Below are 115,343 nucleotides of genomic sequence, written 5' to 3'. Positions count from 1 at the left end.
CCGGGCGGCGGCGTACGGCGTGGTGGCGCTGCCCCTGCGGCGCCGGCTGAAGCACACCACCGCGGACACCGACCGACTCGTGCAGGTCGTGCTGCGGCTGGTGCTGAGCGACGGTCGGGCCGGCTGGGCCGAGACCCGCGGCAACGGTGCCTACGCCACGCACCACACCACCGAGTCGATCGTGGCCGCGCTGGCCGCTCTGCCCGCCGTGACCGATCCGGCCTGGGACGACCCGGCCGCGCTGGCCGCGTCCGTGGCCCGCCGCTGCCCGCCGGCCGCGATGCTCCTGGACGTGGCGTACCGCGACGCCGTGGCCCGCGGCCGGGGTGTCCCGCTGGCCGTGGCGCTGCGTGCGGAGTACGGCGGCGCGGCCGCGGCCGGCCGTCCGGCCGGGACCGGCCCGCTCCCGACACACGCCGCGATCCCCTTCGGCACCCCGAAGGAGGCGGCCGAACTGACCGCGGTGGCCGCCGCGTCCGGTTTCCGCCGGGTCAAGATCCGGGTCGGCGGCGACCCCGTCCTCGACTCGGCCCGCATCGCCGCGGCACGCACTGCCGCGGACCGGGTGTCGGGTCCCGGCGCGGTCGTGCTGGCCGCCGACGCCAACGGCGGCTGGGACCCGGACACCGCGCTCGCCGCCACGCCCTGGCTCGCCCGGTACGGGGTCGCCTGGCTGGAACAGCCCACCGTGCCGGGGGACTTGGCGGCCATGGCCCGCGTGCGCGCCGAGTCGCCGGTGCCGGTCTGGGCCGACGAGGACGTGCGCGACGCGGCCGACGTGCGCAAGGTCGCCGCCCTGGGCGCGGCCGACGGGGTCCATCTCAAGCTGGAGAAGGCCGGCACCGTCGCCGCGCTCGCCGAGGCCGTCGACGTGGCGCGCGAACGCGGACTCGACGTCGCGCTGGGGCAGATGGACTGCGGCCGACTGGGCTGTGCGACCACCGCCCACCTGGCCGCCGGACTCGGCCTGGCCGTCGCCGAGTTGTGGGGCTGCGCCAACGTCGACCGTGATCTGGCGGCCGGCCTCGAACTGCTCGACGGGGCGGTCCGGCTGCCCGACACGCCGGGACTGGGCGTGGAGGTCCTCCTCGACCCCGCGCGGCTCACCCCCGTCGGCCGGCCCGGCACACCCGAGGCCGTCTCCGTCCCCCTGCCCGGCCCCGTAGCGACCCATGGGGCGGCGGACCGTCCCGCACGACACAAGGAACGATCCTGATGACCTCTTCCACTCTTCCGCCCGCCGCCACGGACCCCGGAGCCGGCCCCGCCTCCGATGTCCTCGCCCTGCTCACCGCGCTGGTCGCCTGCGACTCCACCACGCCCACCGGTGAGGAGGAGACCACCGCGGAACTGCTCGCCGGGTATCTCGCCGGGGCCGGCTTCGAGGTGGACACCGAGCGGCTGGCCCCGGGCCGGGTGAACCTCACCGCCCGCCGGGTCCTCGGCTCCGGCGGGCCCACGCTGATGCTCAACTCGCACCTCGACGTGGTGCCTGCGGGCGGCGGCTGGACCACGTCCCCCTTCGAACCGACCGTGCGCGACGGACGGCTGTACGGGCGCGGCGCCGCCGACGCGAAGGGCCCGCTGGCCGCGATGGCCTGCGCCGCGGTGGAGCTGGCCCGTGCCGCCGACGCCGGCCTCGCGGACGTGCACGGCGAGATCGTCTTCTCGGGTGTCTCCCAGGAGGAGGGCGACTCGGCCGGCGCCCGGCATCTGGTGGCCGCGCTGCGGGACCGGGGCCGGCTGCCGGACGCGGTGATCGTCGGTGAGCCCACCGGAATGCGTCTGCTGACCGCCCACAAGGGCTCGGTCCGCCCGGTCGTCGAGGTCACGGGCGTCGCCGCGCACGCCGCCACCCCGCACGCCGGGGTCAATGCCATCACCGGTGCCGCCGCCCTGATCACCCTGCTGGAGGAGTACGCCGCCTCGCTCGCGGGACCCGGCCATCCGCTCCTCGGCCCGCCCACCTGCACCCCGGTGCTGGTCTCCGGCGGCGAGGCCCCCAACGCCGTCCCGGAGCGGTGCCGTGTCACGCTCGACCGGCGGCTGCTTCCGGGCGAGACCCAGGACTCGGTGCTGGCGGAGATCGGCGCGGTCCTGGAGGCGTTCGACTCCGGCGGCCACGGCGCCACCGCCGCCGTCGCGGAGTGCGCGCCCAGCACCGGCGGCCCGTCCGAGACGCCGCCCGACCACCCGTTCGTGCTGCTCTGCCGACGGGCGCTGGCCTCCGAAGGCGCGGACGACTCCCTCGGCGGGCTCACCGTCAACTGCGACATGACACACTTCCGCGCCGCCGGGGTGCCCGCGCTGGTCTGCGGTCCCGGACGGCTGGAGGTCATGCACGCGGTCGACGAGCACATCGTCGTCGCCGAGCTGGAGGAGTCCGTCCGGCTGTACCGCGCGATCCTCACCGAGGTGCTGGGCACCCGAGGGCCGGCATGGGTCTGAGCATCGCGCTCGGCCAGGCGCGGTCCGTCCCCGGCGACCTGGCCGCCAACCTGGCCACCGCCGTGCGGCTGGTGCGCGCGGCCGGCGCCGCCGGCGCCCGGCTGCTGGCTCTCCCGGAGCTGTTCACGTGCGGCTACGATCCCGCCGCCATCGCGCGGACCGGACCGGGTACCACCCTCGCCGTGCCCGCCCCGGGCACCGTCCCCGCCGACGGCTCGCCGCTCGCGCCGCTGGCCCGGGCGGCGGCCGACGCCGGGATCTGGGTGGTGCTCGGCGCTGCCCTCGACCGGCCCGGTCCCGGGCCGGTGCGGGAGACAGCACCCTCCGGAGCCGCCCGGCACGACACCGGCGTCCGGTCCGGGCGGCCGTACAACGCCGTCCTGGTCATCGACCCCGCGGGCGCGGTGGCCGGACACTATGCCAAGGCCCATTTGTGGGGCCCGGAGCGGGACGTCTTCGCTCCGGGCACCGGCCTGGTGACCATCGAGGACAAAGGCGTCTCGGTCGGTCTCGGCATCTGCTACGACGCGGGGTTCCCCGAGTTCGCCCGCGCCCACCGGCGGGCCGGCGCGCACGCGGTGCTGTACTGCTCCGCGTTCGCGGAAGGCGACACCGAGTACCGGTACGGCGTGTACCACCCGGCCCGCGCGGTCGAGAACGGCGTCTACGTCCTGGTCTCCAACGCCGTCGGCGACATCGCGGGCGAGCGCTACTTCGGCCGCAGCGGTGCCTGGGACCCCGCCGGCCGCCCCCTGACCGCCCTCGACGACGCGGAGGGCATCCGGGTCGTGACCGTCGATCCGGGCGAAACGGCCCGGGTCCGCCGGGAGTTGCCCTACCTCGCCGAGCTGCGCGCCGATCTGCTGGGGGCCGCGTCACCGCCCCCGGAGGCCATCCGTCTGCGGCCGTCCGCCGCCGCCCCTCTCACCACCGTCCCCCCGTCCACAGGAGATGCCCATGCCGCCCGTCTTCCCCGCCGATGAGTACGACCGCAGGCTCGCCGCGCTGTGCGCGACGCTGAAGAGCGAGGAACTGGACGCCGTCGTCGTCCACACTCCCGAGAACGTCTGCTACCTGTCCGGTCACGCCACGCCCGGCTACTACACCTACCAGTGTCTGATCGTCACCGCCGGGGGCGATGTCGCGGTGCTGACCCGGCAGACCGAGACGGTCAACGCCCGCGAGACGACCCACCTGGACCGCATCGAGGGCTTCGCTGACAGCGCCGATCCGCTGCGGGCGACCGCCGACCTGCTGGCCGAACTGGCCCCCGGCGCCACGGCCGTCGGCCTGGAGACCCGCTCGTGGTTCCTGCCGCCGGAGTCGTACGACCGGCTGAGCGGCCTGCTGGCGGCCGGCGGGGCACGGGTGCGCTCCATCGACGGTGCGCTGGCCGCCGCCCGGCTGGTCAAGTCGCCCGCCGAGATCGAGCAGATCAGGGCCGCGGCGCGGAGCACCGACGCGGGCATGCTCGCGGCGGCCGAGGCCGCGGTTCCCGGCGCGAGTGAGCGCGCCGTCGCCGCCGCCGCGTTCCAGGGCATGATCGCCAGTGGCTCCGAGTACTTCGGCATGGAGCCCTTCGTCGCGTCCGGCCCCCGGGCCGGCACCATCCACGCGAGCTGGTCGGACCGGGTGATCGGCGCGAACGAGGCGGTGCTGCTGGAGATGTCCGCCACCGTGGGCCGTTACAACGCGCCGCTGATGCACACCGTGTGGACCGGTTCGCTGACCGGCGAAGCCGCCGAAATGGCCGTCACCTGCGCCGCCGCGCGGGACGCCGCGCTGGCCCACGTCAGGCCGGGCGGCTCCCCGGCGCAGGCGCACGCGGCGTGCAAGGCCGCCATCGCCGACGCCGGTCTTGCCCACACCTACCGCAAGCGCAGCGGCTACTCCGTGGGCATCGCGTTCGCGCCCGACTGGGGCGAGGGGCATCTGCTCTCCCTCGGCGAGACGGAGGAGAAGCCGTTCGCGGCGAACATGGTGGTCCACGTGGTGCCCACGCTGCGCATCGCGGGCACGGCGGGCATCGGCCTGTCCGCGACCGTCCTGGTCACCGACGACGGGCACGAGGTGCTCACCTCGTGCCCGGTGGGGCCGCAGCGATGACCGCCGACCGCGCCGTCGGCGACCCCACCGCACCGGACGCGCCGGTGCCGCAGGGGGACTACACCAGTGCCCGGGTCGCCGCCGGTCTGGTCCACACCGCGGGCATGACGCCGCGTGCGGGCGGCGGCATGGCTGCGACCGGTGTCCTCGGGGCGGGGCTCGGCGTCCCGGACGCCCGGCCGCTGGCCGCGCTCGCCGCCCGGCGCGCGGTGGACGCGGGACGGAAGGCCGCCGAGGCGGCCGGGCTGCGGCTGGCCTCCGCGGTGTCGATGACGGTGTACGTGGCGGCCACGGCGGACTTCACGGAGCACAGCCGGGTCGCCGACGGCGCCAGCGAGGCCGTACGGGAACTGCTGGGCGGGCCGCCGCCCGCCCGCGCGGCGATCGGCGTCAGCAGTCTGCCGTCCGGCGCGCCCGTGGAGGTCTCCCTGGTTCTCGCCGTCGCGGACGCCGGCCGGCCGCCGGGCTCCGCGTGACGCCGGATACGGTTGCGGCGCGCGCCGGGACAGCCGGGGGAAGGGAGAGCCGGTGAACGAGGACGGCAGGACGGGTGACGCTCCCCCGGCGGCCGTCGTCCTGTCGGGCTTCGGGCGAGTGGGGCAGGCCTACGCCCGCTGGCTCGCCGACGCACACGCCGACGGGGCACCGCTGCGGCTCGCGGCCGTCCGCACCAGCACGGCGCAGTGGCTGCCGCCCCGGGACGCCGACTGGACCTCGCCGCCGCGACCGCTTCCGGAACCGCTGCCCGGCATCGCCGAAACCCTGGCACGGACGCGGGCCACGGTCCTGGTGCAGGCGGTGCCCTCCACCCCCGAGGCCCGCGAGTGGGCCACGGTCGAGGCCGTCACCGCGCTGCGTGCCGGGGTGCACGTGGTCACCGCGGCCAAGGCACATCTCCTCAGTGGCTGGCGGGAGTTGGCAGCCGCGGCGCGGTCCGGTGGCGCGCTGGTCCGGCTGTCCGCCGCGACCGGGGCCGCCCTGCCCGCCGGAGACCTGGCCCGTTCCGGCGTCCGGGGACTCGGCTGCCGCTCGGTGCGGGCCTGCCCCAACGGCACGTCCACCTTTGTGCTGGACCGCCTGGCGGACGGCGGGACGCTGGCCGGCGCACTGGCCGAGGCGCGGCGTCTCGGCATCGCGGAGGGCGACCCGTCGGCCGACCTGTCCGGGCAGGACGCGGCCACCAAGGTCGCGCTGCTCGCCGCGCTGCTGTGGGGCTGGGACGCCTCCGCCGTACGGTGGCGTACCGAACCGGTCGGGGAGGACACGGCCTCGGCGGCGCGCGCGGCGGCGGAGCGGGGACGGCGGCTGCGCGCGGTGGCATCCGCCGCGGCCGACACCCCGCACGAGGTACGGGTCCGGCTGGAGGCGACTGCGCCCGGTGACCCGATACACGCGCTCACCGGACCGGAGAAGGCGGTGACCTATGTGTGCCCGGAGGCGGGTGACATCACGGTGAGCGGCGGCCGCTCCAGCCCCCTGGGCGCGGCACTCGCACTGCTCAAGGACACCCTCGACGTCGTGGAACGACGCCACCACGGATTCCGCTAGGGTCTTTCGTTTGGATCAGGCCGGATCAGGGAGCGGGGTCTGGTGCCGTGGACCGCAAGGCGGAGGAGGGCGGCAGGGCGGAGCCCTGACAACCGACGACAACGCCGCGAGGCGCGGTGCCAGGGCCCGCGAGCCCGGCATGATCCAAACGAGAGGCCCTAGCGCTCCGGCCGGGCTTGCTGTCCTCGCCGGTGCGGTCGAAGTATCAAGCCCGCACACCGGCACACCCCCCGCCGGACAGCGGCCGAGCCGGCCCGTCGATCGAACCGGTCACGGTATGTCCGCGGCGTCGGGCGATGCGAAGTGCGGCTGAGAGCCTGAGGCGGTCCAGCTGTTGAGAAGGCTCAGCGCCTGGGCCGTGCCGGAACCGGGTTCGACGTTGTAGACGCACAGGGTCTGCTCGGCATCGCCGGGAACCTGGAAGGACTCGTACGAGAAGTGGAGCTCGCCGACGAGCGGGTGGTGGTAGCGCTTGCCTCCGTGAGTGCGGCGCAGCACGCGGTGGTCGTTCCACCATCCGCTGAACTCCACTGATTTCAGAGTGAGTTCGCCGACGAGATCGGCGAGCTGGCGGTCGTGCGGGTAGCGGCCTGCTGCGAGGCGGAGGATCGCGACGGTTTCGGCAGCGATCCGCTCCCACTCGTCGACGCGTCGGCGCGCCTCAGGATCCAGGAGGTAGTAACGGGCCAGGTTGCGGTGAGGTGCGGGCAGGGCGTCGAAGTCGGTCAGGACTTCGCGGGCGAGACGGTTGGACGCCAGGATGTCGGTGCGCCGGCCGAGGATGAAAGCGGGCACGTGGTCGAGGGTCTGCAGCATCAGGTGCAGCCCCGGACGGACCCGCTGCGGACCGGCCGGGGCGCGGCGTACCGGCGTGGGCCGCGCCAGCAAGTCGGTGAGGTGCTCACGCTCGGACGGGTCGAGCCGCAGGCTGCGGGCGAGGGCCTCGACGACCTCCAGCGAGGGATGGTGCGCGCGGCCCTGTTCGAGCCGGGTGTAGTACTCGGTGCTCACACCCGCGAGCCGGGCCACCTCGTCACGGCGCAGTCCTGGCACCCGGCGGGGCCGGCCGTCGGCGGGCAGGCCCGCCCGGTCCGGGGTGATCCGGGCCCGGCGCGTGCGCAGGAAATCGGCGAGCTCACGACTGCGGTCATCCATACATCCAGTGTGAGAGGCAGGGGCCGGTCCCGTCCTGTCCTGGGTGGCCCTGCCAGTACCTGCTGTGCGCATACCTGTCCGGTCAGGGCACCTTCCGGCGCCCCGCGAGGGGGGCTGCGGGTGGTGTTCTGGTGGAGGGGCCGACGGCGGCAGGCCGCGCCCCCTCGCACACCCACCCCCTTCGAAAGGTGTTCCCATGACCACGCAGTCACCTGTGCGCCCCCTGGCCGGTCGTGTCGCGGTGATCACCGGTGCCTCCAGTGGCATCGGCGAGGCGTCCGCGGAGAAGCTGGCCGCTCTGGGGGCCCATGTCGTCGTGCTGGCGCGGCGCGTGGAGCGGCTCGCCGATCTGGTCGTCCGTATCGAGAAGAACGGCGGACAGGCTCTGGCGATCGCCGTGGACGTCACCGACGCGGCGGCCGTCCAGGCCGCTGCCGACCGGGTCGCCGCCGAGCTGGGCGGCGCGGACCTGGTCTTCAACAACGCCGGCGTCATGCTGCCCGCGCCGATCGAGGAGCTGGCCCGTGACCAGTGGCAGCACCAGATCGACCTCAACATCACCGGGCTGATGAACGTCATCGGCGCCTTCACACCGCAGTTGGTCGAGGCCGCCGGTGAACGCGGCGTGGCCGACCTGGTCAACACCTCGTCGATCGCGGCGCAGAACATCTACCCGAACTTCGCCGTCTACACCGCCACCAAGGCGTACGTCACCCATCTCTCACGCCATCTGCGGGTCGAGCTCGGCCCGAAGAACGTGCGCGTGGCGGCGATCGAGCCCGGCATCGTCGGTACCGAGCTGCAGAGCCATGTCACCGACGCAGGCGCCCAGGCCTGGCTGGCCGGTGCCAAGGAGACGATCGAGTGGCTCGCGCCGCAGGACGTCGCCGAGACCATCGGTTTCCTCGCGACGCTGCCGCCCCGGGTGAACCTCCAACAGATCACCATCATGCCCACAGGTCAGACCAGCTGAACGTGGGGCTCCCCCGGAATAACACCTGAGCAGCAACGGGGGCCTGCCCCTGGGCCTACACCGATCTCCTGGGCCGCGGGGCGTATGTGGGCTCGGCCAGCTTCGGGGCTCCGTCCGCGGCGATCCACCGGCGAGCGGCGAAGAGGGCGAGCGCGGTGCGGTGTCACGGGCGCGTAGGGCCACGACGGAACAGCAATCGACATGGGGTGGACAGAGGTGTGCCGTCTGATTCCGTGGACGGCCCCGGACGGCCGGCTTGGCCATCAGCCTGGCTCACCCCTGGCGCGCGAGGAGTTGCCCGGAGTCCTGCCCGAAGCCGCCGCCGGGGAGTATCCCGATGGCGACTGGATCGGCAGCCTGACGCTCTGCCTCACGCAGCAGGGCAGGCAGATCCCCTGGTGAACAGCCCCGCGGTCGGCGTCCGGGATAAGCATCAGACGCACAGGGCCAGCGACCAAAGCCCAGAGCTGTTCCCGCAAGACGTTCGTCAAGCAAGCGGCGGGCCGGTCCGAGCGGCAGCGGGCTGACGGGCCGGCTGCCGCTGCTCAGACTGCTGACGGCGCCGGCGGTGTCGAACCATGCGCCGCGTGTGCTGGGAGTGGATGAGTTCGCCTTCCGGAAGGGCTGCACCTACGGCACCGTCCTGGCTGACGTCGAGGCCGGCCGGGGCGGTGAGATCGTCTGCCGGGGGCGGCCGCCGGCCCCGGCGAGGAAGTCGGGTCCGATGGCTGAAACCAAATGGTGGTGCGGTGCGTCTGGAGGTTCACATGGTCGGGCAGCCCGCCCCGTGGAGCGTCCGGTGCCATGAGCCAGGGGGGACAGAACCGATGTCACATATCCGTACCCGCACCAGATCCCGTTACCGCCACCGCGGCCGTCCGTTGGCCCTGCTGGGGGCGCTGCTGATCCCGGCGCTTCTGGGATGCCAGGCGTCGGACTCGGACGCCCAGGACGGGCCGAGCCCGACCGCCGCCGTCACGTCGGCGCCGGCCGGGGAGAACCCTAAGGAGCCCTCACCGACGCCCACTGCCACCGGAGTTGAGGACCCATGCGCGCTGGTCACCCGGCAAGAGGCCGAACAGCTCGCCGGCACACCGCTGAAGCCAGGTAAGGAAACAGGCGACACCTGCACCTACGTCGCGCCCGAGTCCGGGCCGACGGCGCAGGTGGAGATCTTCTCCGGGGAATCGGGGAAGAACTACTACGACGCCGAGCGACAGCTAGGACACGAACTGAAAGCGCTCGACGGCATCGGTGACGAGGCGTACCTGGAGGACGGATCGGTCTTCCTGCGGGTGGACGAGGCATGGGTCTCGATCCGTCTCGTCCGCGGCAACACGGCCTCGGAGAACAACGAGCCGCTCACCGCACTGGCCGGCACGGTGGCCACGCGCCTTTGAACGCGGATCGTGTGACAGCCGGCTGGGCGCGCCGGGCCCGGAGGCGGCATCGACGCCGCTGATGGAACGGCGCGCCTGGCAGGTCGTCGACGGGACCGCCGCGCAGGTCCCGTCGACCGGCAGACCGGCGACAGTACAACCGGTGAAAGAGCCGGTACCGGGCTACACCGCAGTCGACGCGCCCTGGTCGGTCACCGGTGGCCGACAGGCTTCCAGCCAGCGCGCCGAGCAGGCGATATGCGCGGCGGCTGCGGCTGCCGCTGCGGCCGGGTCGCGTTGGGCGAGTGCGTCGGTGATGGCCCGGTGGCCCGCGTCGCTCTCACGTTTCATCGCCGGGCCTTCCGGAAGCAGATACACCTGGTAGGCACGCGACCGATGGCTGAGGACCGTCAGCAGTGACTCGATGGAGGGGTTGCCCGCGACGCGGGCGATCTCGGAGTGGAACCGGTGATTGAGTTCGCTCCCCTCGTCCGGGTCGTCCGTGGCCTCCAGCGCCTCCATGACCGCGATGAGCGCCTTCAGCTCCTCGGGAGTGATCCTCGCCGCCGCCTGCGCCGCGACGTGCGCCTCCAGGACGCGCCGGGCCTCGAACAGTTCCAGAACGCCGTCCAGCGGCAGGAGTTCGACCGTCAGCGACAGGCTGCCGATCATCTCGGCGGGCCGCAGCTGCGAGACGAACGTGCCCGATCCGTGCCGGGACTCGACCACACCGAGCGCGGCGAGCATGCGCACGGCCTCACGCAGGGAGCTGCGCGAGACACCGAGCTCCTCACACAGCCCGGCCTCCGGCGGAAGGCGGTCCCCGGCACCGAGGCGGCCGCTGGAGATCATGCGCCGTAGGCCATGTACCGCCTTCTCGACTGCGGACATCCCATCCTCCTTCATGGCCGGCGGCACCGCCGGACCCACACCCACCTTACCGGCGAATCCGGCACATTGTCCGACCTCTCCGCGATGCCTCTGAGAGTCATCAGACAAATTGCCCGCCGAACCTTGTGTATCTCGCGAACTCCATGCCAACATGCCGCAACACATCAGATCTCTTTTGATCTGCGTCCGATGACATGTCTCCTGGAGCGACGTGAGCAAGACCGATCTCATCACCGCGCCCCGTCCCCTTCTCCTTGCGGACGGCAGGCCCGCGGCGGCCGCCTGGTCTCTGGACCCGCAGGTCAGACACCTCAATCACGGGTCTTTCGGGGCCGTCCCGATCGCGGCCCAGAACGTGCAGGACGAACTGCGCAGGGAGATGGACAGCAATCCCGGCGTATGGTTCCCGCACCTCGCCGCGCGGGTCGCCGAGGCCCGCGGCGCCATCGCCGGGTTCCTGCGGGTCGCGGCGACGGACCTGGCCCTCGTGCCGAACGCGAGCGGCGGCGCGAGTGTCGTCTACGGCAGCGTGCCCGCCAGGACCGGCGGCGAGATCCTGGTCACCGATCACGGCTACGGTGCCGTGAGCATGGGCGCCGAGCGGCTCGCCCGCCGCTGGGGCGGCAGCGTACGGACGGTGCACGTGCCGCTCGCCGCCGGCGAGGACGACGCCTACGAGGCCGTGATGAGCCAGGCCGGCGATCGGACCGGGCTGATCGTGGTGGACCACATCACCTCCGCCACGGCCCGCCGCATGCCGGTGGAGCGGATCGGAGCCGAGGCACGGCGCCGCGGCATCCCGTTCCTGGTCGACGGCGCGCACGTGCCCGGCCTGCTGGAGGACCCGCTGCACGGCCTGGACTGCGACTTCTGGATCGGTAACATCCACAAGTTCGGCTGTGCCCCGCGCGGCTCTTCGGTGCTGGTGGCCCGCTCGCCCTTGCGTGACGAGCTCTACCCGCTGATCGACTCCTGGGGCGCCGAGGAGCCGTTCCCCGACCGGTTCGACACCCAGGGCACCCTGGACGCCACCAGCTACCTCGCGACACCCACGGCGCTCGACTTCATCGAGGACACCTGGGGCTGGCGGACCGCGCGCACCTACATCCGTGAGCTCGCCGACTACGCGGAGCATGTCGTCGGCGCCGCGCTCGCCGAACTGACCGGCCAGGACGAGCCGGTGGACGTCGGCATGCCGGTGGACGCGCTGCGGCTGGTCCGGCTGCCGGACGGGCTCGCCACCACCCGCCTCGAGGCCGACGGGCTACGCGACCGGGTCGCCCGCGAACTGGGCGTCGCGGCGGCGTTCACCAGCTTCGGCGGCGTCGGCTACCTCCGGCTGTCCACGCACGTCTACAACACCGCCGCCGACTACGAGTACTTCGCCGAGAACTGCGTCCCCGTGCTGGGCGAGTGGTCCCGTACCGCAACTGATCGAGGAGAGCGTTGACGATGCTGACCAGAAGAAGGGCCGTAGCCGCGCTCGGCCTCGCGCTCACCGTGACCGTCTCGGGCTGCAGCGCCATGGGCGGCGGAAGCGACGGAACCGTCCGCCTGCAGATGGTGGAGAGCCTCACCAACCCGACCCGTACGGCGTTGCTCAAGGACCTCCTCGCGGACTTCGAGAAGCAGAACCCGAAGATCACGGTCAACCTGGTCTCGCCGCCGACCGCGCAGGCGGACCAGAAGCTGCAGCAGATGCTCCCGTCCGGCAGCGGGGTCGATGTGCTCGAGGTCCGCGACCAGACGGTCGGCCCCTGGTCGAACAACGGCTGGCTGCACGACATGGGCAAGGACCTGAAGAGCTGGCCCGGTTGGAACGACCTCACCGACAAGGCCCGTAAGGCGTCGACGCAGAACGACGGCAAGACGTACTTCGTCCCGTACGGCTTCTACGGCGCCAGCCTGTTCTACCGCAAGGATCTGGTCGCCGGCGCGGGCTTCCAGGCACCGCCGGCGAGCTGGGACGACCTGCTGAAGCAGTCCAGCGCGATCCAGGACAAGAGCAAGCGCCGCTACGGCTACGCCTTCCGGGGCGGGCAGGGCGGCTTCAACAACGTCACGATGCTCATCGGGGCGTACGTCGCCGACCGGATCGACACCTCCAACGCCTACAAGTTGAAGGACGGCAGCTCGATCTTCTCCGCACCGGAGGCGAGCGACGCGCTGGACACCTACCTCAAGATCTTCAAGCAGGGTGCTCCGCCGTCGTCCGTCGCGTGGAGCTACCCGGAGATGGTCGAGGGCTTCTCCAACGGCTCGACGGCCTTCCTGCTGCAGGACCCCGAGGTGATCGCCACGCTCAAGGAGTCCAAGGCGCTCGGCGCGGACCAGTGGACGACGGCGCCCCTGCTCAAGGGGCCGGGCGGCAAGGCGGTTCAGCCGCTCGGCACCGCGGGCTGGGGCATCGCCCAGGGCAGCAAGCACAAGGCCGAGGCCGTCAAGCTGATCGAGTTCCTGTCGCAGGGCGCGGCGTCGACCACGTTCGCCCAGAAGAACAGCCTCGTCCCGATCCTCAAGAAGGCGGCGGAGGACCCGTTCTACCGCACCGGCGCCTGGGCGAGCTACGTCACCATGGCGAACAGCCCTGACACCTATGTCGACGTCACCCAGCCCCGTGACGCGCCGTGGTTCACCGAGTGGTCGCAGAAAGCCGACGCCGATGTGCAGAAGCTGCTGCTCGGCAAGGTGACCGCGAAGGCGCTGCTGGCCGACTGGGACGCGTACTGGACGGCCAAGTGGCAGAGCGAAAAGGGCTGACCATGGACACCGGCGCAGCCCTGACGACACCGCCCGAACAGCAGCGGCCGGGCCGCCCTTCCCGCAAGGGGGGCGGCCGCCCCGCCCCAGCGGCAGGGGCGGGCCGCCGCAAGCGCGAGTTCACCGTGCGCCGCGGCCTGGTCATCGCCGCCTTCATGGCACCGGCCGTGGTGTTCGTGGCCGTCTTCACGTACTACCCGATGGTGGCGGGCGGTCAAATGGCCTTCCGGCACTGGAATCTGGCCGACCTCACCGACCGGTCGTTCGTCGGCCTTGACAACTTCACGGCGATCTTCCACGACCCGCTGTGGGGCACGGTGCTGAGCAACACCGCCGTGTGGGTCGTCGCCTCGATCGTGCCGCAGCTCGTGATCGGCTTCGCGCTGGCGCTGTGGCTGCGCCGCCGCTTCCGCTTCCGCGGGCTGTACCAGGCGCTGATCTTCTTCCCCTGGGCGATCTCGGGCTTCCTCATCGGCATCCTGTTCCGCTGGATGTTCAACAGCGAGTTCGGTGTCGTCAACGACCTGCTCCAGAAGGCCGGTCTGATCGACGAGCCGATCGCCTGGCTGGCCGACCCGAAGTTCGCCATGACCGCGATCATCATCGCCAACATCTGGTACGGCGTCACCTTCTTCACCATCATGCTGCTGGCCGCGCTGCAGTCCATACCGGACGAAATCTATGAGGCCGCGGCCCTGGACGGCTCGGGCAAGGTGCGCACGCTGTTCCAGATCACCATCCCGTACATCCGCACGACGCTGACGCTGACCGTGCTGCTGCGGGTGATCTGGATCTTCAACTTCCCCGACCTGATCTACGGAGTGACCGGCGGCGGACCCAATAACGAGACACATATCGTCACCACCTGGATGATCAACATCACGCAGCAGGGCGACTACGGCAAGGCTTCCGCGCTCGGCCTGCTGATGGTGGCGGGTCTGTTCGTGTTCTCGCTGTTCTACCTCATGGCCACACGCGAGAAGAAGGAGGCGAAGTCGTGATCAACAAGGAGTCCGCGGCCGGACGGGCCGTCAGGATCGGCTTCCTCACCCTGTGGCTGATCATCACCGTCTTCCCGCTGTACTGGATCACCATCACCTCGCTGAAGCCCGCGGGTGACATCTTCACCTTTCCGATCGCCTACTGGCCCCAGACCTTCTCGCTGGAGAACTACACCGGACTGTTCTCCAAGGCCGACTTCGGCGTGTACCTGGCCAACAGCCTCTTCATCGCGACGGTGGCCGGTGTGGTGGCGACCCTTGTGTCCACGCTCTCGGCGTACGTCCTGGCGCGATTCGAGTTCCGCAGCAAGTCCGCGGTGCTGATGGCCGCGCTGGTCACCCAGATGATCCCCGCCTTCATCGCCCTCGGGCCGCTCTACCTGCTGATGACGGATCTGCAGCTGGTCGACCACCGGTTCGGCCTCATCCTCGTCTACATCGCCGTCTGCATCCCGTTCTGTACGGTGATGCTCCGCGGCTTCTTCGAGAACATCCCCGACGCTCTGGAAGAGGCGGCGATGATCGACGGCTGCTCTCGGCTCGGCGCGCTCTTCCGGGTGCTGCTCCCGGTGATGAGGCCGGGCATCGTCGCGGCGTTCATCTTCAACTTCGTCAACTGCTGGAACGAATTGTTCCTGTCGGTGACGCTGATGAACAGCGACGAGAACAAGACCGTCCCCACCGCGCTGAACGGCTTCATCTCCAGCTTCAACATCGACTGGGGTTCGATGTCGGCGGCCGCGGTCCTCACCATCGCACCCACGATGCTGCTGTTCGCTTTCGCCAGCCGCCACATCGTCCAGGGGCTCACCGCCGGAGCGGTCAAGGGCTGACGCGCAGTGCGCAGTGCGCGGATCCGGACGGCTGAGAGCGCTGAGACCGTCACGCCAGGTGCGCCGGCGGGGCACGGTGGGGGATGCGGTGTCTACCCGCATCCCCCACCGGTGTTGAAGGGTGTGCGCTTGACGGGGCTCAGGGGGTCACGGCGACGGCGCGTCCGTCGACCTGGCCGTCGCGGAGCTTGTCGAGGTACTCGGGGATCTGGTCGAAGGTGATCGGCACGATCCTGGAGCTGATCCTGCCCTGGGCGATCAGGTCGAGCACGGCCTCACATTCGGCCTTCTCCCCGTTGGAGGCGCCGACCAGGGTGATCTCCTTGAGGATGATCTTCTGCAGCGACAGGGTCGCGGACTCGCGGGCCATGCCGATCTGCACGATCCGGCCGCCGTGCCGGACGGCGTCGATGGCGGAGGCCGTGGTGGTGCCGAAACCGGCGAAGTCAATGATCACGTCGAGCCGGGCGTCCTCGAAGTCACGGATGTCGGCGGACATGCCGGCCGGCCCGAAGTCCTGGATGTTCGGCCGGACGGCCTCGTTGATCTCGGCCACGTAGACCTGCGCGCCGAAGGCCCGGGCGATCTGCGCGCCGAGGGAGCCCAGTCCGCCGAAGCCGATGATGCCGACCTTCATCCCCTCCTCGACGCGGCCGAAGGTCCGCACGGCCCGGTAGGCGGTGCGCGCCGCGTCGGTGGCCGGGGCGGCCTGCTCGAAGCTGACCGCGTCCGGGAGGCGGACGACGAGCTGCTCTTTGACACGTACCTTCTCGGCGAATCCGCCGTCGACGGCGGTACCGGGGCCCTCCGTCGTGGCGGGGACACCGACACGGTCACCGACGGCGAAGGCGCGTACGTCGCTGCCGATCGCGGAGACGATGCCGGCGGTCTCATGGCCCAGCACGATGGGGACGGATCCGAGCAGTACGGTGAGGGTGCCGTCCACGAAGCTGACGTCACTGTGGCACAGACCCGCCGCCTTGACGTCCACCACGATCTCGTCCGGGCCGGGCAGGGGGTCCGCCAGGTCGGCCAGACGCAGTGGTTCGTCGATGCCGGTGAACTGCCATGCCTTCATGGGATGGAGCCTTTCGTTCCTCTGTCGGTCGGTGCCGGTGTCACAGGTGTCCCCGGGAGGGGTCAGCGCACCGAAGTGAGGCCGCCGTCGACGGGCAGCAGCTGGCCGGTGATGAAGTGGGAGGCATCGCCGGCGAGGAAGACCAGGACCGGGGCGAGGTCCTTGTCGGCATCGCCGAAACGGCCGCCCAGGGGGATGGACTTGGCGATCTCCGCGTCGTAGGCGGCGAGTTCCTCGGGGGTGAGGGAGCCGCGGTACTTGTCGAACATCGGGGTGTTCACATAAGGGAGTACGGCGTTGACGCGAATGCCGTCGGGTCCCCACTCGCGGGCGACGGTGCGGGTCCAGGTGTGGACGGCGGCCTTGGAGGAGCCGTAGGCGGCATTGGTGAGCTCGCTGGTGAAGCCGGACATGGAGCCGAAGTTGATGATCGCGCCGGCTCCGGAGGGCCGCATCGCGTGATAGGCGGCCTGGTTGGTGTGGATGGTGCCGAGCACATTGACCCGGTACACCGTCTCCCACAGTTCGTCCGTGATGTCCGCGGCGGCGGAGCTGCGCTGCAGGCCGGCGACATTCACCAGGACGTCCAGCCCGCCCAGTGCCGCGACGGCCTCGTCGAACGCCGCACCGGTGTCCGCCTTGTCGGCGATGTCGGTGCGACGGAAGGTCACCGTGCCGGGGCCCTCCTGCGTGGCCTCCTCGGCGACGCGCGTGCCGGCGTCCTCAGTGAGGTCGAACGAGTAGATCTGCGCTCCTTCGCGGGCGAAGGCCCGCACCGTCGCCTCACCGATCCCCTGAGCGCCGCCAGTGACGATGATCCGTTTGCCGTCGAGCTGCTTCGCCACGACGCCCTCCTCTGCGTTTCCGGGGCCTCACGGACACCCAAACATTTATGGTACTCCGTCCCACAAATATGTCCGGTACGGGGTTCCACAAAAGTTGGTGCGGCAGGGAGGGCGGAACACACGCGTCGGATCGGGGAGGTCAGCCCAGATCCGTGGAGGGCAGCGGGCGGAGCAGGGCGGCGACGTGCTCCATGTTCCGGTCGAGGTGAGCGATGAAGGCATCACGGTCCCGATCGTCACGCCAGACGCGAAGCTGGGCGACGAAACCGCCGTGGAACGCGCCCGCGACCGCCAGCGGGATCACCGAGTCCGGAGCGCTGCCGAGACGGGCCGCGATGTGCTCGGCGATGGCACGCTTCCACTGCTCCCAGTGCTGGTGGGATTCCGCCTGCAGTTCGGCGACCGTGTCGAGGAGCTGGAACCGCTCCAGCCAGACCGGGCTGTCCTGGACCGCCGCCCGGGTCGACTCCACCACGGCCGCACGCACCGCGTCGAGCGTGTCGGCGTCAGCGGGCGCCGCGGCGATCGCGGCGGCCAGCCGTTCGATCGTGGTGTCGAAGGCGTACCAGATGACCCCTGGCTTCGAGCCGAAGTAGCGGAAGAACGTGGTCCGGCTGATGCCGGCGGCGGAGACGATCGAGGCGACGGTGACGTTCTCATAGCCGTCGCGCCGCATCAGCGCGACGGCCGCCAACTCGACGTCCTCACGCGTACTGACACGAGGCCGCCCCCGCCCCCGCCGCCCTGGCTCCACCGACACGGGTAGGAGTCTAGTGCGCGCTTCTTCTTCGACCGGGTACACGCCCTGGTGGCCGGCGGACCGGCCACGTGGGCACGGTGTCACACCTGGTGTGCGATCGACGTGTTGGCTCGGGCTGCTCGGATCGTGCCGGGGCCGGTGTGGTCGGCTCCCGGAACGGCCTCCAGCAGTTCTCGGGTGTACGCGTGTCGCGGCGCGCGGAACACCTGCTCGACCGGGCCCGTCTCGACCACGACGCCCCCTCTCATGACCGTGACGTCGTCGGCGATCAGACGTACGACACCGAGGTCGTGGGTCACGAACACATAGCTGAGTCCGAACTCGGCCTGCAGATCGACCAGCAGCTGCAGGATCTGCGCCTGGACCGACACATCGAGCGCGCTCACCGCCTCGTCGAGCACGAGGATCCCGGGATTGAGCGCGAGCGCCCGCGCGATCGCGACCCTCTGCCGCTGGCCGCCGGAGAGTTCGCCGGGCAGCCGGTGCAGGTGGCTCTCGTCCAGCGCCACCGCCGTCAGCAGCTCGACCACCCGGGCCGTCCGCTCCCGTCTGCCGGTCACCAGTCCGAAGGCTTGCAGCGGCTCGGCGACGAGCTTGCCGACCGTGAACCGCGGGTCGAGCGAGGTGAACGGGTTCTGGAACACGAACTGCAGGTCCCGGCGGATCTCCCGCAGTTGTCTGCGGTCCAGGCCGGTCACCTCCCGGTCGCCGACGTGTACCGTGCCGCCGTCGGCGGAGGTGAACCGCACCAGGATGCTCGCCAGCGTCGACTTGCCCGCGCCGGACTCCCCGACGATCGCATGCGTGGTGCCCTTGCGCACGACGAGGTCGGCGCCGTCCAGCGCCCGCACCTCCCGCCGCCGGCCGCGGGCACCACGCAGGTGGTAGCGCTTGGTGAGCGCATGGGCCCGCAGCACCGGCGCCGCGTCGGCCGGAACCGCCCGCACACCCGATGTCGGCACGAGCCGGCCGGCGTGCCGCGCGGGGGCCGCGTCGAGGAGTCGGCGGGTGTAGTCGTGGGTGGTGTTCTCCAGTATCCGGCGTACCGGACCCTCCTCCACGATCTGGCCGTGCTGCATGACCAGGATCCGGTCCGAGCGGTCCAGTGCGACGCCGAGGTCGTGGGTGACCAGGAGAATGCCGATGCCGAGTTCCTCGCGCAGCCGTGCCAAGTGGTCGAGGATCACTTTCTGGACGGTCACGTCGAGCGCGCTCGTGGGCTCGTCGGCCACGACGATCTTCGGCTTGCCTGCCAGCGCGATCGCGATGAGCGCACGCTGCTTCATGCCGCCGCTGAGTTCGTGCGGGTACTGGTGGAAGACCCGCCCGGCATCCTTGAGGCCCGCGGTGCGCAGGCTCTCCAGCGCGGCTTCCCGGTGCTGCGCCGCGTTCCGGGCCCCGGGCGCGTTGAACCGGACCGCCTCGATCACCTGCTGCCCGATCTTCTTGACCGGGTTGAGCGAGGTATTGGGGTCCTGGGGGACGAAGCCCACGTAGTTGCCCCGCACCAGCGCCATACGCTGGTCGCTCCAGCCGGTGACGTCCACACCGGAGTACGCGATCGAACCGCCCCGGATCCGCGCGGCGGTCGGAAGCAGCCCGAGCGCGCCCTGGACCAGGGTGGTCTTGCCCGAGCCGGACTCCCCCACGAGCGAGACGAACTCGCCCCGCCGCACGTGGAGGCCCGCTCCGCGGACGGCCGGTGTCCACTGGCGGCGCCCCGTACGGTAGTCGATCGCGAGATCGGTGATCCGCAGCAGCGGGTCCTGCCTCTCCTCGGCCGTGTCCGTCATCGGCGGTGTTCCTTCCGGTACGAGGTGCTGATGCGGTGGGTGGAGATGACGACGAGTGCGAGCGCCAGGCCGGGCATGATCGAGGCCCACGGGTGGACCGCGACATAGTCGCGGCCCTCGGCCACCAGCAGGCCCCACTCCGGCTGCGGCGGCGGTGCGCCGTAGCCGAGGAAGCCGAGCGAGGCGACGGCGAGCACGGCCGTGCCGACCTCCAGCGCCGCCAGCGCGATCACCGAGTTGAGCGAGTTGGGCACGACGTGCCTGACCAGCACGCGCAGCCGGCCGCCGCCGAGCCCGTATGCCGCCTTGACATAGTCCTGGGTCATGACGGCGAGCACCTGGGCTCTCATCACCCGCGCGAACGACGCGATGGAGGAGACACCGACGGCCAGGGCGATGTTCTGCGTGGAGTAGCCCAGGACGGAGACCACCACCATCGCGAGCAGCAGGCTGGGGATCGCCAGGAACACGTCGACCACCCGCATGATGGCCGTGTCGACGATCCCTCCGCCGAAACCGGCGATCAGCCCGACGACCGTGCCGATGCCGAAGGCGACGAGGACGGCGAGCAGCGTGGCGGTCAGGGTCGTGTGGGCGCCGTACACGCTGCGCGCGAACAGGTCTCGGCCCAGCCGGTCGGTGCCGAACCAGTGCTCCGCGCTCGGCGGTGCGAAGCCGGCGGCGCTGTCGCCGTCGTAGGGGCCGTAGGAGGTGAACAGGCCGGGGGCCACCGCCCAGCCGATCACGACCAGCACGATGATCCACGAGAGCACCAGGAACGGCTGCTGCGCGAGTCGGCCGAGGCGTCCGGCCGGCGGGCTGGCGCGGCCGGGTCGGGCGGGCGCGGCGAGCACGTCGAGTTCGGCGGTCATCACGTCCTCCTCAAGCCGTCAGGGGTGAGCCGGTGGCGAGCGTGGCCCGCAGTCGTGGATCCAGCAGCGGGTAGATCAGATCGACGACCAGGTTGATCACCGCGAAGCTGGCCGCCACGAGCACGACGATCCCCTGTACCAGCGGGATGTCCAGCGTGTTGATCGCGGCCTGGGTCATCCGGCCGATGCCCTGGCGGGCGAAGACGGTTTCGGTGATGACCGACCCTGCGATCAGGTTGCCGAAGGTGATGCCGGCGATGGTGAGCGCCGGGAGGCTCGCGTTGCGAAAGACGTCACGGACGACGATGCCGCCGCGGGTGGCCCCCTTCGCCCAGCTCGTCGTGACGTAGCCGGAGCGGAACTCGGTGGCGAAACTGCGGACGAGGAGCTGGGCGATGGGACCCGACACCGGGACGGCCAGCGTGATCATCGGCAGGACGAGGCTCCTGGCACCCTGGTCGCCGAAGGCCGGGAACCAGCCCAGCTGGAACGAGAAGATCTGCAGCACCAGGATGCCGGAGAGGAAGACCGGCACGGAGACCGCGCCCGACGGCAGTGCCTCGGCCAGGTTACGCACCCATGCCCGGCGGGTCGAGGTCGCTGCGAGTGCGATCACGAAGCCGATGAGCAGGGCCAGTACGAGGGCGCCGAACGCGAGGACGAGGGTGCTCGGCAGCACGTCGAGTATGGTCGCGGTGACCGAGCGGCCCGACTGGACGGAGCTGCCGAAGTCACCGGTCAGCGCGTGCCCCAGCCGGGCGAGATACTGCAGGAGCACCGGCTTGTCGAAGCCGTAGCCGTCCGCCACCTGCTCGCGGACCTCCGGTGTGACGGTGTTGAGTTCGGCGGGGTCGAAGAGGAGGTCCACCGGGTCGGCCGGCAGGACGAACAGCAGAACGAAGGTCAGGGTGAACGCGGCCCAGACCACGAACAGGGCCCGGCCGGCCTTCAGCGCGAGGTAGCGCAGCACGACGCTCCTTCCCCAGGGACGATGCGGTGGTCGCCGCGCCCCGAGGGGCCCGGCGGCCGGAGGCGGTCATTTCCCGTTGTTCTTCCAGGTGTTGACGAAGTGGTTGCGCGACTGGGCGTCGAAGACGATCCCGTGGACATGGCCCGCCTGGGCGATCACCTGCGAGGGGTTGTACACGGGGCTCACCAGCGCGTACTTGTCGAGCAGGAGGTCCTGTGCCGCCTTGGCGTACTGCTTGCGCGCGGCCGGGTCCAGGGTGCGTTCCAGCTTGCCCAGGGTCTTGGTGACCTCGTCGACGTCGATGCCGGCCGAATCCTCGGTGAGGTAGGAGCCATTGCCGAGCAGCGGGCTGTACTGGAGGTTGAGGACCGCCGGATCGTTGCGCGAGCGGTTGGCCGCGGTGATGTTCCAGTCGGTCTTCGCCTTGGCCACGTTGGCCGCGTAGTCCGGGATCGGGAGGACGGTGAGCTGCAGATCGATGCCCGTCTTCTTCAGGTCCTGCTGGATCGATTCGTAGGCCGGCTTGTTCACCACGAGGTTGTTGATGCCGAGCAGCTTGACCACGAGCTTCTTGCCGTCCTTGGCCCGGATGCCGTCCGGGCCTTCCTTCCAGCCGGCCTTCTCGAGGAGCTGCTCGGCCTGCCGCGGGTCGTACTTCAGGACGGAGCCGCTGTAGTCCGCGTATCCCAGCACCGACGGCTCGAGAACCGAGGTCGCCACCGAATAGGAGTCGGTGAGCACCGTCTTCCTGAGCGCGTCCCGGTTCCAGCCGAGCTGGATCGCCCTGCGCACCGCGATGTCATCGGTGGGGAACAGCTGGGAGTTGAGGTTGAAGAAGATGGCAGTGCCGGACACCGCACGGTGGATGATCTTGAATCCCTGGTCGGCGAGTGACTTCTCGTCCGTGGTGCCCACGTCGAGCGTGGCGTCGAGCGCGCCGGACTCCAGCGAGCCGGTCCGGACGCTGGCCTCCGGGATCGTGTTGAACACGATCTTGTCCAGGTACGCCTCGCCCTTGTGCCGGAGCGCCGGTGGCGCCCAGTGGTAGCCCTTGCGCTTCACCAGGACGGTCCTGACCTGCGGCTTCCACGACTCGTACACGAACGGGCCGGTGCCGATCACCTTCGCCGGGTCCGTCCGGTCCTTCGCGCTCAGCTTCAGCGTCGACAGGGACAGGAAGCCGGGCCCCGCGTTGGCGGTGAAGGACGAAGCCTGCAGGAAACTCGCGAGGGGCTTCTTGAAGCGGATCACAGCGGTGTACTCGTCGGGGGTCCGCGTCCCGAGGTAACCGGGCATCAGGGCCGCCCCGTTGGGGAGGATGCCCAGCTTCTCGTCGCCGTTCACGTACTGGTCGAAGTTGGCCTTGACCGCCTGGGAGTCGAACGGGGTGCCGTCGCTGAACGTGACGTCCGTGCGCAGGTGGAAGGTGAACTCGGTCAGGTCCTTGTCGTACTCCCACGATGTGGCCAGCCACGGCGTGATCTCACCGGTGTCCGGGTCCTGCCACGTCAGCTTGTCGGTGATGTTGTCGCCGATGAGCGACTCCGCGTAGTTGGTGCCCCATTGCGGGTCCGGGCTGCGCTGGTAGTCGATCAGCGCGAACCGGAGTGTGCCGCCGCGGACGGGGGTGCCGCCGGTGGCGCCCTGGTCACCGGAGCCGGCGCCGCGGGTGAGGGCGACCCCGCTCGCCGCGATGAGGAGGACGACGACGGCGCCGGCCGCCCACGGCCACTTCTTGCGCCGCGGAGCGGCACGCTCGATGGAACTGCGAAGGTCGGACATGAACTTCCTCGTGATGGTTGGACGGGCGACGGCACACTCGGGGGCGGCCCACAGAATGGGGGCCTCGTCACCGCCGCGTGTCGACGATCGGGCCCGTGGCGGCCGCGAGTGTTCCGAAGCCGCCGTCGTGGTGGATCAGCGGAGCGCCGGTTGCCGGGCCGCCGGCGGTCAGCACCCGGCCGACGACCAGCAGATGGTCGCCGATCGGCTGGAGCTGGACCGGCCGTGCGGTGAGCCAGGCGGGAACGCCGGTGAGCAGGGGGAGTCCCTCCGCTGTGGCAGTCCACTCGGCGTCGGCGAAGCGGTCGACGCCGCTGCGCGCGAAGGCACGGGCCACCCGCTCCTGGTCGGCGCCGAGCAGATGCACGGCGAAGACCTCGGCGGACCGGACGGCCGGGGCGGTGGAGGCGCCGGAGGACACGTAGAAGGAGACGAGCGCGGGGTCGAGCGAGACAGAGGTGAAGGATGTGGCGGTGAATCCGGCCGGACCCGGCACCGTCACCACGGTGACCCCGGAGGGATGACGGCGCAGCGTGCGGCGCAGCAGTTCCGCGGGCGGTGCCGCCGGGGACGGGGCGAGGCCGGGAGTGGGGTTCACGTCGGTTGTGCTCCTTCCTGTGTGTCGGACGGCGCGGGCAACGGGCGGCGGCGCAGCGCCGGTTCGGTCACGGCCGGTGGCGCGGCGCCGGTGTCACGGAGGTGGAACACATGGCCCGGTGGCACGATCTCGTCGATGCGGTCGAGGATGTCGGCGGTGAGCCGCGGGTCGGGTGCGGGCGGTGCGGTGTCGGACGAGTGGGGCCGGCACCGGGACGGGGTGGGCAGTCGGAGGTGGCCGCGCAGGGTGTCGGTGGTGTAGCTCCTGCGGAACACGCCGCGCCGGCGCAGTTCGGGCACCACGTGCTCGGCGAACTCCTCCAGATGGGCCGGAAGGACGGCCGGGATCAGGGTGAAGCCGTCGGCCGCGCCGGTCTCCCACCACTCGACGATGGAGTCGGCCAGCTGCTCGGGTGTGCCGCACACGACGCGGTGACCGTTGAGGAAGCGCGTCAGCAGCTCACGTACGGAGGGCCGGTACCGGCGTGCGAATCCGGCCAGTGAGCGGTAGAAGCCGATCGGGCCCACCCGGTCCGGTGGCGGCTCCAACTGGGCTTCCGTGAGCGGGGTGTCGAGGTCCAGCTCGTCCGGGGCGAAGCCGAGCCAGTTCGCCAGGGCCAGGAACGGGGCGCTGTCGGGGTGGAGCCGGTTCTGGAGGGCGTCGAACCGCTCCCGGGCCTCCGCGTGTGTCGAGCCGAGGATCGGGACGAGTCCCGGCAGGATTCGGATCTCGTCGGGGTCGCGGCCGTGGGCCCTGGCCCGGGTGCGGATGTCATGGGCGTACTCCTGGGCGTCCTCCAGGGAGAACTGGGACGTGTAGAGGATCTCTCCGTATCGGGCGGCGAGCTCGCGGCCCTCCTCCGACGCGCCGGCCTGCGCCGTCACCGGTCGGCCCTGCGGGGAGCGCGGGAGGTTCAGCGGTCCGGGGAGCGAGGCGAACGGGCCGCGGTGGTCGAGGGCGGCGGCCTGCCCACCGTCGTCCGTCCGGTCGGCCGAGGACGCTCCGCTCCCGCAGCCGTCCCAGAGCTCTCGGGTGACCTCGATGAACTCGGCCGCCCGACGGTAGCGCTCCCGGCGCGGGGCGACGCCCGGCAGGCCGAAGTTGCGGGCCGCCTCCGGCTGGAAGGTGGTCACGGCGTTCCAGCCGGCCCTGCCGCCGCTGATGTGGTCCAGCGAGAGGATCCGGCGGGCCAGGTGGCAGGGAGTGTTCAGGGTGGTGGACGCCGTGGGGATCAGGCCGATGCGGTGGGTGGCGCGGGACAGCGCGGCCAGCAGGAGGGTGGGTTCGAGGGTCGCCGTCGGGGCCCGCCGGATGCCCGGTTGCTGCACGGGGATGTCCGGCAGCAGGATGGCGTCCAGGGTGCCGCGTTCGGCGGCCTCGGCGATGCGCCGGTAGTGGGCGAGGTCGGTGAAGGCGGCGGGGTCCACGGCCGGGTCGAGCCAGGACGCCTGGTGGTAGCCGGTGCCGCTCACGTTGACGTTGAGGTGGATCAGGCGTCCGGTCACCGCGCGGCGCTCCCTACCGGGCGCGGTGGAGCCGGCACGGGGAGGCCCAGGTGCTCGCGGAGTGTGCTGCCGTCGTACTCGCTCCGGAAGAGCCCGCGGCGCCGCAGTTCCGGGACGACGTGTTCGGTGAGGACATGGAGTCCGTCCGGCAGGACGTCGGGGGTGAGGGTGAAGCCGTCTGCGGCCCCGGACAAGAACCATGTCTCAAGGGTGTCGGTGACCTGTTCGGCGGTGCCGGAGACGGTCGGCCGTCCGGGTGCGCGTTCGTCCAGCGGTGCCCGCCGGGCCCTCGCCTCGCTCTCCGTGTTCCCGATGACCGTGCGGAGTCCGGGCAGTACCACGACGGCGTCGGGGGCGCGGCCGAGCGCCGCCGCCCTGGACTTGACGCCGGCGTAGGACGCATGTGCCTCCTCCAGGCTCCGCGCCGCGGTGACGACGACCTCCGCGTGGGCGGCGGCACGTTCCCAGCCGTCCGGGGAGGCCGCGGCCCGGACGCGGACGGGCTCGCCCTGCGGCGAGCGTGGAGTGTTGAGCGGGCCTTCGACGGCGAAGTGCTCACCGTGGAAGCGGGCGGGGTGGATACGGCCGGTGTCGACGAAGAGGCGGGCACCGCGGTCCCCGACCAGCGCCCCTTCCTCCCAGCTGTTCCACAGGGTGCGTACCGCGGCGACGAACTCGCCGTCACGCGCGGCGTCCGGCCCGGAGCCGGCGGTGGCCGCAGTGACCATGTGCCAGCCGCTGCGGCCGCCGCTGAGCAGGTCGAGCGTGGCGAACCGGCGGGCGATGTCGTACGGCTCGTTGCCGGTGGTCGACGCCGTGGCGACCAGACCGATGCGGCGTGTCTCGGCTGCCATGGCGGCCAGGACGACGGTCGGTTCCGGTCCGTCGCCGGGACCGCGACCGGCATCCTCCGCCGGGGTGGGGAGGTCCGTGAGGAAGACCGCGTCCAGGGCGGCGCCTTCCGCGGCCTTGGCGATGCCGATGTAGTGCTCGGTGTCGGGGCCGGCGCCCTGTGACTCCCATGTCCCAGCGGACACTGCCGAGTTGGGGATGTGGATGCCGAGGTGCAGTCGGCGCGGCTGGGCGGTCGGGCGAGATGCCGTCTCCGGCGGTCGGTTCACGGGCGGTCCCTTGTCGTAGAGGGTGCGGCACAGCGCCGCGTGCGGGCATGCCGAAGGCGCGAGGTCAGGCGGACGTGGGAGCACCGCGTGCGCGGAGAACCTCGGGATGCGGCGAGGTGGCGACAGGGGGATGCTCAGCGACAGAGGTGACGACACCGGCAGGCGTGGCAGCCGTTCCCCAGGGCGTGGGAGCGCGGTGTTTCGATCACGTGGGAAAGCCTGTCAGATGCCCCCGTCGGAAAACCAGGAGCTGTGGCTTCACACACTGTGTAGTTCTTCTTCAATGACCCGCAGTGCCTCGGCGATGACCGGACGGTCCTGCGTGCCGTCCCGGACCACCACGTCGATCCGGCGCTCCGGGAGGTCCAGGGGTACGACGGCGAGCCCCGGGGGCCGGCGCCGCGCGGACAGCTCCGGCACGATCGCCGCGCCCAGACCCGCCGCCGCCAGCTCCGCCATGGTCGCGAAGTGGTGGCAGCGGTGCGCGATGCGCGGATTGAAACCCGCCGCCCGGGCGGCCTGGACCAGCGCGTCCGTGCACGGGGTGCCGTCCTCGCCGGCGATCCAGTCCGCCTCGCTCAGGGCGCCGAGACCACCGGCGACGGCCGCGGCGCGCAGGCTCTCCGGCACGAGCAGCATCAACCGCTCACCGAACAGCCGTCTGGCGCGCAGACCGGCGCCGATGTCGTCCGGAGCCGGGGCGTAGCGATAGGTGATCGCCACGTCCGCCTCGCGGTTGCGCAGCAGGCGCAGCGCCTGCGCGGGCAGTGCGTCGAACAGCCGCACCTCCAGGCCCGGGTGGCGTTCGCGCAGCGTCCGGGCCGGCGGCGCCGCGAGGGCGCCCAGACCCGTCTGGAAACACGCGACGACCAGGGAACCCTGGACCCGGCCGTCCAGCGCGAGGACCGCACCGGCCGCCTCCTCCAGGGCCGCGACCACCTTGGCCGTGCGCTGGACGAGCACCTCGCCCGCCCTGGTCAGCCGCATCCCGCGCCCGGCGCGGAGCATCAGCGGCGCCCCGGCCTCCGCCTCCAGCGCGCGCAGCTGCTGGGAGACCGCGGACACGGTGATGCCATGTGCCTCGGCGACCAGGGTGACGGTCCCGTACTCCGAGAGGTCCCTCAGGAGGATCAGCCGGCGTGTGTCCAGCATGGTCAGCGCAGCCGGGGCAGCAGCTGGTCGCCGATACGGACGATCTCCTGCTTGTACGGGGTGTCGGAGAGGACGAAGTGGGTGATGCCCAGCCGGCGGTACTTGTCCAGCGCCGTGGCCACGTCGGCGGCGGAGCCGACCAGCCAGGTGGTCGCCGCCCCTCCGCCGCCGACCTTGCCGGGCGTGGTGTACAGGCAGGTGTCGAGCACCTCACCCCGCCCGGCGAGGTCGAAGAGCCGCTGCTGTCCGACAGCGGTCCTGCGGTTCCCCGTCCAGGTGGTCTCCCCCGGGTTCTCCGCCATCTTCGCGACCTTCTCCTCGGCCGCCCGCCATGCCTCCTCCGTGGTGTCTCGCACCAGTGTGGTGATCCGCAGCCCGAACTGGAGGGGCTGGTGCCTGCGGCCCACCTGCTCGCTCAACGCCTTGAGCCGGTCGATGCGTTCGGCGAGGCCGTCGAGCGGTTCGCCCCAGAAGAGCTGGACGTCCGCCTCCGCCGCCGCGACCCGTTCGGCGGCCTCGGAGGCACCGCCGAAGTAGAGCGTCGGATGCGGCCGGCCGTCGATGGCGTACGGGCGTGGCGCGGCCGTGGACCGGCTGACCTGGAAGTGCTCGCCGGCGAAAGTGACGTCCTCCTCGGTCCACAGCCGCCGGACGAGTTGCAGGAACTCCTGGGTGCGGGCGTAGCGTTGCGCGGGGTCACTGCGGGTGTCGCCGTAGGCCGCCGGATTGTCGAGTCCGCTGACGATGTTGACCAGGGTCCGGCCGCGGCTGAGCTGGTCGAGCGTGGCGGCGGCGCCGGCGAAGTGGGCCGGCTGCCAGTAGCCGGGACGGATCGCGATCAAGGGCTTGAAGGTGCTGGTCCTGGCGGCCAGCGCGGTGGCGACGGTGAAGGTGTCCGGGCGGCCCCATCCGGTGCCCAGGAGCGCGCCGCCCCATCCGTGCGCCTCCGCCGTGCGAGCGAGGTCGGTGGAGTACTCGATGGAGCCCCAGCCGGTCGTCGTGTCGTCGCCGCGGTGGCCCGGTTCGACGGTGTTGGGGATGTACCAGAGGAATTCCAGGCTCATCATGATTCCGATCTCTGCTTGGCCGGCCCCCGGGCGATGCGGGCCCGGACCGCTGAGGAACACGGGAGGTCAGAAGGTGGGCAGGGCGGCGGCGAGCTGGGCGGACCGCACCTCGGCGGTCTGCCCCTGCACGAGGACGAACAGCGCGGAGCGTGCGTGGAGTTGGGCGGTGTCGTCGGTGGTGAGGCCACGGCCGGAGCGCGCGATCAGCAGGGCCCGGCTCAGCGTGGACACCGCCTCCCCCGCGGCGACCTTGAGCGCGAGACGCTCCTCGAGGTGCAGGGTGCGGTCAGCGGCGGCTGCGGCCTCGTCGGCCCGGGCGTACGCCCGTTCGCGCAGCTCGGCGACGCGCGGCGACCACCGCTCCACGACCGCCCCGGTCCCGGGCTCCGCACGGAGTTCGTCGAGCACACGACCGGCCAGGCCGAACACATGGGCACGGGCGTCGCTGGTCTGCGAGCGGTCCGCCGCGTGGTGCTCGGCGAGCGGCTCAACGCTCAGCACGTACGCGTCGGGCACCGCCACGTCGTCGAGCCGGACGCGCCGGGTACGGCTCCCCGCGACGGCGGCGAGGTCCAGCTCGCTCGCCGCCATCCGGTCGCCGACGGGGACCAGCGCCACCACGACGCGCTCGGTCTCCGCCTCCACCGCGGCGAGCAGGAGGACCGAGTTGAGACCCCAGCCGCTGACCCAGGAGAGCGTTCCGCGGAACCGCCAGCCGCCGGTGGTACGGACGGCGGCGACATGACGGTCGGGATAGCGGCGCACGTCGCTGAGTCCGGCGCCGACCAGGACGTCACCGCGCAGCACCCGCTCGGCCAGCGGGTGGCCGGTGACCGAGCCGCGCAGCCGTGCAACACGCTCGACCGTCGGCGCGTGCTGGGCCCAGACCAGCCAGGTGCTGAAGCACGCGTAGGAGAGCAGTTCGTGCAGCCGGCGGTCCGCGGTACGGCCGAGGGCGGCGCCGCCGAACTCCGGCGGGGCGAGGTGGTTCAGCGCTCCGAGGGAGCGCAGCGCCGTGATGGTCTCATCGGGCACACCGCTGCGGTCGGTGTCGAGCGACCGGGGCAGCAGGATCTCTCGGGCGAACCGCTCGACTCTCGGGACGAGCGACGTCTCGTCCGCCGTCGCGGACGCCGTACGGGGTGGGCTTGCGGTGGTGACATGCTGCTCCACGGAGCTGGTCATGTGAAGTCCCTGCAGGTCAAGGCACACGGCAGCATGGGGCCGTCGCGTGGCCGGGCGTGGGAGGGTGAGGAGAGGGCGTGGCGCGGAGCGGACGGAAGGGTCAACACTGTGCGCTGGACACGCGAACGAGGTCGACACAGCGCTCGCTCGTGAGCAGCAGAACCTCGTACATGCGTTGGAGTCTCTGTGTGATCGATCAGAATGTCAACGCACACCATGTGGGCATGGGGTTGACAACAAATGTGCCACCACCACACACTCTCACCCCATGAACCGGGATCCGTTGCTGACCACTGAGCGCTGTGTCGATCTGCTCAGGGTTTCCAGCGCGCGGTGTAGCTGACCCGGCCTGTACGGGCCCGCACCTCGGCTCCGGAATCCTGCGCTCTCCCCTTCTTCGCCTTCTTCGCCTTCTTCCCCACCGGGCCACAGGCAGGACCTGACACGGTCGGCTGCCGGGCACGCCTGCACCATGGCCGGTTCCCCAGCTGTCCCTTGACTCGGCGTCAATTCTCTTACGGCTCACTGCTGTTCGCCGATGTTCCGGTGCCCCGGTCCGGACCGGCCGCCCCGCCGCGCCCTTTGGAAGGACACCCCTCGCTGCCATGAAACTCACCCGCCGCCGCACACCCGCGGCCCTCGGCGCCACCCTGTCGGCAACGGCCCTGCTGCTCGCGGCGTGCAGCGGCACGGGCGCATCCGGTACGAGCGCCGCGGGCGACGCCGGCAAGCCCCGGTACGGCGGGGTGCTGACGTTCTACGACCCGGTCGGCTACCGCGCCTGGCAGGTCGCCAACACCCTGTGGTCCAACAGCAATGTGACGCCCAACCTGGTGGACCGGCTGACCTGGCAGGATCCCAGGACCGGCAGGATCGAGCCCTGGCTGGCCAAGAGCTGGACGATCAGCGAGGACCATCTGACGTACACGTTCCGGCTCCGTTCGGGCGTCACCTTCAGCGACGGCACCCAACTGACGGCGCAGGTGGTCAAGGACAACCTCGACCAGCACGGCTTCGGGAACAAGGCCGCCGGTGTCGCGCCGGACCAGTTCTTCGCGAACTACGTCGGCACGACGGTCACCGGACCGCTGACCGTCAAGGTCCGCCTCTCCCAGCCCAACGCCGCCTTCCTTCAGGTTCTCTCGATCTACCGGACCGGCATCGTCGCCAAGTCCTATCTCAGGAAGAACTGGAACGATCAGGGCAGGCTCAGCAGCCTGATCGGCTCCGGTCCGTTCGTCGTCGCCGGCGGCAACGGCACCACCGGCGTGGTCCTCGAGCGCCGCGACGACTACGACTGGGCCCCGCCGAGCTTCCGTCACCAGGGCAAGGCATACCTCTCCGAGATCCGCTACACCACCGTCCCCGAGCAGAGCACCGCCGTGGGCGGGCTCCAGTCGGGCCAGGCGGACGTCGTACGCAACATCGCCCCCGACGACGAGGAGACGGTCAGAAGCAGCGGAGGCCAGGTCCGGGCGTTCCCGGCCCAGGGCGAATCCAACCAGCTCCATATCTCGCTGGCGGCGAACGCACCCACCAAAGACCTCCGGGTCCGGCAGGCGCTCCAGGCGGCCACCGACCGCAAGGAGATCAACCAGGTCGCGCTCTCGCCCAGTTACGGCATCGGCACGGGAATCCTCGTCCGCGGCACACCGGACCGCCCGGACGGCAGCGCCCACCTGACGTACGACCTGGCCAGGGCCAAGAGGCTGCTCGACAAGGCCGGTTGGCGGGCCGGTTCCGACGGGATCCGTGCCAAGGACAGCACACGGCTGTCGTTCACGCTCTACGTCACCCCGTACTACCAGGTCTCCCAGGCCGTGGTCGAAGTGCTCCAGTCGCAGTGGAAGAAGGCCGGGATCGAGGTGAAGCTGAAGACCCCGTCGATGAGCGAGTACGAGGCAGAGATCTCCAAGGACACCGTCTTCACCCAGGGCCAGCTGTCCCGGGCCGAACCCGATGTGCTGCGCTCCGAGTGGCACAGCGATCTGGTCGACGCGACCTACACCGAGATCCCCGCGCTGGACAGACTGCTGGAGGCTCAGGTCGCCGAATTCGACCCGTCGAAGCGCGCCGCGGCCGTCGAGGCGATCCAGGACTACATCCTCAAGAACGCGCTCACCATTCCGCTGTACGACGAGACACAGGTCTACGGACTGCGCTCCACCGTCCACGGCTTCCAGACCGAGGCCGTGGCCCGGTCGACGTTCTACAACACCTGGCTGTCCTGAGCCATGACCCCCTACATCCTCAGGCGACTGGTGCAGGCCGTCCTCGTGCTCTGGGCCGCCTACACCCTGACCTTCGCCCTGCTCACCGCTCTGCCCGGCGACGCGATCTCCAACAGGATCAACAACCCGCAGAACCAGCTCACCCCGGAGGACGGCAGGACCCTCAAGGCGTTCTACGGCCTCGACCGACCGATCGTGGTCCAGTACGCCCACGCACTCGACGCGCTGCTGCACGGCAACCTCGGATACTCGCTGAGCAGCGGTTCGACGGTGTCGTCCCTCCTCGGCGACGCGCTGCCCCACACCCTTGTGCTCACCGCCCTCGGCCTCACCTTCGGCGTGCTCGTGGCGGCGGCACTCGGGATCGCCGGAAGCTACGCACCCTGGAGCCGGCTGCGCGCCCTGCTCCAGTCCTTCCCCGCGCTGGCCGCCTCCGTACCGAGCTTCGTGGTCGGCATCCTGATCCTGGACGGCTTCTCCTTCCGGCTGCGTCTGATCCCGGCGGTCGACGACGGCACGTTCCTGGCCCTGGTCGGCCCCGCGCTCACCCTCGGCATCATGATCGCGGCACCGCTCGCGCAGGTGTTCACCGCCGCGATCACGGCGACCCGACGGCAGCCGTTCGTCCATGTCCTCCAGGCCCGCGGGGCGGGCGAGCACTATGTCTTCCGCCACGGTGTGCTGCGCAACGCGTCCCTCCCGGTGATCACCATGCTCGGTCTGGCCGTGGGCGAGCTGATCGCCGGATCGGTCGTCACCGAGGCGGTGTTCGCGCGCAACGGCATCGGTCAGATCACCCTCAACGCCGTCAACACCCAGGATCTGCCCGTCGTCCAGGGCGTGGTGCTGATCTCCACCACCGGTTACGTACTCGTCAACCTCCTTGCCGATGTGATCCATCCGCTGATCGATCCGCGCATCCGGGCCGACATCCTCGCCCGGCGTGCCAAGCGCCCCTCCCGTGCCCGTCCCGGTGCGGACGAGGCGGTCCCCGCCCGGCTCCCGGACGAGGCGGTGGCGTCATGACGACCCTGGACGAGAGCCCGCCGCCGGTCGGAGACACCGCACGAGCGCTGCCCCGCCGGACGGGTACGGCCGTGCGCCGACTGGTGCGCCACTGGTCGGTGGTACTGGCGGCCACGGTCCTCGCCGTGGCCGTGCTGTGGGCGCTGGCCCCCGGCTGGTTCACCGGCGCGAGCCCGACGCGGATCGACGCGGCACAGAAGCTGCTGCCGCCGTCCGGCGCCCACTGGTTCGGCACCGACCGGCTCGGCCGCGACCAGTTCTCCCGTGTCGTCCACGGCGCTCGCGCGTCCCTGACGGGATCGGCGGTGGCCGTCCTCGTCGGTGTCACGGTGGGCTCGGTCTTCGGGGCCCTCGCCGGCTGGCTCGGCACATGGGTCGACGCCGTCGTGATGCGGCTGATCGACGTCGTGCTGTCGATTCCCGGCTTCCTCCTGGCCATCACCATCGTCGTCGTCCTCGGCTACGGCGTCCTGCAGGCGGCGTTCGCCGTGGGGATCACCTCCTCGGCCACGTTCGCCCGGCTCATCCGCGCGGAGGTGCTGCGGTCGAGAACCAGCCAGTACGTCGAGGCCGCCGTGGCGAGCGGCGCCCGGTCCTCGACCGTCCTCGTGCGCCACGTGGTGCCCAATTCGCTGGTGCCGACGCTGTCCCTGGTCACCGTCCAGTTCGGTATCGCGATCATCTGGATCGCGTCCCTGAGCTTCCTCGGGCTGGGCGCCCAGCCGCCCAGCCCCGAGTGGGGACGCCTGGTCGCGGACGGACGCAACTACCTGGCGAGCAGCCCGTACCTGGTGGTCTGCCCGGCCCTCACCGTCGTCGCGGTCGTCCTCGCCGGCAACCATCTCGCCCGCCACTTCGCAGAGAGGCAGGAACGATGAACGGCGACAGCCCACCCGAGTCGGGCGCCGCGCCCGGCCCCGTCCTGTCCGTGGCGGACCTGAGCGTCGGCTACCGGGTCGGACCCGGAACCAGGACGGCCGTACGGAACGTCTCCTTCGAACTCGCCGAGGGGCAGGTACTCGCGCTCGTCGGGGAGTCGGGCTCGGGGAAGTCCACCATCGGACACGCGGTGCTCGACCTCCTGCCCGGCAACGGGCGGCTGCTGGGCGGGACCGTCTCGTACCGGGGCCGTACCATCAGCGGCCTGCCCGCGCGTCAGCTGCGTCAGCTGCGGGGCCGCGCCATCAGCCTGATCCCGCAGGACCCGACGCTCTCCCTCGACCCGATCCGTCGCGTCGGGTCCCAGGTCGACGACGTCCTGCGCCTGCACACCGGTCTGGACGCCGAGGCACGCCGTACGAAGGTCCATGAACTGTTCGAGCTGGTCGGCTTCCACGACGTGGAGCGGCGCTACCGGCAGTTCCCCCACGAACTGTCGGGCGGCATGCGCCAGCGCGTCCTCATCGCCGCCGCCGTGGCCGCCGAACCGGACGTGATCATCGCGGACGAGCCGACGTCGGGGCTCGACGCGACGGTCCAGGCGCAGGTGCTCGACCTCATCGACGACCTGCGCCGCCGCACCGGGACCGCGGTGGTGCTGATCACCCACGACCTGGGAGTGGCCGCGGACCGCTCCGATCTCGTCGGTGTGCTGCGGCAGGGCCGGCTGGTCGAGCTTGCGCCCACGGCGGAGTTCGTCCGCAGCCCGCGCGACGACTACAGCCGGCACCTGCTCGACAGCGTGCCCGCGCGGCTGGAATTCCCCGACCGCGGCAGCGGCAGGGCGCCCTCCCACGGGCCGGCGGCGGTGGAAGTGACGAACCTGCGCAAGCACTACGGCGACCACGTCGCGGTCGACGGCGTCTCCTTCACCGTCGAGCAGGGTGAGACCTTCGCCGTCGTCGGCGAATCGGGCAGCGGCAAGTCGACCACCGCACGCATCCTCACCGGCCTCGTCCCTGCGACGGCCGGCCGGGTCCGCCTCCTCGGCACCGACGTCGGCGACCTGAGCGCCAAGGCGTTCCGCCCCCTGCGCGGCGACGTCCAGATCGTCTTCCAGAACCCGCACGCCTCCTTCGACCCGCGTTTCGACGTCCTCTCCGTCGTGGCGGAGCCACTGCGGTCCTTCCAGCCCGTGCGCTCTCGGCACCGACTGCGCCGGGAGAACCGGGACCGGGTGGTCGCGGCGCTGGAGGCCGCGTCGCTGCCGGCGTCCTTCCTGCACCGCCATCCCCGCGAGCTGTCGGGCGGGCAGCGCCAGCGGGTCGCGATCGCCCGCGCGCTGGTCTCGGATCCGAGGATCGTCGTGCTCGACGAGCCGGTCTCGGCCCTCGACGTGTCGGTGCAGGCGCAGATCCTCGCACTGCTCGACCGGTTGCAGCGCGAGCGCGGGCTCACCTACGTCCTCATCTCGCACGACCTGGCGGTCGTGCGCGCCATCTCCGACCACGTGGCCGTGATGCGGCACGGCCGGATCGTCGAGCAGGGCGCGGTGGCCGAGGTCTTCGGGACGCCCGCCTGCGACTACACGGCCGACCTGCTCGGCGCCATGTCCGGCCGGCAGCTGGCGATCCGCTGACCTCGACGAGGAGCCCCCATGAGCAACACGTTTCCCCCGCTGGACGAGGCGGTGGCCGAGTTCCGCCGGATCTTCGCACGGCTGCGGGCGGAGGCCGGTGCCCGTGACCTGTCCCGCAAACCTCCGTACGAACCGGTGCGGGAACTGATCGACGCCGGGTTCGGCCGGCTGCGCGTACCGACCGAACAGGGTGGTTTTGGCGTGAGTCTGCCCGTCCTGTTCCGGCTGCTGGCCGAAGCCGGCGCCGCCGATTCGAACATTCCGCAGATCCTGCGGGGTCACTTCACGGCCGTGGAGATCCTGCGGCACACCACCGACTCCGCCGACGCCGGCTTCTGGCTGCGCAGGATCTCGGAGGGCGCCGTGTTCGGCAACGCGCAGTCCGAACCGGCCGACGGCGGCGCCGGCTTCGGTATCGCGACCCGGATCCACGAGGTCGCCGGACGCAAGGTGGTGACCGGAACCAAGTACTACTCCACCGGCTCCCTGTTCGCCGACTACATCCGCGTCGCGGTCGCCGACGACGACGGCAACCGGTGGTTCGCCGTCGTGCCCGCGCGGCACCCCGGGGTCAGCCACGGCGACGACTGGGATGGCATCGGACAGCGCCTGACCGGCAGCGGCACCACCCTCTTCGACCGCGTCCCGGTGGCTGAGCACGGGGAACTGGGCCGCTACCAGGAGGACTTGCGCACGCTTCCGTCGTTCGTGCAGCTCGTCCATCTGGCCAACCTCGCGGGCATCACCCGCAGCGTGGTCGAGGAGACCACCGCCGTGGTGAGGTCACGCACCCGCACCAGTCTGCACGCGCTGAGCGAACAGGCCACCCAGGACCCCGAGGTGCTCGGGGTCGTCGGACGCCTCCACGCCCACGCGCTGACGGCCGACGCCCTGCTCCGGACGGTCGCCGAGGGGCTGGAGTCGGCCGACCGGGACGGCTCGCGCGAAGCGTACGCCGCCAACTACATCGACGTATCGGCCGCGCAGGTCGCCATCATCGAGGCCACCCTCGCCGCCGCGACGATCGCCTTCGACGCCGGCGGGTCGAGCACGGTCCGCGAGAGCGCACACCTCGACCGGCACTGGCGCAACGCGCGCACCCTCGCCTCGCACAACCCGGTCGTCCACAAACCCCGGGTCATCGGGGACTTCATCGTCAACGGTGTCGCTCCGGCATCGTCGTACGACCGCGGCCGGCGGTCCCTGGCGTCGCCGGAATCCCTTGAGTCCCCGGAAGGAAGGCAGCGGTGACGCGCCACCTGCACATCAACGTGAATATCCTCAACGCCGGTGTCTTCGGCGGCTCATGGCGCTATCCCGGCACCGACGGGCTGGCGAGCTACACCGTCGAGCACTACACGAGCATCGCGAAGAAGGCCGAGGAGGCGAAACTCGACGCCGTGTTCCTGGCCGACGGCCCGGTCGTGGAGCCCCTGGTGCGCCACCGGCCCGGCAACAACCTGGAACCGACCACCGTGCTGGCCCGGATCGCCGCCCGGACCGAGCGCATCGGGCTGATCGGGACCCTGTCGTCGAGCTACAACGACCCGGCCGAACTCGCCCGCCGCGTCGGCGACCTGGACCACCTGAGCGGGGGCCGGGTGGGCTGGAACGTCGTCACCACGGCGGGCGCCGCCGCTGCCCGTAACTTCGGCAGGGCCGACGAGCCCGAGCACACGCTGCGGTACCGGCGGGCGGCCGAGTTCACCGAACGGGTCATCGCCCACTGGGCGGAGCGGAGCACGTTCCCCTCCCCGCAGGGGCTGCCCGTCGTCGTACAGGCCGGCGGATCCGGTGACGGGCGCCGGCTGGCCTCCCAGGTCGCCGAGGTCGTCTTCTCCGCCGACCAGGACATCGACCACGCCACGGCGTTCCGCGCCGAGATCCGCGCCGGAGCGGTGGCGTTCGGACGCCGGCCCGAGGACGTCGTCGTACTGCCCGGTCTCTCCACGGTGCTCGGCAGCACCGAGGAGGAAGCCCGCAGCCGGCGTGCGACCCTTGACGAGATCCTTCCCGACGCCTATGCGCGCAGCCGCCTGTCCGGCCAGCTCGGCATCTCCCTGGAGGGACTGCGCGACGACGAGCCACTCCCCCGCGAACTGCTGGTCGAGCCGGACGAGGCCGGCGGTTCGCAGACCTTCTACCGGATCGTCAAGGCGATCATCGACAGGGAGAACCCCCCGCTGGGCCGGCTCCTGCGCAGGCTGAGCGGCGGTGGCGGCCACCGGATCGTGGTCGGCACTCCGGAGCAGGTCGCCGACGACATCCAGCTGTGGTTCGAGCGGGGGGCGGCCGACGGCTTCAATGTCATGCCGGACGTGCTGCCGTCGGGGTTCGACGACTTCGCCGACCACCTGATTCCCGAGCTGCGGCGCCGCGGCCTCTTCCGCCGTGACTACGACGACACCACCCTGCGCGGCCACCTCGGTCTCCGCACACCGGGGCGGCCACGACGTCATCTGGCGGCGGTGCCCAAACCCGCAGGCCAGGCGAGGAGGAAAACCCCATGACCATCGTCGTCCTCGACCTCACGGTGGGATCCCGCCTCCCTCTCGCCGACGCGATCGAGATCGCCGCGCTCGCCCAGGACACGGGTGTGACCGCGGTGCGACTGCTCGACGGCGGACCGGAGGACACCCTGGACACCACCGCGGTCGCCGCCTACCTGGCCGGCCGCTTTTCCCGGCTGCGCTGCGTCCTCGACGCCCCGACCAGCCACAACGCCCCCTACAACCTCGCCCGCCGGGTGCTGTCCCTGGACCGGGCCACCGCCGGCAACTCCGGTCTCGTGCTGCGCGCGGGCGACGGCGACGAGACCAGTCTGGCCGCGGTTCCCGAGCCGACGGCCACCGGCCGGCCGCAGCGATGGGCGGAATACGCGTATGTCCTCACCAGGCTCTGGGAGAGTTTCCCCGCGACGGCGCTGCTCGGCGACCAGATCACCGGTGTGTTCGCGGAGGACTCCTTGATCGCACCGATCGACCACGAGGGCCGTTTCTACCGGGTGAAGGGTCCGCTCGACTCCCCGTCCTCGCCCCAGGGACGGCCCGTGCTCGTCGCCGACGCCCGTGACGAGGTGGACTGGGCCGATGTCGCCGCCCTCGCCGACGCGGTCGTCGTGACCGCGGCCCAGGTCCCGGGAGCGGCCGTACGGCTGACCGAGGCGGCCGAGCGCGCGGGCCGGCGACGCGAGGACATCGCGCTGCTCGGCCGGATCGAACCGGAGCCGGGAGCGGTCCACCGCACAGCCGACGAGATCGCGGGCTGGGCCGCACGTCACAGCCTGGACGGGCTGGAACTCGCGACGGCAGGAGACCGCGACCTGCTGCGGGAGGTGTTGCGCACGCTCGTGCCATCGCTCGCCCCGGCATCGGCACCGACCCTGCGCCACGCGCTCGGCCTGCCCGCACCGATCGGAGTCACGCCGTGACCGGGACCACGCACCCCATGCAGCCCGCAACGGGGCCCTCGGCCCCGCCCACCGTCGGTGGGATACGCACCGCGATCGCCCCGATCCTCACCGGTCTCGCCGCGACCGCCCGCCGGCGCGAGGCCACCCGGGAACTTCCCTTCGAGCAGGTACGTGCGCTCGCCGGGGCCGGCCTTCTGCTGATCGGCGTCCCGGAGCCGGACGGCGGCGCCGGCGGAACCGTCCGTGACGTCGTCGAGGTCGTCATCGATCTCGCCCGAGCCGACTCCAACGTCGCCCAGGCGCTCCGTGCCGGCTTCCTCACCGCACGCCAGGTCGCCACGCGCCGCGATCTCCCGTACCGGGAGAGGTCGTTGGAGCGGCTGCGGCGCGGCGACCTCTTCGCCGGGACCAGCAACGAACGCAACGGCGGCGCCGGCGGTTCGGTGGCCACCACCGTACGCCGTGACGGTGCCGGGCATGTGCTCAACGGCACCAAGTACTACAGCACCGGGGGTCTGTACGCCGACTGGTTCGGCGGCACGGCGGTGGACGAGGACGGCACCGTCGTCCACTTCACCGTGCCCACCGACCGGGAGGGCGTCGAACTCCTCGACGACTTCGACGCGGTCGGCCAGCGGCTCACGGCGAGCGGCAGCACCCGCCTGACCGATGTCCGGGTCGCCGACGACGAACTCGTCAGCATCGACAGGTCCCAGCTGCGCAACCCGTGGCTCGGCTCGTTCGCCCAGCTCTACCTCGCCTCCGTGCACGCCGGGATCGCCGCCGCCGTGCTCGACGACGCGGTCTGGTTCGGCCGGGAGAAGGCCCGCCCGATCAAGCACAGCACCGCGGACAAGAGCGTCGACGACCCCTACGTCCGGCACGTCGTCGGCCGTGTCGCGGCCCGCGCCCACGCCGCGCGAGCCTCCGTCGTCCTCGCGGCGGAAGCCCTGGCACATGCCGACCGGGCCCCGGACCACACGGCGCGCGCGGCCGGCGCCGCCGCTGCCGTGACGGTCGCCCAGGCCCAGTACGCCGCCGTCGAATCCGCCCTCGGTGCCGCCGAGTTGCTCTTCGACGTGGGCGGCGGCTCCGCGACCGACCGGCAGTACGCCCTCGACCGGCACTGGCGCAATGCGCGCACCGTCGCCAACCACAACCCACGGGACTGGAAGGCCGCGGCGGTCGGCGCCTACCACCTCACCGGGGAGGAGCCGCCGACCACCGGCCTGTTCTGACCGAGTCCACCCGCCCGCTCCCTGCCCACCCCCGCTTCTGAACGGACTTCCGTATGACATCCACCGACCCCGCCCCGTCCTACCGAGCCGCCGACGACCGCTACGAGAGGCTCGGCGGCTATCGCCGCGCCGGCGACTCCGGACTCGATCTCCCCGTCTTCTCCTTCGGTCTCTGGCAGAAGTTCGGCACCGACCGTCCCTACGCGACCCAGCGCGAGATCGTGCTGCACGCCTTCGACCTCGGCATCACCCACTTCGACAACGCCAACCGCTACGGGCCGCCCCACCGCGCCGCCGAGAAGTTCTTCGGCACGCTCCTGCGCAAGGACCTCGCGCCCTACCGGGACGAGCTGATCCTGTCGACCAAGGCGGGCAACCCGATCGGCCCGAGCCCCTACCTCAGGGGCGGCTCCCGCAAGTCCCTGCTGGCCTCCCTCGACCACAGCCTGCGCGACCTCGGCACCGACTACGTCGACATCTTCTACAGCCACAGCCCCGACACCTCGACCCCGCTGGAGGAGACCGTCGGCGCCCTGGTCACGGCGGTCCGGTCCGGGAAGGCGCTGTACGCGGGCATCTCCAACTACACCCCCGAACGGACCCGCGAGGCAGCCGAGTTGCTGCGCCGGGCCGGAGTCCCGCTCCTCGTCCACCAGCCCCGCTACTCCCTCTTCGACCGCCGCCCCGAACGCAACGGCCTGCTCAAGCTCGCCGCCGAGGACGGCTTCGGCCTGGTGGTCTACAGCCCGCTCGCCCAGGGCCTGCTCACCGACAAATACCTCGCCGACACGATCCCTACGGGCGCGCGCGCCGAGGACAGCGCCTTCCTGTCGCCCGACGTCATCGACGACACCTACCGTGAGCGGGCGACGGCGCTCAACGAGATCGCCCGGCAGCGCGGCCAGTCGCTCGCGCAGCTCGCGCTGCAGTGGGTGCTGCGGCAGCCCCAGGTGAGCAGCGCGCTCATCGGCGCCAGTTCGACCTGGCAGCTGGACCACAACCTCAAGGCCGTGGACTTCCCGCCGCTGACCGACGAGGAGCTCGCCCTCATCGACCGGTACGGCGTGCACGGGACCGGTCTCCGTGTCTGAGGGCACCCGGGTCACCGAGCGGGTCGGGGCCGGGGTGGCGGACGGCCGGCCCTTCCGGCTCGCCTTCCTGCTCCACCTCGACTCCGATCTGGCGCCCGCCGCGGCTTACCGGCAGGCCATCGACCTGTTCGTCACCGCCGAGCGGCTCGGGTACGACTCGGGCTGGGTGATCCACCGGCATTTCCGCCAAGGCAACGAGCACGTCTCGGCGCCGCTGGTGCTGCTGGCGGCGATCGCCGAGCACACCACCCGGATCAAGCTCGGCACGGGTGTCCTCGTGCTGCCGCTCGCCGACCCGCTGGCCGTGGCCGAGGACGCGGCCGTACTGGACGAACTCAGCGGTGGCAGACTCGAACTGGGCGTCGGCTCGGGGCCGTTCCCGACCGCCTGGGAGGCGTTCGGCCGCAGTCTCGGCGCCCGGCACACCCTGTTCGAGCAGGGGGTGACCAGGCTGCACCAGGTCCTGGAGGGGCGCCCGGTCAACACCGCAGGCGAGGTGCTGCACCCGCCGGGGACCGGCCTGCGGCGACGGATCTGGCAGGCGACCACCAGCGATCCGGCCCGGGCCGTGGCCGACGCCGTCGCGGCGGCCAGGGCCGGTGACGGTCTCCAGCTCTCCCGGGCCGGCGACTGGGCCGGCCGGCAGACCGCGCGGCAGCAGGCGGAGATCGTCACCGCGTACCGGGCGGCGGCGACCGCCGCCGGGCACGCGCCGCGGGTCCAGGTGTCCCGGGCGGCCTACCCGCACCCCGACGCGGCCGGTGCGCTGCGCGCCGTCACACCCGGCGTCCGCCGCTGGCAGTCGTGGGCGGCGCCGAGCCGTGGCGCCGGCGGGATCGACGTCCCCGAGTATCTGGCGCGCGACCGGGCTTTGCTCGGACCGCCCGGGACGATCGCGGACTCCCTGGCCCGCGATCCCGCCCTTGCGGACCTCACCGACCTGCTCGTCAGCTTCGTTCCCGGCGTGCCGGAGCGCGACGAACACGTCCGGCTGCTCACCGCCACCGCCCAGGATCTCGCGCCGCTGCTCGGGTGGCATCCGGCCCCGGCACCCCGGACGGCCGGACCCGATCCCGACGCCCCGTGAAGGAGCACCACGACTGTGACCGGTTTCCATCTCAACCTCTCGCTGCTCACCCCGGGCCACTTCCGGCATGCCTGGCGGCTCCCGCACGCCGACCCGCTGGCCCAGCTGGACGTGGACCACTTCACCCGGCTCGCCGAAGCCGCCGAGGACGCCCGGATCGACGCGGTGTTCCTCGGCGACGGACCCGCGCTCGGCGCCGGCATCGAGCACGCTCCGGGCCCGGGGCTCGACCCGCTGATCCTGCTGGCCCACCTGTCCGGCGCCACGGAACACCTCGGTTTCGTCATCACCAGTTCCTCGACGTACAACTCCCCCTACAACCTGGCGCGCCGCTTCAACGCGCTGGACCATGTGAGCAAGGGGCGGGCCGCGGTGAACATCGTCACCACCGGAACTCCCGCCGCCGCCGCGAACTTCGGTCTGGACGACCACCCCGACCGGGACACGCGCTACCGCCGGGCCCATGAGTTCCTCGACGTGGTGACCCGGTTGTGGGACGCGTGGGAGCCGGGCGCCCTCGTCGGCGACCGCACCAGCGGGCGCTACGCCGACCCGAGCCGCATCCACGCCATCGACCACCGGGGCGAGTTCTTCTCGGTCCGCGGTCCGCTGCCCGTGCCCGCGGGGCCTCAGGGGCGGCCCGTGATCGTCCAGGCCGGAGGCTCCGAGGGCGGGCTGAAGCTCGCCGGTGACTTCGCGGATGTCGTCTTCACCGTGGCGCAGACCCAGGCGAAGGCCGTCGCGTTCCGTGACGAGGTCCGTCGGCGTGCCACGGCGGCCGGCCGCCGCCCGGACGACGTGAAGGTGTCGCTCGGTGTGGTCGTCCTCGTGTCCGAGACAGCGGCGGAGGCACAGCGGCGCGCGGAGGAGCTGTATGCCACCCTCCCCCTGGACAGCCTGGTAGCGGCCCTGAACACCGGCCTCGGCCTGCCCGCCGACGCGTTCGGGCCCGACGACCCCATCGCGCTCGACGATCTTCCGGACCGCTCCGGGGAGGGGGCGTTCTCCGTCGGCTTCGCCGAGTCCACGCGCGCGCTGATCGCCGAGCGCCCCCGCTCGCCCCGAGAACTCGTCCGCCGCTCGGCCGGCGGATCGGGTCATCGCCTCCTGATCGGCTCCGCCCCGCAGGTCGCCGACGACCTGGAGCGCTGGTTCCGTGCGGGAGCGGCCGACGGTTTCACGATCATGCCGGCCGACACGGCGGTCGACTTCGAGAACTTCACCCGCCTGGTGGTCCCGATCCTGCGGGAACGCGGGCTCTTCCGGAGCGACTACACCGCCCGCACGCTGCGTGAACGCTTCGGTCTTCGCCGGCCCGGGCGGGACGTCGCCGGACGGCCGGCGCTGGTTCCGCCTGCTGCGGATCCGCCGGGAGATCCGGGACGACATCGACGAAGCCCTGTACCGGAACGGCCTTGAACGGGAAGAGCCGACCAGCGTGTGTTTCTCGTACTCCGCCCCCTGTCGGGCCCGGGCCCGTTTCCGCGGTGGAAACATTTCGTTCCGTCCCCGTCAAGCAGATCCGGTGGGTGCCATGCACCCTGGCTGCATACGAAGAACAGGGGAATGAGATCGCAAACGTCTATTGGACAGGGGGGATCCCCCGGCCCGACGGTTGTGGCACTTTTGAGCCACACGTTGAGTGGAGGGCCGTTCAATGACGCCGATTGAGGCGCCTCAACGCCTTGAGGACAAGACGATCCAGCCCATCCCGCCGTCCGAGCGGCACGGCAGCGCCCGGGACCTGTTCACCATCTGGTTCGGTTCCAACATCATGGTGCTCACCGTCGTCACCGGGGCGCTGGGGACCGCGGTCTTCAACCTGCCGTTCTGGTGGACGGTGGCCGGCATCCTCGTCGGCAACCTGCTGGGGGCCGTGCTGATGGCCTTGCACTCCGCGCAGGGCCCGCGGCTCGGTGTTCCGCAGATGGTGCAGTCGCGCGGCCAGTTCGGAAGCTACGGAGCGCTGCTGATCACCGCGCTCGTGGTGCTGATGTACATAGGATTCTTCGCCTCCAACCTGGTCCTGGCCGGCCAGTCCCTCGTCGCCGCCGGTCTCCCGGTCGGGACGAGCACCGGCATCGTCGTCGTGGGCGTGGTCGCGGTGATCGCCACCGTCTTCGGATACGACCTGATCCACGCCTACACACGTGTCCTGACGTATCTCTCCGGTGCGGCCCTGGTCCTGGCCTTCGTCTGGATCGTCGCCGTGCACGGCCTTCCGGAGAACTTCGCTTCTCATGGCTCGCCCAGCGTCACCGGTTTCATGGGAACGGTCACCGCGGCAGCGCTGTGGCAGGTTGCCTACGCCCCGTACGTATCGGACTACTCGCGCTACATGCCGGCCGACACCGGCGCCCGCCCCGCCTTCTGGTCCAGCTACGCCGGCTCCTCGCTGGGCTCGATCCTTCCGATGATTCTGGGCGCCATCGTCGGCGTGGCCGCCGGGGAGGGTGTGGTGGCGGGACTCGACCAGCTCACCGGGGCGGTCGGGCCGGTCATCATCCTCATCTTCTCGCTGGGCATCGCCGCCACCAACTCCATGAATCTCTACTGCGGTGTGCTGTCCACCCTCACGGTGGGTCAGACGTTCGCGCCGGCCTGGTCGCCTGGGCGGATCACGCGGGCCGTCACCGCCACCGTGCTGTTCGTCCTGTCGCTCGTCGCGGCGCTGGCGGGCCAGGACAACTTCATGGAGTACTGGCTGAACTTCATCACCCTGCTGATGACCGTGCTCGTGCCGTGGACGGCCATCAACCTCGTCGACTACTACCTGCTGCGCCACGGAGACTACGACGTCGACTCGTTCTTCCGCGCCGACGGCGGCGTCTACGGGCGCGTCAACGTGCCCGCAGTGGCCTGTTACGTCATCGGTGCCCTCGTCCAGTTGCCCTTTGTCGCCACGACTCTGTACACGGGGCCCGCGGCCACCGCGATGGGGGGTGTGGACCTGTCCTGGATCGTCGGGCTGGTGGTCATCAGCCCTCTCTACTACTTCTGGGCCAAGGCATCGATGCGGCGCTCCGTTCCCATGGTTGCGGTCGCGTCGGCCAGCACGGATGCGGCGCTGACCTGATCAGGGAAGGGGCGAGGTGTGTGTGCCACCGGTCACGGCGGCACACACACCTACTCGTTGAGGAAGGCGGCGGCGAGGCCGCCCCAGGCACGGACTTCGTGACCATGGTGGTGTTGTTCAAGCCCTGCCGATCCCGCGGAGGAGTTCCACCACGGCCTGCGCGCGGAGGGTCTGTCGGATGCCGTCCACCAGGGCGATCGTCACATCGAGCGGTGGATGGTCCTCGCTCAGCTCCAGCGAGACGACATCGCCGCCCGCGTAGGTCTGGCTGGTGACCGGCCGCTGGTTGAGGACCGAGTATCCGAGCCCCTGAGCGACCAAGGACCGCACCGTTTCATAGCTCTGCGTCCGGTAGCGGATGTCGGGGGCAACCCCCGTGGCGGCGACGAGTGCCCGGAAGTAGTCACGGCTGTAGGGAAGATCGAGGAGGACCATCGGTTCGGCCGCCAGCTCGGCAAGTTCGACCGATGCGCGGTCCGCCAATCGGTGCTTCTCCGGGACGATCACATAGGCCGATGCCTGGGCGATGATCTCCCGACGCACTTCGGGATTGGCCGCCATGCCGAGATCGTAGGTCAGCGCGAAATCGATCTTCCCGGTCTGCAGCGCGTGAATCAGCTGTTCTGCCTCCGCCTCCACCACATTGAGTTCGATCCCGGGATGCCGTTCGCTGCAGGCGGCGAACAGCGCGGGCAGGTAGTACGGCGCCAGCGTGACGAAGCAGCCCACGGAGACGGGGCCGGCCAGTGAACCGCCGCTGCCGCGGGCCTCCGCCTCCACATCGCGCGCCCGGGCCAGCAGCTCACGGGCCTGGTGCTGCAGGCGTTCGCCCGCCGAGGTCAGGGTCAGCCCCCGGGCCCGGTGGCGGATGAAGAGCTGGACCCGCAGCTCGTGTTCCAGGTTGGTGATGGCAGAGGACACGGCAGACTGCGCGATGCGCAGCTTTTCGGACGCAGCCGTCATCGACCCGCATTCGGCGGCAGTCACGAAATAGCGCAACTGGACAAGAGTGAAGCCGACAGGCTGCGTCATGGCGGCCCCCTTGCATCGAATTTCGAGGTGCGCCCACCGAGGTGGATCTAGTTAGCAGATAAGGCTGGGTGCGCGACAGTAGCACGGCAGTGCGAGGACTGTCCGGCGGTTCAGGGCGTGCGACGGCCGGTCAGCGCGGCGGGGCTGGTGAGGGTACGGAGTTCCGCCTCGGTGAGCAGCTCACGTTCGCGTACCAGGTCCAGGGCCGGGCGGCCGGTGTGGTCTGCCTCCAGCGCGATGGCGCAGGCGGTCTCGTAGCCGAGCGCGGCACCGACCGCGCCGGCCGCGATGAGGTTGTGCCCGCAGGCGTGACCGAGGCCGGGCAGCGCGTCGTACTCGGCGCACAGCGCGATCCGCACGGGCCCGCTGCCGAACCGGGCGAGGAACGCCGTGTCCAGGCCGAGATAGGACGAGGTCACCTCGAACCCGGCGCGGTCGAGCAGTTCCGGTACGGTGGCCGCCGCCCGGTGTTCCTCCCAGGCCGTCTCCGGGTCGGCGTGCAGCCGCTCGGACAGGCGGATCAGGTTCTCGGCGTGCCGGTCGATCTCGCGCCGGGCGGCCTCCTTCAGCGCGCCCGTCGGCGCTCCTTCCTCCGGCGGCGCCATCACAGGTCGCCCGGGACGCCGTAGGAGGGCGCGGAGGTCGGGTCGAGTCCGCGGCGCACGTAGTCGTCGCGCTGCGGCAGCCAGATGTCGAGGAGTTCGGCGAGCCGGTCGACGGGATCGTCGGCCCAGTCCACCCGCAGGTCGGTCACCCGCCAGTCGACGTCCGCGACGACCGCCAGGCCCGCCGAGTACACCGGCCCTTCCTCGCCGCCGGCGGCGACGGCGGCCTTCAGGGCGGTGATCAGCCGCTCCTCCAACTCGCCTGTGGCCTGCGCGTAGGTGTCGAGGAGAACGTCGGGGATGTGCTCGCCGGACAGCATGTTGCCCGCCGCCACCGCGCCGTCCGCGACGGCCGAGGCGTGCCTGCCCAGGACGCGTGAGCCGCTGTACGCGAACCCCGGACCGGACCGGCCCAGCACGGTCAGCTGCCGGTACTCGATGTGGTCGGCCGCCTCGGTGACCTCGGCCAACGCGCGCTGCGCAGCGCCGTGCCCGGCCAGCCGCGCCAGCAGCTGTGTGCCGAGCGTGGGGTCGGTGACGTTCTGCGAGGCTGCGGCGCCGACGCCGGACCGCAGGTGGCCGACCCTGGCGAAGACGGCGGGGCTGGAGGAGCTGGCCACCATGCCGAACCGGTCGCCGTCGCGTACGGCGAGGGAGAACGTCATGCCCGCTCCTCCCCGGGGATCACGGCGACGGCGTCGATCTCGCACAGCCACTCCGGACGCGCCAGGGCGGAGACGACGAGACCGGTCGAGATGGGGTGCACACCCTTCGTCCAGCGGCCCACGGTGCGGTACACCGCCTCGCGATAGCGCGGGTCAATCAGATAGACGGTCAGCTTGACCAGGTGCTCCATCCGGCTGCCCGCCTCTTCGAGCAGCGTCTTGATGTTCGCCATGGCCTGCTCGGCCTGCGCCCCGGCGTCCCCGACACCGACCGACGCGCTGGTGTCGAGATCCTGGCCGATCTGCCCCCGGACGTACACGGTGTTGCCGGCGACGACGGCCTGGCACAGATCGTTGTCGAGGCTCTGCTCGGGATAGGTGTCACGGGTGTTGAACGGCCGGATCCGGGTGTGCCCGCCGACCACGATCGGGCCCTTCGCCCGACGGCTCTCACTCGTGGAGGTCATCAGCTGCTCCTCAGACGTTCTGGGCCGCCGGCACGACGCCGGACCGGTCGGTGCTGCCGTACGCGAGGTAGCCCCGCTGGGTCGCGATGTGGTCGGCGACGTACCGGGCGTCGTGCCACACACCCCAGATGAAGCTCGACCCGCGACGGGACAGCCAGGGCAGCCCCAGGAAGTACACACCTGGCTCGCGGGACACCCCACGCCGCTGCACCGGCCGGCCCCTCTCGTCGAAGGTGTCCACCTCCAGCCACCCGTAGTCGGCGGCGAAGCCCGTCGCCCAGACGACGGAGGTCACGCCGGCCCCGGCGAGATCCAGCTCCAGCCGAGGGTCCGTCATGCACTCCGGGTCCGGCCCCAGCACATGCGCCTCCGGCTCCCCGGGCAGATCGAGCCCATTGCGCCCGACATACGCGTCGGCCGCCCGCAGCAACTCCACATACTTGGCGTCGCCGAGCGCGATGTTCGCGGCGAGATCCGGCGCGAAACGCAGGACGCCGTCCTCGTACGCGGCCGTCATACCGACCAGCTCGATGCCGTCGGCGACCAGGGCACGGAAGTCCACCGTGTGCCCGCCGCGGGCGCCACTGACCGCGATGGTGACATGCTCGGCACCCTGCGGCGGCGTCTCCGCGTCCCAGCGCCCGAGCACCCCCAGCCACCAGCAGAAGTCCCGCCCGCGATACTGCCGGGGCGGACGGTCATGCGGCCCGACGGACAGGAACACCCGGCGCCCGGACCGGCGCAGCTCATCGGCGATCTGAACCCCCGAGGAACCGGCGCCGACCACAAGGACCGCGCCCTCGGGCAGTTGCTCCGGGTTGCGGTATCCGCTCGAATGGATCTGCACGGGGACGGCGCCCTCCGGAACGATGGGCGGGATCACGGGCCGCTGGAACGGACCGGTCGCGGCCACGACGAACCGCGCGCCGATCGAGCCCTCCGACGTCTCGACCCGGAACCCGGACCGGCCGTCCCGCTTGCGCACCGAGGTCACCTCGACCCCGGTACGGACCGGGGCGCCGATCTTCTCGGCGTACGCGACGAAGTAGTCCGCGACCTGCTCCTTCGAGGCAAAGCCGTCGTCAGCGACGTTGAAGAACTCCAGCCCCGGAAACCGGTCGTGCCACGCGGGTCCGTTCGCCACCAGGGAATCCCACCGCTCCGAACGCCACCGCTCGGCGATCCGATGCCGCTCCAGGACGATGTGCGACACACCATGGGCCCCCAGATGCTCGCTCATCGCCACACCTGCCTGACCCGCCCCGACGACCACTACTTCCGTCTCTTCACTCGGCATTTCACCCTCCACTCAGGCGGCAGTCCTTGGCGATATCGAGCCGACGGCGCCACCTCACGAGAAATCCTCGGGGGCACCGCGAATTCCGTCCAACAGAGGTTTCCGTTATGGATGATCTGATTTTCAGATCCAAGGGGACTTCCCGCGCGGGCCGAGCAGGCGGTGCAGGCCCGGCTCGATGTCCGCGGCGCCGATCGCGCCGTAGCCGAAGACGAAGCCCGGGCGCGCCGAGCGGTTCGCGGCGACCTCCGCCAGGGTGTGGACCTCCACGCCGGATGCCCGGGCGCGGCGGGCCCGCTCGGCGAGGGCCTCGGGGTCGGCGAGGTGGCCTCGGGTGAACGCGGTCACATGCAGGCCCGCCGCGGACGGTACCAGTTCGGTCAGGTCCGCGAAGTGGCCGGTGAGCGCACGGGTGATGGCCTGGTGCCGGGTCGTGTAGGTGTGCCGCATCCGGCGGATGTGCCGGGCGAGCAGCCCGTCGTCGACGAAGCGGGCGAGCGCCGCCTGCGTGGGAACCGCCGTGTGCCAGTCGGCCGCGTACTTGGCGGTGCGCAGTGCTTCGCGCAGCGGGGCGGGCGCCACCAGGAAGCCGACACGCAGAGAGGGCAGCATCACCTTGGAGAAGGATCCGACATAGATGACGTGTCCGTGCCGGTCCAGGCTCTGCAGTGTCTCGACCGGCCGCCCGCCGAAGCGGAATTCGCTGTCGTAGTCGTCCTCGATCACCGCCGCGCCGTGTCGGCGCGCCCACCGCAGCAGCGCTGTTCTGCGTTGCAGGGACATCGGCATGCCGAGCGGGAACTGGTGGGCGGGGGTGACGTACACGGCGCGGGTGTCCGGCGGGATGGCGTCCACCAACAGGCCCTCGGCGTCGACCGGTACGCCGGTGACCTCCGCGCCCTGCGCCAGGAACGGCAGCCGGGCCGGCGGGTAGCCGGGCTCCTCGACGGCCACCCGGTCGCCCGGTTCGAGCAGCACCCGCCCCACGAGGTCCAGTGCCTGCTGCGTGCCGGTGGTCACCAGCACGTCGTCCGGGCCGGTCCGCACGGCGCGGGAGAGTCCGAGGTGCCGGGCGAGCGCGGCCCGCAGCCCGGCGTGGCCGACCGGATCGCCGTACCCGACCGCCCCGGCCGCCGAGAGGCGCAGTTCCCGGGCGATCAGGGGACGCAAGGCGTGGTACGGGAAGAGCCGGGCGTCCGGCAGGCCGACCCGGAAGTCATGGGCCGCCGTGGTCGCTCCCGTGGTCTCGGGGCCCGCCCAGGGGGACAGGCCCGCCCACAAGGCGCGCGGGCGCAGTCCCGAGCCGGTGGTGTCGGCGTCGGCCGCGGCCTCGCGGGTGGGCAGGCCCGTCATGCGCACATAGGTCCCGGAGCCGACCTTGCTGACCACGTATCCCTCGGCGACGAGCCGTTCGTAGGCGGCACCGACGGTGTTGCGGGCCACCGCGAGGTCCCGGCCCAGCTCCCGGGTCGGGGGCAGCGGATCCCCGGGGCGCAGCAGCCCTTCGTGGATCGCGGTGCGCAGTTGCCGGTAGATCTGGCCGGACAGGTCGCGCTGCCCGTCGAGCGTGACGTGCACGTCCATCGCGGTCATCGGCTTTCGGGTCGGTCGGTCCTGGCTCTCGGCCCGGCGATTGGCTCAATCAACTGGCAGGACATTGGCTCTAGGGGTGAGCCGCTGTGTGATCCTACGCTCGGGCCATGGACGTACGACGACTCGACCGCGAGGCGCTGTCACTGACCGGAGCGGCGGTCTCCCGGGTGAAGACCGGTCACTTGAGCTTGGCGACACCGTGCGCCGACTGGACCCTGTACGGCCTGCTGCGCCATCTGGTCAGCCAGAACGAGGGGTTCGCCGCTTCCGCCCGCGGCGCGGGGGAGCCGTGGGCCGTGTGGCGGGACGGCGATCTCGGCGAGGATCCGGCGGGAGCGTACGAGGCCTCGGCGGGCGAGGTCACCGCGGCGTTCGCGGAAGGCGATGTGCTGGAGCGGCGGTTCGCGCTGCCGGAGGTGGGCGAGGGTTTCGCCGTCCCCGGACGGGTGGCGATCGGCTTCCACCTGCTCGACCACGTGGCACACGCCTGGGATGTCGCGGTGACGATCGGTGCCCCGTGGGAGCCCGGCACCGAACTCACCGCCGCCGCGCTGCGTGTCGCCGCACTGGTCCCCGACGAGGGCCGCGGGGCCGGAGCCGCGTTCCGCCGGCGGATCGCCGTCGCCGACGACGCCCCGCCGGGCGACCGGCTGCTGGCCCTGCTCGGCCGCGACCCGTCCTGGAGGCCGGGGTCATGCTGAGGAGCCGTTGGTGCCGGGGCCCGGCCGCGTACTCCCCCGGCGACCGCGCCCCCACGGATGGCGACGACGGCGGCATACGCGGTCGGCGGAGCGGTCCGCTGATCGTCAGCGTCACCGACTTCACCAGCGACGCGTACGGGGACGTGCCGGGCATCATCCGACGCGGCTTCGCGCTACGGCGCCACTGGCCGGATCTCGACGGGGCGGTCGGCATGTGGCTATGGGTCACACCGTCGGCCCGGCGCTGCGGATCGGTCTCGGTGTGGACCGGGCGACGGGCCATGGTGGAGTTCATACGCCTGCCCGAGCATGTCGCGATCATGAACGAGTACCGCGAGCGAGGCACGACCAGGTCAGTGATCCGGGAGTACACGAGCTTCGACACGGCACGGATCTGGCGGGACGCCGAGGCATGGCTGACGTCGGACGATCGCCACCGTGCCGCACGGGGGACGCCACGGCAGCGCGGCTGACGCCGGTTTCTCCGCGACAGCCCGTCGAGAACTGCCCGTCGAGCCGAAACCCGTGCCGACGTCAGCGTCTCCACCGGGGCGAGCCACCGCTCCGGAGCCGGGTGGCGTCGTCCCCGCCGGGGGTGTCGGAGGTCTCGGGGGCGGTGTCCTGCCGTGTCGCGCGCCGTTCCGCGCTCCAGCGCCGCCAGGCAAGCACGAAGCCGATCCCTGCCGGCAGCACGGGAACGGCCAGCTCGGTGGCCAGCGACGCCATCCAGTCGGGGTTCAGCTGCTCCGTCAGGCCACTCGTGTACTGACAGGTCGCCTGCGGAGGGAAGAAGCTGTACGTCTGCGTCCTCGGCGGATTCTGTCCCCAGTCCGCGCCTGCCGAGCAGACCGACGACGGGCCGGCGAACAGCCGCCATCCGACGAGCGCGTAGAACATGAGGAACACGGAGCCGGTCACGAAGAACGCCGTCCCCGTGCGGCGGAGCTTCTCGGCTCTGGACATCGGCACCACCAGATCACTGCCGAGCCGCGGCTCGAAACACTCCGCGATCAGGGCCACGAGCAGACACGTGATCATGATCAGCAGACTGGCCCAGAGCGGCGCGCCGAGCACCGCCCGCCCGCCGATGGACGAGACCTCCCCACCGTCGAACTCGCAGATGGTGGCTGGTGGAAACGCCTGATCCCGCACCCGTAGGAGCCGGCCGGGCCCCTGCGTCACCCCCTGCATGCACCGCTCGTCGAACTCCATCATGCCGACCAGGGCGAGCCCCGAGCCGACCACCACAAGCCCGAACGACACCCCTGCCGTGGCCCAGAGGCCGTCCGTGCGATAGCCGCCGTGCGTACCCGTGTCTGACATTCGTGCACAGTAGCCGCCCGCGACCGCCGAGCCGCAGCCGTCGGTTGTGCGCTGTGTCGGCCGTGACCGGCGCAGGCCGTGGTTGGCTGGGGCCATGACCTCCGTGCCATCGATAGCTGAAACGGTCGCCGTGCGGGCGGCGCCGCCGTTCGACGCCGAGTTGGGCGCCGCTCTGGCGGCCCTGGGCGACCTGTCGGGGGAACAGCTCACTCACGAGAATCTCGCCGCCCGACGGCAACGGGACGCCGCGAGCCGGCCCTTGCCCACCGCGGCCGAACTGCGGGCCGACGGCCGGTTCGCCGTCGAGGAGCTGAGCGTGCCCGGCGCCGAGGGGGCGCCGGACGTCACGCTGGTGCACGCGCGGCCCGCCGACGCCGCCGGGCCGCTGCCGGTGCTGTACTACCTGCACGGCGGCGGGATGATCATGGGCAACGCCTGGTCCGTCCTGCCGAAGATTCTCCACGACTGGTCCGCCCCACTGGGCCTTGCCGTCGTGTCCGTGGAGTACCGGCTGGCGCCGGAGACGCCCTATCCGGGGCCGCTGGAAGACTGCCACGCGGGGCTGCTGTGGACCGTCGGCCACGCGGACGAGCTCGGCATCGACGGCGAACGCGTGATCATCGGGGGCAAGAGCGCCGGCGGCGGGCTCGCCGCGGCCCTGACCCTGCTCAACCGGGACCGGGGCGACGGACCGACGCCTCTCGGGCAGTTCCTGCAGTGCCCGATGCTCGACGACCGCCTCGATACCCACTCCGCCCACCAGATGGCCGGCATCGGCCTGTGGGACAGAGCCTCGACCGCCGTCGCCTGGCAGGCCTACCTGGGCGATCACTACGGCGCCCCGGACCTGCCGCCCTACGCCGCCCCCGCCCGCGCCACCGACCTCAGCGGGCTGCCGCCCACCTACCTGGACGTCGGCTCGGCGGAGACCTTCCGCGACGAGAACGTCGCCTACGCCCACGCGATCTGGCGTGCCGGCGGCGACGCCGAACTGCACGTATGGCCCGGCGCCTTCCACGGCTTCGACTCGGTCGCGCCCACCGCGGCCCTCACTCGCGAAGCCCGCCGCACCCGGACCCGGTGGCTGAGCCGCATACTCGGGCACTCCCACCGAGAATGACGCACTGAGCCTCTCTTGAGCACCGAGCGGCAATGATCGTCGGCATCAGTCTCCCCGCTCAGGGCGAGGGAGACCGATGCCGTCCGTCCGGCGTCGGCCGGTCAGGTGTCAGGGCTTGTCCCGTGCCGGGACGGCCCGACAGTCCTGGACCACCTCACGACCGCCCGCCGGCTGTGCCTCGGGTCACCGCGACGTGACGCGTCCGGTGTCCCGCCGGTGCGTCAGTTCCGCTGTCCGGCGCCGCGGACACGGCGACGGGCGAGACCGAATGCGCCACCGGCGGCGAGAGCAGCCGCTGCGGCGCCCGTGCCGACCACGGGGTCGATCATCGGGACGTCGACCGGCGGTGGGAACAACAGGGTCGTACCCGCCCTGGCGCTGTTGTTGCCGGGGGTGGGGTCAGCGCCTTGTCCCTCGACCGTGGCATCCAGACCGAACCCGGTGATCCCGAGAATCCAGGAGACGGAGATGTCGATGGTCTCATTGGCGCCTGCGGCCAGAGGGCCGCCGGAGCAGACCAGGTCAGTGCCGTATTTCGGCGGAGACGTCGGAGCGGTGGTACAGCGAGGGTCGGACGTGCTGACCTGGGACACGCTGGGATTGACGCCGTCAGGCCCCTTCGGGCCGCCGAAGGGGATTCGGACGGTCCAGGTGGATGCGGAATCGGGGCCGTTGTTGGTGACCGTGACGTGATACGGAACAGGCCCTCCGTTGAGCATCCAGCTACTGGGGCCGTCCAGCGCGACGGCCAAGTCGGACGATGGATCCGCTGCTGCGGCCGGAGTGGCTCCCACCAGCCCGATCACGCATCCTGCCAAGCCGCCGGCTGCGGCAATGGCTGACCCTTTCCGGCGCGAATGAACCTTCTTCATAGAGCTCCCCTCTTCAGATGCCCATGTGACGGGCACATTAGGTAAGACGGTCCTTCGCTTCCTTTATGACGGCATGGCGATCGCCGCACAGCCGCCGAAGGCGACGTCATGTGCAGCGCAGCAGGAGCATGAATCCGTAGTCCATGTGGAGCTGCTGGTGGCAGTGGAAAAGAGACAGTCCCGGCTGGTCCGCGGTGAAATCGAAGTCCAGGGTCTGATAGCCGCCGAGCATGACGACGTCCTTGCGCAGGCCATGGGTGGCCGTGCCGGCGACATGGGTGACCTCGAAGGTGTGGCGGTGCAGGTGGAGGGGGTGGATGTCGTCGGTGGCGTTGCGGAACCGCAGCCGGTACCGCTTGCCGTGCTCGACATCCAGTACCGGTTTGTCGGTGTCCATGTCGAAGGGGACGCCGTTGAGGGGCCAGATGTTGAACCCCTTGTCGGCGGCGTTGCGTTTCTCCACCAGGAAGTCGATCGTGTGGTCGGGCCGCTGTGCGGTGGCGCCTGCCTGGGCGAATGTGCGGTAGTCCCAAGTGAACTCGGGTGGTTTCGTCCACTGGTGGGAACCGCTGCGGCCGGCGTATTCCACCACGGTGCCCATGCCGTTGTTCCGGTCGTCGTCGGACAGGTCCCCCAGCACCCATACGCCCGGGTGATCCATCTCCACCAGGGCCGAGACCCGTTCGGCGGTGCCGATCCACAGCACCGGCACGGAGGCCGGGCGGGGTACCGGGTTGCCGTCGAGCGCGACCACGGTGAAGGTGTGGCCGGGCAGGGCCAGGCTGCGGGTTTCCGTGGCGCTGGCGTTCAGGATGTGGAACAGCACGCGCTGTCCGGTCCTGACCTTGATCGGCCGGCCGTGGCCCAGTTTGCGGCCGTTGACGCTGAAGTGCCGGTAGCCGACCTCGTAGCCGTGGGGCATTCCCTTCGCCAGCGAATCGGCCATCGCCTTCTCGCCCCTGCTCTTCAGGTCGGGCACCGGGGAGCCCGCCAGGAAGTTCTGGGTCATGTCGCCGCCGTGACTGAGGGACGGCTCGAACTCCTTCAGGGTCAGGAACACTTCCTGGTCGTACGCTCCAGGGTCGGCTTTCGGCTCGATGTGGACCGGGCCGGCCTGACCGGTGTAGGTGCTTCGGGTCAGGTCGCCGAGTGCTGCCACATGTGTGTGGTAGAAGCGGAAACCGGCCGGCTCAGGCGTGAACGACAGCCGCCGCATCCCATGCGCGGGGATGAACGGGGTGCCCTCCTCGGAAGCCCCGTCCACCTCGGCGGGAAGCAGCTGGCCGTGCCAGTGCAACAGCTCGGGGACACCGGTGTCGTTGTGGACGTCGACCACGACCGGACGGCCTTCGGTGAACCGCAGCAGCGGACCGGGGAACTGTCCGTTGTACGTCGTCGTGGAGACGACCGTGCCCGGCGCGAGCTCGACGCGCCCAGCCTCGATCCGCACCGTGTAGTCCGCCTTGCCCGAGGCACCCGGCCGGACGAACGGCTCCGCGGAACCACAGGCGGAGACCGCGCCGGCGCCGCCACCGGCCACCAGGGCACCGCCCGCCTTGAGAACATCGCGACGGGTGAGCGACATGCCTCTGCTCCCTTCCTGACCCCGGGCCCCACCCAGCCACACCGGGCCCATGACGCACTACAGGCTAAAAATCACCACATAACGCATATCGAGAACATAACGAGACCGAAAGCCACTGATCGGATCAACCGCGATGACGGCGCGCCGCCCCCGCCCAGGACGGCCAGGCGCTCGGGCGGACCCTGGCGTACCGCTTGCGGATCATCGTCGGCTATCTGCAGGTCCCATGGGTGTTCATGAGGCATATCTACCTTGCGTCGCATGCCTGGTTGTGATTTCACCCGCCGTGACATGATGCGCTGGTCCGCGGTCGCCGCCGCGTCCGCCGCCGTTCCGACAGCTCTGGCCGGTCCTGCCCGAGCCGCGACCGCCACCGGCTCCGGTGGCGGTACCGTGACGCCCGTCAACCTCGAACTGGTCACGCTTGCCGAGGACCACGCCGTCATCACCTGGTACACCGGCGAGGCCGGCACCGACGACGGACTGGGCCGTATGGTCCCGGCCCCGGCGGACGGCGAGGTCGTCTACGGGACCCATCCGAACCGACTCAACCGCGTCGCGGGGGGCATCTCCTCGCACACGCCCTACCACTACGTGGAACTGCGGGACCTGGAACCCGGACAGACGTACTACTACCAGGCACGTTCCCGCGGGAGACTCGCCTCCCCCACCCCCTTCACGCTCATCAGCGGCAACGCCGTGGGCACCGACGACACCGGTCTGGGCACCACCGGCCCCTTCTCCTTCACCACGCCCCAGCCGCCGCGGGGCCGGTTTCTGTTCTCCGTCGCGCTCTGCAATGACCTGCACCTGGGCGAGACGCAGGCCGGTCTGGTCGGCGGACAGCCGCAGTACATCGGGATCACACAGGAGCCGGGGCTGCCGCCCTATCCCGAGGTCATGCTGAAATCGCTGGTGGAGGACGTGAAGCGGCTCGGCGCCCGCTACCTGCTCGCGGCCGGCGACATCTCGGCGGAGGCGCTGCCCGTCGACCTCAGCCGTGCGGGCCGGCTGCTGACCCGCTTCGGTGACTACCGCCGGGACTACTTCGTCACGCGCGGCAATCATGACCGCGCCCACATCGGTGATCCGTATGCCTCCTGCCGCGCCGGGCAGTGGCAGGGCAACGACTGCTTCCACGACGCGTACTTCCCCGGTGTCGAGCCCACATATTTCTCCACGGACCTGTCCGGGCTGCGTGTGATCGGCCTCGACACATACGACAAGGCGGGCAACGGCGGCGATCCCGGGGGCATGTCGGAACAGCAGATGGCATGGTTCCGCCGGAAGCTGGCCGCGCACCGCGAGCAGCCGACCCTGGTCTTCGGGCACCACCCGCTCGTGATGCAGGACTCCGCCTTCCCCATCACCGCCAGCAACTCCCTCGACCAGGCTCAGGCGGCGGCCGTCCTCGACCAGTACGCGAAGAGCCCCGGGGTCTTCCTGCACCACGCGGGTCACACGCACCGCAACCACCGCACGGTCGTCCCGTCCGCACCCAACGTGGTGCACCAGGAGGTCGCCGCCGCGAAGGAGTACCCGGGCGGCTTCTCACTGCTGCGGCTGCACGAGGAGGGCTACGCACTCAACTTCTACAAGGCACGCGGCGAGCTGGCGCGCCGGTGGAGCGAGCGCAGCCGCCAGGAGATCCTGGGTTACTGGCCGCAGTTCGCCTTCGGCAACAACGTCTCCGACCGCAACATCGTCGTCAAGCGCGACCTGTCCGGTCTGCGCCGGCCGTCGCCTGCCCACCACGGTCATGGCCACGGCCACGGCCACGACAAGGGCCACACGCGAGGGCACTGACCGAGGGCGTTCTGCCGGTCCGGGTGGCACGGGTGCGGTCACCGTTGCCGAGGAGTCCCGGGTCGCGTGGTCGCGCCGGGCCCGGCTCGGGCGGGGCGCGGCCAGGTCCGGGGGCCTGGCCGCGCTTCCTGGTGCCGTGCTACCGCTGGGCGGCGAAGGCGTCGTCGGTGTCGGCGAGTACGCGCAGGATGTTGCCGGACGCGAGGGCGCGAAGCTCGGCGGGCGACCAGCCACGGGTGGTGAGTTCGTCGAACAGGGCCGGGTAGCGGGAGACGTCGGCGAGTCCGGGCGGCAGCGCGGGGGTGCCGTCGTAGTCGCCGCCCAGGCCGATGTGGGCGATCCCCGCTGCCTCGCGCGCGTGCTCGATGTGGTCGGCCACCTGGGCGATGGTCACGGTGGGCGGCGCGATACGGTCGCGTTCCTCCTGGGGCAGCCGCGTCCACGCCCAGTGGTCGGCGGACACGAACGACGGCACGAAGGTCAGCATGATGACTCCGCCGCCGGCGGCGGTGCGGGCGAGCACGTCGTCGGGCACGTTGCGTGGATGGGGGTTGACGGCCGCACACGACGAGTGGCTGAAGATGACGGGTGCCCCGGCGATGTCGAGTGTGTCGTGCATGGTGGCCACGGAGACATGGGAGAGGTCGACCAGCATGCCGAGCCGCTGCATCTCCCGGACGATGTCCCGCCCGCGGTCGGACAGGCCGTTGTTCCGGGGCCGGTCGGTGGCTGAGTCCGCCCACGGAGTGTTGTCGTTGTGGGTCAGGGTGAGATAGCGCACGCCGAGCCGGGCGAAGGACCGCAGCACCGCCAGGTCGTCGCCGATGCAGTGGCCGCCCTCCGCGCCGAGCAGCGAGGCGATACGTCCGTCGGCGGCGGCCTGCCTGGCCTGGGCGGCGTCCCGGACCAGCCGCAGGTCCTGGGGGTGACGGGCCACCAGCCGGTGCACCAGGTCGATCTGCTGGAGCGTGCTGCGTACGGGGTCCGGGTCCTCGCAGTCGACGTAGACGGCCCAGAACTGCCCGCCCACCCGGCCGGTCCGCAGCCGCGGCAGGTCGGTGTGGAATTCCGGCGCCGGTCCGGCGAAGTCCGCCACGGAGGAGTTCCGCCGGACGCGATAGGCCCAGGGCAGGTCGTTGTGTCCGTCGAGGACCACGGGAGGTGCGGCGGCATGCTCGTGCACGACGGCGGCGAAGTTCGCCACCAGCTGCCGGGCCGCGCGAGCGGACTCCGGTTCCGTCTGCTCGGCCCGGGCGCGCAGCTCCCGCAGGTCCGATCCTTCGTCGGCGAGTGCGGCCTCGTCCCACTGGGTGAGTCGGTCGGCGCCGGCCTCCGGGTGGAACTGCACGCCCCAGGCCCGCTCGCCGAGGCGGAACGCCTGGACAGGGCAGAGCGGGCTGTGTGCGAGATGGACGGCTTCGGGTGGCAGCGCAGTGATCTGGTCCCGGTGGTTCTGTATGGCGTGGAAGAGGTCGGGCAGGTTGTGCAGAAGCCGGTCGTCGAGGGCCTCGGGGCGCCGGGCGACGGGGCAGGAGCCCCGTTCGGGTGTGCCGTGGTCGCCGTCGACGGTGCCGCCGTGGGCGGCCGCCAGCAGTTGGGCGCCCAGGCAGATGCCGAGCAGGGGCGTGCCGCTGTCCACGGCGCGGCGGGCGAGGCGGCGCTCGCGGGGCAGCCAGGGGTGCCGGGCGTCGTCGTCGGGCAGGAACCCTCCGCCGAGCAGGATCACGGCGTCGTATCCGTCGGGGGTGTCGGGGGCGGCGGAGCCCTCGGTCTCCACGACGGTCAGACCCTCTTCCGTCAGCCAGGGCAACAGGCGCCCGGGGCCGCTGCGTTCGGCGTTGCGTACGACGAGAACGCGCGGTGCGGGCGCGGGGCGCATGGTCACGTGTGCAGAGCCTTTCCGGGGATCGCGTCGATGAGTTCTCGGGTGTACGGGTCGGTCGGGTGGTCGAAGATCGCCTCCGGTGTGCCTTCCTCGACCACGCGTCCCTTGCGCATCACCAGGACGTGATGGGAGACCAGCCGCACCACGTCGAGGTCGTGGCTGATGAACAGGTAGCCGAGGCCCAGTTCGCGCTGGAGCTCGACCATGAGGTCGAGGATCTGCTCCTGGACCAGTACGTCCAGCGCGGACACGGCTTCGTCCATGACCATCAGCCGTGGCTCGAGTGCCAGGGCCCGGGCGATGGCCACGCGCTGGCGCTGGCCGCCCGACAGTTCGTGCGGGTACCGGTCGGCGCAGGAGGCCGGCAGGGCGACCTGGTCAAGCAGCCTGATCACGGTGGCACGGTGGTCGGTGCGGCTGCCGCCCATGCCGTGGACGCGCAGCGGCTCGGACACGATCCGGGCGATGGTGTGGCGCGGGTCGAGGGAGGCGTAGGGGTTCTGGAAGACCGGCTGGACGGCGCGGCGGAACGGCAGCAGCCGACGGCCTTTCAGCTTGGTGATGTCGGCGTTGTCGAAGTGCGCCGCGCCGGAGTCGCAGTCCTCCAGACGCAGCGCGATGCGGGCCGTGGTGGACTTGCCGGAGCCGGACTCGCCGACGATGGAGACGGTGCGGCCGGGCAGCACGCTCAAGCTGACGCCGTCGACGGCGCGCAGCGGCTCGCGGCGGCCGCGCAGCCGGTAGTCCTTGGATATGCCGCGCAGCTCCAGCAGGGGGCGGGGTTCGTCCCGCGCGGCGTCCGGTGTCACCTGGGTGACCTTGGCCCGTGCCATGCCGGGCGCCGCCGCGAGCAGTCGGCGCGTGTACGCGTCCTGGGGGTCGGCGATGACCTCGCGGGACGGGCCGGCTTCGACGACGCGGCCGTTGTGCATCACCACCACGCGGTCGGCGCGTTCGGCGGCTAGGGCCAGGTCGTGGGTGATGAGCAGCACGGAGGTGCCCATCTCGCGGGTGAGTTCGGCCATCTGGTCGAGTACCAGGCGTTGCACGGTGACATCGAGCGCCGAGGTGGGCTCGTCCGCGATCAGTACGTCGGGCCGACAGGCCAGGGCCATGGCGATCAGGACGCGTTGCCGCATGCCGCCGGAGAATTCGTGCGGGTATTGCCGGAAACGCGACGCGGCGTGGGCGATGCCGGCCCGTTCGAGCAGGGCGATCGCCTCCTTCCGTGCCTGTTCGCCCTGGGCCCGGCCGTGTACCTGCAACGCCTCGGCGATCTGGGCGCCGATCGTGGCGACCGGGTTGAGGTTCGTCATGGGGTCCTGCGGCACCATGCCGATCCGCGCGCCGCGCAGCTGCCGCAAGGTCTTCTCCTGGGCGGCGGTGATGTCCAGATCGTCGAGGTGGACGGTTCCGCCGGTGATCCGCCCGTTGTCCGCCAGCAGCCGGTTGACACAGGCTGCCAACGTCGACTTGCCCGACCCCGAGGCACCGACCACGGCGACCGTCTCCCCCGCTGCCAGGTCGAGGTCGACCCGGTCCACGGCGGTGAAGTCGCCGCCGGCCGTGCGGAAGACCACCGAGAGATCGCGGATGCGTAGCTTGGGTTCGCCGTGCGGGAAACCGGCGGCCGGACCGGCCGCGGCCGCGTCGGATGCGGTCATGGTGACTCCTGATGGTGCGTGGCGGTACGAGGACCGGACGGGCCGGTCACCGCAGGACGGCCGGACCGGCTGGAGGGAAAGGCGCCTGCCTCGGTGAGGCTGCGCACCATGCCGAGGTGGGCTCGGTGCGCGAGCACCTCGACGGGCACCAGGTCGGCCCGGGCACCACGGGCACCGCGGGTGACGTGCAGGCGGGTGGCCGCGACGGCCAGGGCCAGCGGGCGGTCGATGGCGACCGCGAGATGGGTTCCGGTGAAACCGCCGTGTCCCACCATGGGGACCGGGCCGTCCGGGGTGGTCACCTCGAACCGGCGGAAGCCGAGGCCCTGTTCCGGGTCCCGCGGGTCGGCCGCCGTGATGAACCGGTGCCGCACGGCTGCCGGGACGAACGTCTCGTCCTGCACGAGTGCCTCCCCCAGCCTGAGCAGTTCGTCGAGCGGCGCGAAGAGCCCGGCGTGTCCGCTGACTCCGCCCAGCGCGTGGGCCGTGTTGCCGTCAGCGGCCGTGCCGCGCACCGCCGTGGTGCGCCAGCCGGTGAAGTCAGCCGTGGTGAAGGGCACCGGGTACGGTTCGCCCGTCGCCACCATCGACGACTCGATGCGGTCGTCGTCGGCGGACACCGCGGCGGCGGCCGGATCGACGGGCCCGTACCGGGTTCGGGTCAGGCCGAGGGGTCCGGCGACCCACTGTTGGAACGCCGCGGCCAAGCCGGTGCCGGTGACGCGTTCCACGATGCGGCCGAGCAGTTGGAAGCCCACGTCGGAGTATGTGCGGCGGTGCCGGGGCGGTGTGTGCAGCGGAATCCGCTCGGCCAGGTCCAGTGCCGTCTCGCGGTCGGTGGTCCGGCAGTACAGCGGCCACCAGGGGGTCAGCCCGGCCCGGTGGGCGAGCAGGTCGGCGGCGGTGACCCGGTCCTTGTCCCCGCCGCGGAAACCGGGCAGGTGAGGACTGACGGGGGCGTCGAGGTCGAGCCGGCCGGCCGCGGCCAGCCGCATGGCCAGGGCGGTGGTGGCCGCGATCTTGGTCACCGAGGCGAGGTCGAAGAGCGTCCGGCCGGTCATGGGGTCGCCGGGGGCGGTACCGTCCGGCCGCCGCGCCCAGCCTGCGGCGGCCAGCACCGTGCCCGTGGCGGGCGTGGCCACGCCCAGGCACACCCCGGCCGGCCGCTGTCCGGGGTCGCCGCTGTCCAGGACGTCCCGCGCGGCTGCGGTCAGGTCGAGGTTCATGCCGTCCCTCCGCCGACCACCAGCCGACGGGGAGGCACGCCCGGTGCGCCGGGCAGGGCCAGCGGTCGTGTGCCGGGGGTGATCCGGCCGAGCACGCGCTCGTGCGCGGCGCCGGTGCAGCTGGCGACGCTGCCGGGCAGGCCGTGCAGTGTGCTCCAGCCCAGCAGCGCGAAGGCGATGGCCTCCTTGGCGTCGGAGGGCACGCCGAGTGCGTCACTCGTGTGCACGGCGAGGCCGGGCAGGCGGTCCGTGATCGCGCGCATGAGTGCCGGGTTGCGCACGCCGCCGCCGGAGACGTACAGCACATCCAGCTTTGCCTCGCGCACGGTCCGCGCGACGACTTCCGCGGTGAGCGCGGTCAGGGTGGCGACCAGATCGTTCAGGGCGGGCCGGTGGCCGGTGCGCCGCAGTACCGTCTCGACGTAGGCGGAGTCGAAGAGTTCCTTGCCGGAGCTCTTCGGCGGCGTGAGCGTGTAGTAGGGCTCGGCGAGCAACTCGGCGAGAAGGTCCTCGTCGACGGTGCCGGACGCGGCCAGCCGGCCGTCGCGGTCGAAGTCGTCCGCCGTGTCCGGGGCTGCGGCGACCGCGGCGTCGATCAGTGCGTTGGCCGGTCCGATGTCCCAGGCCACCGGCTCGGTCCCAGGGGCCGTGACGGTGATGTTCGCGATGCCGCCGAGGTTGAGGGCGCCGGCGCGCAGACCTCGTTCCACCGTCGGCTCCAGCAGCATCCGGTCGAGCAGCGGCACCAGAGGCGCGCCCTGGCCGCCCGCGGCGATGTCGGCGCCGCGCAGATCGGAGACGACCGGCAGGCCGGTGGCCTCCGTGATCCAGGCGGGCTGGCCCAGTTGCAGCGTGCCGCGGGCGGTCGTGCCCTCCACCCAGTGGTAGAGGGTCTGGCCGTGGCTGCAGACCGCGTCGGCGGGCGCTGCGGTGAGCGCGGTGCGGGCGGCCCGGGCGAATGCCTGCCCGATGCGGGTGTCCAGCGCGCAGATGTCCGCCGCGGTGACGCGTCGCGGGGGCAGCGCGGCGACGAGGTCGGCCCGCAGCCGCTGCGGGTACGGCACGGAGCCGTGATGGGCGAGGCGGCCACGCAGGGTGGTGCCGTCCAGGGCGAAGTCGACGACGGCGACGTCGATGCCGTCGTGCGAGGTGCCGGAGATCATGCCGAGTACGCGCATCAGTGTCCTTCCATGACGCTGCCGAGCCGGTCGGAGGCGGCCGCGAGCGCGGCGCGCGCGGTGTCCCGGTCGCAGTCGAGGGCGACCATGGCGATGGCGGTCTTGGCGTGCCATCCGGCGGCCTCCAGCACCCGGCGGGCGGTCCGCTCGTCGGCACCGGTGGCGGTCGTGACGATGCGCACGGCTCGCTGCCGGAGCTTGTCGTTGGTCGCCTGGACGTCGACCATGAGGCTGCCGTACGTCTTGCCCAGGCGCACCATGACCAGCGTGGACAGCGTGTTCAGCACCATCTTGGTGGCTGTGCCGGCCCGCAGCCGGGTCGAGCCGCGCACGATCTCCTCGCCCACGACCACCTCCAGGGGGATGTCGACCGCCGCGGACAGCGGGGCGCCGACGTTGCACGACAGGCCCACGGTGAGACAGCCGAGTTCGGCGGCTCGCCGGACCGCGCCGAGGACGTAGGGTGTCCGCCCGCTGGAGGCGATGCCCACCACGGTGTCCAGCGCGCCCACGTCGAGGGCGTCGACGTCGGCGCGTCCCAGCTCCGGGTTGTCCTCGGCCGCCTCGACCGCGTCGGTGACGGCCCGCGGGCCGCCGGCGATCAGGCCGACGACCTGTCCCGGCGGGGCGCCGAAGGTCGGCGGGATCTCCGAGGCGTCGAGGATGCCGAGCCTGCCGGACGTCCCGGCTCCGGCGTAGATGAGGCGGCCGCCGCTCGCCATGCGCGCGGCCACGGCATCGACGGCGGCGGCGAGCGCGGACGTCTGCTGTCGTACGGCGCCCGCGACGGCGGCGTCGCCGTCGTTCATCAGGCGCACCAGGTCGGTGGTGGGCAGCGCGTCGAGCATGGGGCCGATGCCGTCCATGCGTTCGGTCACCAGCGCGTCCAGCGAGGCGTTCGGTGGCGGCGTGCGGGTCATCGGCGGCCCCCCGAGCGGGGATCGAGGACGTCACGCAGACCGGCCCCGAACATGTTGAGTCCGATGACGAACACGATCAGCGCGATGCCGGGGCCGGCCAGCAGCCAGGGCGCGATGCTGGAGAGGGTGCGGGCGTCATAGACCATCACGCCGAGCGACGCCGCGGGCGGTGGTGTACCGAAGCCGAGGAAGCTGAGCGATGCCTCGGTCAGGACGGCCCAGGACAGGGTGAGCGTGACCTGGACGACGATGATGCTGCGCATGTTGGGCAGGACATGGGTGAACAGGGTGGCCAGCCGCCGTTGTCCGATGGCGGTGGCGGCGGTGACGTAGTCCGCGCTGCGCAAGGTCAGCACGGGACCGCGCGCGACGCGCACGAAGATCGGCAGATACACCACGGCGATGGCGACGGAGACCGTCTGCCGGCTCCGGTCCAGGGTCGCGGCCAGGGCAAGGGCCAGCAGCAGCGACGGGAAGGCGAACAGCACATTGGTGAGTACACCGATCACCCGGTCCATCACCCCTCCGTAGTAGCCGGCGAGGATGCCGAGGACGACGCCGAGGGTTCCGGAGACGGCGACGGACACACCGGCCACGAGGAGTGAACTGCCCAGTCCGGAGGCGACCCGCGAGAAGACATCGCGGCCGAACTGGTCGGTGCCGAACCAGTGGCCGCCGCTCGGCGACTGCAGCGCGGCAGCGACGTCCTGCGCGGACGGGTCGTAGGGCAGTGCGCCCGCCAGTCCCGCGACGGCGGTGGCGACCACGATCAGGGTGAGCACGGTGCCGATCAGCCCGGACCGGTTGCGTACGAGGGCACGCAGCACGGGTTCGCGGCGCACCGGTGCGGCAGGGGCGACGGGTTGTTCCACGAGAGCGCTCATCGCGACCACACCCTCGGGTCGACCATGCGGTAGACGAGGTCGGTCAGCAGGTTGACCAGGACGAACATCACCGCGATGACCAATACCGTGCTCTGGACCACGGAGTACTCCTTCTGCCCCATGCCGAGCAGCACCTGACGGCCGATTCCCGGCAGGGAGAAGATCTGCTCCACCACGACGGCTCCGCCGAGCAGGAACCCGAACTGCAGACCGCTCATGGTGACGATGGGGATCAGGGCGTTGCGCAGCACGTGCCGTACGTGCAGGGCACGTTCGGGAACGCCCTTGGCCCGGGCCGTTCTGATGAAATCCTCACTTCGGATGTCGAGAATGGCCGTCCTCGTCGTCTGCATGATCGGGGAGGCGATGCTCACGCCGAGGACGAGCGCGGGCAGCAGCATCTGCTGGAGGTTCAGCGGGAGATCCTCGGTCAGGGGTGCGAACGTCTCACCGTTGGGATTCCAGCCGAAGGAATCGGCCAGCACGCCGGCAAGGACGGTGCCGGTCAGGAAGACCGGCGCGGACAGCACGAGCAGGCTCGCGCTCTGGGCCACGCCGTCGCGCAGCGCACCGGGCCGGGAGGCGGCGATCAGGCCACCGGGGATGCCGATCACCAGGGCCAGCACGATCGCGAGGACGGCGAGTTCCAGGGTGACGGGCAGGGCGTGCGCGGTCATGTCCGCGACGCTCTGGCCCGCGTTGGAGGAGTAGCCGAGGTTGCCGGTGAAGACTCCCCCGAGCCAGGACAGGAACTGTTCGGCCAGTGGCTTGTCCAGCCCGTAGTACGCGCGGAGCTGGGCGAGCTGGGAACCGGTGAGATCGCCGGCGTCGATGCCGTACGACGCGGTGATCTGGTCGCCGGGCAGGACACGCAGCAGCAGGAAGGTCAGCACGGACACGCCCAGCAGCGTGAGGACGGCCTCACCCAGCCGGCGTGTCACCGGATGCCCGGTGAGGTGGCGGAGCGTGGACTTCATGCGACCTTCGTCTCCCACAGGCTCTGCAGATCCGCGTCGGCGATCGGCTGGAAGCCGTTCACGCGGGTGTTGGCCGCGATGTAGCTGCGGCCGGTGTAGAGCCAGATCCACGCCGCCTGGTCCTCGAGTTCCCGCGAGATCTTCTGATAGACCGCCTTGCGTGCGGCGGGGTCGGTGGTCGCGATGCCCTCGGTGAACAGCTTGTCCAGGCTCGCCGAGTGGTAGCCCGCCACCTTGTTGAAGTTTCCGCCGCTGGTGAAGTAGCGGGTGTACGTCGTGGCCGGGTCGGCGCCCGCGCCGTTGAGGGCGATCGCGGCGTCGAACGTGCCGGCCAGCCAGCGGTCGACGTAGGCGCTGGAGTCCAGGGTCTCGATCTTCATGGTGATGCCGGCGTCGGCGAGCTGCGCCTGGATGTTCTGTGCCTCGTTGGCCGCGCTGGAGTACAGGCCCTGCGGAACGATCGCGGTGAAGGTGAACCCCTTGGGCTTGCCGGCGTCGGCGAGATGCTTCTTGGCGGCGTTCAGATCGCGGGCCGGACAGGGGCGGGCGGCGGGGTCGGAGGCGTAGGCGGGTGAGGTGATGGGGCCCGCGACATCGCCCTGCCCGAGGGCGGCGGTCTTGACCACCTGTTCCCGGTCGATGGCGCACTGGACAGCGAGCCGCACGTCCTTGTTCCGGAACGTGCTGGAGTCGGCGCGCAGTTGCAGCGCGTGGTAGTCGAGCTGGTCGACGGTGTGGACGGTGACGTCGGCTGACTTGGCTGACTTGGCGGTGACGGAGTTGTCGAAGATCGCCATGTCGACGGTGCCCGAGCGCAGTGCCGAGACCATGGAGGCGTCGTCCTGGATGACACGGAACTCCAGGGAACCGAGCCCGGGCTTTCCACGGAAGTAGTCGGCGTTGCGCACCAGGGTGATGGACTGATTCGGCGTGCGGTTCTCGAACGCGTAGGGGCCGGAGCCGACGGGCTTGCTCTTGAGGCGGTCCAGCGAGGTGCCGGAGGGCAGGATCGCGGTGTTGACGCCGGTCAGCGCCGTGAGCAACGAGGCATCCGGCGCCCGCAGCTTGATCACGACATGGCGTGCGTCCGGGGCTGTCACCCGCTGCACCGCGGACAGCGAGGTCCTCGCCACGGCTTTGGTCCCGGGGCTGAGGATCTTGTCGATGCTGTACTTCACATCGGTCGAGTCCAGCGCGGATCCGTCCGTGAAGGTGACACCGGACTTGAGTGTGAACGTATAGCTCAGGCCGTCCTTCGAGACGGCGGGCAGCTCCGCGAGGCCGTCGACCGGGACGAGTTCGGAGTCCAGATCCAGCAGCGAGCTGTACACCTGGCCCAGTACCTGCTGGGACTGGACAGCCGTGGCCGTCCAGGGCAGCAACTGCGTGGCGTCCGCGCTGATGCCGAACACCAGGGGACCGTTCGCGCCCCTGGAGGAGGCGGTACCGGAGCATGCGGTCGCCGTCGCCAGGGCGGTTGCTGCGGTGCCGGCTGCTATCAGGCACCTGAGCGTGCGGCGGTGTCGTCTGAGCACGTGCGTCCTCCTGGGAATGCCGAGCAGCGTCACGGAGACGCCGTGTGCTTCCGGATGTTGCCGAGCAGACTATGCACAAAGATTTCCACGGTCAGCACCTCTGGTGTAACTTTTTTCCATCACACTCCTCGTCAAGCGTTCGGAGGAGCACGGAAGCCGTGACATGGGACGGTATGGGTGGCGGGGCGGACGAACGCCCCGGCCGGAACCTGACGGCGGCCCGCGGGCCCGGGCCGCAGTGGTCCACGGAGCAGGAGCGAGGGAGAACCCGAGATGGTCGATGATGTGACGATGCGGCTACGCCAGGCCCTGCCCGGGCTGCGTCCAGCCGAACGCCGCATCGCGGAGCTGACGTTGGCGTCCCCGGCCGAGGCAGCGGAGATGACCATCACCACTCTCGCCGAACGGTGCGCCACCTCACCGGCCAGCGTCACCCGGCTCTATCGCACGCTGGGCTTCACCGGCTACCCGGCCTTCCGCATAGCCCTCGCCCGGGCCGCAGCCGATGAACAGGGCAGACGCCTCAGCTTCGGCGTGGAGGACGCCGACATCGCACCCGACGACGACGCCCGCGACGTGGCCCGCAAGCTCGCGTACCACGAGGCCAGAGCGATCGAGGAGACGGCCGCCGCGCTGGACGTGGTCGAACTGGACCGCGTGGTGGACGCCATCGTCCAGGCGTCCGTGATCGACATCTACGGCTCCGGATCGAGCAGTCTGGCAGGGCAGGACCTCCAGCAGAAGCTCCGCCGCATCGGCTACCAGGCCAACTGCTGGATCGACTCACACCTGGGCATCACCAGTGCCGCGGTGCTGCGCCCCGGCACCGTCGCCATCGGCTTCTCCCACTCCGGACGCACCTCGGAAACCCTCGCCGCCCTGCGTACGGCCGCGGCGGCAGGCGCCCACACGGTCGCCGTGACCAACTTCCCCGACGGTCCGCTCGCGCAGTCGGCCGACTCCGTACTGACGACCGCATCACGGGAGACCCGGTTCCGCTCCGGTGCGATGGCCAGCCGCATGGCCCAACTGACCGTGGTGGACATCCTGTTCCTCAGGGTCGCGCAACGTGCGCCCGAAGCGGTCACCGTCTCCCTCACCGCGACCTACGACGCGATCGCCACCCGGCACGAACGAGGAAGCGGCACGAAGCCAACCTGAACACCCCCTCGATCCTGCGGAATCCAGCTGTCTCAAGGGGGAGAAAGCGCAAGGCCATGAGCATCGATGTGCATACGTCTCCCCTGTCCGGGGAGCGGGGTCAGGCGATCGCCGCGGCGATCCGGCAGCGACTGGTGAGCGCGGACCAGCCTGTCGTCGGCCTGATCGACCTGAACGGACTGCGGCGCGCGGCGGCCGAGCTGCACGCGGCATTCGGCTTTCCCGATGTCGAGGTCCGGCACACCTTCGCGGTCAAGGCGGCCGCACTCGTCCCCGTGCTGCGTCACCTGTGGCACGCCGGCATCGGCGCGGAGGTCGCCAGTCCGGGCGAGCTGGCGATCGCCCGGGCCGCGGGGATATCCGCCGGGCACACCGTGCTCGACTCGCCGGCCAAGACCGAGGCCGAGCTGCGCGAGGCCCTGGAACTGGGCATCGCGGTGAACGCCGACAACCCCCAGGAACTGTCCCGCATCGACGCTCTGGTGCGCCGGGCGCCCGCCGTCGGTCCCGTCGGCGTCCGCGTCAACGCGCAGGTCGGCGCGGGCAGCATCGGGGCGATGAGCACCGCGACCGCCACCAGCAAGTTCGGCATCGCCCTGCGCGACGAGGGCGCGGAGGAATGGCTCGTGGAAGCGTTCCTGAAGCGTCCCTGGCTGACCCGGCTGCACACCCACACCGGCTCCCAGGGGATACCTCTGGCGCTGATGGCCGAGGGTGTCGCCGCCGTCCACGCACTGGCCGAAAAGATCAACGCGGCAGCCGGGCGGCGGCAGATCACCGTGCTCGACATCGGGGGCGGGCTGCCGGTGAACTTCTCCTCCGACGTGATGACACCGACCTTCCGGGACTACGCGCAGACGCTGCGTGCCGTCGTGCCCGGCCTGTTCGACGGCCGGTACGGCATCGTCACCGAGTTCGGCCGGTCACTCGCCGCCAAGCAGGGCGTCGTCCTGGCCCGCGTCGAGTACACCAAGTCCGCCGGCGGCCGGGCCATCGCCGTCACCCATGCGGGCGCCCAGGTCGCCACCCGCACCGTGTTCGCACCCGAGTCCTGGCCGCTGCGTGTCGAGGCGTGGGACGCCTCGGGCCGCCCGAGAGAGGGAACCGCGGTGCCCCAGGACATCGCCGGTCCCTGCTGCTTCGCCGGTGACCTTGTCGCCAGGGAACGGCCGCTGCCGCTCCTGGAGCAGGGAGATCTGGTCGCGCTCCTGGACACCGGCGCCTACTACTTCTCCACTCACTTTGCCTACAACTCGCTGCCGAGGCCGGCGGTGTACGGATACACCGCGGACGAGACCTCGGTGCGCTTCGAGATCCTCCGCAGGCCACAGACCCTCGATGAACTCGTTGCCGAAAGCGGTGGCTGAACCCTGCCCGCCCCGGCCGTACCGGCATCGGTGCGCGGGCAGGGTGCCACCACCGCGTGATCACCGGCGTCAGCCGAGGCTGGCCCTGCCGTGTCTCCAGTAGCCGCGGAAGGCGACGTCGGACCTCGGGACCTTGCGTTCATTGACGAGGTGCCGGCGGATGCCGGTGGCGAGCGAGGACTCGCCGGCCGTCCAGGCGTAGCAGGGGCCTGAAGGCAGTTGTGCGTCTTGCACGGCCCGGAGCGCGAGCGAGCCCGGCTTCGTGGCGGGATCGTTGCGGGGCAGCCAGTGGATGTTCGTGGCCGCGGGCGCGGTGATCCCGTCGCGGATGTCGTCATCGGCCGGCACTTCGAGAAACACCTCGGCGCGCAGCGTGTCGGTGGAGCGTTCCAGGATGGCGAGGACGGCCGGCAAGGCGCTCTCGTCGCCGACGAGGAGCTGCCAGGCGGCGTCCGGTGTCGGTACGTAGGCATACCCCTCGTCGAGGAAGCCGACCGTGTCACCGGGCTGGGCCGCCAGCGCCCAGCCGCTCCCGGGGCCGGCGGGTCCGGCCGGGGTTTCCTCATGGACGGCGACCTCGATGTCGAACTCGGACCTCTCCGGCCGAAAGCGCCGGATCGAGTACCACCTGACTCGTGGACGCCTCGCGGCCGGCAGAAGGGCGTACTGGCGCATCCACTTCTCGCTGGTCGGGAACACGACCCTCCCCTGACCGGGGCCGCGGAAGAAGAGCCGGCCCGCCTGGTCGTACCCGGACTGCTCCAGATACCGGAAGTCGTCTCCTCCCAGCGTGACGGAGACAAAGTGGGGGCTGATTCGTTCGCGACCCCGGACGGTCAGCGTCAGCATCCGCCGATCGCGGGGGCGCCGGTATCTGGCTGCCATGGCGATCGATCCCAGGCTACTCAACGGCCCCTCCCGTACGCGCTCGTGCATCACTGCTCATGAGGCGAGCCTCCGCCTCACCGCCACGGTCGCGCCACCGGTCAGCCGACCACCGATACCGAAAACCCGCCAAGCTTCCGGGCCGCTGGGATTCGACCACTCACCGCAGCCGGGGCGGGCGCGATGGCTCGGGTGGTGCGCGAGTCGGGGGTGGCCGGTGACGGTCGGGAACGGCTCGGCGTTGGCCGCGGCCTTGACGTGGGTGTCGGTGAAGACGACGTGCTCGCCGGGGGGAATGAGTCACACTTGCGGGCAACGGGGCAGTCTCCCGCAGGGGTTCACGCATCTCGCGCTGATCGGCACCGCCTCGCACCAGGGCCATGACCTCACGACTGGAGTCGCGATGACGAGCCTCGACGGGCTGTCCCCCACCACGGACCCCTCCGATTCCGCCGACTCCGGTCTGACGCTGACCGGTGTGCGGCTGGGGTCGCGCGGCCCGGTGTGCGCGCTGCGGATCGCCGACGGCAGGATCGTCACCGTCTCGGCGGCGGACGACCTCGGCGGCCCGGCGCTCGACCTGGACGGGCGGACAGTGCTCCCGGGGCTGTGGGACGCACATGTGCACCTGGCCCAGTGGGCCGGCAACCGGCGGCGCGTGGACCTGTCCGGCCTGGAGTCGGCGCGGGCGGTGGCCGAGGCGTTGCGGCCGTACGCCGGTGACCTGTCCTCGGGCGAGGTGCTGACGGGGCAGGGGTTCCGGGACGGGCTGTGGCCGGACATGCCCGACAAGGCGCTGCTCGACGCGGTCTGCCCGGACCGGCCGGTGGCCCTGATCAGCGCCGATCTGCATGCGGCCTGGCTGAACTCGGCGGGTCTCGCGCTGGTCGGGCGGGGTGACCATCCCACGGGTGTGCTGCGCGAGCACGAGTGTTTCGAGGTGCTGCGCGCGCTGCCTGAGGTGCCCGCCGACGTCCTCGACCGCTGGGTCGCACAGGCCTGCCGGGACGCGTCGGCGCGCGGGGTCACCGGGATCATCGACTTCCACTTCGCCGACAATCTCGCCGACTGGAGCCGCCGCGCCGCGCACGCGCCGCTCGATGTGCGGGTGCGGGCGGCCGTGTATCCGCGGCACCTGGCGGCGGTCGCGTCACGCGGGCTGCGCACGGGCGACGTCCTGCCCGGCACCGGCGGGCTGGTGCGGGTCGGCCCGCTCAAGCTGTTCACGGACGGCTCCCTCAACACCCGTACCGCCCTGTGCTGCGACCCCTACCCCGGCCTGGCGGGCAGCGCGGAGGCGTACGGCATCGAGGAGACGTCGTACGAGGAACTGGTGCGGCTGATGCGGTGGGCCGCCGCGCACGGCATCGAGCCCGCGGTGCACGCGATCGGCGACCGCGCCAACACCGTCGCGCTGGACGCGTTCGCGGCCGTGCGCTGCCGGGGCCGGATCGAGCACGCGCAGTTGCTGACGGCCACCGACGTACCCCGGTTCGCGGAGCTGGGCGTCACGGTGGGGGTGCAGCCGGCGCACGCGACCGACGACCGCGATGTGGCGGACCGGCACTGGGCCGGCCGCACCGGGCGCGCCTACGCCTACGCCGATCTGCTGGCGGCCGGGGCCGCGCTGGAGTTCGGCTCGGACGCGCCGGTCTCGCCGCTCGACCCATGGACGGGCATCGCGGCGGCGGTGCACCGCACCGACGACGGCCGGCCGGCGTGGCATCCGGAGCAGCGGGTGCCGGTGCAGGCGGCGCTCGCCGCGTCGGCGCTCGGCCGGTCCCTGATCCGGGTCGGCGATCCGGCGGATCTGGTCGTCGTCGACGTGGACCCGACCGACGCCGACGCGCACACGCTCCGCGCGATGCCGGTGCACGCCACACTGCTGGGCGGGCGCTGGACCCACGGGCCCGCCTGACGGCACGTCCTGTGTCGCGACACCCCGCGTTCCGTTCCACAGAGGGCGACAAGGATACTTAGGTGAGGCTACCCTAAGTTGCACGCCCGGCCGGGAAGCCGTGCCGTGGAGGAGTCGGGCCACTCGCCACCCCCTCGCCGACGGCCCCCGCGCTCCCCGGGCCATGACCGCGAGGGGACCGACCAGTGAGCACCGACGCATCCACGCACACCACACTCGATGACCTGTTCCGCGCGCGGGCGGAACGACATCCCGAACGGCCGGCACTCGTCGATGCCGACGGGAGCGGCGCGCGGTGGACCTACGGCGAACTGAACGAACGTGTCGAGCATCGCACGGCCGCCCTCGTCGACCGAGGCGTCCGCGCGGACAGCCGGGTCGTCGTGCAACTACCTGGCTCTCCACGGCTGTTCGAGAAGTTCCTGGCCCTGGTCCGACTGGGCGCGGTGCCGGTGGTGGTGCCGCCGGCGGTGCCCGAGCCGATGGCCCGGTCCGTGCGCCGCTTCGCCGGAGCCGACGTGTCGTACGTGGTTGACGGCCCCGCCCTGCTCCAGTTCGCCGGCGACGAGGTCGGCGTCCCCCGGCTGGCACCGCTCGACGCCGCCGAGGTCGTCCGCGCCGTGTCTCAGCGGGCCGCCGCCCTGGACCTCGACGAGGACACCGTCCATCTCGCGGCCCATCCCGAACTTCCGGTCGGCGTACCCGGGTTGCTGGACTGGCTGGCCGTGCTGTGCGCCGGGGGCCGAGTGGTGCTCGGCGCGGGGGCCGAGCCGGACAGCGCCTTCCGGGTGGTCGCCGCCGAGCGCGTGACACACACCGTGCTGTCCGCGCCGCTCGCCGGCCGGTGGACCGCGGCGGCGGCCGTCACCGCCTACGACCTGAGCAGCCTGCGGACGCTGGTGGTGAACGGCGGCGGCCTCGACGAGCGGGTGGCGCGGCGGGTGCTGCCCGCACTGGGCTGTGCGCTGCGCCAGGTCTTCGGCACGGCGGAGGGGCTGGTCGCCGCGACCCGCCCGCAGGACGGCACCGAGGCCGCCGTGACCGGTCGGATGAGCGCTGTCTCCCCCGAGCACGAGCTGCGGGTCGTCGACCACCGGGACCGGGAGGTTCCGACCGGCACCGAGGGGTGGCTGCTCAGCCGTGGTCCCGACACGATCCGCCGCTACTGGCGCTCCCCCGGGCACGACGCCCGCCACTTCACGGCCGACGGCTTCCATCGCACCGGGGCGACCGCCCGGGCGACGGACGCGGGCCTGTTCACCGTCGTGCGGGGCCCAGCGGTACCGGCCGGCCAGGACACGGCCGCCCGCGTCGGCCGCCGGAGCCCCGCCCCGCGCAGCCGGAGAACCCGTCAGCACACTCCAGAAGGGCAGACCGAGATGACACCCCCGACGCTCCCCTACGTCATGCCCACCCCCGCGACGCTGCCCGCCGATCGGACGGGCTGGACCCTGGAGGCCGCCCGGTCCGCACTGGTGGTCCTCAATCTCCAGACCCGGTTCGTGCACCCGCTGGGGCAGGCGGCCGCGCCGGTCGCCGAACTCCTCGCCAACGCCGGCCGGTTGATCGACGGCGCGCGGGCAGCCGGGGTGCCGGTCATCCACGCGGTGCCGGCCAACGCGCGCAGGGCCACCGGACGCGGTCCGGTGCCGTACGCGCGGCTGACCGGACCCGCGGCGGGCGCGGCGGCCGATGCCTTTGTCACCCGGGTGGAGCCGCAGACCGGGGACACCGTGCTCCGCGCCCGTACCTACAGCGCGTTCGCCAGCACCCGGCTGGACAGCAGGTTAAGGGAACTGGAGCGCGACCAGGTGGTGGTCCTCGGCCTCTACGCCCGGGCCGACGTCCTGTTGACGGCCGCCGACGCCTGGGCGCGGGACCTGGAGGCCTTCGTGGTCGCCGACGCGGTGGCCGACGTGTCCGCGGGCAACCACGCGTTCGCGCTGGAGTGGGTGGCGGACACCTGCGGGGCGGTGACCACCGCGGACCGGGTGTCGGCGGCGTTCGACGCCGGCCAGGCGGCGGCCGAGGCCGTCTGAGCCGCCGCCACCCGGTGCGCGGGGCGCGTGGTCAGCGAGCGACCACGCGCCGGGCCACCAGCGACCGGTGGATCTCGCCCGCGCGGACCGCCGTCGTCGACAGCAGTGTCGAGGTGAGCCCGTGGGTGTGCTCGGTGCTGCCCTGGAGGTAGATCCCGGCGGTGACATCGGGTGCGGTTTCCACCCGGTGGTCGCGGTCGACCCGCAGCGCGTCCCCGTCGTCCCGCAGGCACACCTTGGCCGCCTCACCGAGCAGGGCGCCGAGGTCACGCGGCCGATAGCCGGTGGCGTTCACCAGCACGTCGGCCTCCAGCACCTGTTGCTCGCCGGTCGGCAGAAACTCGACGCTGATGTCGAGCGTTCCCCCGGGGCGGGTGCGGACGTCACGGATCCGGGAGACGTTGAGGAAGCGCAACCGCTCGTGGCCGGCCACCTTCTCCTGGTACGCGGTGGCGTACAGGGCCTCGATGAGCTCCATGTCGACGACGGAGTAGTTGGTGGAGCGGTGGTAGTCGAGGAGGGACTGCTTCACCTCGGACGGCGCCTCGAAGTAGACGTCCACCGCCTCCGGGTCGAAGATCCGGTTGGCGAACGGGCTGTCGTCGGCGGGGGTGTAGCCGTATTTGGCGAACACCGCGCACACCTCCGCCTCCGGGAAGGAGCGGTGCAGGTAGTCCACGGTCTCGGCCGCGCTCTGTCCGGCACCCAGGACGACCGCTCGGCGCACCGGTGTGCCGGCGGCGGTGAATTCGGCGACCCGTGGCAGCAACTGGCTGTTGTGCCAGACACGTTCGGTGAGCTCGACACCGGGTGGCACATGGGGTTCAAGACCGATCGCGACGCTGATGTCGCGGGCGCGGTAGCTGACCGTGCGGCCGGGTCGGCCGGGGTCCCGGCAGACGACGTCGAAGTGGGCGACCACGCCGGAGTCGTCGCGCACCGGCCGGACGGCGGTCACCACATGGTCGTAGGCCACCAGGTGACCGAGGCGTTCGGCCGCCCACTCGAAGTACTCGTGGAACTCGGCACGCAGCGGGAACAGCGTCTTCTGGTTCAGGAAGTCGGTCAGCCGCCCGCGTTCGCGCAGGAAGTACAGGAAGCTGAAGTCGCTGGACGGATCGCGCAGCGTGACAAGGTCCTTCAGGAAGGACACCTGCATCGTCGCGTCGCTGATGAGCATGCCCCGGTGCCAGCCGAAGCTCGGCTGGCGTTCGACGAAGAGGGCATTGAGTCGTTCCTCCGGTGGAAGCCCCGCGTTGTGTTCCTCAACTGCTATGGCAAGCGCCAGATTTGACGGCCCGAAACCGATTCCGAGGACGTCATAGGTGGTGTCAGTTCCGTTGAGCGGTGACTTCACCGTGGCATCGCCTCCCTCAGGCAGCCACATGTTAGATAAGGTTAGCCTAACCTTGCAACGGAGCCGCCGGAGGGGAGAACCACATGCGCGTCGCCATGTTCGGCTATCAGACCTGGGGTCATCGCACGCTCCAGGCCTTGCTGGACTCGGGCCACGAGGTCGTCCTCGTGGTCACACACCCCAAGAGCGACCATGCCTACGAGAAGATCTGGGACGACAGCGTCGCCGAGCTCGCCGAGAAGAACGACGTCCCGGTCCTGCTGCGCAACCGCCCCGACGACCCCGAACTCCTCGCCGCCCTGCGGGAGTCCGCGCCGGACATCATCGTCGCCAACAACTGGCGCACCTGGCTGCCGCCGGAGCTGTTCGATCTGCCCCCGCACGGCACACTCAACATCCACGACTCACTGCTGCCGTCCTACGCCGGCTTCTCGCCGATCATCTGGGCGCTCATCAACGGCGAGCCGCGCGTCGGCGTCACCGCGCACCGCATGAACGGCGAACTCGACGCAGGGGACATCCTGGTGCAGCGCTCGGTGGCGGTCGGCCCCACGGACACCGCGACCGACCTGTTCCGCCGGACCGTCGACCTGATCGCCCCGATCGTGCGCGAGTCGCTCGACCTGATCGCCTCCGGCAAGGACGCCGGGCAGTGGCAGCCCCAGGACCGCAGCCGGGCGAGCTTCTTCCACAAGCGGTCCCTGGAGGACAGCCGGATCGACTGGACCTGGCCGGCCGAGCGCCTGGAACGCCTCGTCCGGGCCCAGTCGGACCCGTATCCGAACGCGTACACGTTCCACCGGGGCGAGCGCCTGAGGATCGTGCGGGCCGGAGTCTCCGAGGCGCACTACGGCGGCACACCGGGCCGGATCTTCATCCGCGAGGGCGACGGCGTGGTCGTCGTGGCGGGCGCCGACGCCCACACCGGACGCCGCCGTGGACTGCTCGTCAAGCGCGTGCGCACCGAGGACGGCACGGAACTGGCCGCGACGGAGTACTTCCGCACGATGGGCGGCTACCTCACGCCCCACCCCTAGGGCCTCTCGTTTGGATCATGCCGGGCTCGCGGGCCCTGGCACCGCGCCTCGCGGCGTTGTCGTCGGTTGTCAGGGCTCCGCCCTGCCGCCCTCCTCCGCCTTGCGATCCACGGCACCAGACCCCGCTCCCTGATCCGGCCTGATCCAAACGAAAGACCCTAGGTCCTGTCGTCAAACTCCCGTCGTCCGCCCGGAGGGCGGGCCCTGCGGCGTCGTGGGGGTCCCCCCTGGTCGAGCGGAGTCGAGAGCTCGGGGGAGCGTGCTCTCGGTGTGCCGGGCGCGGGCCCTCGTACTGGACGTACTTGGGCCTGTGTCCGGTGCGGCGAGTGGGGGTGCCCCCTGCTCGGAGAGCTCGGGGGAGCGTGCATGGCGTCGCGGGGCTGGGGGCACCTCCCGGCCGGAGGCCGGGGGAGGGAGTTTGACGACAGGGCCTAAGCACGACATGACGCCGGGCGCCCCTCCCGAGGGGCGCTCCGACTGCCCCGCCTCGGACGTGGTTGACGTACCGGTCACACAGCGGGGACACATTGCTAAGGTAAGCCTAACCTTGTTTTACTGTCGCTGAGGCGACTCCTGCCCACACCTGGCGAAAAGGGATGCACTGTCATGCCGAGACCCCTCCGTACGACCCTTCTCACCGCGACCCTGGTCGCCGGGCTGGCCGCCTGCGGCTCCGTCAAGGACGACTCGAGCAGCGATGCGCCGACGGACGCCGCCAAGGCCGGGAAGTCCGCCGCCTTCCCCGTCACCGTCACGCACAAGTTCGGTGACACGAAGATCGCTTCGGCCCCGAAGCGGGTCGTGGTGGTCGGCAACGGCGGCACCGACGACATCGACGCGCTCTACGCCCTCGGCGTCACCCCGATCGCCGTCTCCAAGGACTCCCTCAGCTCCGACGGGGTCTACCCGTGGCTGAAGGACGAGATCGACGCCGAGAAGACGAAGCTCCTCGACACGCTCAACGGCATCGACTACGAGGAAATCGCCTCCCTGCAGCCGGATCTGATCCTCGCCACGTCGGACTTCACCCTGGACAAGGACTACGAGAAGCTGTCCGCGGTGGCCCCGACGATCGGCTACGCCACCGCCTGGGGCCAGCAGTCCTGGCAGGAGCACGTCCAGGTGGTCGGCAAGGCCGTCGGCAAGGAGGAGCAGGCCGAGAAGGTCATCAGGGACACCGAGGACGGCATCGCCTCGGTCAAGGCGAAGCACCCCGCCCTGGACGGCAGGACCTACAGCCTGTCCATCGGCAACACCCCGGCGAAGATCTACACCATCGCGTCCGAGACGGACTTCGCCGCCAAGCTGATGAGCGAACTCGGCCTCGGCCTGACCCCGTCCGTCAAGAACATCAAGACGGTCAACGGCAGCCCCACCGGCGAGCTGTCCTTCGAGCAGCTGGACAAGCTGGACGCCGACCTCGCGATCATCGCGTTCACCACCAAGGACCTCCAGAAGGCCTTCGAGTCCAGTGCGCTGGTGAAGAACATGTCCGCGGTGAAGGACGACCACTACTTCGTCACCGACGCCCAGACCATCAGCCAGCTCAGGAGCCCGTCCGTGCTGGGCATCCCCTGGGCGCTGAACAACCTGGAGCCCGGGTTCGCCAAGCTCGGCGAGTAACGGGCCCGCGGGGCAGCAGGAAGCGGCGGGGCGCGCCAGGCGCCCCGCCGCTTCCGTGTCCGCGTCAGCCCTCGCGCAGCGCCGCGTCCACCTCCTGGGCCGACATGCCCTCGATCTCCAGCTGGATCGCGGCGACCTGTTCGAGCCGGCCGGGTGTCTCCTCCTCCGCGGACAGCCGCTTGGCCATGCCGCCGGCCGTCAGGGTGGCGAACAGGGCGCGCACCGACACCTCGGAGCTGTCCAGCGCCTCACGCAGCCGGCTGACGATCACCGTGGCGAGCACGGAGTCACCGCCCAGGGCGAAGAAACCGTCGTCGGGGCCGACATGGTCGACGCCGAGCACCTGAGCCCAGATCCGGGCCACCACTGTCTCCAACGCGCCGCCCGCGGCCCGCTGTTCGGTCCGCGCCGGCGCCTGGGCCTGCCACAGTCTCCCGACCGCCCGCCGGTCGAGCTTGCCGTTGGAGGTGAGCGGCAGCTCGCGCACGACGGCGACCCGGTACGGCACCATGTGCGGGGGCAGCACGGACCGCGACCACTCCCGCAGTTCGTCCTCGCCGACCCCCTCGGCGGCCACCGTGGCCACGAGCTGGACACCCTGCGCCCGGGTGAGACCTGCCACGGCGCGCCGTACCGCCGGATGCCCGGCGAGCGCCGCCTCCACCTCACCCAACTCGATCCGGAATCCGCGCAGTTTGACCTGGTGGTCGCGGCGGCCCAGGAACTCCAGGGTGCCGTCGGACCAGTACCGGGCCAGGTCGCCGGTGCGGTACCAGCGCACCCCGTCCGCCTCGGTGAACTTCTCCGCCGTGCGCACCGGATCGCCCCGGTAGCCGAGCGCCACCCCGTCCCCGCCGATCCACAGCTCGCCCGGCACCCAGTCGGGGCAGTCCCGGCCGTGGCCGTCCACGACCCGGCAGCGGACGTTGCGCAACGGGGTTCCGTAGGGCACGGCCCGCCAGTGGGCGGGGACCTGAGCGCCGGTCACCTCGCACACCGTGGAGTGGATCGCGGTCTCCGTGGTGCCGCCCAGACCGATGAACCGGCAGCCGGGGGCCCGTTCGGCGAGCCGCCCCGGCAGATCGGTGCCCACCCAGTCGCCGCCCAGCAACACCACGCGCAGACCGGTGAGTTCACCAGGTCCCGTCGCCAGCAGCAGGATGTCCAGCAGCGGCGGCGCGCAGTTCAGGAGGGTCACGCGGTGGCTGCGGACCAGATCCGCCCAGCGGCGGGCCTCGCGCCGGTCCGCCTCGTCGACCAGCACCACGGCGCCGCCCGCGCTCAGCAGTCCGAACACGTCGTACACGGACAGGTCGAAGTCGAGGGCGGACACCGCGAGGCAGCGGTCGTCCGCGCCCACGCCGAAGCGGTCGTTGAGGTCGTCGACGGTGTTCATGGCAGCCCGGTGGGGCACCTCTACGCCCTTGGGCTCACCGGTGGAGCCGGAGGTGAACAGCACATAGGCGGGCTGCTCCTCGTCCACCGCAAGCGGCTCGGGCAACGGCTCCGCGAGGACGGCGTCGGCGACCGTAAGCGTCTCGACCCCGTCGAGCCGCCGGCCGTCGGTCAGCGCGAGCCGGAACCCGGCGGTGGCACGGATGCGTTCGCGGCGGGCGGCCGGCTGCTCGACGCTGACAGGAACATAGGCGGCGCCCGCCGCGAGCACACCCAGCGCGGCCACGATCTGGTCGGGGCCCTTGGGCAGGCTGACCGCCACCGTGTCACCCGGCCGGACACCGCGGGCGGCCAGCGCCCCGGCCGTCCGCAGCACCCGGTCAGCCAAATCCGCGTAGGACAGGGCGCCTTCGCCACCCCACAGGAGGGCGGGGGCGTCCGGCCGTTCGGCCGCGCGGGCGAAGAAGCCCTCGTGCAGAAGACGGTGGCTGCGCGGCGCGTCGGTCGCGTTGGCGGTCGCCCGCACGGCCGTCTGCGTCCCGGGCAGCAGGGCGGGCACGGGGCACTCCCACACCGTGTCGTCGGTGCCGAGCCGGGTGACCAGTGCGTGGAAGGCGGCGAACATCGCGTCGATCAGCCCGTCGGGGAACGCGTCCTCGCGGACGTCCCAGTTGACGAGCAGCCCGCCGTCCACCTCGGTCACCTGGGCGTCGAGGAGCACCTGCGGACCCTGCGAGATGATCCACGCCGGCTTGCCGAAGGACCGGGTGACACCCGCGTCGAACAGCTCCCCGAGGTTGAGGGCGCTGGTGAACACCACGGGTGCGAGAACCTGTTCGCCGTTGTGCCGGGTCAGGTCCCGCAGCACCTCCACGCCCGAGTAGTCGGCGTGGGCGGCGTCGGTGTGCATCCGGTCCTGGAGCCGCAGGGCGTGCTCGGTGAACGTCGCCGGCTCGGTCAGGTCGACGTCGAGCAGCACGGAGCTGGTGAAGTCGCCGACCAGCAGGTCGACATCGGGGTGGGAGCCTCTGCGGTCGAACATCGGGACGTTCAGCAGGAACCGGGGCTGTCCGCTCCAGGCGGCCAGCACCTCGCTGAAGGCGGTGGCCACGGCCATCGCCGGGGTGAGCCCGTGCTGGTGGGCGCGGCTCGCCAGACGCCGTTTGTCCTCCGGCGGCAGCCAGTGATGGCGCCGGGTGACCCGGGTGGGGTCGGTGCGCTCGGCCTCGGGGACCAGCGGGAGTTCGGGGGCGCTGGGCAGGTCCGGCACCCGGCTGCCCCACCAGGCGCGGGACTGCTCCCGGCTCAGCCGGCGCATCTCGTGCCGCTCGGCCAGGTACTCCGGGTAGCTGGTGCCGATCGGCGGCAGGGGCGTGTCGGGGTGCTGGTAGAGCGCGGCGAGATCGGAGAGCAGCACCCGGTAGCTGAGCGCGTCGGCGGCGAGCATGTCGACGTCGACGTGCAGCCGGGTGCGCCCCTGCGGCAGCAGGGACAGCTGTACAGAGTGCACCTCGCCGGCGGCGACGTCGAGCCGGGCGTGCGAGGAGGAGTGCCGGATGTCCTCCAGCCGGGCCGTGGCGCTCTCCTCGTCCAGGTCCCGCAGGTCGTGGACGACCGTGGCGGGGCGGGCCGGTTCGGGCAGGATCTGCTGCCGTCCGTCGTCGGTGAAACGGGCCCGGAGCATGCCGTGCCGGGCGACGAGGGCGCGGACGGCCCGGTCGAGGCGCTGGGCGTCGACGTCCTCGCCGTCGAACTCGACGTAGAGGTGGGCGGCCACGGAGCCGAGCGTGGTGTCGTCGCCGCGGCCGATCCAGTACGCGTGCTGCATCACCGCGAGCGGGAACGGTTCGCCCGGGTCGGCGACGGGCTGCGGCGGAGCGGGGGGTGTCGGGGGCGCGGGCCGGGCGGCCGTCAGGAGTGACCGCCAGGCGCGCAGAGTGGGCTCCTTGGCGAGTTCGGCGAAGCTGACGCGGACGCCCTGCTTGCGCCAGCCTCCCGCAATTCTCATCAGGGTGATCGAGTCGAGTCCCCAGGCGATGAGGCTGTCGTCCTCGCCCGGCGGGGTCTCGTCCGAGCGCAGGGCGTCGGTGACCGCTCGCAGGAGCTCGTCCGGGGCCGGGGGGTGCTGCGTCGAGGGGTGGTGCGTCACCGGTTCCTCCGCTGCCAGGGGTGGGGGGCCGTCACGGGTGTCATCTCGGGTGTCCCTCAGAGGTCGTCGTTCTCGAAGTCGTCGATGTCCTCCTGAGTCAGTTCGACCAGGGGGAGGTCGGAGGGGGTGAGCCCGCCGGACGGCGCGCTCTCGGCGTGCCGGGCGAGTCCGCGCAGGGCGCGTTCCCACAGGGCGAGCAGTGCGTCGGCCTCGGCAGGCGCGAGGAAGGCCTCGGGCCAGGCGGCGCCGATGTGCAGCCGGACGGCGCCGGCCTCCTCGACGGCGACCGCGTTGATCTCCAGGCCGAAGCGGGCGGGCCGGTCGGGGTCCCGCGGGACGCGCAGCACCGGGGCCTCGGGGGCCAGTGCCCACGGCTCCTCGGTGGAGGCGGACGCGGCGAACCGGCCCAGGTAGTTGAAGGCGATCTGGGGTTGGGGCAGTTTCTCCAGCGCGGGCGCGGTGTCGGGGTTGAGGTGGCGCAGCAGGCCGTAGCCGAGGCCGTGGTCCGGTACGGCGCGCAGTTGCTCCTTGACCCGTTTGAGGCCCAGTCCGGCGGCGGGCCCGCCGGACAGCGCCTCGTCCAGGTCGAGCGGGCCGGGGTCGATGCCGACCGGGTGGAACGTCGTGAACCAGCCGACCGTGGCGGACAGGTCCACCCCGTCGGCGAGCTCCTCGACGCGTCCGTGCCCCTCGACGCCCACGAGCAGCGACCGGCCGGACCCGCCCCGCTGCTCTCGCCAGGCGGCGGTCGCGAACGCGAGCGCGGTGAGCAGCACATCGGGCGCGGCGGCCCGGTAGGCGGCGGGCACGGTGGTGAGCAGGGCGGCGGTGATGTCCTCGGGCAGCACCAGGGTGTGTTCGCGTACGGCCCGCGCGGCGCCGAGCGGGCGTTCCAGGAGCGGGCGTGCCCGCTCCAACGCCTGGGTCCACCAGGGCAGTTCGCGCACGCGACCGGGCTGGCCGGCCGCCTCGGCGAGCAGCCTGCTCCAGGTGCGGAAGGAGGTGCCGGAGCGCTGCGGCCGGGGGGTTCGTCCGTCCCGTACCGCCTGCCATGCCTCGGCCAGTTCGGCGCCGATGATCCGCCACGACACACCGTCGACGACGAGGTGGTGGGCGACGAGGAGCAGCCGCCCGGGGCCGCCCTCGGAGGGCTCCGACCAGACGGCCTGGAGCATGCGTCCGGCTCCTGGGTCGAGCCGGGCGACGGCCGCACCGAGCCGTTCGTCCAGGTCTCCTCCGCTCACGCGGGTGAGCAGCCCTTCGGCCGGCACGCTGCCCTCGGCGGGCACCTCCAGGCGTCCCCCGTCGGTGAGCCGGGCGCGCAGCATGTCGTGGCGGTCGACGACGGCCTGGAGTACGGCGGTCAGCTGCCGCTGGGTGAGACCGGGCGGGGTGACCAGCAGGACCGCCTGGGCGAGACCGCCGTAGGAGCCGTCGGGGTCCGCCGCCCAGCGCATGACCGGGGTGAGGTCCAGCTCTCCGGTCGGTGCGTCGGTCGGTGCGTCGGCGCGTCCGGGCGCGGGGCGGTCCGGGACGGCCGCGGCGGCGAGTCCCGCGGGGGTGGGTGTCTGGAAGATCTGGCGGGGGCTGACCGCGAGGCCCGCCTTGCGCGCCAGGGTGACCAGACGGATGGAGACGATGCTGTCGCCGCCGAGTTCGAAGAAGTTGTCGTCGACGGCAACAGCGCTCAGGCCGAGGACGGCCGCGAACAGGTCGGTCAGCAGCCGTTCGCGGTCGTTCGCGGGCGCCCGGGTCGGGCCGGCGGCCGTGGTCTCGGGGGCGGGCAGGCTCGTGCGGTCGACCTTGCCGGACGGCAGCAGCGGGAACGCGTCGAGCGGGGTCAGCGTGCGCGGGACCATGTGCTCGGGCAGCCGCTCCTGGAGCCAGCCGCGGATCTCGGCCGGGAGCACGGGGTCGCCGGCGGCCAGGAGGTATCCGGCGAGCTGCTTGACGCCCGGTGCGTCCTCCCGGATCACCACCACGGCCCGGCGCACGCCCGGGTGCTGTTCCAGGACGGCCTCGATCTCCTCCAGCTCGACCCGCATGCCACGGATCTTGACCTGGTGGTCGGCGCGGCCGAGGAATTCCAGGGTGCCGTCGCGCTGCCAGCGGACCAGGTCGCCCGTGCGGTAGAGGCGCTCGCCGGGCGGGCCGAAGGGGTCGGCGATCCAGTGGTCGGCGGTGCGGCGGGGGTCGTTCACATAGCCGCGGCCGAGGTAGACGCCGCCCGCGTACAGCTCGCCGGGTACGCCGATGGGAGTCGGCCTGAGGCGTTCGTCGAGCACGTACAGGCGGGTGTTGGAGTTGGGCGCGCCGATGGACACCGCGCTGCGGACGGCGCCCGTGCGGTAGACGACGTGGCTGACGCCGATGGTGGCCTCGGCGGGGCCGTAGCCGTGATACATGACCGCCGGGCTCGCGGCGCGGAAGCGGGCGAACAGCTCGGGCGTGAGGACCTCGCCGCCGCACCACACGTGGCGCAGGGAGGCGGCCCGGCGGGCGAACCCGTCCTGTTCGAGCAGCAGGTCGAGCATGGAGGAGACCAGGTAGGTGAAGGTCACCCGGTGGCGTTCGACGGTGTCGAGGAGGTAGTCGACGTCGCGTTCGCCGCCGGGCTCGGCGATCACCACCCGGCCGCCGTGCACGAGCGGCAGGAAGATCTCGTTGATGGAGATGTCGAAGCCGAGCGGCGCCTTGAACAGGGCGGCGTCGTCCGTACTGAAGCCGAGCAGGCTCCGTTGCCACAGCAGCCGGTGCGCGATGGCCCGGTGCCGGATCATGGCGCCCTTGGGCGTACCGGTGGAGCCGGAGGTGTAGATGACGTAGGCGAGGCCTTCAGGGTCCACGGGCACGTCCGGGTTCCCGGCATGCGGCACCGGGCCCGCGAGGTCCACGGCGACGACCGGCGGGGCGTCCTCGCCCAGCAGGTGCGCGTCGCCGGATCGGCCGAGTACGGCGGTGAGGGCGGCGCTGCGGCACACCTCGGCGATCCGGCGGGCGGGCCAGGACGGCTCCAGCGGGACGAAGGCGCCGCCCGCCTTGAGGACGGCGAGCAGGGCGACGACCATCTCCACGGAGCGTTCGAGGTGGATGCCGACGCAGCGTTCGGGGCCGACGCCGAGCGATGTCAGGGTGCGGGCCAGGGCGTTGGCGCGGGCGTTCAGCTCGGCGTAGGTCAGCGAACGGCCGTCCGCGGCGCCGTACTCGACGGCGGTGAGCCGGGGTGTCATCGCGGCCTGTTCCTCGAACAGTGCGGTGAGAGTGGTGACCGGCATGGGGTGCGCTGTGTCGTTCCACTCCCCCAGCAGCAGCGAGCGTTCGCCCGGGGTGAGGACGTCGGCCTCGGCCACCGGGCGGTCCGGGTGCCGGGCCAGGCCGGTGACCAGCCGGACGTACCGTTCGGCCAGGTCCCGTGCGGTGTCCGGGTCGTAGAGGTCGCCGCTGTGGACGAGCGCGCCGCCGATCCCGCCGGACTCCGCCCGCTCGAAGAGGTGGAAGGCGAGGTCGGTCTTGGCGGTGTAGAAGTCGACGCGCATCTCGCGCAGGCCGAGACCGGCGAACTCCCGGTTCTCGGGCGGGGCCTGCTGGTGGGCGATCATCACCTGGAACAGTGGGTGGCGGCCCATCGAGCGGCTCGGGGCGAGGGCGTCGACCAACTCCTCGAAGGGCAGATCCTGGTGGGCATAGGCGCCCAGGTCGGCCTCGCGCACCCGGGCGAGCAGCTCACGGAAGGTGGGGGTGCCGGAGATGTCGGTGCGCAGCACCAGCGTGTTGACGAACAGCCCCACCAGGTCGTCGAGTCGGCGGTCCCCGCGACCGGCGACGGGCGTCCCGAGGGGAATGTCGTCCCCGGCGCCGAGCCGCCCGAGCAGTACGGCGAGCGCGGACTGGAGCGCCATGAAAACGGTCCCGCCGGCCTCCGCCGCCAAGCCCGCGAGGGCCGCGTGGACGTCCGCGTCGAGCGTGAAGTCGACCGCTCCGGCCCGGTATCCGGCGACGGCCGGCCGGGGCCGGTCGGCGGGCAGCTGGAGTTCCTCCGGTAGACCGTCCAACGCGCTGGTCCAGTAGGCCAGTTGGTCATCGCGGTCGACCAGCGCCCGCTGCTGCCAGACCGTGTAGTCGGCGTACTGGACCGGGAGCGGCGCCCAGTCGGGCGCGCCGCGGTCCAGCCGGGCCGAGTAGGCCGTCTCCAGGTCGGCCAGCAGGGGTTCGGCGGACCAGCCGTCGGTGGCGATGTGGTGCACGAGGAGCAGCAGGACGTGCTCCTGCGGCGCGAGGGCGAACAGGGTGGCGCGGACGGGGATCTCGACGTCCAGCGCGAAGGGGCGGGCGGCGGCCTCGGCGAGCAGGGCGTCGAGGTCTTCCGGTCGGGCGGCCGGCATCGTGAACGGGACGGCTGCCTCCCGCGCGGGCAGGACGTGCTGGCGGGGGGTGCCGTCGTCGTCGGGGAAGACGGTGCGCAGTGCCTCGTGCCGGCCCACCACGTCGTCGAGGGCCGCGCGCAGCGCCGCGGGGTCGAGCGGGCCGGTGAGGCGGACGGCGGTGGGAATGTTGTACGTCGGTGTCGGGCCCTCGAGCCGGTACAGGAACCAGAGCCTGGCCTGCGCGGACGACAGGGGCAGCGGGTCGGGGCGGTCGGCCCGGGTGAGGGCGGGCCGACGGTCGCCCGGGGTGTTCAGGAGCGGGGCGAGCGCCGCCGCGGTCGGGGTGTCGAACACGGCCCGCAGCGGGATCTCCGCGCCGAGTTCGGCGCGGACGCGGCCGACGAGCCGGGTGGCCAGGACGGAGTGGCCGCCGAGCGCGAAGAACTCGTCGTGGATGCCGACGGACGGCAGGCCGAGCAGGTCGGCGATGAGCGCGCACAGGCGTGCCTCGGCCTCGGTGCGAGGCGCGGTCGCGGTGGTGAGGCCGGAGAGGTCGGGGGCGGGCAGGGCGGCGCGGTCGAGCTTGCCGTTCGGGGTGAGCGGCAGGGCGTCCAGGACGACCACGGCGGCCGGGAGGAGCTGGTCGGGCAGCGTCGCCCGGAGGTCCTGGCGCACCTGGAGGGGGTCGAGGGCGGCGCCCGGCACGGGGACGACGTACGCCGCCAATCCGGGCTCACCGGACTGCTCCTGACGTACCGTCACCGCCGCCTGGGAGACACCGGGCAGGGCAGCGGCGGCGGCCTCGGCCTCGGCGGGCTCGACGCGGAAGCCGCGGATCTTGACCTGGTCGTCGGTGCGGCCCAGGAACTCCAGGGTGCCGTGCGGGGTCCAGCGGACGAGGTCACCGGTGCGGTAGAGGCGGCTGCCGGGCGGCCCGTAGGGGTCGGCGACGAAGCGGGCTGCGGTCAGGCCGGGGCGGGCCAGGTAGCCGCGGGCCAGTTGGGTGCCGGCCAGGTGGAGCTCGCCGGGTACGCCCGGTGGGACGGGGCACAACCACGCGTCGAGGACCAGGGTGCGGGTGTTCCACACCGGTCGTCCGATGGGGACGGAGCCGCCCGCCGACCTGGTGCCCTCGCCGCAGGGCCAGGCGGTGACGTCCACCGCGGCCTCGGTCGGTCCGTACAGGTTGTGCAGGGCGGTGCCCGGCAGCAGGGCGAGGCAGCGGTCGGCGAGCTCGGTGGGCAGGGCCTCGCCGCTGCACACCACCCGGCGCAGCACGCCCCGGGCCGTCGCGGCGGCCGGGTCGTCGAGGAACACGCGCAGCATGGAGGGCACGAAGTGTGCGGTGGTGACGCGCTGTTCGCGGATCAGCCCGGCGAGGTAGCCGGGGTCGCGGTGTCCGCCGGGGCGGGCGAGCACCAGGGCGGCACCGGTGATCAGCGGCCAGAAGAACTCCCAGACGGAGACGTCGAAGCCGGCCGGTGTCTTCTGCAGCACCCGGTCGTCCGGGCCGAGTCCGTAGGCGTCCTGCATCCACAGCAGGCGGTTGACGATCGCCTGGTGCGCGACGACGGTGCCCTTGGGGCGGCCGGTGGAGCCCGAGGTGTAGATGACGTACGCGGGATGCTCCGGGAGCAGGGGGTGGAGCCGTTCCCCGTCGGTGAGTTCGGCCGCTTCCAGGACGGCGATCCGGTCGTGGGTCCGGGGGTCGTCGAGCAGGAGGGTCGGCGCGTCATGGGCGGGCAGGGCGCCGGAGGCCGTGACGACGAGCGCGGGGGCGGCGTCCTCGATCATGAACGCCAGCCGCTCGGCGGGATATCCGGTGTCCAGCGGCAGATAGGCGGCGCCCGTCTTGAGCACCGCGAGGAGTGCCACCACCAGGTCGGGGCCGCGGTCCAGGGCGACGCCCACCAGGCGTTCGGGTCCGGCCCCGTGGGCGATCAGATGGCGGGCGAGACGGTTGGCGCGGGCGTGGAGTTCGCCGTGGTCGAGCCGGACGGGCCCGAAGACCAGGGCCGGTGCGTCGGGGCTGCGGCGCGCCTGGCGGTCGAGGAGTCCGGTGAGGGTGGTGTGCGGGACCGGGTGTGCGGTCTCGTTCCAGTCCGCGAGGACCCGGCGTTCCTCGGCCCCGGTCGCCAACGGCAGCCGGGAGACCGCGAGTTCCGGGTCGGCGAGGGCGGTGGCGAGCAGTGTCTCCAGCCGCTGGAGCAGGCCGTCGACGGTGTCCGGGGTGAACAGCTCGCTGCGGTAGGTGGCCTCGATGCGCAGCCGTCCGTCGGTGAGGAAGGCCTCCAGGGAGAGATCGAACTGGGTGGTGTCGTTGTGGACGGTCTCCCACCGCGCCGTCACCCCGGGCAGCCGCGGCCCTTCGAGTCCGTGGGTGAGGAAGAGCAGCATGACGTCGAAGTAGACGGAGCGGCCGGGGTGCCGGTCCGGCCTCAGCCGCTCCACCAGCAGGTCGAACGGCATGTCCTGGTGGGCGTATCCGTCGGTGCACACCTGGCGTACCCGCTCGACGAGTTCACCGAATCCGGGGTCGCCGTCGAGGTCGGCGCGCAGGACGAGCGTGTTGCCGAAGTTGCCGATCAGTGTGTCAAGGCCGGGCAGGTCCCGGCTCATGACGGCCGAGCCGACCGGGATGTCGGTGGCGCCGGTGGTGCGGTGGAGCAGGGCGGTGAGGCCGGCGAGGAGCACCATGAAAGGGGTCGCGCCGGTGGTACGGGCGAAGGCGGTGAACCGCTCGGTGACCTCGGGTGCGAAGGTGTGGAAGCGCCGGTCGCCGCGCGCGGTGGGCTGCGCGGTGCGCGGCGCGTCGGTGGGCAGGGCCGGCGGCCGGGGCGGCGGGACGAGCGCCGCGCGCCAGTGGTCGAGGTGGCCGGCGAGCCGTTCCTCGGTCCAGGTGGTGCGCTGCCAGTGGGCGAAGTCGGGGTACTGGAGGGGCAGTGGTTCGAGCACGGCGCTCTCGCCCGACGTCGCGGCCCGGTAGAGGGCGCTCAGATCGCGGGAGAGGGCGTTGAACGTGCCGCCGTCCCAGGCGATGTGATGGACCGTGAGGACGAGGGTGTGGTCCTGGTCCGTCCTGCGGATCAGCAGGGCGCGCAGGGGGTGATCGCCCGCGAGGTCGAACGGCGTCGCGGACGCCGTCCGGGCCAGCGCGTCGGCCCTGCGGTCCTGTTCGGCCTCGGGCAGTGCGCCCAGGTCGGCCGTGCCGAACTCCAGGTCGGCGACGGCGTCGACGACCTGCTCGGGGGTGCCGTCGGGCGCGACGGGGAAGCGGGTGCGCAGCGCCTCGTGCCGGTCGAGCAGCCCTTGCAGGGCGGTGCGCAGGCCGGTCGGGTCCAGCGGTCCGCGCAGCCGAATGGCCAGGCAGACGTTGTAGGCGGGGCTGTCCGGGTCGAGTTGCTGGAGCAGCCACATCCGTGCCTGGGCGTAGGACAGCGGCAGCCGTCCGGCGCCGGCGGGCCGGGGCGGGATCCGCTCGGAGCGGTCCGCCGCGTCGGCCAGTCCGGCGCTCGCCAGTCTGCGGCGCAGCAGCTCGCGCCTGCGGGACGCGAGGTCGCCCGGGGCGGCATGGGTCTCCGTCACAGTGCTCCGCCTTTCAGCAGCAGTTCGAGGGAGTCCGACCAGAGGGCGGCCAGGTGCCGGATCTCCGCCTCGGTGAAGAGCCGCTGCGGCCAATGCCAGCAGACGCTCAGCTCCCGACCGGTGATCACCGCGTCGACGACCAGGGGGTACGGTGCCGGCATCTCCGGGTCGGCCCCGCTGCCCATCGCCCCCGTCTCGGGAGCGCTGGTGAACACCGCGCTGTCGCCGCGCTCGCCCATGGTCATGCGGCCGAGGTAGTTGAACTCGATCTGGGGTTCGGGCAGTTCGGCGAGTACGGCCGCCGTGTCCGGGTTGAGGTACCGGAGCAGTCCGTGGCCGATCCCCTTGTCGGGCAGCGCGGCCAACTGGTCGCCGATCCGGCGCACCGGGTCGTCACCGGGTCCGCTGCCGGGGTCGAGGCGGACCGGGAAGAGGCTGGTGAACCAGCCGAGGGTGGCGGACAGGTCGGCGCCGGGCAGCAGCTGTTCCTCGCGGCCGTGTCCTTCGAGGGCGATCAGCACGGATGTGTCGCCGTCGGGTCCGGGTCGGCCGAGGGCGCGGCGCCATGCCGGGACGGCGAGCGCCAGCGCGGTCAGCAGGGTCTCCTGCACCGGTCCGGTGAGTCCGGTGTCGAGTCTCGTGTAGTGCCGCTGGACGGTGGCGCGGGTGTCGACGGCGGGGTCGAGCCGGTCGGTGCCCAGCGTGGGCTCGGGCCGGTCCAGTACGCCCTGCCAGAAGGGGAGTTCGGTGGCGCGGCGCGCCGAGCGGGCCTCGTCCCGGAGTCCTTCGGCCCACTCCTTGAAGGAGGTGCCGGCCGGTGACAGGGGTGTGGCCGCCCAGGCCGCCGCGAGGTCGGCCACCAGCGCGCCCCAGGAGGCGGCGTCGGTGACCAGGTGGTGCAGCACCACCAGCAGCCGTCCCTCGCTCCCGGGTCCGGCGTCGTACCACAGGAATCGCGCCACGGCCCCGGTCTCCGGGTCCAGTTCGCCCACCAGCTCGTCGAAGGCCTCCGGCACCAGCGCGCCGATGGCCGCGTGGTCGAGCCATTCGGTGTCGATCCGCCGTACGCAGTCCGCGGCACGTGCCGTGCCGACGGGCGCGGCCCTGAGGCGCCAGGTGCCATCGCCGTCCCGCGCGAACGCGGACCGCAGCAGGTCGTGCCGGTCCAGGACGGCCTGCACGGTGCGGTGCAGTCCGTCGAGGTCGAGGCCGGCGGGCGTCCTGAGGAACCGCGCCTGGCTGAGTCCCCGGAAGGGCCCGCCCCGCTCGGTGAGCCAGGCGAGCATCGGGGTCAGCGGGATCTCGCCGGTCCCGGCGTCGGGGTCGGCGGTCCGCGGTGCCGCGACGGTGCCGGCGCGCGCGGCGAGTCCGGCGACCGTCGGGTGCTCGAAGACGTCCCTCGGGGAGATCGCCACTCCGGCCGCGCGGGCCTGGCTGACCAGCCGCATGGAGACGATGCTGTCGCCGCCGAGGGCGAAGAAGCTGTCGTGCACGCCGACGGAGTCCAGTCCGAGCACCTGTACGAAAAGGGCGGCGAGCCGTTCCTCTTCGGGGTTGCGCGGCGGCTGTGCCGCGGATCCGGCGGTGCGGGAGGGGGCCGGGAGCGCGCCGGTGTCCAGCTTGCCGTTGAGGGTGAGCGGGAAGCCGTCGACCGTGACGAACGCGGAGGGCACCATGTAGTCGGGCAGTACGGCGGCCATGTCGCGGCGCAGCAGTCCGGCCGTCTCCTCGTCGTCCGGTGCCGAGGGCGCCGCCACCACGTAGGCAACCAGCCGCCGTACCCCGGGCGTGTCCTCGCGGACGACGACGGCGGCCCGCTCGACCAGGGCATGGTCCAGCAGGGCGGCCTCGATCTCGCCCGGCTCGATGCGGTAGCCGCGGATCTTCACCTGATCGTCGATCCGGCCCAGGCACTCCACGAGCCCGTCCTCGGTCCAGCGGGCGATGTCGCCGGTGCGGTACATGCGCGCGCCGGGGTGTGCGGCGAACGGGTCGGCGACGAACCGGCCGGCGGTGGTGCCGGGCCTGCCGAGGTAGCCGCGGGCCAGGCCCGCGCCCGCGATGTACAGCTCGCCGTCGACGCCGATCGGTACGGGGTTGAGGTGGCCGTCGAGGATGTAGAGGGTGCCGCCGGCGACCGGGCGGCCGATCGCGGGGCGCTGGCTGAGCGCGAGGTCGCAGTCGGCGGAGTCGACGGTGCACTCGGTGGGCCCGTACAGGTTGTGCGCGGCGAGTCCTTCGGTGGCGCGCAGGATGCGCCACAGATCGGGCGGTACGGCCTCGCCGCCGACGCCCAGCACCTTCAACTCGGCACGCCAGTCGCCGCCTTGGGCGACGAGTTCGGCGAGCAGGGAGGGCGACAGCTCGATGAACTCGATGCCGTGCTCGGCGAGGAAGGCGCGCAGGGCGTCCGGGTCGCGGCGCACCTCCTCGGGCACCAGGTGCAGTTCGTGCCCGGCGAACATCCAGAGCATCGGCTGCCAGGAGGCGTCGAAGGCGGTGGGCCAGGCGTGCCCGATGCGCAGCGGCCGTCCGCCGACGGCGGAGGTGGCCGGGGTGTGCAGGGCCGCGTGGTGGGCGGCGTAGAGGTTGACGATGGCCCGCTGCGGGACGAGGACGGCCTTGGGGCGTCCGGTGGAGCCGGAGGTGTAGATGACGTAGGCCGGGTGCTCGGGGTGGACGGGGGCGAGCCGGTCGGCGTCGGCGAGGTCGGTGGTGCCGGCGTCGGCGAGGCGCTGCCGGACGGCGGGGTCGTCGAGGCGGAGCAGCGGGACACCGGCCAGGGTGTCCTCGTCCGGGGCGGTGTCCGCGACGGCGAGCAGGGCGACCGGGCCGGCGTCCGCGAGCATCCCGGCGATCCGCTCGCCGGGCCAGGCGGGGTCGAGCGGCAGATAGGCCGCGCCCGCCTTCTGCACGGCGATCAGGGCGGTGACGGTGTCCGGGGTCGGCGGCAGGCAGAGGGCGACGATCCGTTCGGGACCGGCCCCGAGGCCGACGAGCAGCCGGGCGAGCCGGTTGGCCCGGGCGTTCAGCTCGGCGAAGGTGAGCCGCTGCCCGGCACCGACGACGGCGACCGCGTCCGGGGTGGCGGCGGCCTGCGCCTGAAGCACCTCGGGCAGCGTGCCGTGGGCGACCGGCGGCCGCTCGCCGGTGCCCAGCGCCAGCAGACCTGCCCGCTCTCCGGGCGCGAGGACGTCGAGGGCGGCCAGCGGCAGGCCGGGGTCCGCGACGACGGCCCGCAGCAGCCGCTCGAAGCGCTCGGCGAACTCCTCCACCCGGGTGCGGTCGTAGCAGTCGGGCCGGAACTCGAAGACCACGCCGAGCCGCCGTTCGGCGAGCACGGCCAGGGTCAGCGGGTAGTGGGTGGCCCCGGATCCCCTGACGTCGGCGATCCGCAGCCCGGCCCGCTGCTCGGCCACCGCGAGGGACGCCTCGTCGATCGGGTAGTTCTCGAAGACGAGCAGGGTGTCGAAGAGGTCGCCCGTGCCGGCCAGCCGCTGGATCTCGGTGAGGCCGAGGTGCTGATGGTCCATCAGCCGGGCCTGCTCGTCCTGGAGCCGGCGCAGATAGGCGCCGGCCGGTTCGCCGGGCGGCACGAAGACCCGCACCGGCACGGTGTTGATGAAGAGGCCGATCATGGCGTCGGCCCCGGCGAGTTCGGCGGGCCGTCCGGCGACGGTGGCGCCGAAGACCACGTCGTCCCGGCCGGTGAGCCGGGCCAGCAGCAGCGCCCACAGGCCCTGCACCACGGTGTTGACGGTGACACCTCTGCTCCGGCCCAGCTCCCGCACGGCGTCCGTGAGGTCCTCGGACAGGCGCAGTGTGTGCAGTTCGGGCGGCACCGGTACCACTCCGGCTGCCACGGGCGCGAGCAGGGTCGGTGCGGCCCCGGCCAGCGCCTCGCGCCAGGCCCGCGCCGAGGTGTCCCGGTCGCGTGAGGCGAGCCAGGCGAGGAAGTCACGGTAGGGGCGGACCGCGGGCAGCGGCGCGCCGGCGCCCGGCTCGAGTCGGGCGGCGTAGAGCTGGAGCAGTTCGCGCACGAGCAGCGGGACGGACCAGCCGTCGAGCACGAGGTGGTGGTTGGTGAGGATCAGCAGGTGCCGGTCGCCGCCCCGGGCGACAAGGGTGAAGCGCAGCAGCGGTGGGTCGGTGAGGTCGAAGCGGGCCGCGGCGTCGGCGTCGGCCAGTGCGGCCGCCTCGGCGTCATCGCCGGCCTCGGCCTCCTTCCAGTCGACGGGCACCTGTTTCAGGACCGCCTGGACCGGTTCGTCGAGGTCCTCGTGGAGGAAGGCGCCGCGCAGGTTGGCGTGCCGGGCGAACAGTTCCTCGGCGGCGGTGCGCAGTTCCTCGGGGCGCAGGCGTCCCTCGATCTCCACCAGGGTCTGCATGGTGTAGACGTCCTGGGCGCCCTCGTCGAACAGGGCGTGGAACAGCAGGCCCTGCTGGAGCGGGGACAGCGGCAGCACGTCCTCGACCAGGGAACCGTCGTCCGCGGGCTCCTCGCTCATCGGCTCCTCCACCTCGCCTTGACGTTGTCGAGCTGCGCCGCGCTCAGGGACACGAGCGGTGCGGCGGTCGCGGTGTGTTCCCCGGCGGCGGGGCCGGGTTCCTCCGGTGCGGCCGCCGCGAGGCCGGCGGGGGTGCGCCGGGTGAACACGTCCCGGGGGGTGAGGGCGAGTCCCGCTCTGCGGGCCCGGTCGGCCAGCCGGACGGAGACGATGCTGTCCCCGCCGAGTTCGAAGAAGTCGTCGTCGACGCCCACCTGTTCCAGGCCGAGCACGTCGGCGAACAGCCCGCACAGCACCTTCTCCGGTGCGGTGCGCGGCGGTGCGTGGCGGCTCGCCCGGGCGAGGTCGGGGGCGGGCAGGGCGTTTCGGTCGAGCTTGCCGCTCGGGGTGAGCGGCAGCGCGTCCAGGAGGACGACGGCGGAGGGTACGAGGTGGCCGGGCAGCCGCTCGGCGAGCGCACGGCGCAGGGCGAGGGCGTCGGGCGCGGCGGGCGGTTCCGGTACGACGTAGGCGACGAGCCGGCGCGGTCCTGGACCGTCCTCCCGGGCCACGACCGCCGCCCGTGCCACGCCCGGCAGGGCGCGGGCCGCCGCCTCGGTCTCGCCGGGTTCCACCCGGACGCCCCTGATCTTGACCTGGTCGTCGGCCCGGCCCAGGAACTCCACGGTGCCGTCGGCCCGTGTCCTGGCCAGGTCGCCGGTGCGGTACAGGCGGCTGCCGGGCGGGCCGAACGGGTCGGCGACGAAGCGTTCGGCGGTGCGTCCTGGCCGGCCGAGGTAGCCGCGGGCGAGTCCGTCCCCGGCGAGATACAGCTCGCCGCACGCGCCGACGGGGGCGGGCCGCAGGAACGGGTCGAGTACGTGGACGCGGGTGCCGGCGATGGGCCGCCCGAGGGGGACGGCGCCCGCGGCGCCGTCGTACTCGTGCACGAGGCTGTCGCCGGCGGCCTCGGAGCAGCCGTACAGGTTGACGAGCCGGGCTGCGGGCCAGCGGCGGGTGAGCGCCCCGGCGAGTTCGGCGGGGAGCTGTTCGCCGCTGGAGATCCAGGTGCGGACCGTGCCGAAGGAGTCCGGCGGGGCCGCTTCGAGGAGGGCGGTGTAGAGGCTGGGGACCGCGGTGACGACGGTGGCCCGGTGCGCGTCGGCGACGGCGGCGAGAGCGACCGGGTCGCCGTTCGCCGCGTCGTCGGCGAGGGCCAGGGTGTCGCCGTTGACCAGGGCGCCGAGGACTTCGACGAGCCCGTCGATGAAACTGACCGGGCTCTTGGCGAGGCGGACGCCGGGCGCGTCGCCGCCGCCCTGGAGTTCCCGCCCCCACAGCAGCCGGTTGGCGAGGGCGCGCTGTGTGCCGAGGACGCCCTTGGGGCGGCCGGTGGAGCCGGAGGTGAAGATCAGATAGGCCGGGTTGTCGGGCGACAGGGGCGACCGCGGTCCGCGCAGGTCGGCGGTCGCGTCCGGCGGGCAGACGGAGTCCGGGCCGATGCCCAGCCGGTGTGCCGTGTCGGGCTCGCAGATGACCAGGCGGGGCTCCGCTTCGCCGAGCATCAGGGCGATCCGCTCGACGGGGTGGGCGGGGTCGACGGGCATGCAGGCGGCGCCCGCCTTGAGCACCGCGAGCAGCGCGATCACCAGGTGCGGGCCCCTCGGCAGCGCGACGGCCACGACGGACTCGGGTGCTGCGCCGCGTGCGGTGACGGCCGCGGCCAACCGCTCAGCACGGGCGTTGAGTTCGGCGTAGGTGAGGGTGTCGTCGCCGTGGCGGACGGCCGGGGCGTCGGGGGTGCGGGCGGCCTGTGCCTCGATGAGGGCGCGGACCGCGGGGTGGCAGGCCGGCCCGTCGGCGGGCGGGCGGGCGGACGAGGACCCGGTGAGCCGGGCCACGGGGCGCTCGGGGCGGTGGACGAAGTCCTCGATGAGGAGGCGCAGTTGCTCGGCCATGCGGGTGACCGCCGGCCGGTCGAGGGCGGCCGGCTGGTGGCTGAAGGTGAGGGTGAGACGGGGGCCCGGCAGGGCGGTGAGGGCCAGCGGGTAGTGGGTGGCGTCCCGGACCGTGACGTCCGTCATGCGCAGCCCGTCGAGGGCGCGGGCGATGCCGTCGTCGTCGATCGGGTAGCTCTCGAAGACGAGCAGGGTGTCGAAGAGCACGCCGTGTCCGGCGGCGCGCTGTACGTCGGCGAGGCCCAGGTGCCGGTGGTCCAGCAGGGCTGACTGCTCGGTCTGGACCCGGACGAGCAGGTCGGCCAGCGGTTCCTCGGGCCGCAACCGCACCCTGACCGGCAGGGTGTTGATGAACAGGCCGATCATCGACTCGATGCCGGGCACATCGGCGTCGCGGCCGGAGACGGTGGCGCCGAGGACGACGTCCGTGCGGCCGGTGTGCCGGGCGAGCAGGATCGCCCACAGTCCCTGGAGGACGCTGCTCACGGTCAGTCGGTGGGTACGGGCGGCGCGGGTCAGCGCGGCGGTCTCGTCCTCGGGGAGTTCCACGACGAGCCGTTCGGGCGGGGCCGCCGGGTGCTCGGGGGCACCGGGCGCGATCAGTGACGGTTCGTCACATCCCTTGAGAGCGGCGGACCATGCGTGGGTGGCCGCCTCTCGGTCCTGGCGGGCGAGCCAGGCGAGGTAGTCGCGGTAGGGCCGGACGCGGGGCAGCGCCGACGGGTCGCCGCCCGCGGTGTACAGCTGGAACAGCTCCCGCACGAGGAGGGGCGCCGACCAGCCGTCCCACAGCAGATGGTGGGAGGAGAGCACCAGCCGGTGGTCGCGGGCGCCGAGCCTCGCAAGCTGGAACCGCAGCAGGGGCGGGCGGGCCAGCTCGAACCGCCGTTCCCGGTCCGCGGCGAGCAGCCGCTCGAAGGCCGCCTCGCGCTCCTGTTCCGGCACCCCGGTGAGGTCGGCGACCTGCCAGGGCGTGCGGACCTCGGTGCGGATGACCTGGACCGGGCGGCCGGAGCGCTGGGTGCGGAACGCGGCCCGCAGGTTGGCGTGCCGGGCCACCAGCGCCTCGGCGGCGGCCCGCATCCGGTCGGGTTCGAGGGGGCCGTCGAGGCGGGCGGTGAGCTGCCCGGTGTAGAGGTCCGGGGCCTGAGCGTCGTAGAGCGCGTGGAAGACCATGCCCTCCTGCATCGGTGACAGGGGCAGCACGTCCGCCACGCCCGTGCGGGCCGGCATCAGGCCCCGGTCCTGCGCATGGCCTCGGCGAGGCTGCGGGGGCGCATGTCCGTCCAGTGCCGGTCGATGTGGTCCAGGCAGGCGGCCCGGGTGTCGGGGCCGTGGACGCCGGTCCAGCCGGCCGGGACGGGCGCGAAGTCCGGCCACAGCGAGTACTGGCCCTCGTCGTTGACCAGGACGTGGAAGACGCCGTTCTCGTCGTCGAACGGGTTGGCCATGGGTCAGTTCCTCTCCTGGTTCGGCCGGGTGGCGGTCTCGTCGTGGCGCGCCTCGCTGCGGGCGCTGTCCCGGCGCGGCTCGCTGACGGTTCCCGGGATCTGGTCCGGCGCCCCGGGCACCGGCTCCGCCGGATCCGCGCCGAGGGCGACGACCCGGTTGGTCTTGTCGACGTGCACGACCCGGGGCCGGTGGGCGGCCCGTTCGGACTCGTCGAGCGCCGCGAAGGACATGATGATCACCAGGTGTCCGGGGTGGACGAGGTGGGCGGCGGCGCCGTTGATGCCGATGACGCCGCTGCCGCGTGCGCCGGTGATGGCGTAGGTGTTCAGCCGGGCGCCGTTGTCGATGTCGACGACCTGGACCAGCTCGCCCTCGACGATGTCGGCGGCCTCCATGAGGTCCTGATCGATCGTCAGAGATCCCACGTAGTGCAAGTCGGCCTGGGTCACGGTGGCTCGGTGGATCTTGCCGTTGAGCAGGGTGCGCTGCACCAGTACCCCCTGAGTAGATACTTAGGTGAGCCTAACCTAATTTATTCTGATCGAGTGTGGAAGAACTCCAGAAGCGCGCGGTTCACTTCGTCAGGACGTTCCAGGTAGCCGTAGTGGCCGCAGTCCTCGATCTCCCGGTAGGCGGCGGCCGGGATCGCCTCGGCCACCTCGCGGGACAGCTGCGGCGGCAGGGTCACGTCGTCGGCGAAGCCGATCACCAGACAGGGCGTCCTGATCCCCGCGTAGGCCGCCAGTCTCCCCTCCGGCACCACCAGTTCGAGCTGGGCCCGCACACCGGGTCCGGCGGACAGCGGGGAGAACTCGAAGAGCTCCAGCCAGTTCTGGACGGCCTCTTCGTCGTTCAGGGTGGCCGGTGACAGGTTCTCCAGCGCCCGTACCCAGGCCGCGTAGCCGGGCGGCAGCACGACCCCGCTGTCCAGCAGGGCGCGTTCGGCGGCGGACACGGCCGCGCGCAGCGGGTCGGTGCGGCCCCGGGTGGCCATCAGGACGCCCTGGACGGCCAGTTCGGGCCGGGCCAGCATCAACTCCTGGACGACGTACGCGCCCATGGAGACACCGACGAACCGGCACGGCGCGATGCCGAGGTGTTCGACGAGCCCGGCGGTGTCGGCGACCAGATCGCCGATCGTGAACCCGCCGGGGCACTCGTCGGTGGGCGGGATGCCCCGGTTGTCGAAGGTGACCACCCGATGTCCGGCCGCCACCAGCGCCGGTACCTGATACAGGTGCCAGGCCCGGCCGGTGGCGCCCTGGCCCATCACGAGGACCACGGGGTCGCCCCAGCCCGCCACGTCGTAGTGCAGCCGGATTCCATTGACCAGCGCGCTCGGCACCGGTGTCTCCCTTCCGGGTCGGGTCGCTCAGTCCGCCGCCCGCGAGGGCCCGGCGGGCAGCTCGGCGTCCTGCCCGGCCGGCGGGCCGTGCAGGGTGGCGCGGCGCAGTGCGGGCATGGCCAGCGCGACCGTGGCGACCCCGGCCAGGCAGACCAGACCGCCGACGGCCGCGGCACCGGCCGAGGAGCCGAGCGCACGGGCGACCAGACCGGCCTCCAGGTTGCCCACGGAGGGACCGGCGGTGGCCTGGGCGAGCCACAGGCTGCCGACCCGGCCCTGGAGCCGGTCCGGCGTGTAGTGCTGGAGCAGCGCCCGGCGCAGGATCTCCGACGCCGTGTCACCGAGACCCGCGAGCGCCAGGAAGGCCAGCGCGGTCCACAGGTTGGGGCTCAGTCCGAAGCAGGTGATCGCCACACCCCACACCGCGACCGCGCCGATCAGCGCCCGCCCGGTGTGGTGCACCCGGCCGGTCCAGCCGCTCGCCAGCGCTCCGCAGAACGAGCCGACGGCGGGCGCGGTGTAGAGCAGGCCGACGGTGGACGGGCCGCCGCCGAAGTGCTCGGTGCCCAGCTCCGGGAAGAGCGCGTACGGCATCGCGAAGACCACCGCACACACGTCGATCAGCAGCAGCCCGGCCACCACCTGGTTCCCGCGCAGGAACGCCAGCCCCTCCGCCATGGCCTTGAGCGGGTGCTGCGCCTCCGCCGAGCCGTCCGGCGCCAGCTTCGGCAGCGGCGCGAGCAGGGCGAGGCCGACGACATAGATGGCCGCGTCGATCGCGAAGCACCAGGCGAGCCCGGGGCCCGCCGCGATCACTCCGGCGAGCGACGGGCCCACCATGCCGCCCAGCTGGGCGGTGAGGGTGGTCAGCGCACCCGCGGCAGCCAGCTGGCCGGGGGCCACCAGCGCGGGGGTGGCGGCCATCAGCGCGGGGCCGCCGAGCCCGCTGGTGCCGCCCGCCAGGACGGCCGCCACGAACACGAACCACTCCCGCGGGTTCGGCAGGGCCGCGTTCACCGCGAGCCCGGTGACCACCACCGCGGTCACGGCCCGAGTGACGAGCACGACCCGGCGCCGGTCCACCCGGTCGGCGAGCACCCCGCCCATGACCAGGCCGACCAGCAGGGACATGCCGAGGACCAGGCTCATCAGACCGACCTGGACCGAGGATCCGGTCAGCTCGTAGATCTGCAGGCTGGCCGCCACCGAGGTGAGGTGGGTGCCCACCATGGAGATCGCCTGGGTGGCGAACACCAGCCGGAAGTCCCTGCTCGACCGCAGCGGCGCGACATCGACGACCACTTCTCCCAGACGCACGCGGCCCCCTAGCCCCGCGCGGCCGGCTGGGCCGGGACGACGTACGGGGCGACGCTGCGCAGTTTCTCGCAGGTCTCCTCCAGCTCCCGGGCCGGGGTGGAGCCGGCGAGGATGCCCGCACCCGCCCGCAGCCAGGTGCGGCCGTCCTCCTCGAAGACACTGCGCAGCACCAGAGCCGCGTCCAGCGATCCGTCACTGGACGCCTGGAGGACCGCGCCGCTGTAGATGCCGCGGTGACCGCCCTCCAGCCGGGTGATGCGCTCGTAGGCGGGGAGTTTGGGGATGCCCGACGCGGTGACCGCCGGGAAGACGGCGCGCAGCACGTCCCAGGCGGTGGCGCCGTCGGCCAGCAGCCCGTGCACGCTGGAACCCAGGTGCTGGACGCTGCCGCGCCGGCGCACGCTGAGCAGGTCGCGCACCGAGACGGTGCCCGGCCGGCACACGGTGCCCATCTCCTCCTCGGCCAGTTTCACGGACAGCACGTGCTCGGAGATCTCCTTGGGATCGGCGAGGAGTTCGGCGCGCAGCCGCTCGTCCTCCGCGCCGCCGAAGCCGCGGGCGCGGGTTCCGGCGAGCGGCTGGGTGACGACCTCTCCGTCCGCGCTCACCTCGGCGACGGTCTCCGGGCTGAACCCGGCGACGTGCCGCCCGCCGAGGCGCAACAGGAAGGACCGGGCCGGGGTGTTGTGCGTGCGGCCGTGGACGTAGGTGGCGACGAAGTCGACGGGGAACGGCACCGGGACCGACCGGGAGAGGATGACCTTCTGCAGGTCGGTGCCGCTCCTGATCTCCTCGATGGCCCGGGCCACGATCTCCGGGTAGCGGCCGGAGACGTCCGCGACCTCGATCGGCCGCGGGGCGACGGGGGTACGGCTGACGGGTTCGGCGAGCAGTTCCAGCACCGCGTTCAGCGTCTCCCGGTCCGCTCCGCGCACCTCGGCGTGCTCCTGACGGAACCGCACCTCGGTGTGCGGGACGGCGAGATGGAGCAGGTCCGCGTCGCCCGCCCGGTCGGGCCGGTCGGTGTACAGATGGGAGAACTCGAACGCCATCCAGCCGTGGGCGTTCCAGCCCTCGGCGCCCATCTCCGCCAGTTTCTCCCCGACCTGACGCAGCGGGTGCGGGCCGAGGGGTTCCACGATCTCTTCGGAGAGCCATCTGCGCCGGATCCCGGAGCGGCCGAGGACGACCTCGCCGAGCGCGCCTCCGGCGAAGCAGTAGTCGCCTTCACGTTCGTAGACGACGTACTGGTCGAACAGTCCCGACTCCGCCAGTTTCGCGACCAACAGGAGGGGATCCCCGTCTGCCGGCAGTTCCGTCTCCGCGCTCAGATAACGCAGCAACGAGCTACCTCCCTGGACTTAGGTTACCCTAACCTAATCGCGATAGAACCTAGCCGCCGGGACGAAGGTCCGTCCAGGGCCACTCTGGATCACATCCGGGGTTCGGCCGCCGCCCGCCTCCCTGGTCCGCCGCGTCGCCATACCGGATCACCTGCGGAAACGGCACCACGAGCACTCCCCGGACTTGACCGTGATCGCAAATTAGGTAAGCCTCTCCTAAACAGCAGGTGGGAGTTGAGCATGCTCGACGGGTGGGTGCCCTGGCCGGAGTCGTTCGCACGGCGGTATCGCGCCGCCGGGTACTGGGAAGGCCGGCCCCTCGACCGGCTGCTGCGCGAGCGGGCGGCGGCGGATCCGGACCGGATCGCGCTCGTCGACGCCGCCGGTGACCGCTGGACCTACGCCGAACTCGACCGCCGCGCGGACCGCCAGGCCGCCGGTCTGCGGCGGCTCGGCATCGGCGCGGGCGACCGGGTGGTCGTCCAACTCCCCAACACCGACGCCTTCGTGGTGCTGTTCTTCGCGCTGCTCCGGGCGGGCGCGGTGCCGGTCCTGACGCTGCCGGCACACCGGGAGAGCGAGATCGTGCACGTGGCCGAGACGGCCGGCGCCACGGCCTATGTGATCCCGGACGTCCTCGACGGCTTTGACCACCGCGCGCTCGCCCGAGCCGCGCGCAAGGCGGTGCCGTCCATCGAGCACGTCCTGGTGGCCGGCGAGGCCGCCGAGTTCACCGCACTCGCCGATATCGACGCCGCACCGGTGCCGCTCGCCGAGCCGGACCCCGGTGACGTGGCGCTGCTCCTGCTGTCCGGCGGCACCACCGGCAAGCCGAAACTCATCCCGCGCACCCACGACGACTACACCTACAACGTCCGTGCCAGCGCCGAGGTCTGCGGCTTCGACAGCGACACGGTCTACCTGGTCGTGCTGCCCACCGCGCACAACTTCGCGCTCGCCTGCCCCGGCCTGCTGGGCACCTTGATGGTGGGGGGCACGGTGGTCCTTGCCCCCACGCCCAGCCCGGAGGACGCCTTCGGGCTGATCGAGCGCGAGAAGGTCACCGCGACCGCCGTGGTCCCGCCCGTCGCCCTGCTGTGGCTGGACGCGGTGGAGTGGGAGGAGGCCGACCTGTCCTCGCTGCGTCTGCTCCAGGTCGGCGGCTCCAAGCTGGGCGCAGAACCGGCCGCCCGGGTCCGGCCCGCGCTCGGCTGCACCCTCCAGCAGGTCTTCGGCATGGCGGAGGGCCTGCTCAACTACACACGCCTGGACGACCCTTCCGACCTGGTGATCCAGACCCAGGGCCGGCCCCTCTCCCCCGACGACGAGATCCGCGTGGTCGACGAGGACGGCCGGGACGTCGCGCCGGGCGAGACCGGCGAGCTGCTCACCCGCGGCCCCTACACGCTGCGCGGCTACTACCGGGCGCCCGAGCACAATGCCCGCACCTTCAGCGCCGACGGCTTCTACCGCACCGGCGACCTGGTGCGTGTCCTGCCCTCCGGACACCTGGTCGTCGAGGGGCGGGCCAAGGACCAGATCAACCGGGGCGGCGACAAGATCTCCGCCGAGGAACTGGAGAACCACATCATGGCCCACCCCGGCGTCCACGACGCCGCCGTGGTCGGCATGCCCGATGCGACCATGGGCGAGCGCACCTGTGCCTTCCTCGTCCCGCGCGCCGGCCGGCCGGCCCCCGCTCAGCGGGAGTTGGCCGCCTTCCTGACCGACCGCGGGGTCGCCGCGTACAAACTGCCCGACCGGGTCGAGGTGATGGACGCGTTCCCCCGCACCTCGGTCGGCAAGACGGACAAGAAGGAACTCGGCCGCAAGATCGCCGGACAGCTGCGCACGGAGGACGGCGGTGTCCACTGACATCGCCACGGCGGCAGTCGACCAGGACAGGACGGGCCGGAGCCCCGGACGCCGGACGTCGACGCGCTCCCTTGCCGTGCTCGGCGCCCTGCTCCTGCTGCTCGCGGCCGTCGCGCTGAGCCTGGCGATCGGGTCCCGCTCGCTCGCCCTGTCCACGGTCGTGCACGCCCTGCTGCACGACGACGGCTCGACGGCGGGTTCGGTGATCTGGGACGTCCGCGTGCCCCGTACCCTCGCCGGCATCGCCGCCGGCGCCGCCCTGGGCGTCGCGGGCGCCCTGATCCAGGCGCTCACCCGCAATCCGCTGGCCGACCCCGGGCTGCTCGGCATCAACGCGGGCGCCGCCACGGGCGTGGTCCTGTCCCTCACCGTACTGGGGCTGACCAACCTGTGGGTCTCGGTGTGGTTCGCGATGGCCGGCGCGGTCATCGCCGGTCTGCTCGCCTACTCGCTGGCCTCCGGCGGACGCGGCGGTGCCACCCCGGAGCGGCTGGCGCTGGGCGGCGCGGTGATCGCCGCTGTCTTCACCGGCGCCAGCCAGACCCTCATGCTGCTCGACGCCCAGGTCCTGGACCAGCTGCGGTTCTGGAGCGTGGGCTCGCTGGCCCGCGCCGACAGCGCGACGCTCACCGCCATCACGCCGTTCATCGGGACCGGCCTGCTGCTGGCCCTCGCGCTGGTCCGCCCGCTCAACGCCCTCGCCCTGGGCGACGACGCCGCCCGCGCACTCGGCGCCCACCTGGACCGCACCCGCTTCCTGGGGCTGCTCGCGGTGACACTGCTGTGCGGTGCGGCGACCGCGGCCGTGGGCCCGCTGGTCTTCGTGGGCCTCGCCGTCCCGCACATGGCCCGGATGATCGTCGGAGCCGACCAGCGCTGGACGCTCCCGCTGTCCATGCTGCTCGCCCCGGCGCTGCTGCTCTTCGCGGACGTCCTGGGCCGGGTCGTCGTCCGTCCCGACGAACTCGACGCGGGCGTGGTGACGGCCGTCGTCGGCGCGCCCGTGTTCATCGCGCTGGTCCGCCACCGCAGGACGGTGTCGGCATGACCGGGCCCGCGACCGCCTCCCCCCGCTTCCATGTGGTGCGCAGCCGCTCACAGCGGCTGTCGCTGCGGGTGGACGTCCGTACCCTGACGGTGTGTCTGCTGATCCTCGCGGCCACCGTCGGGGTGGGGGTACTCGCCCTCGGCACCGGCGAGTTCGCCATCTCCCCCGCCGATGTGGTGCGCACCCTGCTCGGCAACGGCAGCCCCCGCACGGACTTCGTCGTCAACGAACTGCGGCTGCCCCGCCTGCTCACCGGCATCCTGGTCGGCGCCGCCCTGGGCCTGAGCGGGGCGCTGTTCCAGAGCCTGTCCCGCAATCCACTGGGCAGCCCCGACATCGTCGGCTTCACCTACGGCTCCGCCACCGGCGGCCTGCTGGTGGTGCTGGTCGCGGGCGGCACCGGCGGACAGATCGCCTTCGGCGCGGTGGGCGGCGGCCTGGCCACCGCCTTCCTCGTCTACGTCCTGGCCTGGCGCCACGGCGTCCACGGCTTCCGTCTGGTCCTGGTCGGCATCGGTGTCAGCGCGCTGCTCCAGGGCGTCAACGCCTATCTGCTCGCCAAGGCCCGCTTCACGCAGGCCGCGCAGGCGATGGTGTGGCTCAACGGCAGCCTCAACGGCCGGGACTGGGGCGATGTCCGCCCGGCCGCCGTCGGGCTGGCCCTGATGCTGCCCCTGGTGGCGCTGGTCGCGGGCCGGCTGAGGATCCTGGAGATGGGCGACGATGTGGCGGGCGGGCTCGGGGTGCCCGTGCAGCGCACCCGTCTGGCGATCCTCGTGCTGGCCACGGCCGCGTGCGCGGTGGCGACGGCCGCGGCGGGCCCGGTCCCGTTCGTGGCGCTCATCGCGCCCCAACTGGCACGCCGCCTCACCCACGCGCCCGGCCCGAACCTCGCGGCGGCCACCTGCGCCGGCGCCCTCCTGGTGGTGACCGCCGACTTCGCCTCCCAACGCATCCATGAGACGGCCCAGTTGCCGGTGGGCGTGGTGACGGCGGTGGTCGGCGGAATCTACCTGGGGCTGCTCCTGCGGCGGCAGCGGCAGACGGGCCGGATCTGAGCGCACTCGGGTCCGCCGTGGACGCCATGACGCACGGCGCGCCGGGCACGGAGGCAAGCGACAAGCGGGGGCCGGGATCGCCTCCCGTCGGCCCTCACGCGTGCACCTCCAGGTCGGCCACCGGGACGGCGCAGCACAGCAGCGCCTGGCCGTCGTCCACCGGTACGGCCGGTTCGCTCAGGTGGGCGACCTTGCCGGTGACCCGCTGGCGGCAGGCGCCGCACGCCCCCGACCGGCAGGCCGAGGGCAGCCGGAGACCGGCCCCTTCGGCCGTGTCGAGGAGCGTGCCGCTGTCCGCGGTCCACGTGGTGCGCGTGCCGCTCACCGTGTAGTGCACGGTGAAGGGGCCCGGGGAAGGCGGCGGTTGCTCGACGAGGGACACCGGGCGCGGGGAGCGGAAGCGTTCGTCGACGATGGCGGCGGCCGGGACTCCGGCGGACAGCAGTGCCGTGCGGACGCCGTCCACGAAGCCCTCGGGGCCGCACACATACGCCTCCACCGTTCCCGCTGCCGCCAACGCCCGCAGCAGGCCGGCGCCGGGGCGGCCGGCGAACGCGCCCTCGGGCGGGCGTTCGCCGGGGCCCGTCACATGCAGGCGCGCCGTCGCGTTCGGCAGTTTCGCCAGCAGTTCGGTGACCTCGTCCCACAACGGTGTCTCCGCCGCACCCCGGACGACGTTGAGCACGGTGACCGGCCGCTGCGGGGCGGTGTCCAGCAGGGAGCGCAGGATGGGCAGCACCGGGGTGATGCCGATCCCCGCGACGGCGAGCAGCAGCGGGCGACGCGGGTCGGGGCCGGTGAGCCCCTCGCCGTAGGGACCGGAGAGCAGGACCCGGGAACCGGTTCTCAGGGCGTGCAGCCGCTTCGACATCCGGCCGCCCGGCACCCGCTTGACGCTGATGCGCAGTTCCGTGACCGCCGCGCCGGTGACGGTGTAGCAGCGCCACAACGGCCCGTTCTCGTCGGTGAGATGGAGTCGCAGGTGCTGACCCGGGCGGCATCGGGCGCCGGCGGGGTCGCGGAAGGCGAGGGTGGTGACGGTGGGGCTCTCCTCGGTACGCCGGATCAGCTCGGCGTGGCGGGGACGGCCGGGTGCGGCCAGCCGTGCCGCGTAGCGGGACGCCTCGCGCTGTGCTCGCTGCGGCGTCTGTGCGGTGCCCGGCCCCAGGTCATGGAACGGGTCGCCGGCCGCGATGCGGCCGCCGCGGACGACCCGGGCGTACACCCCGCAGTACAGGTGTCCGAAATGCGAGGCGAGGAGCGCGGGGACGTTCAGGTCACGGACTCCGGCGCCGGGCCGGACCGTGGTGGCCCGGCAGCGCTCGGTGGGGAAGGTGATCTCCAGTTCCGCCTCGCCCAGCCGGACACGGTGACCGGGCAGGGCGAGTTCACGCCAGGCGCCGAGTCCGGACACATACAGGTTGGCCCGGAAGCGGCCGGGGTCGACAGGGATCCCGGCCGCTTCCGCCAGCGCCTGCACCGTGTCCAGGTTGATGATCGACAAGGCGGCGTCCGGCCAGTCCCACAGCGCCGCTCCGGGGTGCGCGAACCGGACGGGGCCGAGCGGCCCGGCGGGAAACCAGTGCCGTATCGCCTCGTCGGCCTCGGCCAGATCGCCCGGCCGCGGACGGCCGTCGGTGTCCAGTCCGATCCGCAGCCGCCGCCCGTCGGGCGCGGTGAGCACCAGGCCCTCCTCCTCCACCGTCAGCCGGTGGAGGGAGAGCGCGGCGGTCTGCCTGAGGCACAGGAGGGCCTCGCTGGGCAGCCAGCCGTTCGGGTCGGGGCTGCTGCGGACGGCTCCCCCGTGCAGCGCGAGGAGCCGGTCCAGCGGCAGTCCCTGCCCCGGCGTGAGCACCGTGTCGGACAGCGGCTGGCTCATCATGCCCTTGACGGGGTAGCGGTGGACGGCTTCGAGACGTGGGGTCAGAAGTACTCCCACGACGTGTCCTCCCCCGCTGTGCACGGTCCGCCGTCGTGGCATCGCAGCCGCCCGCTCGCCAGATCGAGGCTCGCGGTCAGCAGGGTCCGCCACTGCTGGTGGAACGGCAGTCCCGGCTGCGGATGGCAGCACACGGGGGCGCCGTCGCTCTCGTGTGCGTGCAGCAGTTCGGTCCAGTCGGCCGGATCGGGGGAGGCGAGGAGCTCCCTGCGGGCGGCCAGGTGTTTGAGCCGTGCGTAGGTGCTGCCGGTGGGGGCCGCCAGCTCCCCTTCGGCCAGGCGGGGGTCGAGGAAGTGATTGGTGTGCAGGAGGTAGCCGTCGGCGTCGGGTGGCAGTACGGCGGTGCCGGCCGGGCTGAGTTCGATGCACACGCCGTCGCTGTCCCGGCCGTCGAAGGTGACCACGGTCAGCACGGTGGACGCCGACACCTCCGCCGAGCGGGCGAGGTCGACGGCCTCGGCGAGGGTGGCCGCCTCGTCCAGGATCCGGCGGGCCACCACATGCACGGGCACGCCGATGCGCGCCCCGTCCGCGGTGTGGCTGAGGATGTTGAAGTGCAGCCCGAGTCCTGCCGAGTTGAGGCCGATCTTGCCGAGGATGCCCGCTTCGGTGAAGGTCCGTACCTCGCCGACCCGGGCCGCCGGATGCCGGGCGAGGGTCTTGGTGTCGGTGAACTCCTCGTGCCAGTCCCAGGTCTGAATGGTGTGCGGGGCACCCGCGCCACCGATGTAGACGGCTGTCGAGCACTCGCCCTCCGCCGTGGCGCCGACGGTGGCGAGTATCTCGGTGCGGGCGTTGAGCATGCCGAGGTGCCAGAGGTCCACGCCGGCGGCCCCGGCGAGGGCCGCGAGCTCCTCGTGCAGGGCGGGTGCCCAGCGGCGTATCTCCTCGGCCGCCTGCTCGCCGTACGGGCGCAGCAGATCCGGATCGACCTGTACGGCCTCGAAGAGCTCCTGGTATGCGGCGATACCGGCCCGTATGCGTGGTCCGTCGGCGGTGCCGAGGGCGTGACCGCGGGCCGCGGGGTCGGCGGTGTCGGTGTGGTGGCGGGCGATCACCGGGCGCTGCACAGGATCGCGTCCCACATCACCTCGGCGGCGACGGAGCCGAGTCCCGCGGAGTTCAGCGCGCTGGCGCCGATCCGCGAGGGGGTGGTCGGCAGGTCGACCTCGTCGGTGGTGAGCGTGAAGAGGGTGTCGCCGTCGAGGTTGGTGTGGAAGGGCTGGATGCCCCGGTGCATCGAGCCGTGCACCTGTCTGCCCAGCTGCTCCAGGGCCCGGTCGTCGAGCCGCACGTTGGTGATCAGCACCGAGATGGTGGTGTTGCCGTGCATGGTGGTGGGGCCGTCGCCCGCGAACGCGTCCTGGTAGTCGAGGTGGGGCAGCCGGCGGGTGCCGGTGGCGGGGTCGTGGTTGCCGCGCACGACGGTGCCGTCACGGTCGACGATGACGCCCACCGCGTTGACCACCGTCGCCGCGAGGATCTTGATGTCCCCGATCTGCCGGAAGGCGGCGCCCTGGCCGGCGAACTCGCAGCGGGACCAGTCGATCTTGCCGACGGAGGCACTGATCCCGGCGCCTGCCCGCCCGACGGGGAACCGGCCCGGTTCGGCCATGCGGAGGGCCGCCCGGCCGAGGGCGGCATCGGGCACGACGGCGGTGTCGCGGGCCGCGAAGTCGTAGATGATCGCGCCCGACACACACTTCAGGTCGTTCCAGCCGACCCGGTTGTCCACCCGGGTCCGCAGTTCGTCGGCGACTCCGGCACACGCGCCGAGCCCGTAGAGGGATCCGCCCGACAGGCAGATGGCGTGGGCGTACTGCTTGTCGCCGTAGGACAGGCCGATGGCGCCGCCGCGTTCGTCGATGAACATCCGGGCACCGGCCGGGACGTGCACGACGGTGGTGCCGGTGGGGCCCTCCGGGTACTCGGCGGTGCCGACCTCCACACCGGGGAAGTCGAAGGCGACGGTGCCCTGTCCGGGGCTCGGCCTGGGGACCAGGTGGAAGTCGTCATTGCTCTTGGCCGGCCCGAAGGACGGGGCGGGGATGGTCCGGCCGGAACGTCCCGTGTGGTCGGTCGTCGTCATAGCGTCTCCAGGAGCTGTCGCGAGTAGGGATGCCGGGGAGCGGTGTAGAAGCGGTGGGCGTCGGCCAGTTCGACGATCTGCCCGGTGCGCATCACCGCCACGCGGTGGGCGAGATAGCGCACCGCGGCGAGGTCGTGGGAGATGAACAGGGCGGCGAAGCGGTGTTCGGTCTGCAGGTCGTGGATCAGGTTGAGGATGTGCGCCTGGACGGAGACGTCCAGGGCGCTGACCGCCTCGTCGAAGACGATGAAACTCGGCCGGGTGATCAGGGCGCGCGCGATGGCCACGCGCTGGCGCTGGCCGCCGGAGAGTTCGTGCGGCAGCCGCTGCGCGAAGGAGGCGGGCAGGCCGACCTGGTCGAGGATGCGCAAGGCCGCGGGGTGGTGCGTGCGCAGTCGGCCGGCCTCGACGGCGGCGAGTGGTTCGGCCACCGAATCGGCCACGGCCAGGCGGGGGTTGAGGGACCAGTGGGGATTCTGCAGGACGGCCTGGACCGCTCCGGCGCGGGCACCGCGAGGACGCCGGCGGCCCTGGGCGGCGCCGAGGAAGCGGACCGTTCCTGAGGTGGGCCGGCGCAGGCCGAGGGCGACCGCTCCGGTGGTCGTCTTGCCGGATCCGGACTCGCCCACCAGGCCGAGGGTCTCGCCCGCGGCGATGCGGAAGCTGATGCCGTCCATCGCGGTCACCGTGTGGCCTCGGCCACGCTTGAAGACGACACGGACGTCGTCGAGTTCGAGCACCGGTTCGCTCATCGGGCGCTCTCCTTCCGCGCCGGCACGGTTTCGGGTGTCCCGCCCGGGTGGTGGCACAGCACCGTCCGGCCGGCGACCGTGCGGGGTGCCGGGCGGACCGCCGGGCAGTCCTCGCCCGCCGAGTCGCAGCGCGGGGCGAAGACGCAGCCCTGCGGGTCGTCGCTGAGGACGGGCGGGGTGCCGCCGATGGTCAGCAGCCGGGTGCCGCCCTTCGCACGGGCCGGGTCGGCTGCCAACAGGGCACCCGTGTAGGGGTGTTGGGGTGCGCTGAGGACCTCGGCGGTGGTGCCGTCCTCGACGACCCGGCCGCCGTACATGACCGCGATGCGCGCGCACCAGCGGGCCACTCCGCCCAGGTCGTGGCTGAGCCAGAGCACGGTCGTGCCGTTCTCGGCGGCGAGGGTGAACAGCAGCCGCAGCACCTCCTCGCGCACCTGGCTGTCCAGGGCGGCGGTGGGTTCGTCGGCGATCAGCAGGGCCGGTTTGCGGGCCATGGCCATCGCCACGGCGACCCGCTGGGCCATACCGCCGGAGATCTGGTGCGGGTAGAGCCGCAGCACGTGTTCGGGGTCGCGGATGCGCACCTGCTCCAGCAGGGCGGCGAGGTCGGCGGGTGTGTCGCGCAGGGCCAGGCGAAGTTGCCTGCCGATGCGCAGGGTCGGATCCAGCGCGCCGATCGGGTCCTGCGGTACGAAGGCCAGGCGCTCGCGGCGCAGCCGGGCGAGGCGGTCCGGTGGCAGATCCAGTACGGACTCGCCGTCGACCAGGACCCGGCCGCGCGGACAGCGGGTGCCGGACGGCAGCAGACGCCCGGTGAGCAGTCCCAGGGTCGACTTGCCCGAGCCCGACTCGCCGACGATGCCGACGGTCTCGCCACGCCCGGCGGTGAGGCTCGCACCGTCGAGGGCGCGGACGACCCGGGTGGCGGTGCGGTACTCGGTGACGACGTCGTCGATCACCAGCAAGGGAGGTGTCCCGACGGTCATACCAGCGACCTCGTCTCTCGCGGTTCGAATCGGTCGCGCAGGCTGTCCCCGACGAGGTTGATCGCCATGATCGCGGCGACCAGGACGACGCCGGGTGCGACGATCAGCCAGGGGGCGCCGACCATGTAGAGGCCGCCTTCCTGGATGAGCAGTCCGAGGGAGGCGTCCGGGAGTTGGACGCCGTAGCCGAGGAAGCTCAGGCCGCCCTCGACGAGGATGCCGACGGACAGGGCGTACGTGCCCTGGACGGCGACGGTGCCGGCGACGTTGGGCAGGATGTGCCGGAGCATGATCGTCGGGGCGCTTACGCCGCTGATCCGCGCGGCGGTGACGAACTCGCGCCGGGCGACCGCGCGGGCGGCGACGCCGACCATGCGGGTCATCAGCGGGACCGTCACCAGGACGATCGCGGCGAGCGCCGTCGTACGGCCCGGTCCGAGGACGGCCGCGACCAGGACGGCCAGCACGATCGCGGGGAAGGAGTACAGCACGTCCCCGATCCGCAGGATCAGCTCCGCCGTCCGGCCGCCCCGGTAGCCGGCGACGACACCGAGAGCCGTGCTGATCACCGCGGTGCAGGCGACGGCCAGGGTGGACAGCAGGAGGGTGGTGCCGATGCCCTGGAGCAGGCGGGGCAGCAGCGAGCGTCCCAGGTTGTCCGTGCCCAGGAGCCAGCCGGATCCCGGCGGTTGCAGCCGGGGGCCCACGATCGCGTCCGGCCGTCCGCCGGCCCCGGTCAGCTGGCCCACCAGGGTCGCGAGCACCAGCGCCAGGAGCACCCAGACCGCGCCGCGCAGGAGCCCGTCGCCGGACCTCATGGCCAGCGCTCGACGGACCCGGACCGCTGTGGCCTTCATGACCCCGCCCCCTTCGCCAGCACGCTGATCCGCGGGTCGATCAGTCCGCTGACCAGGTCCACCAGCAGGTTGGCCGCGATGAACACGACCGCCGCGAGCAGCACTCCGGCCTGGATGACGGCGTAGTCGCGGCGGTCGAGCCCGTCCACGACGTACGAGCCGAGCCCGGGGACGTTGAACAGGCGCTCGACGATGACCGCGCCGCCCAGCAGATAGGCGCTGAGGGTGGCCACCAGGGTGAGGACGGGGACCGACGCGTTGCGCAGGACGTGGTGGCGCACGATGAATCCCTTCGGTTCGCCCCGGGCGACCGCGGCGGCGATGTGCGGTTCCACCAGCACACCGAGAACGGCGTCACGGGTGGTGCGGGCGGTCGCGGCGACGCAGAACACCGCGAGGACGCAGGCGGGCAGGAACAGCGAGCCGATCGAGCCGAGCGGGTCCTGCGACCAGGGCACGTAGTTCCCGACGGTCAGGCCGAGGCGGTAGCGCGTGAACAGGAACACCACCAGGCTGCCGAGCGCGAACTCCGGCAGGCTCATGCCGAAGGCGCTGACCAGCCGGCCCAGCACTCCCCCACGCCCGCCGCTGTCCCGCGTCCCGGTGTACACGCCGAGCGGGATGCCGATCAGCACGGTGAGCGCGAGGGCCAGCGCGGTCAGGGTGACGGTGACCGGCAGCCGGTCGCCGAACTCGGCGGCGACCGGGGCCCGCGTGACCAGCGAGGTGCCGAAGTCGCCCGTGGCGGCGTTGCTCAGCCAGTGCCAGTACTGCTCCACCACGGGCCGGTCGAGCCCGAACCTGGCGGCGGCGGACGCCTTCTCCGCCTGGGTGGCGAGCGGTCCGAGGACCAGTTCGGTGTAACTGCCGGGCATCGCGCGGACCGCGGCGAAGATCAGCACCGACACCCCGAACATGGTGAGTGCGGCGGTGGCGACACGGCCCAGAAGCCAGCGGATGTGGTCCATGGCGGGCTACTTCGCGTCCGGGAGCGTGTAGTGGGCGATGTCCCGCAGGATGTTCCCGTAGCCCTCGGCGGCGCGCAGGGTCGGGCTCACCCGGTCGGTGCGGTAGCCGACGACGGACGGGCGGGTCACCAGGGGCAGCATCTGGGCGCCGGA

88 protein-coding genes (2 of these 88 only partly in view) are annotated in these 115,343 nt (G+C 72.1%); 37 read left to right on the top strand and 51 right to left on the bottom strand.

What is annotated here, in order from left to right:
• The 6 genes in view from CTZ28_RS15925 to CTZ28_RS15900 are tightly spaced (at most 52 nt apart) and all read left to right on the top strand, a layout consistent with a single transcriptional unit that may run on beyond the window.
• Positions 1-1,216 carry the 3' portion of a mandelate racemase/muconate lactonizing enzyme family protein gene (locus tag CTZ28_RS15925; protein WP_121890053.1) on the top strand. The gene continues 65 nt to the left of window position 1, outside the view, so the window shows 1,216 of its 1,281 coding nt (coding positions 66-1,281); its start codon lies off the left edge, out of view; its stop codon occupies positions 1,214-1,216.
• On the top strand, positions 1,216-2,448 hold the full coding sequence (locus CTZ28_RS15920) for a M20 family metallopeptidase (protein ID WP_121890052.1): 1,233 nt from the start codon (positions 1,216-1,218) through the stop codon (positions 2,446-2,448). The genes CTZ28_RS15925 and CTZ28_RS15920 overlap by 1 nt, the downstream gene beginning before the upstream one ends.
• The gene (locus tag CTZ28_RS15915; RefSeq protein ID WP_121890051.1) at positions 2,439-3,431 is read left to right on the top strand and encodes a carbon-nitrogen hydrolase family protein; all 993 of its coding nucleotides are present in this window, start codon (positions 2,439-2,441) and stop codon (positions 3,429-3,431) included. Before CTZ28_RS15920 ends, CTZ28_RS15915 begins: the two co-directional genes overlap by 10 nt.
• On the top strand, positions 3,406-4,554 hold the full coding sequence (locus CTZ28_RS15910; RefSeq protein ID WP_121890050.1) for a M24 family metallopeptidase: 1,149 nt from the start codon (positions 3,406-3,408) through the stop codon (positions 4,552-4,554). The genes CTZ28_RS15915 and CTZ28_RS15910 overlap by 26 nt, the downstream gene beginning before the upstream one ends.
• The gene (locus tag CTZ28_RS15905) at positions 4,551-5,030 is read left to right on the top strand and encodes a RidA family protein (RefSeq protein ID WP_121890049.1); all 480 of its coding nucleotides are present in this window, start codon (positions 4,551-4,553) and stop codon (positions 5,028-5,030) included. Before CTZ28_RS15910 ends, CTZ28_RS15905 begins: the two co-directional genes overlap by 4 nt.
• 52 nt (positions 5,031-5,082) lie before the next feature.
• A complete protein-coding gene (locus CTZ28_RS15900; protein ID WP_121890048.1) occupies positions 5,083-6,102 on the top strand; it encodes a homoserine dehydrogenase in 1,020 nt (339 codons plus the stop codon).
• Between the two features lie 270 nt (positions 6,103-6,372).
• Here the strand turns inward: CTZ28_RS15900 and CTZ28_RS15890 are convergent, their stop codons facing one another.
• Positions 6,373-7,257, bottom strand: a complete 885-nt coding sequence (locus CTZ28_RS15890; protein ID WP_121890046.1) for a helix-turn-helix transcriptional regulator — start codon at positions 7,255-7,257, stop codon at positions 6,373-6,375.
• 196 nt (positions 7,258-7,453) lie between these two features.
• On the opposite strand from CTZ28_RS15890, the gene CTZ28_RS15885 reads away from it, so the two are divergent.
• Together CTZ28_RS15885 and CTZ28_RS15875 are read left to right on the top strand one after the other, a co-directional pair.
• Positions 7,454-8,230: an SDR family oxidoreductase gene (locus CTZ28_RS15885; RefSeq protein ID WP_121890045.1), complete on the top strand. Its 777-nt coding sequence runs from the start codon at positions 7,454-7,456 to the stop codon at positions 8,228-8,230.
• A gap of 827 nt (positions 8,231-9,057) precedes the next feature.
• On the top strand, positions 9,058-9,630 hold the full coding sequence (locus CTZ28_RS15875) for a DUF3558 family protein (RefSeq protein WP_183154415.1): 573 nt from the start codon (positions 9,058-9,060) through the stop codon (positions 9,628-9,630).
• 162 nt (positions 9,631-9,792) lie between these two features.
• Here CTZ28_RS15875 and CTZ28_RS15870 read toward each other — a convergent pair whose 3' ends face one another.
• A complete protein-coding gene (locus tag CTZ28_RS15870; RefSeq protein ID WP_121890042.1) occupies positions 9,793-10,500 on the bottom strand; it encodes a FadR/GntR family transcriptional regulator in 708 nt (235 codons plus the stop codon).
• 211 nt (positions 10,501-10,711) lie between these two features.
• On the opposite strand from CTZ28_RS15870, the gene CTZ28_RS15865 reads away from it, so the two are divergent.
• From CTZ28_RS15865 to CTZ28_RS15850, 4 genes are read left to right on the top strand one after another with little or no spacing between them, the layout of a single operon-like run.
• Complete coding sequence (locus CTZ28_RS15865) at positions 10,712-11,950, top strand: aminotransferase class V-fold PLP-dependent enzyme (RefSeq protein WP_121890041.1); 1,239 nt, start codon at positions 10,712-10,714, stop codon at positions 11,948-11,950.
• A 2-nt stretch (positions 11,951-11,952) separates the two neighbouring features.
• Positions 11,953-13,260, top strand: coding sequence for an ABC transporter substrate-binding protein (locus CTZ28_RS15860; RefSeq protein ID WP_183154414.1), 1,308 nt, complete (start codon positions 11,953-11,955; stop codon positions 13,258-13,260).
• 2 nt (positions 13,261-13,262) lie between these two features.
• Positions 13,263-14,261, top strand: coding sequence for a carbohydrate ABC transporter permease (locus CTZ28_RS15855; RefSeq protein WP_121890040.1), 999 nt, complete (start codon positions 13,263-13,265; stop codon positions 14,259-14,261).
• Positions 14,258-15,094, top strand: coding sequence for a carbohydrate ABC transporter permease (locus CTZ28_RS15850; protein WP_121890039.1), 837 nt, complete (start codon positions 14,258-14,260; stop codon positions 15,092-15,094). Before CTZ28_RS15855 ends, CTZ28_RS15850 begins: the two co-directional genes overlap by 4 nt.
• A gap of 139 nt (positions 15,095-15,233) precedes the next feature.
• Here the strand turns inward: CTZ28_RS15850 and CTZ28_RS15845 are convergent, their stop codons facing one another.
• The 13 genes from CTZ28_RS15845 to CTZ28_RS15785 all read right to left on the bottom strand — a co-directional run bounded on the left by CTZ28_RS15845 (position 15,234) and on the right by CTZ28_RS15785 (position 29,822).
• A complete protein-coding gene (locus tag CTZ28_RS15845) occupies positions 15,234-16,172 on the bottom strand; it encodes a zinc-binding dehydrogenase (RefSeq protein WP_121890038.1) in 939 nt (312 codons plus the stop codon).
• A gap of 62 nt (positions 16,173-16,234) precedes the next feature.
• Entirely contained in the window at positions 16,235-17,017 is a 783-nt protein-coding gene (locus CTZ28_RS15840) for an SDR family NAD(P)-dependent oxidoreductase (protein WP_121890037.1), read from the bottom strand.
• A gap of 139 nt (positions 17,018-17,156) precedes the next feature.
• Positions 17,157-17,777 carry an acyl-CoA-like ligand-binding transcription factor gene (locus CTZ28_RS15835; RefSeq protein WP_220795340.1) on the bottom strand — a complete coding sequence of 207 codons (621 nt, stop codon included), beginning with the start codon at positions 17,775-17,777 and terminating at the stop codon, positions 17,157-17,159.
• A gap of 80 nt (positions 17,778-17,857) precedes the next feature.
• Positions 17,858-19,570: a dipeptide ABC transporter ATP-binding protein gene (locus tag CTZ28_RS15830; RefSeq protein WP_121890036.1), complete on the bottom strand. Its 1,713-nt coding sequence runs from the start codon at positions 19,568-19,570 to the stop codon at positions 17,858-17,860.
• Positions 19,567-20,442, bottom strand: a complete 876-nt coding sequence (locus CTZ28_RS15825; RefSeq protein ID WP_121890035.1) for an ABC transporter permease — start codon at positions 20,440-20,442, stop codon at positions 19,567-19,569. The genes CTZ28_RS15830 and CTZ28_RS15825 overlap by 4 nt, the downstream gene beginning before the upstream one ends.
• Positions 20,443-20,452: 10 nt before the next feature.
• On the bottom strand, positions 20,453-21,412 hold the full coding sequence (locus CTZ28_RS15820; protein ID WP_121890034.1) for an ABC transporter permease: 960 nt from the start codon (positions 21,410-21,412) through the stop codon (positions 20,453-20,455).
• 66 nt (positions 21,413-21,478) lie between these two features.
• Positions 21,479-23,194 carry an ABC transporter substrate-binding protein gene (locus tag CTZ28_RS15815; protein WP_121890033.1) on the bottom strand — a complete coding sequence of 572 codons (1,716 nt, stop codon included), beginning with the start codon at positions 23,192-23,194 and terminating at the stop codon, positions 21,479-21,481.
• A 67-nt stretch (positions 23,195-23,261) separates the two neighbouring features.
• A complete protein-coding gene (locus tag CTZ28_RS15810; protein WP_121890032.1) occupies positions 23,262-23,792 on the bottom strand; it encodes a flavin reductase family protein in 531 nt (176 codons plus the stop codon).
• A complete protein-coding gene (locus CTZ28_RS15805; protein WP_121890031.1) occupies positions 23,789-25,297 on the bottom strand; it encodes an NtaA/DmoA family FMN-dependent monooxygenase in 1,509 nt (502 codons plus the stop codon). The genes CTZ28_RS15810 and CTZ28_RS15805 overlap by 4 nt, the downstream gene beginning before the upstream one ends.
• A complete protein-coding gene (locus CTZ28_RS15800) occupies positions 25,294-26,418 on the bottom strand; it encodes an LLM class flavin-dependent oxidoreductase (protein ID WP_121890030.1) in 1,125 nt (374 codons plus the stop codon). Before CTZ28_RS15800 ends, CTZ28_RS15805 begins: the two co-directional genes overlap by 4 nt.
• Positions 26,419-26,676: 258 nt before the next feature.
• The gene (locus CTZ28_RS15795) at positions 26,677-27,570 is read right to left on the bottom strand and encodes a LysR family transcriptional regulator (protein WP_121890029.1); all 894 of its coding nucleotides are present in this window, start codon (positions 27,568-27,570) and stop codon (positions 26,677-26,679) included.
• A 2-nt stretch (positions 27,571-27,572) separates the two neighbouring features.
• Positions 27,573-28,637: an LLM class flavin-dependent oxidoreductase gene (locus CTZ28_RS15790; protein WP_259471638.1), complete on the bottom strand. Its 1,065-nt coding sequence runs from the start codon at positions 28,635-28,637 to the stop codon at positions 27,573-27,575.
• Positions 28,638-28,703: 66 nt separating this feature from the next.
• Positions 28,704-29,822 carry an acyl-CoA dehydrogenase family protein gene (locus tag CTZ28_RS15785; RefSeq protein ID WP_121890027.1) on the bottom strand — a complete coding sequence of 373 codons (1,119 nt, stop codon included), beginning with the start codon at positions 29,820-29,822 and terminating at the stop codon, positions 28,704-28,706.
• A 605-nt stretch (positions 29,823-30,427) separates the two neighbouring features.
• Between CTZ28_RS15785 and CTZ28_RS15780 the strand changes: the two genes are divergently transcribed.
• The 12 genes from CTZ28_RS15780 to CTZ28_RS15725 all read left to right on the top strand — a co-directional run bounded on the left by CTZ28_RS15780 (position 30,428) and on the right by CTZ28_RS15725 (position 45,501).
• Positions 30,428-32,053 (top strand): ABC transporter substrate-binding protein, encoded by a 1,626-nt coding sequence (locus CTZ28_RS15780; RefSeq protein WP_121890026.1) that lies wholly within the window; start codon positions 30,428-30,430, stop codon positions 32,051-32,053.
• 3 nt (positions 32,054-32,056) lie between these two features.
• Positions 32,057-33,079, top strand: coding sequence for an ABC transporter permease (locus CTZ28_RS15775; protein WP_121890025.1), 1,023 nt, complete (start codon positions 32,057-32,059; stop codon positions 33,077-33,079).
• On the top strand, positions 33,076-33,957 hold the full coding sequence (locus CTZ28_RS15770; RefSeq protein WP_121890024.1) for an ABC transporter permease: 882 nt from the start codon (positions 33,076-33,078) through the stop codon (positions 33,955-33,957). Before CTZ28_RS15775 ends, CTZ28_RS15770 begins: the two co-directional genes overlap by 4 nt.
• The gene (locus CTZ28_RS15765) at positions 33,954-35,597 is read left to right on the top strand and encodes a dipeptide ABC transporter ATP-binding protein (RefSeq protein ID WP_121890023.1); all 1,644 of its coding nucleotides are present in this window, start codon (positions 33,954-33,956) and stop codon (positions 35,595-35,597) included. The genes CTZ28_RS15770 and CTZ28_RS15765 overlap by 4 nt, the downstream gene beginning before the upstream one ends.
• Before the next feature lie 18 nt (positions 35,598-35,615).
• Positions 35,616-36,848: an acyl-CoA dehydrogenase family protein gene (locus tag CTZ28_RS15760; RefSeq protein ID WP_121890022.1), complete on the top strand. Its 1,233-nt coding sequence runs from the start codon at positions 35,616-35,618 to the stop codon at positions 36,846-36,848.
• A complete protein-coding gene (locus tag CTZ28_RS15755; RefSeq protein WP_121890021.1) occupies positions 36,845-38,107 on the top strand; it encodes an LLM class flavin-dependent oxidoreductase in 1,263 nt (420 codons plus the stop codon). The genes CTZ28_RS15760 and CTZ28_RS15755 overlap by 4 nt, the downstream gene beginning before the upstream one ends.
• Complete coding sequence (locus CTZ28_RS15750; RefSeq protein ID WP_121890020.1) at positions 38,104-39,027, top strand: LLM class flavin-dependent oxidoreductase; 924 nt, start codon at positions 38,104-38,106, stop codon at positions 39,025-39,027. The genes CTZ28_RS15755 and CTZ28_RS15750 overlap by 4 nt, the downstream gene beginning before the upstream one ends.
• 17 nt (positions 39,028-39,044) lie before the next feature.
• Positions 39,045-40,247 carry an acyl-CoA dehydrogenase family protein gene (locus CTZ28_RS15745; protein WP_121890130.1) on the top strand — a complete coding sequence of 401 codons (1,203 nt, stop codon included), beginning with the start codon at positions 39,045-39,047 and terminating at the stop codon, positions 40,245-40,247.
• Between the two features lie 53 nt (positions 40,248-40,300).
• The gene (locus tag CTZ28_RS15740; protein WP_121890019.1) at positions 40,301-41,338 is read left to right on the top strand and encodes an aldo/keto reductase; all 1,038 of its coding nucleotides are present in this window, start codon (positions 40,301-40,303) and stop codon (positions 41,336-41,338) included.
• Positions 41,331-42,425 (top strand): LLM class flavin-dependent oxidoreductase, encoded by a 1,095-nt coding sequence (locus CTZ28_RS15735; protein WP_121890018.1) that lies wholly within the window; start codon positions 41,331-41,333, stop codon positions 42,423-42,425. The genes CTZ28_RS15740 and CTZ28_RS15735 overlap by 8 nt, the downstream gene beginning before the upstream one ends.
• Before the next feature lie 15 nt (positions 42,426-42,440).
• A complete protein-coding gene (locus tag CTZ28_RS15730; protein ID WP_121890017.1) occupies positions 42,441-43,844 on the top strand; it encodes an NtaA/DmoA family FMN-dependent monooxygenase in 1,404 nt (467 codons plus the stop codon).
• Between the two features lie 238 nt (positions 43,845-44,082).
• Positions 44,083-45,501: a purine-cytosine permease family protein gene (locus tag CTZ28_RS15725; RefSeq protein ID WP_121890016.1), complete on the top strand. Its 1,419-nt coding sequence runs from the start codon at positions 44,083-44,085 to the stop codon at positions 45,499-45,501.
• A gap of 117 nt (positions 45,502-45,618) precedes the next feature.
• Here CTZ28_RS15725 and CTZ28_RS15720 read toward each other — a convergent pair whose 3' ends face one another.
• From CTZ28_RS15720 to pdxR, 6 genes are all read right to left on the bottom strand, one after another.
• A complete protein-coding gene (locus CTZ28_RS15720) occupies positions 45,619-46,533 on the bottom strand; it encodes a LysR family transcriptional regulator (RefSeq protein WP_121890015.1) in 915 nt (304 codons plus the stop codon).
• Between the two features lie 110 nt (positions 46,534-46,643).
• A complete protein-coding gene (locus CTZ28_RS15715; RefSeq protein ID WP_220795339.1) occupies positions 46,644-47,138 on the bottom strand; it encodes a zinc-binding metallopeptidase family protein in 495 nt (164 codons plus the stop codon).
• Positions 47,138-47,803 carry a DUF1028 domain-containing protein gene (locus CTZ28_RS15710; protein WP_121890014.1) on the bottom strand — a complete coding sequence of 222 codons (666 nt, stop codon included), beginning with the start codon at positions 47,801-47,803 and terminating at the stop codon, positions 47,138-47,140. Before CTZ28_RS15710 ends, CTZ28_RS15715 begins: the two co-directional genes overlap by 1 nt.
• On the bottom strand, positions 47,800-48,270 hold the full coding sequence (locus CTZ28_RS15705) for a RidA family protein (protein WP_121890013.1): 471 nt from the start codon (positions 48,268-48,270) through the stop codon (positions 47,800-47,802). The genes CTZ28_RS15710 and CTZ28_RS15705 overlap by 4 nt, the downstream gene beginning before the upstream one ends.
• A gap of 10 nt (positions 48,271-48,280) precedes the next feature.
• A complete protein-coding gene (locus tag CTZ28_RS15700) occupies positions 48,281-49,567 on the bottom strand; it encodes a flavin-containing monooxygenase (protein ID WP_121890012.1) in 1,287 nt (428 codons plus the stop codon).
• Between the two features lie 123 nt (positions 49,568-49,690).
• Positions 49,691-51,160 (bottom strand): MocR-like pyridoxine biosynthesis transcription factor PdxR, encoded by a 1,470-nt coding sequence (gene pdxR, locus CTZ28_RS15695; protein ID WP_259471637.1) that lies wholly within the window; start codon positions 51,158-51,160, stop codon positions 49,691-49,693.
• A gap of 107 nt (positions 51,161-51,267) precedes the next feature.
• On the opposite strand from pdxR, the gene CTZ28_RS15690 reads away from it, so the two are divergent.
• Together CTZ28_RS15690 and CTZ28_RS15685 are read left to right on the top strand one after the other, a co-directional pair.
• On the top strand, positions 51,268-51,861 hold the full coding sequence (locus tag CTZ28_RS15690) for a TIGR03086 family metal-binding protein (protein ID WP_121890011.1): 594 nt from the start codon (positions 51,268-51,270) through the stop codon (positions 51,859-51,861).
• Positions 51,855-52,334, top strand: a complete 480-nt coding sequence (locus tag CTZ28_RS15685) for a hypothetical protein (protein WP_121890010.1) — start codon at positions 51,855-51,857, stop codon at positions 52,332-52,334. The genes CTZ28_RS15690 and CTZ28_RS15685 overlap by 7 nt, the downstream gene beginning before the upstream one ends.
• A gap of 61 nt (positions 52,335-52,395) precedes the next feature.
• Here CTZ28_RS15685 and CTZ28_RS15680 read toward each other — a convergent pair whose 3' ends face one another.
• Positions 52,396-53,184 carry a hypothetical protein gene (locus CTZ28_RS15680; RefSeq protein ID WP_121890009.1) on the bottom strand — a complete coding sequence of 263 codons (789 nt, stop codon included), beginning with the start codon at positions 53,182-53,184 and terminating at the stop codon, positions 52,396-52,398.
• 94 nt (positions 53,185-53,278) lie between these two features.
• On the opposite strand from CTZ28_RS15680, the gene CTZ28_RS15675 reads away from it, so the two are divergent.
• Complete coding sequence (locus CTZ28_RS15675) at positions 53,279-54,304, top strand: alpha/beta hydrolase (protein WP_121890008.1); 1,026 nt, start codon at positions 53,279-53,281, stop codon at positions 54,302-54,304.
• A 221-nt stretch (positions 54,305-54,525) separates the two neighbouring features.
• Here CTZ28_RS15675 and CTZ28_RS15670 read toward each other — a convergent pair whose 3' ends face one another.
• Complete coding sequence (locus CTZ28_RS15670; RefSeq protein ID WP_147481155.1) at positions 54,526-55,176, bottom strand: DUF11 domain-containing protein; 651 nt, start codon at positions 55,174-55,176, stop codon at positions 54,526-54,528.
• A gap of 106 nt (positions 55,177-55,282) precedes the next feature.
• Complete coding sequence (locus CTZ28_RS15665) at positions 55,283-56,761, bottom strand: multicopper oxidase family protein (RefSeq protein WP_121890006.1); 1,479 nt, start codon at positions 56,759-56,761, stop codon at positions 55,283-55,285.
• A 261-nt stretch (positions 56,762-57,022) separates the two neighbouring features.
• Here CTZ28_RS15665 and CTZ28_RS15660 point away from each other — a divergent pair, with 261 nt between their 5' ends.
• A complete protein-coding gene (locus tag CTZ28_RS15660) occupies positions 57,023-58,567 on the top strand; it encodes a purple acid phosphatase family protein (protein WP_121890005.1) in 1,545 nt (514 codons plus the stop codon).
• Positions 58,568-58,706: 139 nt separating this feature from the next.
• Here the strand turns inward: CTZ28_RS15660 and CTZ28_RS15655 are convergent, their stop codons facing one another.
• The 8 genes from CTZ28_RS15655 to CTZ28_RS15620 are packed head-to-tail and all read right to left on the bottom strand — an operon-like array spanning position 58,707 to position 68,836.
• Positions 58,707-60,446 carry a membrane dipeptidase gene (locus CTZ28_RS15655; RefSeq protein WP_121890004.1) on the bottom strand — a complete coding sequence of 580 codons (1,740 nt, stop codon included), beginning with the start codon at positions 60,444-60,446 and terminating at the stop codon, positions 58,707-58,709.
• Positions 60,447-60,448: 2 nt separating this feature from the next.
• Entirely contained in the window at positions 60,449-62,116 is a 1,668-nt protein-coding gene (locus CTZ28_RS15650) for an ABC transporter ATP-binding protein (RefSeq protein WP_121890003.1), read from the bottom strand.
• The gene (locus tag CTZ28_RS15645; RefSeq protein WP_121890002.1) at positions 62,113-63,342 is read right to left on the bottom strand and encodes a serine hydrolase domain-containing protein; all 1,230 of its coding nucleotides are present in this window, start codon (positions 63,340-63,342) and stop codon (positions 62,113-62,115) included. Before CTZ28_RS15645 ends, CTZ28_RS15650 begins: the two co-directional genes overlap by 4 nt.
• Positions 63,339-64,520 (bottom strand): anhydro-N-acetylmuramic acid kinase, encoded by a 1,182-nt coding sequence (locus CTZ28_RS15640; RefSeq protein ID WP_121890001.1) that lies wholly within the window; start codon positions 64,518-64,520, stop codon positions 63,339-63,341. Before CTZ28_RS15640 ends, CTZ28_RS15645 begins: the two co-directional genes overlap by 4 nt.
• Positions 64,520-65,440, bottom strand: a complete 921-nt coding sequence (gene murQ / locus CTZ28_RS15635) for an N-acetylmuramic acid 6-phosphate etherase (protein ID WP_121890000.1) — start codon at positions 65,438-65,440, stop codon at positions 64,520-64,522. The genes CTZ28_RS15640 and murQ overlap by 1 nt, the downstream gene beginning before the upstream one ends.
• Positions 65,437-66,324: an ABC transporter permease gene (locus tag CTZ28_RS15630; RefSeq protein ID WP_121890128.1), complete on the bottom strand. Its 888-nt coding sequence runs from the start codon at positions 66,322-66,324 to the stop codon at positions 65,437-65,439. Before CTZ28_RS15630 ends, murQ begins: the two co-directional genes overlap by 4 nt.
• Complete coding sequence (locus CTZ28_RS15625) at positions 66,321-67,301, bottom strand: ABC transporter permease (RefSeq protein ID WP_121889999.1); 981 nt, start codon at positions 67,299-67,301, stop codon at positions 66,321-66,323. The genes CTZ28_RS15630 and CTZ28_RS15625 overlap by 4 nt, the downstream gene beginning before the upstream one ends.
• On the bottom strand, positions 67,298-68,836 hold the full coding sequence (locus CTZ28_RS15620) for an ABC transporter substrate-binding protein (protein WP_220795338.1): 1,539 nt from the start codon (positions 68,834-68,836) through the stop codon (positions 67,298-67,300). The genes CTZ28_RS15625 and CTZ28_RS15620 overlap by 4 nt, the downstream gene beginning before the upstream one ends.
• A 273-nt stretch (positions 68,837-69,109) precedes the next feature.
• Here CTZ28_RS15620 and CTZ28_RS15615 point away from each other — a divergent pair, with 273 nt between their 5' ends.
• Both CTZ28_RS15615 and CTZ28_RS15610 read left to right on the top strand, forming a co-directional pair.
• A complete protein-coding gene (locus CTZ28_RS15615; RefSeq protein ID WP_121889998.1) occupies positions 69,110-69,997 on the top strand; it encodes a MurR/RpiR family transcriptional regulator in 888 nt (295 codons plus the stop codon).
• Positions 69,998-70,053: 56 nt separating this feature from the next.
• Positions 70,054-71,364 carry a type III PLP-dependent enzyme domain-containing protein gene (locus tag CTZ28_RS15610; protein ID WP_121889997.1) on the top strand — a complete coding sequence of 437 codons (1,311 nt, stop codon included), beginning with the start codon at positions 70,054-70,056 and terminating at the stop codon, positions 71,362-71,364.
• 69 nt (positions 71,365-71,433) lie between these two features.
• Here the strand turns inward: CTZ28_RS15610 and CTZ28_RS15605 are convergent, their stop codons facing one another.
• Entirely contained in the window at positions 71,434-72,249 is an 816-nt protein-coding gene (locus CTZ28_RS15605) for a siderophore-interacting protein (RefSeq protein ID WP_121889996.1), read from the bottom strand.
• 403 nt (positions 72,250-72,652) lie between these two features.
• Between CTZ28_RS15605 and CTZ28_RS15600 the strand changes: the two genes are divergently transcribed.
• Both CTZ28_RS15600 and CTZ28_RS15595 read left to right on the top strand, forming a co-directional pair.
• Positions 72,653-74,167 (top strand): amidohydrolase, encoded by a 1,515-nt coding sequence (locus tag CTZ28_RS15600; protein WP_121889995.1) that lies wholly within the window; start codon positions 72,653-72,655, stop codon positions 74,165-74,167.
• 185 nt (positions 74,168-74,352) lie between these two features.
• Positions 74,353-76,206 (top strand): isochorismatase family protein, encoded by a 1,854-nt coding sequence (locus CTZ28_RS15595; RefSeq protein WP_121889994.1) that lies wholly within the window; start codon positions 74,353-74,355, stop codon positions 76,204-76,206.
• 31 nt (positions 76,207-76,237) lie between these two features.
• On the opposite strand, the gene CTZ28_RS15590 is transcribed toward CTZ28_RS15595, so the two are convergent.
• Positions 76,238-77,593, bottom strand: a complete 1,356-nt coding sequence (locus tag CTZ28_RS15590) for a lysine N(6)-hydroxylase/L-ornithine N(5)-oxygenase family protein (RefSeq protein ID WP_398656005.1) — start codon at positions 77,591-77,593, stop codon at positions 76,238-76,240.
• Between the two features lie 53 nt (positions 77,594-77,646).
• Between CTZ28_RS15590 and CTZ28_RS15585 the strand changes: the two genes are divergently transcribed.
• A complete protein-coding gene (locus tag CTZ28_RS15585; protein ID WP_121889992.1) occupies positions 77,647-78,600 on the top strand; it encodes a methionyl-tRNA formyltransferase in 954 nt (317 codons plus the stop codon).
• Positions 78,601-79,206: 606 nt separating this feature from the next.
• A complete protein-coding gene (locus tag CTZ28_RS15575; RefSeq protein WP_121889991.1) occupies positions 79,207-80,223 on the top strand; it encodes an iron-siderophore ABC transporter substrate-binding protein in 1,017 nt (338 codons plus the stop codon).
• A gap of 64 nt (positions 80,224-80,287) precedes the next feature.
• Here the strand turns inward: CTZ28_RS15575 and CTZ28_RS15570 are convergent, their stop codons facing one another.
• Genes CTZ28_RS15570 through CTZ28_RS15530 form a run of 9 tightly spaced genes read right to left on the bottom strand, consistent with a single transcriptional unit; the run spans position 80,288 to position 103,618 of the window.
• Entirely contained in the window at positions 80,288-83,767 is a 3,480-nt protein-coding gene (locus CTZ28_RS15570; protein ID WP_121889990.1) for a non-ribosomal peptide synthetase, read from the bottom strand.
• Positions 83,768-83,823: 56 nt separating this feature from the next.
• Positions 83,824-91,716, bottom strand: coding sequence for a non-ribosomal peptide synthetase (locus CTZ28_RS15565; protein WP_121889989.1), 7,893 nt, complete (start codon positions 91,714-91,716; stop codon positions 83,824-83,826).
• Entirely contained in the window at positions 91,713-96,224 is a 4,512-nt protein-coding gene (locus CTZ28_RS15560) for a non-ribosomal peptide synthetase (RefSeq protein ID WP_121889988.1), read from the bottom strand. Before CTZ28_RS15560 ends, CTZ28_RS15565 begins: the two co-directional genes overlap by 4 nt.
• A complete protein-coding gene (locus tag CTZ28_RS15555) occupies positions 96,221-99,394 on the bottom strand; it encodes a non-ribosomal peptide synthetase (RefSeq protein WP_121889987.1) in 3,174 nt (1,057 codons plus the stop codon). Before CTZ28_RS15555 ends, CTZ28_RS15560 begins: the two co-directional genes overlap by 4 nt.
• Positions 99,394-99,612: an MbtH family protein gene (locus CTZ28_RS15550; protein WP_121889986.1), complete on the bottom strand. Its 219-nt coding sequence runs from the start codon at positions 99,610-99,612 to the stop codon at positions 99,394-99,396. Before CTZ28_RS15550 ends, CTZ28_RS15555 begins: the two co-directional genes overlap by 1 nt.
• A gap of 3 nt (positions 99,613-99,615) precedes the next feature.
• Positions 99,616-100,104, bottom strand: coding sequence for an aspartate 1-decarboxylase (gene panD, locus CTZ28_RS15545; protein ID WP_121889985.1), 489 nt, complete (start codon positions 100,102-100,104; stop codon positions 99,616-99,618).
• Positions 100,105-100,145: 41 nt separating this feature from the next.
• Positions 100,146-100,958 (bottom strand): alpha/beta fold hydrolase, encoded by an 813-nt coding sequence (locus tag CTZ28_RS15540; protein ID WP_121889984.1) that lies wholly within the window; start codon positions 100,956-100,958, stop codon positions 100,146-100,148.
• 27 nt (positions 100,959-100,985) lie between these two features.
• Positions 100,986-102,275 (bottom strand): enterobactin transporter EntS, encoded by a 1,290-nt coding sequence (gene entS, locus CTZ28_RS15535; protein ID WP_121889983.1) that lies wholly within the window; start codon positions 102,273-102,275, stop codon positions 100,986-100,988.
• Positions 102,276-102,283: 8 nt separating this feature from the next.
• Positions 102,284-103,618, bottom strand: coding sequence for a salicylate synthase (locus CTZ28_RS15530; RefSeq protein WP_121889982.1), 1,335 nt, complete (start codon positions 103,616-103,618; stop codon positions 102,284-102,286).
• Between the two features lie 240 nt (positions 103,619-103,858).
• Here CTZ28_RS15530 and CTZ28_RS15525 point away from each other — a divergent pair, with 240 nt between their 5' ends.
• Genes CTZ28_RS15525 through CTZ28_RS15515 form a run of 3 tightly spaced genes read left to right on the top strand, consistent with a single transcriptional unit; the run spans position 103,859 to position 107,599 of the window.
• Complete coding sequence (locus CTZ28_RS15525) at positions 103,859-105,493, top strand: (2,3-dihydroxybenzoyl)adenylate synthase (RefSeq protein WP_121889981.1); 1,635 nt, start codon at positions 103,859-103,861, stop codon at positions 105,491-105,493.
• Entirely contained in the window at positions 105,483-106,541 is a 1,059-nt protein-coding gene (locus CTZ28_RS15520; protein ID WP_121889980.1) for a FecCD family ABC transporter permease, read from the top strand. Before CTZ28_RS15525 ends, CTZ28_RS15520 begins: the two co-directional genes overlap by 11 nt.
• The gene (locus CTZ28_RS15515; RefSeq protein WP_121889979.1) at positions 106,538-107,599 is read left to right on the top strand and encodes a FecCD family ABC transporter permease; all 1,062 of its coding nucleotides are present in this window, start codon (positions 106,538-106,540) and stop codon (positions 107,597-107,599) included. The genes CTZ28_RS15520 and CTZ28_RS15515 overlap by 4 nt, the downstream gene beginning before the upstream one ends.
• 94 nt (positions 107,600-107,693) lie before the next feature.
• On the opposite strand, the gene CTZ28_RS15510 is transcribed toward CTZ28_RS15515, so the two are convergent.
• The 8 genes in view from CTZ28_RS15510 to CTZ28_RS15475 are tightly spaced (at most 6 nt apart) and all read right to left on the bottom strand, a layout consistent with a single transcriptional unit that may run on beyond the window.
• Positions 107,694-109,538 (bottom strand): MOSC domain-containing protein, encoded by a 1,845-nt coding sequence (locus tag CTZ28_RS15510; protein WP_183154413.1) that lies wholly within the window; start codon positions 109,536-109,538, stop codon positions 107,694-107,696.
• Positions 109,523-110,623 carry a C45 family autoproteolytic acyltransferase/hydrolase gene (locus CTZ28_RS15505; protein WP_220795337.1) on the bottom strand — a complete coding sequence of 367 codons (1,101 nt, stop codon included), beginning with the start codon at positions 110,621-110,623 and terminating at the stop codon, positions 109,523-109,525. The genes CTZ28_RS15510 and CTZ28_RS15505 overlap by 16 nt, the downstream gene beginning before the upstream one ends.
• The gene (locus tag CTZ28_RS15500) at positions 110,593-111,627 is read right to left on the bottom strand and encodes a P1 family peptidase (protein ID WP_121889977.1); all 1,035 of its coding nucleotides are present in this window, start codon (positions 111,625-111,627) and stop codon (positions 110,593-110,595) included. Before CTZ28_RS15500 ends, CTZ28_RS15505 begins: the two co-directional genes overlap by 31 nt.
• Entirely contained in the window at positions 111,624-112,379 is a 756-nt protein-coding gene (locus tag CTZ28_RS15495) for an ATP-binding cassette domain-containing protein (protein WP_121889976.1), read from the bottom strand. Before CTZ28_RS15495 ends, CTZ28_RS15500 begins: the two co-directional genes overlap by 4 nt.
• Positions 112,376-113,365, bottom strand: a complete 990-nt coding sequence (locus CTZ28_RS15490) for an ABC transporter ATP-binding protein (protein ID WP_121889975.1) — start codon at positions 113,363-113,365, stop codon at positions 112,376-112,378. Before CTZ28_RS15490 ends, CTZ28_RS15495 begins: the two co-directional genes overlap by 4 nt.
• Positions 113,362-114,222 (bottom strand): ABC transporter permease, encoded by an 861-nt coding sequence (locus tag CTZ28_RS15485; RefSeq protein ID WP_121889974.1) that lies wholly within the window; start codon positions 114,220-114,222, stop codon positions 113,362-113,364. The genes CTZ28_RS15490 and CTZ28_RS15485 overlap by 4 nt, the downstream gene beginning before the upstream one ends.
• Positions 114,219-115,190, bottom strand: a complete 972-nt coding sequence (locus CTZ28_RS15480) for an ABC transporter permease (protein WP_121889973.1) — start codon at positions 115,188-115,190, stop codon at positions 114,219-114,221. The genes CTZ28_RS15485 and CTZ28_RS15480 overlap by 4 nt, the downstream gene beginning before the upstream one ends.
• Before the next feature lie 6 nt (positions 115,191-115,196).
• Positions 115,197-115,343 carry the end of an ABC transporter substrate-binding protein gene (locus tag CTZ28_RS15475; protein WP_121889972.1) on the bottom strand. It continues 1,461 nt past the right edge of the window, so the window shows 147 of its 1,608 coding nt (coding positions 1,462-1,608); its start codon lies off the right edge, out of view; its stop codon occupies positions 115,197-115,199.

This window comes from Streptomyces shenzhenensis (assembly GCF_003688995.1).
In the GTDB taxonomy this organism is placed as follows: domain Bacteria; phylum Actinomycetota; class Actinomycetes; order Streptomycetales; family Streptomycetaceae; genus Streptomyces; species Streptomyces shenzhenensis_A.
The sequence above is the reverse complement of the archived record's forward strand: the minus strand, read 5'-3'. Positions and strand labels throughout refer to the sequence as shown.

Coding starts and splice junctions, on each gene's coding strand:
- CTZ28_RS15920 (WP_121890052.1), top strand. CDS start 1,216: ATGACCTCTTCCACTCTTCCGCCCGCCGCCACGGACCCCGGAGCCGGC.
- CTZ28_RS15915 (WP_121890051.1), top strand. CDS start 2,439: ATGGGTCTGAGCATCGCGCTCGGCCAGGCGCGGTCCGTCCCCGGCGAC.
- CTZ28_RS15910 (WP_121890050.1), top strand. CDS start 3,406: ATGCCGCCCGTCTTCCCCGCCGATGAGTACGACCGCAGGCTCGCCGCG.
- CTZ28_RS15905 (WP_121890049.1), top strand. CDS start 4,551: ATGACCGCCGACCGCGCCGTCGGCGACCCCACCGCACCGGACGCGCCG.
- CTZ28_RS15890 (WP_121890046.1), bottom strand. CDS start 7,257: ATGGATGACCGCAGTCGTGAGCTCGCCGATTTCCTGCGCACGCGCCGG.
- CTZ28_RS15885 (WP_121890045.1), top strand. CDS start 7,454: ATGACCACGCAGTCACCTGTGCGCCCCCTGGCCGGTCGTGTCGCGGTG.
- CTZ28_RS15875 (WP_183154415.1), top strand. CDS start 9,058: ATGTCACATATCCGTACCCGCACCAGATCCCGTTACCGCCACCGCGGC.
- CTZ28_RS15870 (WP_121890042.1), bottom strand. CDS start 10,500: ATGTCCGCAGTCGAGAAGGCGGTACATGGCCTACGGCGCATGATCTCC.
- CTZ28_RS15860 (WP_183154414.1), top strand. CDS start 11,953: ATGCTGACCAGAAGAAGGGCCGTAGCCGCGCTCGGCCTCGCGCTCACC.
- CTZ28_RS15855 (WP_121890040.1), top strand. CDS start 13,263: ATGGACACCGGCGCAGCCCTGACGACACCGCCCGAACAGCAGCGGCCG.
- CTZ28_RS15845 (WP_121890038.1), bottom strand. CDS start 16,172: ATGAAGGCATGGCAGTTCACCGGCATCGACGAACCACTGCGTCTGGCC.
- CTZ28_RS15830 (WP_121890036.1), bottom strand. CDS start 19,570: ATGACGGACACGGCCGAGGAGAGGCAGGACCCGCTGCTGCGGATCACC.
- CTZ28_RS15825 (WP_121890035.1), bottom strand. CDS start 20,442: ATGACCGCCGAACTCGACGTGCTCGCCGCGCCCGCCCGACCCGGCCGC.
- CTZ28_RS15815 (WP_121890033.1), bottom strand. CDS start 23,194: ATGTCCGACCTTCGCAGTTCCATCGAGCGTGCCGCTCCGCGGCGCAAG.
- CTZ28_RS15795 (WP_121890029.1), bottom strand. CDS start 27,570: ATGCTGGACACACGCCGGCTGATCCTCCTGAGGGACCTCTCGGAGTAC.
- CTZ28_RS15790 (WP_259471638.1), bottom strand. CDS start 28,637: ATGATGAGCCTGGAATTCCTCTGGTACATCCCCAACACCGTCGAACCG.
- CTZ28_RS15785 (WP_121890027.1), bottom strand. CDS start 29,822: ATGACCAGCTCCGTGGAGCAGCATGTCACCACCGCAAGCCCACCCCGT.
- CTZ28_RS15780 (WP_121890026.1), top strand. CDS start 30,428: ATGAAACTCACCCGCCGCCGCACACCCGCGGCCCTCGGCGCCACCCTG.
- CTZ28_RS15775 (WP_121890025.1), top strand. CDS start 32,057: ATGACCCCCTACATCCTCAGGCGACTGGTGCAGGCCGTCCTCGTGCTC.
- CTZ28_RS15770 (WP_121890024.1), top strand. CDS start 33,076: ATGACGACCCTGGACGAGAGCCCGCCGCCGGTCGGAGACACCGCACGA.
- CTZ28_RS15765 (WP_121890023.1), top strand. CDS start 33,954: ATGAACGGCGACAGCCCACCCGAGTCGGGCGCCGCGCCCGGCCCCGTC.
- CTZ28_RS15760 (WP_121890022.1), top strand. CDS start 35,616: ATGAGCAACACGTTTCCCCCGCTGGACGAGGCGGTGGCCGAGTTCCGC.
- CTZ28_RS15750 (WP_121890020.1), top strand. CDS start 38,104: ATGACCATCGTCGTCCTCGACCTCACGGTGGGATCCCGCCTCCCTCTC.
- CTZ28_RS15745 (WP_121890130.1), top strand. CDS start 39,045: ATGCAGCCCGCAACGGGGCCCTCGGCCCCGCCCACCGTCGGTGGGATA.
- CTZ28_RS15740 (WP_121890019.1), top strand. CDS start 40,301: ATGACATCCACCGACCCCGCCCCGTCCTACCGAGCCGCCGACGACCGC.
- CTZ28_RS15725 (WP_121890016.1), top strand. CDS start 44,083: ATGACGCCGATTGAGGCGCCTCAACGCCTTGAGGACAAGACGATCCAG.
- CTZ28_RS15720 (WP_121890015.1), bottom strand. CDS start 46,533: ATGACGCAGCCTGTCGGCTTCACTCTTGTCCAGTTGCGCTATTTCGTG.
- CTZ28_RS15715 (WP_220795339.1), bottom strand. CDS start 47,138: ATGGCGCCGCCGGAGGAAGGAGCGCCGACGGGCGCGCTGAAGGAGGCC.
- CTZ28_RS15710 (WP_121890014.1), bottom strand. CDS start 47,803: ATGACGTTCTCCCTCGCCGTACGCGACGGCGACCGGTTCGGCATGGTG.
- CTZ28_RS15705 (WP_121890013.1), bottom strand. CDS start 48,270: ATGACCTCCACGAGTGAGAGCCGTCGGGCGAAGGGCCCGATCGTGGTC.
- CTZ28_RS15700 (WP_121890012.1), bottom strand. CDS start 49,567: ATGCCGAGTGAAGAGACGGAAGTAGTGGTCGTCGGGGCGGGTCAGGCA.
- pdxR (WP_259471637.1), bottom strand. CDS start 51,160: ATGACCGCGATGGACGTGCACGTCACGCTCGACGGGCAGCGCGACCTG.
- CTZ28_RS15690 (WP_121890011.1), top strand. CDS start 51,268: ATGGACGTACGACGACTCGACCGCGAGGCGCTGTCACTGACCGGAGCG.
- CTZ28_RS15685 (WP_121890010.1), top strand. CDS start 51,855: ATGCTGAGGAGCCGTTGGTGCCGGGGCCCGGCCGCGTACTCCCCCGGC.
- CTZ28_RS15680 (WP_121890009.1), bottom strand. CDS start 53,184: ATGTCAGACACGGGTACGCACGGCGGCTATCGCACGGACGGCCTCTGG.
- CTZ28_RS15675 (WP_121890008.1), top strand. CDS start 53,279: ATGACCTCCGTGCCATCGATAGCTGAAACGGTCGCCGTGCGGGCGGCG.
- CTZ28_RS15670 (WP_147481155.1), bottom strand. CDS start 55,176: ATGAAGAAGGTTCATTCGCGCCGGAAAGGGTCAGCCATTGCCGCAGCC.
- CTZ28_RS15665 (WP_121890006.1), bottom strand. CDS start 56,761: ATGTCGCTCACCCGTCGCGATGTTCTCAAGGCGGGCGGTGCCCTGGTG.
- CTZ28_RS15660 (WP_121890005.1), top strand. CDS start 57,023: ATGCCTGGTTGTGATTTCACCCGCCGTGACATGATGCGCTGGTCCGCG.
- CTZ28_RS15655 (WP_121890004.1), bottom strand. CDS start 60,446: ATGCGCCCCGCGCCCGCACCGCGCGTTCTCGTCGTACGCAACGCCGAA.
- CTZ28_RS15650 (WP_121890003.1), bottom strand. CDS start 62,116: ATGACCGCATCCGACGCGGCCGCGGCCGGTCCGGCCGCCGGTTTCCCG.
- CTZ28_RS15645 (WP_121890002.1), bottom strand. CDS start 63,342: ATGAACCTCGACCTGACCGCAGCCGCGCGGGACGTCCTGGACAGCGGC.
- CTZ28_RS15640 (WP_121890001.1), bottom strand. CDS start 64,520: ATGCGCGTACTCGGCATGATCTCCGGCACCTCGCACGACGGCATCGAC.
- murQ (WP_121890000.1), bottom strand. CDS start 65,440: ATGACCCGCACGCCGCCACCGAACGCCTCGCTGGACGCGCTGGTGACC.
- CTZ28_RS15630 (WP_121890128.1), bottom strand. CDS start 66,324: ATGAGCGCTCTCGTGGAACAACCCGTCGCCCCTGCCGCACCGGTGCGC.
- CTZ28_RS15625 (WP_121889999.1), bottom strand. CDS start 67,301: ATGAAGTCCACGCTCCGCCACCTCACCGGGCATCCGGTGACACGCCGG.
- CTZ28_RS15615 (WP_121889998.1), top strand. CDS start 69,110: ATGGTCGATGATGTGACGATGCGGCTACGCCAGGCCCTGCCCGGGCTG.
- CTZ28_RS15610 (WP_121889997.1), top strand. CDS start 70,054: ATGAGCATCGATGTGCATACGTCTCCCCTGTCCGGGGAGCGGGGTCAG.
- CTZ28_RS15605 (WP_121889996.1), bottom strand. CDS start 72,249: ATGGCAGCCAGATACCGGCGCCCCCGCGATCGGCGGATGCTGACGCTG.
- CTZ28_RS15600 (WP_121889995.1), top strand. CDS start 72,653: ATGACGAGCCTCGACGGGCTGTCCCCCACCACGGACCCCTCCGATTCC.
- CTZ28_RS15590 (WP_398656005.1), bottom strand. CDS start 77,593: ATGTGGCTGCCTGAGGGAGGCGATGCCACGGTGAAGTCACCGCTCAAC.
- CTZ28_RS15585 (WP_121889992.1), top strand. CDS start 77,647: ATGCGCGTCGCCATGTTCGGCTATCAGACCTGGGGTCATCGCACGCTC.
- CTZ28_RS15575 (WP_121889991.1), top strand. CDS start 79,207: ATGCCGAGACCCCTCCGTACGACCCTTCTCACCGCGACCCTGGTCGCC.
- CTZ28_RS15560 (WP_121889988.1), bottom strand. CDS start 96,224: ATGAGCGAGGAGCCCGCGGACGACGGTTCCCTGGTCGAGGACGTGCTG.
- CTZ28_RS15555 (WP_121889987.1), bottom strand. CDS start 99,394: ATGCCGGCCCGCACGGGCGTGGCGGACGTGCTGCCCCTGTCACCGATG.
- CTZ28_RS15550 (WP_121889986.1), bottom strand. CDS start 99,612: ATGGCCAACCCGTTCGACGACGAGAACGGCGTCTTCCACGTCCTGGTC.
- CTZ28_RS15525 (WP_121889981.1), top strand. CDS start 103,859: ATGCTCGACGGGTGGGTGCCCTGGCCGGAGTCGTTCGCACGGCGGTAT.
- CTZ28_RS15515 (WP_121889979.1), top strand. CDS start 106,538: ATGACCGGGCCCGCGACCGCCTCCCCCCGCTTCCATGTGGTGCGCAGC.
- CTZ28_RS15500 (WP_121889977.1), bottom strand. CDS start 111,627: ATGACGACGACCGACCACACGGGACGTTCCGGCCGGACCATCCCCGCC.
- CTZ28_RS15495 (WP_121889976.1), bottom strand. CDS start 112,379: ATGAGCGAACCGGTGCTCGAACTCGACGACGTCCGTGTCGTCTTCAAG.
- CTZ28_RS15490 (WP_121889975.1), bottom strand. CDS start 113,365: ATGACCGTCGGGACACCTCCCTTGCTGGTGATCGACGACGTCGTCACC.
- CTZ28_RS15485 (WP_121889974.1), bottom strand. CDS start 114,222: ATGAAGGCCACAGCGGTCCGGGTCCGTCGAGCGCTGGCCATGAGGTCC.
- CTZ28_RS15480 (WP_121889973.1), bottom strand. CDS start 115,190: ATGGACCACATCCGCTGGCTTCTGGGCCGTGTCGCCACCGCCGCACTC.